The organism is Allopusillimonas soli (genome assembly GCF_004153445.1).
Lineage (GTDB): Bacteria > Pseudomonadota > Gammaproteobacteria > Burkholderiales > Burkholderiaceae_B > Allopusillimonas > Allopusillimonas soli.
Genome location: NZ_SDQC01000001.1, coordinates 1,135,523 through 1,241,398, shown reverse-complemented (window position 1 = coordinate 1,241,398; position 105,876 = coordinate 1,135,523). Strand labels below are relative to the sequence as shown.

Below are 105,876 nucleotides of genomic sequence, written 5' to 3'. Positions count from 1 at the left end.
GAGCGTATGGGTTCAGGAATTTTGAGAATTACCGTATGAGAGTCTTGGCTCAATGCGGTTGGAATGGTGTAATTAACCGAGTCTAATGAATGCCCTGATCCCCCGATAATGGAGTAGAGCCCTTCGATGGCTTTGACTGAGAGTTTCATCGCTGTCCCTCCTTTGTGTTCCCCAAGAATTCATGGGACAGCATAGGGGGACTCCCTGGGGAACAAAAACCCTGGGATTCAATGAAACAACGTGGGAAGTGATGAGACAGATTTCCGTCGCAAATCCTTGTTTTCTTAGAGAAAATGGGATGCGATGAAACCAGATGAGAAGAGGGAATGGTGGCCTGGGGCGGAATCTAATTGAAGCGGTTGAAGCCAGTACCCATGCGTTTTTCCTATCGAGGGAGAACGGAGGGGTACAAGCTGGGGTACAGGTGTCAAAAAACAACAAAAGTGGCCCGTGGTTCGATTCCAATATGCCCATAACGGTGAGTGCAGTTGATGTCGCGCTCATAAACTGCTTATGTGAGATTCGTATTTAAGCGCTGCTCCAGTTCAGCGACAACGTGAAGCACTTCATCGAGGGCAGGAAATGGCCCGAAGATCATGCCGCTCATCGCTTGGTAATCTCGGGTCAGTGCGTCGTGCATGGCATCCGATGGCGATAGGGTAAAAGAACCATGTGTTGCCATGTCCAGACGCAGGTCAGTGCTGCCGAAGAATAGCCGGGCATGTTGCGCGCAGTCCTGTGCAAGGAGGCGATCTGCCATCCATACGTTTGCGTCGGGATGCTGAAGGAGCCGGTGGACATCGTAATAATGTCGGGACACGCGTTGGCCGCCTTGGCGCAATAGGCCTCTGCGATCATGCCATTGGCGCAGGCCGTGCAGAATGATGATCTTATCCCAGAAGGTGCGTTCGGGCTTAACGGTCGTCACGTTGGGTACAGCCATACTCAAGTCGGGCAGGTCGTTAGCAACGTAGGGAGACACCACGACCGTTTCATGTGGATCCAGAGCCGATTTGGCCCCCGCTTCGATCTTCACGGCGGAACGAATGTAGTCGCCAGGTGCAGCTGTCACGGCGGGGTACCAGAACAGCAAAGTCTGCTGGTCTGGGTCGTCCGGGTCCAGTTCCAAGCGGAATTGATCGGTAGCTATGGTGTTAGCTGCGATTGCGTGGATCTGCGTCGTCATGCTATCAGCAACATAGTGCTGGCATGCGGTGCGGATGCGTTCCAGGCGGATGCGCCGTTGCTTGCCGCTCAAGGCGTCCAATTCCGCAGTTTCAGCGGGTTCGCCGATGTCTTCGCGGAATACGGTGATGTCGATGTCCTCTGAGAATCTGGAAATCAGGCCGTATGATTTGGACAATGATGTGCCGCCCTTGAATAGCAGACGGGGGCCGTCTTGCGGCAGGCCATTGAACAGCGCGTCCAGAGTCCAGCATACCCAGAAGTCCTTTTCAACATTCTGGACAGCTGTGCCAAGGCGAGCAGCAGTCGTCAGGAACAGCCCGCGCCGTTCAGCGTCAGCGGCCTGAATGATGGTATGGAAATTTGGATTCATGCAAAAGTGTCAATGTGCATCCGATGGTCGGTGGTACCGGGGAGCGATGTAGAGGCTTCGGCGTCCGGTACAGCGCAGCCCGGCAGTTCGCGCACGATGGCCTGCATCCATGCTGGCAACGTGTTGAAGCCCGTCAACAAGTCCCGGCGTATCGCTTCTCCTTGTTCGGGGTCATCCAGCAGCTCGGACAGCCGCTTAACGATGCGGGGCTGGTCTGCGGGCAGGGTGTCCTTCAGCCAGTACAGTGCTTGGACCACACGCATAGCGGGCCGTCCAGCCCAATATAGGCGACTGGGCGCCGTGAGCTTAAACGTGATCGTCAGGTTGCCGAGTTGAATGGTGCGCCGGCGTGCATCGGTGTGGATGGTAACGCTGGCTGGCACGGCGTCCGTTAGGCCTAAGTCGTTGGCGGCAGTCATGCCATCGACGAGTAGGCGCAGTTGGTCGCGACGTGCGATGGCATCCACGACGGCGCGGTAGTCTGGGGCTGTTGCCTTTTTGGTCAGACTGTTTAGTTTGGGTCGGTCATACAGCCCACGGTCGATGCGGCGCAACTGGCCCGCCGTAACCAAGCGTTGAAGCGCTTTGTCCACGGCGTCTCTGCTGCCATATTGGGAAAAGTCGGCTGGGACCCACACTTGGCCAGGCAGCGCTTCATCGATTTGAGCCATGATCCGAGTCTTGAGATCGTTCATAGTGGCACCTTTGTCCGATATTTGTAGCTTTTTTTCGGACAAAATGCAAATTTGTCCGAAGTTTGTGATTCTTTTTCGGACTAAATTAGTGAGGCTGAGCCACTAATGGCGTGCTCGCCTAACTGGCAAGTGCCTTGTTTCGCTCAATAAGAGCATGGAGGCTGGCTGCGGTGATGCCACTGGAGCGTTTGCCAATCTTAATAAGTACTAACTCGCCTTCATTGACCAGTCGATAGATGGTTGATCGTGACACCCCGAGTTTCGCCTCAGCTATGTGAATCCGATACAGAAGTGCTTGGTCAGGTTGCTGCGGGGTCTGGTGTCTAGTTGATGAGTAGCCAAAGATGTTTGGCAGGGACTGTTCCTTCATTACTTCCTCCATAAAACCTTGGTAAGCACCCTGAGGGTATGGCCCAAGATGCTTGCCAAAGCAGGCGCGGTCAGCGCCTTCGTGACTGGTCCGCCAAGATGCCACGATGGGGACCAGTTGCTTGGATCATTTTCGGTAGAGCCCGCCGCTGGCCCACTATTGTGGTTCGTCGGGATGCTGAAAACTGCGGTCTTTGCCGCTGTCATCAATGGATTACGCGCCATCCACCGAGTTTGGTCTGCCTTCGGCAGTACCGGCGTCCGTTGTCACGGAACGTCATTTACTTCCCTCGGTATATGCCAGTCGCTACCGGCCCAAGAGAGCAATGATTTTTCACCTGCTTTACTCCTACCCAGGTGCTTGTCGCCCCGCATGGTGCTGGCGAAACGGGTAGCCGCGCACTCACACCGCCCGTTCTCGGGCAGGGCGCGGTATTTATCGGTGTCGTGTTGTTAAAGAGCGGGATTGCTGTAATCATTACGTATCCACTTGAGAGAGTCAATATCCAAGTAATAATAAATAGTCATCTGGGAGATTAAAATCTGCGGAAAACTGCAAAATACGCTTTGGAATGACACAAAAAGAATCGCCCTGGTTCGCTTTGGAACACAGGGCGCTTCGGGTATTTTTTTGTTTGTTTTTGTATCTTGAGCGATTGTTGACGGCTGAATCCAACAGGTTGTTGATGCTTAATCGTGGTTTTTGCTGTGTTTGGTTTGTTGGCCGATTTTCATCTTTATGTAGTCACCGATATCTTCCAGTACGGGAGCAGGCAGTTCCTCCAGCGTATACCTAGAGGTTTCCGGCCATGGCCATTCCATCTCAAACATTTCACCCTTTCCAGTAACAAGCCATTCAGCACGAACATGAAGCGCTGCTGCAATCCAAACGATGTGACGAGAAGTCTCGTTGCGACCGTTTTCAATATGGGCGATGGCGCTTTGGCTTATAGGGGGATTGAGGAGTTTGGCCAATGCTTCTTGCGATAGGCCGCGCTTCTTACGTGCGGCAAGTAAGCGTGCGCCAATGCTGTTTATAGGACTCGGGTTCATGGAGTTCTTCAATTGGTGGGTACGTAACAAGTAAGTATTTTGTAAGTATATATATACTTATAGAGCATTGCTTATCTATTGGCAATTATGGAGATCACTAATGGATAAGTAATTGTAGTGGGCCATTGTGGCATTTAATGAGACGGTGTGAGAAACAAATATTGTCAAGAATATGACTTTTCGATCATTAGATGCCAGGTGCTGACCTTTTGTTTGTAATCATAGTGGTGTGCGTAACAGTACGTCAGCGCGCTATTTGACTGCCCGGCCTTCCGCTTATTGTCTTGAGCAGAAAATTCACATATAGTTGTTAGTACCAATTATATGTGAGAGCACCATGTCGACTCAGGAGTTACTAACACGCGATGCGGAGAGCTTATATGAGGCACTCAATGATCTCGTGCGTGTTTATCAATTTCGAGATCGCGGCCATATTTGCTGCTACGACGTCTCGGTGACCCAATGCTATGCGTTGGAAATGCTGGTCAAGCAAGGTTCATTGCGGCTTCAATCACTGGCTGAAGGGATGTATCTGGATAAGAGCACAGCAAGCCGAGTCGTTAACGCCTTAGAGCGTAAGGGGTATGTCATTCGCATCGAGGATGAGGACGACCGCAGGGCGATCCGGATCCAGGCGACTGTAGCAGGGCAAGAGTTATATAAAACGATCCGCTCAGACTTGATCGCAGAGGAGCGAGCGATGATTGAAAGCCTGTCTCCAGAAGTGCGTCAGGCCTCGCTTGCGCTGTTAAGGCGGCTTACGCGGGCAGCCGAGGCGCGATATGGCGAGCGAACCCATAGTGCGCTTGAAACAGTCACAGAACTAGCATGACGAACTGCCGTCTTTTTTGACGCACGCAATCAAGTCTTTTTTTGTCTTATATGTTGTTACTACCAACTTAAATGTGAAGCCAGCATATTGATAGAAGGGCTTTGCTATCAACGTAAGGAGTGTTCATGGATAAGATCAAACATCCTATCGCCATTATTGGTGCAGGTCCTGTTGGACTTGCTGCCGCAGCGCATTTGCTAAGCAGAGGCCTTACCCCACTGATCTTGGAAGCAGGTAAGCAGGCCGGAGCCAGTATCAATGAGTGGGGGCACGTCAAGATGTTCTCTCCCTGGCGCTTTAATATCGACAAGGAGGCAGAGCGCTTATTGATAACTAGTGGTTGGACGACACCGCAACCGGATGCCTACCCAACTGGCCAAGAATTACTGGGTCAGTATATTCAGCCGTTGTCTAAGCTACCGGAAATCGAACCATACTTACACTTGAACAGTCGTGTCCTGGCAGTAAGCAGGGTAGAGCGCGACGTCATGAAAACCCAAGGCCGTAACTCGGCTCCCTTTTTATTGCGCGTTGCCGGCTCCGATGGCGAGCGTGACGTGTTGGCCAGCGCGGTGATCGACGCCTCAGGGACCTACGCAACACCTAACTGGATGGGAGCACATGGTATTCCAGCATTAGGCGAGAAAGAAAATAGTGCACACATTGCCTACGGCATTCCCGACATTTTGGGTAGTGCACGTCATCGCTATAGCGATAGGCACGTCTTGGTGGTGGGCGCTGGGCACTCTGCGTTTAACGCCCTTCAGGATTTGGTTGCGCTTGCGCGTATTGCGCCAGGCACCCGCGTGTTGTGGGCCATCCGCAGTACTTCATTAGAACGTATCTTGGGCGGAGGCAAGAACGATCAACTGGAACAGCGCGGCAAGCTCGGCTTGAAAATACGCCAGCTTTTGGACGAGGGTGCTATTGAGCTTCATCAAGGCATCAGGATCCATAAGATTACGTCCTCACCAAAGGGGATCATCGTACACAGTATGGAGCAGGCTTTGCCTCCAGTGGATGAAATTGTCGTGGCCACGGGCTTTCGACCAAACCTTGAGCTAATGGCCGAGTTACGTCTGGCGCTCGATCCGGCGACAGGCAGCCCCGTTAAGCTAGCGCCTTTGATCGATCCTAATGAACATAGTTGCGGCACTGTGCGCCCTCATGGCGTTCAAGAGTTGGCACATCCTGATGAGGGAGTGTTCATTACCGGCATGAAAAGCTATGGCAGGGCACCGACGTTTCTGATGCTGACCGGCTACGAGCAGGTGCGTTCGATAGCGGCGGCTTTGGCAGGCGATTGGGATTCTGCACGAAGATCCGAACTGGTTCTGCCCGAAACAGGCGTGTGCAGTACCCAATTTCTCGATGTGATCGAACAGCCCACGGGCTGCCGATCAACCACTGCTTGCAGCTCTGCGAGTGCACAAGAGGCATAAGGTAAAACAGTTATGGCAGAACAAGGACAGCATTTGTGCTCGAAAAGCATATCAGCCGGTACAAGAGGGCAAACTTTCGATGTGGTGATTATTGGCGGGGGTCAGTCCGCTTTGACAGTCGCGTATTTTCTACGGCGCACTTCTTTAAGCTTTGTAATACTGGATAACGGGCAAGTACCGGGTGGCGCGTGGGTCCATGGCTGGGAATCCTTGCATCTGTTCTCTCCTGCACAGTGGAGTTCCTTGCCCGGTTGGGGTATGCCGGCTGTGTCTGGCTATCCAGAGCGCGATGACGTCGTGAAATATTTAGCGCAGTATGAAAAGCGGTACGATTTCTCGATTGAACGGCCAGTCTCGGTGGCGGATGTTCTTCGAGGAGAGGACGGCTTCGTTGTGCATACAGATCGTGGCGTGTGGCATGCCCGCGCAGTCATCAGCGCGACGGGAACCTGGAGCCACCCCTTTATCCCAGCCTATCCCAATCATCGCTCTTACACCGGACTGCAAATACATTCAGCACGCTATCGCAACGCGGCGCCATTTGCCGACAAGTCGGTGCTCGTAGTAGGAGGCGGAAATTCGGGCGCTCAGATTTTGGCTGAGGTATCGCGTGTGGCTAAGACCGCATGGGTAACACAAACGGAACCGATTTTCCTTCCGGATGATGTGGATGGCCGTGTCCTGTTCGAACGGGCAACCGCCAAATGGAAAGCGCAACAAGAAGGCCGCATATTAGAAGATCCGCCTGGTGGCTTAGGTGACGTGGTCATGGTGGAGCCAGTCAAAGCTGCGCGCGATCGTGGTGCACTTAATGCTGTACGTCCATTTCGTGAGTTCACGGACAAGGGCGTGATCTGGCAAGATGGGTCGCACACTGCATTCGATGCGGTCATTTGGTGCACCGGGTTCCGGCCGGCATTGGAACACCTGAAATCGCTGGGCATTGTTGGCATTGATGGAAAAGTAGCCCTGTCCGGAACTCAGTCTGTAGACGTGCCTGGTTTATGGTTGGTGGGTTATGGCGAATGGACTGGTTTCGCTTCGGCAACACTGGTCGGCGGAATGCGCTATGCCAAAGCTACGGCACTTGAAGTGGCCCAGGCGTTGGAAACCCAAGCGCTTGTACAGCCTTAGAACGAACGTGATCATGTCCAATACTGATGTAGAGATGCAGGGCTCGGCTATGCGGTCGGGCTCAACACAGAGTCCGTACGCACTGATCGCAGCGCTGGGGATCGGTCAAATCTGTGCGTGGGGGTCGTTGTACTACAGCTTTCCCTTGATTGCTGAGGCGATGATGGCCGAGCTGGGTTGGTCCAAGACGGACGTGTATGGTGCCGCAACGATAGGTCTAATATTGGCGGGGTTTCTCGCCTATCCCGTAGGTGTGGCCGTCGATAAGGGGCACGGCCGGGCGCTTATGGGTGGTGCATCACTCATGGCGGGAATACTGTTGGCCCTTTGGTCGCAGGTCGATAACTTGATCGGCTTTTACCTGCTTGTTGCTGGCCTCGGTGCCTTACAGGCAGCGGCGTTATATGAGCCAGCATTTGCAGTGATGGCTCGACGAGTTGGGCCGGGCAGGGCTCGAGCAGGTATTACCGCCATAACACTGTGGGGTGGGTTTGCCAGCACTGTATTTATACCCCTTGTACAGTTCTTGTTGAACCATTGGGGTTGGCGTGATGCGTTGCTGGTGCTTGCGGTTATCAATGGGCTGGTTTGCGCGGTGGCGTATTTCGGTTTTATCCGACCTGAAAAAGATGCCATCCATTTTAGCCATGCGGATATTGGACATGTCCTTACAACGGATAAGCAGGAAGTCAGGGCAGCGTTTCAAAAGCCGGTTTTCTGGTTACTCATGTTGGCGCTCACTGCTTACGCAGGTGCATTCACCGCTTTTACCTTTCATATGTACCCATTACTGCTTGAGGGTGGTTTGACTACCAGCAATGTGGTCTGGGCTATCGCCACCATAGGGCCTGCCCAGGTGGGAGGCCGAATCCTGATCAGCATCTTTGGCTCCGGCACATCCATGCGACGTATCGGAGTCTTTGTTGTTGCGGTATTCCCTTTGGTGTTTATTGTTTTGGCGATCCAGCCTTCAAGCATGTGGGTGATCGTCGCCGTATGTATTGCCTATGGCGCGAGTAATGGTATTTTCACTATCGTACGAGGATTGGTGGTGCCCGAAATGTTAAGCCGTCGAGCTTATGGTGCGATTAATGGGTTATTGACCTTTCCTAGCACGCTTGCCAGAGCTCTTGCGCCAGTCGCTGCCGCGTTGCTCTGGTCAACCACAATGTCGTATGACGTTGTCGTTTGGGCTATTGTCGCCTGCGCCGTAGTGCTTGCCTTTAGTTTTTGGTTGGCGGCTTGGACTAGCCGTCAAGCCAACGAGCTAGCCATGCAGCCAACAGAGGTAGCTATAACGCGCCCAAGCGCACGGCAAGCGCCGCCAGGGTAACAAGCAATACAGGCAAAGTCAGCACGATACCTACTTTGAAGTAATAGCCCCACGTAATGGTCATGCCCTTGCGTGCCAGGACGTGCAGCCACAGCAGTGTGGCCAGGCTGCCTATGGGGGTGATTTTGGGGCCCAAGTCGCTACCGATGACATTGGCATAGATCATGGCTTCTTTGACTACGCCCGTGGCCTGGCTGGCGTCGATAGATAGCGCCCCGACCAAAACGGTTGGCATGTTGTTCATGATGGACGAGAGCAGGGCAGTCAGCACCCCGGTACCCAAGGCAGCCGCCCACACCCCATGGCCCGCCAGGTAGTCGAGCAAGCTGGCGATCATCTCCGTCAACCCTGCATTGCGCAAGCCATAAACGACCAAGTACATGCCAAGGGAGAATATGACGATAGCCCAAGGCGCTTCGCGCACGACTTTGAGAGTGCTGATTTTATGCCCGCGTCCCGCGACGAGAAGCAGCGCCAGCGCTCCGAGAGCTGCAATGGCGCTGACCGGGATGCCAAAACCCTCAAGCGTAAAAAAGCTGACCAATAGCAGCCCCAGCACCACCCAGCCGGCGCGAAAGGTCGCCAGATCGCGAATCGCCGTTTTAGGCTCCTTGAGCTGGCTATCGTCGTAGCGCGCCGGAATACTGCGGCGAAAATACAGCAACAGAACCAGCAAGGTGGCAGCAACGGAAACAAAGTTGACCGGAACCATCACCGCGGCATATCGGGCAAAGCTGATATCGAAGAAGTCCGCCGAAACAATATTTACCAAATTGGATACGATGAGCGGCAGACTGGCCGTGTCGGCAATAAAGCCCGCCGCCATGACAAAAGCCAGCGTGGCCGCAGGGCTGAACCCCAGCGCCAACAGCATGGCCATGACGATGGGCGTCAGAATCAAGGCCGCACCGTCATTGGCAAAGAAGGCGGATACCACGGCCCCCAACAAGACAATCAATGCGAATAATCGCCGGCCATGACCGCCTCCCCACCTGGCCACATGCAGCGCCGTCCATTCAAAAAAACCTGCTTCGTCCAGGAGCAAGCTGATAATGATGATCGCCACAAAGGTGGCGGTCGCGTTCCAGACAATTTGCCAGACCACGGGTATGTCGCTGAAGCTGACAACACCGAAAATCAGCGCAAGTGCCGCGCCGATCAAAGCGCTCCAGCCTATGTTCAAGCCGCGCGGCTGCCAGATGACCAGGACGATGGTGACAATAAAAATCAATAGCGCTGCAAGCACGTGGAGTCTCTCTTTACGACAAACGGGAAGGCGCCCCAGGGCAGGGGCGTTGGAGAATGAAAGCGTTGGTTAAAAATACGCGGGCGAGTGTTGCACTAAGGAAGCAGTTCGCCAATGCGATCCAGTTCGATTTTCAGGTGAGCCGAATCATTTTTCAGGTCAGAGAGCGGCAATGCCAAGAATGCTTCAATGCGGGCGCGCAAAATACGGTACGCAGTATCGAATGCCTTGTCGATTTCCTCGTCGGTGCCCGTAGCATGGGCGGGGTCCTCAACGCCCCAATGGGTGCGAGTGACGGGCCCCAGGTACGCCGGGCAGATCTCACCCGCTGCACTGGCACAAACGGTGACGACGACATCAGGCGTATGCGGCAGGTTATCCCATGATTTGCTGAAGTAGCCATCAGTTGAAATACCTTCGCGTGCAAGCAGCGTTAACGAGCGGGGATGCACTTGGCCTGTAGGATGACTGCCGGCGCTCATGGCGCTCCAGTCAGTAGGGGCAAGGTGATTGAAAGTGGCTTCAGCCAGGATGGAGCGGCACGAATTGCCCGTGCACAGGAAGAGGACGTTCATATATGCGGTACACAAAAGAGGGGAAGGGGTTCGTGAGAAGAGGTTCGGCTCCGCGGTATGCGCTTGAGCTGAACCGGCGCGAGCACATATCGCTTATTAGGGAGTGGTGGCGCTCGTTTGCGTCGCTTCACTACCCAGTGCATCGAGCTCATGTTTGATGGCCACACGGTCTAGCGTGGTTAATGGCAAACTATTGAAAATCTTGATCCGATTGGCGATCTGGCGAAAGATCTTGTCGAAGTACGTCCGTTTTGCTTCTGCGGTTCCTTCAAAAGCTGACGGATCTTCAAAGCCCCAATGCGCGGTGATCGGTTGGCCAGGCCACAAAGGGCATTCTTCTCCGGCAGCACTATCGCAAAGGGTAATGACAAAATCCAATTGCGGCGCCGTGGACTTTGCGAACTCGTCCCAGCTTTTGCTGCGTAAGCCTTCAACGGGTAGTCGAGCGGATTGAAGGACTTCGATAGTAAGGGGGTTTACCTGAGGGCCGGGCCGGCTGCCCGCGCTGTACGCCCGAAAACGATCACGACCGAAATTATTAAGTAGTACTTCGGCCATAATGCTGCGTGCCGAATTGCCTGTGCAAAGAAACAGTGTGTTATAGACTTTATCCGACATGGTGCAGAGGTTCCTCTGTTGAGTGTCGCCGGCTCAATGGCCAGCGCATGTATGAATCGTTAAGAGTGGGTTTTCTGGGTAGCAGCACAGGCGTCGACCTTTACTGGCGAGCATGGGTTTCCGCCGCAGCAGTTATCGGTCAGATACGCCAGAAGCGAATTCATGGCTTCGTATTCCGTTGAATAAAATACAAAACGACCTTCTTGGCGCGACGACACCAGTCCTGCATTGACCATTTCTTTCAGATGAAAGGAGAGCGAGGAGGGCGCAATCCCCACCAATTCCGACAGTTGCCCTGCCGGCAGGCCGGCAGGACCGGCCTGCACCAAGTAGCGATAGGCCTCCAGGCGAGACTCATGGGCAATGGCGGCCAGCGCGCGGACTATACTTTTTGCTTTCATTGTTCAATAATACTCGAAATGTTAAATTTATGGAACCGTTATGAGCAATATCACGATCTACCACAATCCCGACTGCGGCACCTCACGTAACACGCTGGGCTTGATTCGCAATGCAGGTATAGAGCCCACTGTCATCGAATACCTGAGAACACCGCCATCCCGTGAGGCGCTTGCCGATTTAATTCAACGTGCCGGGTTAACGGTGCGACAGGCGTTACGTGAAAAAGGCACTCCGTTTATGGAGCTGGGCCTGGATAATACGGCCCTTACTGATGCGCAATTGCTCGACGCGGTGCAAGAGCATCCCATCTTAATGAACCGACCTTTCGTTGTTACGCCATTGGGGGTACGCCTGTGCCGGCCTTCGGAGATGGTTCTTGATATTCTTCCTCAGGCCCAGCAGGGGCCCTTCATCAAAGAGGATGGGGAAGTTGTCATTGATGAGCGCGGCCAACGCGTACGTTAACGACGCTTCACCTTCCTGCACCACCTAGTACTTTTTTCTATTAGTTTGAGAATGTTGATGACCAGTTATTCTTCACCCGCCGATTTGACTTTGCCCATAGCCGACGAGACCCTGTTGGATACGCCCACTCATGACAAGCTTTCCTTGTCGGGCGGGGCAACCCATCCACCACGTATTCTTCTACTCTACGGTTCGCTGCGTGAGCGCTCATACAGCCGCCTCCTCACCGAAGAAGCGGCGCGCATACTGACCCGCTTGGGTGCCGAAACCCGCATCTTCGATCCACATGGGCTGCCGATGCCCGACAGCGTCGCCGCAGATCATCCTAAAGTGGCCGAGTTGCGTGCGCTGTCAAACTGGTCCGAAGGGCAGGTGTGGTGTAGCCCAGAGCGTCACGGCACCTTAACCGGGGTGTTTAAGAGCCAAATCGATTGGCTGCCCCTGGAATTGGGAAGCGTGCGCCCGACCCAAGGCCGCACTTTGGCTGTCATGCAGGTCAGCGGCGGATCCCAGTCTTTCAACGCGGTCAACGCATTACGGGTGCTGGGTCGTTGGATGCGCATGGTGACGATTCCGAATCAGTCATCAGTGGCGAAGGCTTACCAGGAGTTCAATGAGGACGGACGGATGAACCCTTCGCCGTACTACGACCGTGTCGTGGACGTCATGGAAGAGCTGATGAAGTTTACCTTGCTGGTTAGGGACCGCAGCGATTATTTGACTGATCGGTATAGCGAACGCAAGGGCGTGGCTGCCGAGGTCGCCCACTTAGCGCAGCGCGCTATGGAGCAAGAGGCGCAGACCACGGAAAGCTGAATCAAGGGAATGTCAATTAGCTGCGGTGTGCCTTGGGTATATCAGAGTATGGCAATCAGAAGCGCTTAGCCGCTCACCCGCTCATCTTGTACGCTTTGTTTTGGTAAGCGTGCGGCCTCAATATTGTGCCGCTTCATTTTCTCCCATAAGTTTTTCCGCGAAATCTTAAGCGCGTTGGCTGTTTCGGTGATATGGCCCTGAAAACGTATCAACATTTCTTCGATATAAAGCCGTTCGCAGGCATCTTGGTAAATATTGAGCGCTGCATCTTCACCGGGAAAGGCCGTGTTCAGAGGCACGGTTCGTTGCCAATCGGAAGCGAAAATGTCGTTAGGAAGTAGAACGGCGTTCGGACTGACCAGACAGGCGTGCTCGATTCTGTTGTGCAATTCGCGGATGTTGCCCGGCCATGAATATTCTTGTAGTCGTAATTGGGTGAGCGGATGCAAAGATTTTGGGGGCTCATTCAGACGCTGGGCCATAGCGCTGATAAAGCGCTGCGCTAGCCAATAAACGTCTTCTGGACGTTCCCTAAGGGGTTTGACATGCAACGTGACAACATTTATTCGGTAGTACAAGTCTTCTCGAAATAGACGTTCCTTGACCATGCTTTCCAGATCACGGTTCGTGGCACAGACCAGATCGAATTGCGTTGCAACATCTTGCTCGCCGCCAAGACGCCGAATGCGCTTTTCTTGTATGGATCTTAGCAATGTGGCTTGTAACGGAAGGGAGAGTTCACCCACTTCATCCAGGAACAGCGTTCCACCGTTGGCCTGCTCAAGATAACCGCGCTTTTGCTTATCGGCACCCGTGAAAGCGCCACGCTCAAAGCCAAAAAACTCCGCTTCAGCTAGCGTGGGCGCAACCGCTCCACAGTTCACCGCTACAAACGGACGTTCGATGCTGGTTGAGTCGGCTTTGCGATGAATGAGCCGCGCAAGAACCTCCTTGCCAACCCCTGACTCTCCTGTAATAAGAACCGACGACGCTCGCCCGGCAATTCTAGGGACAAGCTGGGCTAATTCTTGGGCGGCAGTGGAAACCCCCAAAATATTTTCGTCTGACAGATGTGTATTAACTTCATGATTGACGGTTAGTTCTCGAATAGTTTGCACTAAGCGGGGTAGGTCGAAGGGCTTCGTTATGTAATCTCGCACACCCAGCTTGAGCATGTCTACGGCGCGCTCAACAGTGGCATATGCCGTCATGAGGATGAAGGGCGGAAGACTATGGCCGTCCTGAAGCATCTGCATATATAGCGCGTCACCATCCAAATCGGCCAGCCGCACATCGCTGAGGACCACTGCGTAGTCATTGGCAAGGATGGCGGCTCGTGCCGCATAGGCGCCAAAATGCCAGTCCACCTTGAAGCCTTCCAACTGGAAACGTTCAACGAGCGACTCGCCCATGATCGGATCATCCTCGATCAGGCAAATATGAGGACCAATCATGCTTGACCTCCCAAAGATGGTGAGTTTAAAGGAAGGGTAACCGTAAAGCGGGTGAACCCCGGCTCACTGCTTACTTCAATCGTACCGCGTAACTGCGTAATGATCTGATATGTCACCCACAAACCGAGGCCATGTGAATTACGGTTCAGTGTTGGCTCTACGGGATATGGCTCGAAGAGGTGGGGTAGAGCAGCTTCGGGAATATGCTGTCCTGAATTGGATATCTCGATAGTGAGCGATTCGGTAGTGCGCTGAACCAAACAACTCACACTGCCTTCTGGCTCGACAGCATTTTTCGCGTTAAGAAGCAGGTTAAGCGTCAGTTGCCGTACTGAGTGGGCGGGCAACTCAACAGCAAGATTGGGTTGAACATCCCATAGCAATCTGGCGTGCCGTGCATTGAGCTCCGGCTCAATGAGCGTGCGTAGATCCTCCCAGTCGGCCGGCAACATTCGCGAGGCATCGAGTCGTGCTTCCACAAGTAATGCCCCCACCGTATGACGGATCTGGCTCAATCCGCGACGCACCAGTTCAACAGTCTTGGTGGTCAGCCTATCAGGCGTTCCGTGCGTCTGAAGCGTGTCAAGCGCATTGATCATCCCGCCAAGTGGGTTATTGATTTCATGCGCAACGCCAGTGGCGACCCGGCCTACCGCCGCCAGCCGTTCAGCAGCCACCATCTCGCGCTCAAGCGCTTCTTTGGCTTCAAGCTCGTTCAACATGCCTGAAAACTGCTGGCCCAGCACGCCTATCTCATCGGTGCCTGTCGTGTCCAAGGAGTGCCGAATACTGCTCAGCGGCTCGCGGCCTACGCGTTTCATTGCTTTTGCCAGTGAAAGCAGAGGTCGGGCGACTTGATTGCCCCATGCCCATCCGATGAGCAGCAACAGAATAATCCCGGGAATACTGATCCAAAATACTCGAGTGAGCAGGCTGGAAACACGCTGTCGCCAAGCGCTTACATCGTATGAAACCAACACGTATCCGGCGATGCCTGCGTCGTCGGACCGAACGGCGGTTCCCGCAACCCCCGGGACTTGAGAAAAGTAACCCGAATATCGAAAATAAAACGACTGCGACGGATTGCGAAGTGCGGCGACTGCGTGCGTCAGCTCATCAGGTAGCGCAGCGAGCGATGTCGAGATCGGGTAGTGTTTAGGGTCGGATGCTGCGTATACGTTGAAATCTTGATCCAGAACGATGATCGCTTGCACGCCCGAGACGGGGCCTGTTGCATCGACCGGAATTCGAATGGCTTCATACGCACGCCAAAGATCATCGCGTCTAAGTGGTTCGCGCACTGATAAGGCCAGCATGCGAATAAGGGCTTGTGCCCCTTGGCGCATATCCTGGCGCATTGCCGAATATGACGTCTGTATGAAGGTCGCTGTCACCACGAGCTCTGTGGCCAGAATGGCTGCGGCCAATGCTAAGGGAGCCTTGTATCGATAGCTCATGTGGCGAAATGGACGACGCCAACTGAAGGAGCTCATTTCGCACTCATCGAGTCGGCCTCCGCGGCCAACGTACTCGCTCCAGCGGTCTGGTTTAGCTTTCTGATGCCATCATACAAAGAATCCGTGCCGTTCACGAATCGATCAAGAGCGAGTCGGCCAAGTATCATTCTCCCATCGTTGCGTTCATGCATTTGCAAAAGCGCGGCATTCAATGCGTCGAAGGTTGATGCAGGCATTTCTTTACGTGCCACCAGAGGTGGGAAGCCATATTCGGGAGATTGCCATACCTTGCGCGCGCCAGAGGCCCAGGCTGGAAACTGGGCAATAATCGTATCCCACACATAGCTGTCTACGGCACCACCATCTGCCAGCCCGGCAGCGACCGCTTGCACCACTTTGCGATGAGCAAAAGTAAAGAATGACTTGCGAAAGAAAGTTGACGGATCTTCATGGCGAGCCAATAGCTCCGTGCGGGGAATGAGAAACCCTGAATTAGATAAGGGATCGCTATAGGCGAAAACTTTATCCTCTAGTCGCGTAATGGCTTTCGTTTTTTGATCGCTATCCGGAACGATTAAGTAAGAACAATACAAGGGTGCTCCCTTGTATTGGGGTACAGCCACCAAGCGCAACTGATTTGAATTAAGCACGTAGGGATAACCGCAAATCCAGGCGGCATCAATGTGACCACGTAGCAAAAGCTCAACAATCTCTCGATAGCTTCGTCGCTGTACGAATTGCACTGCTTGGCCCAGCGTTGCTTGCAGATCAGCGCGCCAAATGTCCAATAGCTGGAGCTGATTGTCGAGAAAAACGGCCGTGGTGCCAATTCGTAGGGTGGCCTGATCAGCTTCCCGGCTCCATGCAGGAGCCACGCGTGCACCCACTGCGGCAACGCCAGCAGTAAGCAGACGACGACGGACGTTACCGTTCGGTAACGACAGGTTCTGATCGCCACTCAGAACGTTACCGTTTGGTCTCCGAAATCCCACCATTCTTGTCTTCTCCGAGCGTACCTGACGTGAGTTGATAGTTGGCACGCGTATTGCGTAATCAATATACAGGTTACCGACCACCGTTCATTGTTTCAATAGGAATTGCCCCCATGTCCGACTCTACGACTATCAATCGACGCGGTTTTCTTAAGCTCAGTGGAGGCAGCGGTGTCGCAGCGGCCGCTACCTTGGTGCCATTCACGAGTGCCAATGCTCAGACATCGCCGGCCGACCCCTCCAAAACTACGTTGGATTATCCGAGCAAAGCCGTCACGGCTGCCCAAAAGCTGACGGTTGAGGCTCCGCTCTCATTCAGTTATCCCGACGAACGCTCACCATGTACCGCGATCAAACTGGGATCCCCTGTCCCAGGAGGAGTCGGCCCTGATCGCGATATTGTCGCGTATAGCACCCTGTGCACCCATATGGGCTGCCCGACAATCTATGACAACAACACTAAAACGTTCAAGTGCCCATGTCATTTCAGCGAGTTCGACGCAGAGAAGGCAGGCCAGATGATTTGCGGACAGGCAACAGAGAATCTCCCGCGCGTTCTATTGCGGTATGACGAAGCCACTGACACCGTTTCAGCCGTTGGGGTCGATGGGCTGATCTATGGACGTCAAGCCAACATAATTTAATTCGGAGATAAATGTCATGCCAGCCAAAAAAGATCGCATCACCTTGCCGCCAGTAAACGCCCAGCGTACAAATATGACCTGTCATTTCTGTATCGTCGGCTGCGGCTATCACGTGTATAAGTGGCCCGAACAGAAAGAGGGCGGTCGAGCGCCCCAAGACAACGCCTTGGGCCTAGATTTTCGTCAGCAGCTGCCGCCATATGCCACCACGCTGACCCCAGCCATGACCAACGTCATTACCGAGCACGATGGCAGTCGCCACAACATCATGATCCTGCCGGATAAGGAGTGTGTCGTGAATGGCGGGCTAAGCTCGACCCGCGGTGGCCGGATGGCAACGTATATGTACACCCCTGAAGGCGATGGCAAGGATCGGCTCAAGCAGCCGCGTCTATATGCTGCCGATCAGTGGGTGGATACCTCTTGGGATCAAGCCATGGCGCTCTACGCCGGGTTGCTCAAAAAAACGCTGGATAAGTATGGACCGGAAGGCATTGTGTTTTCCTGTTTTGATCACGGTGGGGCTGGCGGCGGGTTTGAGAATACATGGGGTACTGGCAAGCTGATGTTCTCGGCATTGCAAACCCCCATGGTTCGCATCCACAATCGCCCCGCGTATAACTCTGAGTGTCACGCCACCCGTGACATGGGCATCGGCGAGCTAAATAATGCTTACGAAGACGCGGAGTTCGCGGACGTGCTTTGGTCCATAGGCAATAATCCTTACGAGTCGCAAACCAATTACTTCCTTCAACATTGGGTGCCAAACCTCTATGGTCAAACCAGTGGCAAGAAGAAAGAACGGTTTCCCGATGAGGAGTTGCCCCCGACACGGATCATATTTGTAGACCCCCGCGAAACGCCGTCCATCGCCATTGCGCGCCAGGTTGCAGGCAAGGAGCGTGTGCTGCATTTGGCGATTGAACCGGGCACGGACACGGCTCTGTTTAATGGCCTTTTTACCTATGTGGTGGAGCAGGGCTGGATAGACAAACCATTCATTGAACAGCATACATCTGGATTCGATTCGGCCGTACAGACCAACCGCCTATCACTTGAGGAGTGCAGCAAGATTACTGGCGTGCCCCTCGAGGATCTCAAAATGGCGGCGGAATGGTCGTATAAGCCTAAGAAGACAGGCCAGATGCCGCGCAGTATGCACGCCTATGAAAAAGGCATCATTTGGGGCAATGACAATTACGTCATTCAGTCGGCACTGCTCAGCCTGGTTATAGCGACCCATAACGTTGGCCGTCGCGGTACAGGATGCGTACGCATGGGTGGTCACCAAGAAGGCTACACTCGGCCGCCCTACCCAGGCGACACAAAGATTTATATCGACCAAGAGCTGATCCAGGGCAAAGGTCGCATGATGACCTGGTGGGGCTGCAATAACTTTCAGACCAGCAATAATGCGCAAGCGTTGCGAGAAGCGGTACTAAAGCGATCAGCCATTGTCAAAGAGGCGATGCAAAAGGCGCGAGGGGCCAGCACCGAAGAGATGGTTGATATCATTTATCAGGCAACAGAGAAGGGCGGGTTATTTGTCGCAAGCATCAATCTTTACCCGACCAAGCTTGCCGAAGCCGCCCATCTATTGCTGCCGGCAGCACATCCTGGAGAGATCAACCTGACGTCGATGAATGGAGAGCGGCGTATTCGTTTATCCGAGAAGTTTATGGATGCTCCAGGTTCTGCGATGGCCGATTGCCTCATTGCGGCAAAGATCGCCAATACAGTACGCGCACTTTACGAGAAAGAAGGCAACTCGGCGATGACCGAGCGCTTCAATGGTTTTGACTGGAAGACGGAAGAAGATGCCTTCAATGATGGATTCCGTCAAGCAGGTCAGCCAGGAGCGCCGAAGATCGATAGCCAAGGCGGCGACTCTGGCCATCTGGTTACCTATGAACGTCTGCGGGCCACCGGCAATAACGGCGTACAGCTTCCCGTCAAGTCTTATACCGATGGAAAGTTTGTAGGCACAGAGATGCTCTATACCGACTCAAAGTTCGACACAGAGGACGGGAAAGCGCATTTTCTGCCCGCACCATGGAATGGTTTGCCTGAAACCGTTGCGGCTCAAAAGAAAAAATATAAGTTCTGGCTCAACAATGGGCGAAACAATGAGATATGGCAAACCGCTTATCACGATCAATACAATAGCTTCGCCCAAGAGCGCTATCCCATGGCCTACATCGAGATTAATCCCGATGATTGCCAGGAGCTCGGTGTAGCGGCCAGCGACATCGTGGAAGTCTATAACGACTTCGGTTCCACGTATGCCATGGTGTATCCAGTCGCACAGATCAAGCGCGGCCAGACGTTCATGCTGTTCGGTTACGTAAACGGCATTCAAGGCGACGTAACCACGGATTGGACTGATCGAAACATAATCCCTTATTACAAGGGCACATGGGGCAACATTCGTAAGGCCGGCACCGTCGAAGAGTTCAAACGAACGGTCAGCTTTAAAGACCGTCGATTTGCGATGCCCAAGCCGGCATAAAAAGGAGTACTTCGATTAGTCGTATGCCGCCCTGCTTTATGAAAACTTAAAGCGGGGTTTTTTGAAAAAACGATAAAGCCAAGCATGAACGAACACTTATTGCATGACCATCGCCCAATACGTATACCGGCAGTAGTCAAAGGCGATGTGGCCCCAAGCGAGCCTATCTTACTGGACCAACATGCGAGGCCATTACGAGACCTGCGTATCTCCGTCACCGATCGATGTAATTTTCGATGTACCTACTGTATGCCACGGTCGGTGTTCGGGAAAGATTTTCAGTTTCTTCCGCGCAGTGAGCTATTGACTCACGAAGAGATCGAGCGGGCTGCCAAAGTATTCGTGAGTTTAGGAGTAGAAAAAATCCGTATCACAGGTGGCGAACCACTACTGCGCAAAGACGTGGACATGTTGGCCTCAAGGCTTGTGGCGCTCACAACAACCGAGGGGCGCCCTGTTGATATTTCATTGACCACAAATGGGGCGTTGCTAGCGCGTAAGGCACAAAGCCTTGCGAAAGCAGGTGTCAAGCGCTTGAATGTAAGTCTGGATGCGATAGATAACGCGGTATTCCAGAGAATGACGGACGCTGACTGGACCGTCGATGACGTGCTGCAGGGTATTGAGGTTGCAAGATCTGCAGGTATTGCTCCCATAAAAATCAATATGGTGGTCAAGCGCGGCGTCAACGATGACCAAGTTCTCCCCATGGCCAAGTATTTTCGTGGCACCGGCCACATCTTGCGCTTCATCGAATTTATGGACGTGGGAAATACCAATCAATGGAACAGAAGTGCGGTATATCCGTCGTCAGAGCTCATAGCTCTGTTGCATCGGTACTTTCCGTTGGAGCCCGTGTCACCTTCTGCTAAGGGAGAGGTGGCTAAGCGTTGGCGATACGTAGATGGCCAGGGGGAAATCGGAGTGATTTCTAGTGTGACCCAGCCATTCTGCGGGGATTGCACTCGAGCCCGGTTAGCATCGAACGGCAGGCTTTATCTCTGCCTATTCGGCCAGCAGAGTGTGGACTTGCGCGCCTTGTTACGTGAGTCAGACGATGATGATGCCTTACGGGAAAAAGTCGCATCCGTATGGATCCAAAGGACAGATAGGTATTCAGAAGCGCGGGGATTTAGTCCTGTTACATATTCGCCACGAGTCGAAATGAGCCATATTGGTGGATAGGTATACCCGTTTTCGGTGTCCTGGACACCGTTGCGTTCGAGCATGCGAACGACACTTTGCATGCTCGAACTAGGGGTGCGTTTCCTGAGTTTCCGGCCAGTGGTGAAAAGCGGCTATCCCTTCGAAGGCTGCCGCGCTGATGTAGCTGATGTTGAGCATACGTCGTAGCCGAACTCTGACGTATGCTCAACATTTCGTTGCTGGTGACAATATCTCGAATGTTGTCGCCTCAGCAGTCGAGCGTGCACTAATCTTTCCCCCATGTGCTTCCACAATCGATTTAACAATCGCTAAGCCAAGGCCTGCGCCTTCACCAGTACGCTGTCGCGATGCGTCAGGTCTATAAAAACGCTCAAAAATGTGTGTGATGTGTTCGGGAGGTATGACGGGACCGGGGTTCTGAACACAAAGCCTGATATTCGTAGATTCGACTTCGAAGATTGCTGTAACGGTGCCTCCTGCAGGCGTGTATCGAATCGCGTTCGATAACAGGTTGCTCAATGCCCGGCGTATCATCAGCCGATCTCCGATGATGCAACCCCGTGGCCCCACAAGCTTTAAGCCCACCTCGCGCTCTTCGGCCCAGGCGCCAAAGTAGTCGAAAAGGATCCGCATCTCGGCCTGAAGGTCGATTTCAACGAGCTCAGGCTTAAGTAAATTGTTGTCGGCCTTAGCGAGAAACAGCATATCGCTGACCATTTTGGCCATGCGTTCGTACTCTTCTAAGTTCGAGTACAGAATCTCCCGGTACTGTTCGACGCTGCGGGACTGAGAAAGTGCGACTTCAGTTTGGGTTTTCAGATTCGTGATGGGGGTTCGAAGCTCATGCGCAATGTCGCCTGAAAAATCGGAGAGACGGCGGAAGACATCCTCAAGCCGCTCAAGCATTCCGTTGAAAGACATTGCGAGCTCGACCAGTTCAGTAGGCACGGCTTGTGGTTCGAGTCGTATATGCAGCTGATCAGACCTGATTTTTCGGATTTCGCGGCTGATGCGCCGTATCGGTGCATGGCCTTGATGCACCGCGAGCCACGTCGCCAAAATCGCAATGAGACAGGCCGCAACCGTGATGATTCGAAGGTAGTCCCGAAAGCTGTCCAGGTAATGCAGATGGAAATTGATGCCCGTGGCGACTGCGATGGTTAAGGTGCGTGGTGCAGGGAAACTGTCGCTCCCGCTGCGTAGTACAGCTCCTCGAAATGTCTCGCCGTGGTCTTGCCATATGCCAACCGTGTCGATAGTGATTTTCTCTACAGGCTGAGCGATTCTAGCAAACCTGTCCAAATTTGATCCCGGCGTAGCATAGATCAGGGCACCGGAGTCCGAGGAGATACGATATTGAGCGTTATGGTGGCCGGACACGGCATTGGCAAACCGCTGATTCAATTCAGCAGATGCTATATCAGGCGGCAGCGTGGCTAGCGTGTGCTTTAAGGCCTGAACGACGGCATTCAGTTCATCAACATCTTGCTGGATAAAGTGGTTGTTGATTGACCGCTCTACGATCCAGCCGAATGTGAGTAGTACGACTGTTATGACCGCCCCAATAGAAACGGTAAGCCGTACAGCTAGAGATGCCGGACGTCTTTTCATCAACTATTCCGGAAGCGTCACGTCGAGCATGTAACCCATGCCGCGCACCGTGTGGATAAGCTTAGGATCAAAGTCGTCATCGATTTTGGCGCGTAGGCGTCGGATCGCCACATCGATGACATTGGTGTCGCTGTCAAAGTTCATGTCCCAAACCTGGGAAGCGATCAACGAGCGAGGCAGCACTTCGCCTTGCCGGCGTACCAAGAGCTCCAACAAGGCAAACTCTTTGTTCGTAAGATTAATACGCACGTTTTGGCGCTGAGCTCGGCGGCGCGGAATATCGAGAACGAGATCGGCGATCTGTAACTGATCCTGGAAAGCAGGAGTGGCGCCCCGCCTTAATAACGTACGAACGCGCGCTAGGAGCTCTGAAAAAGCGAACGGTTTTACTAAGTAATCGTCCGCGCCCAGCTCTAGCCCTTTGACCCGATCTTCCACGCTATCCCGGGCAGTCAGAAAAAGTACCGGCGTTGACGATTTCGCATCACGTAGCGCCTGGACGATACGCCAACCGTCCACATCGGGCAGCATGACGTCCAAGATAATCAAATCGTAAGAACCAGTCAGGGCCAAATGATGCCCGTCTAAGCCAGTGCGTACGAGGTCCACAACGAAGCCGGACTCAACTAGCCCTTGGCGTACATAATCACCGGTTTTGGTCTCGTCTTCGACCAGCAGCAACTTCATGGGTTCGATCCTGTAGGTCCATCGGTTATCGCGAAAGGAAGAGCGTTCTGCCGTCCATTGTCAGACTTTAGTGCGATGGCGCTGACGGCAACATGACGCCGACATTACAAAATTGTAATGCTACGGTAGAAGCCGTCATGGGCACGGCTGAGTTTGAACGAAAATGCTAGCATTTATAAGCAAATTGCTGCCGGTAAGGCATCCAAGTTGCTGCATGAGGGAAGTGGCCCGCATGACGGTGCCACATGATGATCAAACCTCAACCTTGTTGGAGATCGATATGCCTCATGAAAAGTTTCAATCCTGCATAGACGCTTGTTATGCCTGCGCGACTGAGTGCGACCACTGCGCAGCCTCATGCCTGGGGGAACAAGATGTCAAAGCCATGGCGCGGTGCATAAAGCTCGATATGGATTGCGCACAAATTTGCCGCCTGGCCGCCAGCTATATGGCCAGGGGCAGTGAATTCGCCCAAGCACTTTGCCGTCTGTGCGCGGATGTCTGCCAAGCTTGCGGTGATGAATGCGCAAAACACCAAATGGATCACTGCCAGCGCTGCGCTGAGGCTTGCCGCAGATGTGCTGAAGAGTGCAGGCGGATGGCGCAGATGGCCTTAGGGGCCTAGCAAGCAGGATCGCTGCCCTCACCAGCGGTGCGGGCCAACGAAAAAAATTGAGGCCGGGGCGCATCATTGCACCTTGGCCTTTTAAGCTTTACGCGACGGGCTGTACCCTGCCTCGCGAATGGCTTGTTCTACTACGTCCGCGTCGGGAACCCCCTCCACGCGTACGGCGCGCTCGGCCAGGTCAACCGAAATGACAGCCTCGGGTGCAACGTCTTTGACAGCGGCCGTAACGGCGCCCACGCAGTGCCCACAGGTCATGTCGTTCACTTCAAACTGAATCATTTTTTCCCTCTATTGGTAATTCATCCAACCGAATAAACTACAGGATAAACATTCCCATAGTGGCAATGTCAACGGTTATGGTGTTTTTTGCCGCCTCTTGCAAATAGAACGGACTTTGCCTCGGACAGGGTGAAGTGATGTGGTGATTTATACATATCGCAACAAATCCATTGCCTCCGTCGCGTTCTTTTTATAGATGACAAAGATGTAATGCCCGCGCAACCTTTCTGACAGCGACGGACCGTTACAGTAGGCTCGTTCCTAGACTGAATTCCAGTGGGTGCAAGCAAAAGGAGAGCCGACAATGAAATGCGATGTGAAGACGATGTTGAAAGGCGGTCTTGGGCTGGCCGCGCTGATTGCAGTGGCGTATGCGGCCCTGCCTGTCGCGCGGGAGTGGATCGCTGCGGTGAGCCCATTCTTATTCTTTCTGATTTGTCCGTTGATGATGCTTTTCATGATGAAAGGCATGCAGTCGTGCCACAGCGACAACGCTTCAAAGAACGGTGGACCCACTCAAGTACAAATACCGGAAGGGACTAATGCTGGCGGGCACTCACGTCCGCCAGCTCCAGCGAACCGCTTTGATGCTTGAGCAGACCATGAGAACCAGACTCACGCGAATAGTCATCCTAGTACTAGCGGCAATTGGGTTGGTCGCTATTTTGGCTTTCGTTTTCATGGGCATCATGATGTTCTGGATGATGAGTGGTTGAAGTGAATTTCATTCGTTTGTTGTCTGCCCTGCTCGTACTGGCACTGGCGTGGCTACCTGGAATTAGTCCGGCGAAAGTCTCGGCAGTAGCTGCTAGCCCCACGAGTATTACCGCCTCAAGCTCCGCTTCCCCGACTCAGGGGATCTTCGATTCTATTCGCGGTTGGTTTGGTGACGAGGGTGCTGACCAAGAGCTGCTGCCGCCAGACGAAGCGTTCAAAGTATCGGTAAGGGCCAGCAAGGCCGATACGCTAGTCGCTACGCTCACTGCAGCAGACGGCTATTATCTTTACCGGGACAGGATCGCGTTTGATCTTCGGGAGTCGTCCGCCGCAGCGATCAAGAACGTCGTGCTACCTGAAGGTAAGGTCAAGGATGATCCCACCTTCGGTCAGGTGCAGGTGTACTACGGGTCCGTCCAGATCCCGATTACGTTGAATCGCCCAGCCGGCTCCATTTCCGAGGCGCTGACTCTGCAAGCGTCCTATCAAGGCTGTAACGACCCCACCGGCGTCTGCTATCCACCGATAGAGAAGACGCTGTCCGTACCACTTGTGGCGGCAGCTGGCGCGAGTTCCGGTTCTGGCGATGAGAGCCCCACGCCAGCGCAAGCGCGTAGTAGCGGCGTCCAGAGGGCAGCCGACGCTCCGGTGTCGGAGACGAACCTCGTTCGAGAATTATTCGCCCAAGACAATGCGTGGGCGCTCGTTGCCGCCTTCTTTGGTTTTGGCTTGGTTCTGGCGTTTACGCCCTGCATGCTTCCCATGATTCCAATTCTATCGGGAATGATCATTGGGCAAGGGCGCTCGATAAGCCGTCGTCACGCGTTTGGCCTTTCTTTGGCCTATGTGATGGCCATGGCCATTACCTATGCGCTCGCCGGTGTGGCCGCAGGATTAGCGGGCACAATGCTCTCGGCCTACCTGCAAAACCCCTGGGTGCTGGGCAGTTTTGCCGCCGTCTTCGTGCTGCTTGCGCTTTCCATGTTCGGCTTTTATCAGCTGCAGATACCCGCTTCCATTCAGACCCGCCTAGCGGGCGCCGCAAACCGGTCTGCTGGCGGAAGGGTCTTGAGCGTATCGGTTATGGGTGTGTTGTCCGCCGTCATTGTCGGGCCATGCGTTGCGGCACCGCTGGCTGGGGCGCTGCTTTACATTGGGCAGACAGGAGATTTTGTGCTGGGCGGCTTGGCGCTTTTCTCGCTTGCCATAGGGATGGGAGTCCCGCTTCTGATTTTTGGCACCACAGCGGGCGCACTGTTGCCAAAAGCTGGTCCGTGGATGAAGTCCGTGCAGAACTTTTTTGGCGTCACGATGTTGGCTGTGGCCATCTACCTGATTTCCCCGGTCATACCTGCTGTCGTCCATATGAGCTTATGGGCGGTCTTGCTCATTATTTCCGCGATGTACCTGAGGGCATTGGATCCCCTGCCTGACGGCTCGCCTGGCTTTGTGCGTTTGGGCAAAGGGATTGGGGTCATTGCACTCGTTTCGGGCCTTGCGTTGCTCATCGGTGTGCTGTCAGGCGGCCGCGATGTCTTGCAGCCCTTGGACGGTTTAAGAGGTCCAGGCGCTGCAGCCTCGCAGAATATCGGCTCGCCGGAGATGCAGTTTAAGAAAGTTACGAGCCTTGCTGACCTCGAGTCCGAAGTCCAAGCGGCCGAAGGCCGCTACGTCATGCTCGATTTCTGGGCAGATTGGTGCATCTCATGCAAGGAAATGGAGCGTTTCACGTTTACAGACGCTCAGGTAAGAGAGCGTCTCAAAGACGTTGTGCTGCTTAAGGCCGATGTGACGGCAAACAACGCAGATCATCAGGCACTACTTAAACGTTTTGAGTTGTTCGGCCCCCCCGGCATCGTCTTTTTCGACCGACAGGGTATGGAGATCGATTACCAAGTCATCGGGTTTCAGGCGCCGAAGAAATTCTTGCGTTCGTTGGGTTCCGCAATACCTCTCTAACCGCATCGCGTGCGATCCAGGCTACAGATTACAGAAAAGTAATGGAGCCGTCATTCGTGTGACAGCCGTACTTGATTAAAGTTAGGAATAGCAATTTGTCGGTTCGCCCAGAATGCGGCAGACGAAGCTCCGATCAACGATTCATTACAGGATTCTCCCCGCGTGAAACGCTCAACTACGCTAGCGGTTCCCCTCCCGGCTATACCTCGTCGCCGTTTTGTGCAAGGCCTTGTGGCCGGCGGCGTGTTGCTGGGCTTGTCGCCATTTGCCCGTGCCGCTGGAATGCAATCGGGCCGAACTAATACGGGTTCTGCGGCGGTACTGAGTGGGACCGAATTTAATCTGGAGATCGGTGAATCACCTGTGAATTTCACTGGTACGCCTCGTATGGCGACGACGGTCAATGGCTCGCTCCCGGCGCCCACGTTGCGTTGGCGCGAAGGTGATGCCGTCACTATTCGCGTCAAGAACCGCCTGAACGAAACCACCTCAATTCATTGGCATGGCATCATCCTGCCGTTTCAAATGGACGGGGTGCCCGGCATCAGCTTTGCGGGAATCCCGCCCGGCGAAACGTTCACGTATCGGTTCAAGGTGCAGCAAAGCGGCACGTATTGGTATCACTCGCACTCGGGCATGCAAGAGGCCACAGGGGTTTATGGGGCGATCATTATCGACCCGGCACAAACTGACTCCATACGGGCCGATCGCGAGTATGTCGTCCAACTCTCTGACTGGACCGACGAGGATCCGATGCGGGTTCTGGCCAAGCTTAAGATGCAGGGCGACTACTACAACTACAACCAGCCCACGGCGGTCGATTTCTTTCAAGACGCCTCCCAGATGGGCCTGAAAGCGGCTATCGACAAGCGCAAGATGTGGAACGAGATGCGCATGAGCCCCACGGATTTGGCCGATCTGTCCGCGAACGTGCTGACCTACCTGATGAATGGGACGACGCCGGCGGGCAACTGGACTGGGCTATTCCGGCCTGGAGAGCGGGTGCGGCTGCGCTTTATCAACGGCGCGGCTAATACTTTCTACGATGTACGCATTCCGGGCCTTCAGTTGACCGTCGTTCAAGCCGACGGGGTCAATGTGGAGCCCGTTACGGTGGACGAGTTCCGATTTGGGCCCGGAGAAACCTACGATGTATTGGTACAACCGAAGGACGACGCTTACACCGTTTATGCGCAAGCAATGGACCGAACAGGGTATGCGCGCGGTACGCTAGCCACGCATGCCGGTCTCGAAGCGCCAGTACCGGCGCTCGACCCCGTGGAATGGTTGACCATGGCGGACATGATGGGCGCTATGGGCGGAGGCATGGCAGGAATGAGCCATGGCGCGGCCAGCCAATCGTCCGGTGGCATGAGCCATGAAGGCATGGCCGGAATGGGCCACGGCAATATGGCTGGGATGAATCACGGCAGCATGCAAGGTATGAATCACGCAGGCATGTCAGGCATGGACCACGGCGCTATGTCTGCGGCCGGCGCCAGCACCCAAGTACGCCATGCCAGGACCGAGTATGGGCCCAGCATTGATATGCGGGTCGATATGCCGCGCACCAACTTGGACGATCCCGGCATTGGACTGCGTAATAACGGCCGGCGCGTATTGACGCTTTCGGACTTGCACACCGTGGGCGGTGCGATGGATCCGCGCGGCGCAGAACGTGAAATCGAGCTGCACCTAACCGGCAATATGGAGCGCTATACCTGGTCGTTCGATGGTGTCGAGTTCGGAAAATCAACCCCGGTTCATTTCCGTTACGGCGAACGCGTCAGGGTCATCTTGCATAACGACACCATGATGACGCACCCCATGCATTTGCACGGCATGTGGAGTGAACTGGAAACGCCGGACGGCCAATTTCAGGCTCGGCGCCACACCATTCCCGTGCAACCGGCTCAGCGTATCAGCTTTCTTGTAACTGCCGATGCGCTTGGACGCTGGGCATGGCATTGCCATCTGATGCTGCACATGGATATGGGCATGTTTCGCGAAGTGGTGGTGGCATGAAGACAACGAACAACACGCTAGGCATCCTGGTCATGAACAATCAATTGAAGAAGAAATTCCTTGCCGCAGCCATCGCTTCAGTAGGGGCGATGCCCGTGTTTGCCTATGCGCAGGCGCACTCGGGCCACGCCGGCCATACCCCATCGCCGCCCACGACAAGCGCGCCGGCGACGGCTTCAGGCATGAATCATGGCTCTATGAACATGTCCGATAAGGATCATGGCTCCATGGGTATGTCGGGTATGAATCATGGTTCGATGGACATGTCTGGTATGGACCATGGCGCGGAGAAGGCTCCAGCTCAGGAGCATGACGCCATGCAAATGCCCATGAAGCAGGCCGATCCTGGCAAAAGTGCCCCCGCCATGCCCGGAATGACGCATGGTCAGTCCAATTCTAATGCGCCAGTCTCTGCGCACAATATGGGTGCCATGGACCATGGCGGCGGCGAAATGGATCATGGCGATATGCAGATGCAGGGTGGCTCGGCCCCGCCAGATGCCCGCGATCCAGACGCCTACTCCGATGGCTACGTGCGTAATGCGGGCAAGTATGCGTTGCCGCCTTCGGATGCGCTAATGATGTCGGACATGCATGCCTTCGGTTCCGTGAGCTTCGACCGGTTGGAATACGTCAGGGCGCGCGGGGAGGAATGGGCAGCCTATGAAGGCGAGGCGTGGTACGGCAGCACCTATAACCGCGCCGTGATCAAGGCCGAAGGGGAAGTGGCCAGCGGCAAGCTGCAAGAGTCCGAGACGCAACTGCTGTGGCGCCATGCGGTCTCAACGTTCTGGGATACGGAACTGGGCGTGCGATTTGACCATGGCCAAGGTGCACCAAACCGGGAATGGTTGGCATTCGGCTTCAAAGGGCTTGCGCCTTACTGGTTCGAAGTCGATGCCACCGCCTATGTCGGCGCTAGCGGGCGAACCGCTCTGAGGCTGAAGACGGAATACGACATCTTACTGACTCAAAAGCTCTACCTTCAGCCAAGCGTAGAAGTGAATTTCCATGGCAAGGACGATGAGCGCTGGGGCATTGGCAGCGGCTTGACAGACGGCACGGCGGGCTTACGCCTTAAGTACGAAGTCACGCGTCAGTTTGTTCCCTACGTGGGCGTGGAGTGGTCCAGCAAATTCGGGAAAACAGCGGATTACGCACGCGCAGAAGGCGAATCCAAACAGGAAACCCGTTTTGTTGCCGGCTTGAGCTTTCGCTTTTGATGTTGTCTTTCACATTTTCACATGGGCGGCTTAAAACGGCTGCCTACCAAAACAATCTCTCCAAGAGACTATTCACATGAAAAAGACCCTTTCTATTCTGGCTTTGAGCGTACTTCCGACCCTCGCATTGGCTGCCGGCAACCATGGCGGGGGGCATGGCGCACCGGCGCATGGCATGCCCGGGCACGACATGTCCACCATGTCGAATGCCCCTTCGCCAACTGGCCAGCCTGGCGATCCGGCCAAAGTTACTCGCACGATTGAACTGACGATGGCCGACACCATGCGATTTACACCGGGTGACATCCAGGTCCGCGCCGGCGAGACCATTCGTTTCTTTATCAAGAACACGGGCAAAATCCCCCATGAAATGGTGATCGGATCTCTCGCCGATTTGAAGGCCCATGCGGCCGAGATGCAGAAGATGCCGGGGATGCAGCATTCGGAACCGAATATGATTACATTGGGCCCGGGTAAGATCGGCGGCTTGGTGTGGCAGTTCGACCAGGCGGGCACTGTCGATTTCGCTTGCCTGATTCCGGGCCACATGGAAGCTGGGATGGTCGGCAAGGTAAAAGTCAGCTGATCTAGCGCATTCAAATGACACCGAGAAAATTGGTTTTTGGAGTGGCTGGCGTCGTCATAATCGGCGCCGCCGCCGTCCTTTACAGCACGATTCGGCCATCTGGCCCGGCATTCATCGACCCTGCGGACCAATCCCTTGTGATGCAGGGCAAGGCGATCTATGCGAACAATTGCGCAGCCTGCCATGGCGAGGCCCTGCAAGGCCAGCCGAACTGGCGTGAACGCATGTCCAATGGCAGGCTGCCTGCACCGCCGCATGACAAGAGCGGCCATACCTGGCACCATCCCGATGCGATGCTGGTCGATATGGTGAAAAACGGCCTGGTTCCAGGAAAGACCGCGCCTCGGGGTTATGTAAGCGACATGCCCGCGTATCGGGACATCCTCAGCGATCAAGAGATCATTGCCGCACTGGCTTATATCAAGAGCAATTGGCCGCCCAAGGTTCTGGAGGCACAAAAAGAAATCACTTTGCAGCGACAGAACTAAGCTGTCTGAGTGTGGTCTTTATCTCTATTCTGAAAAACTGAAATTTTACTTTTTTGCTGGAGTGGATCTTATGAAGTTATGGCTAGTAGCGGCGGCGTTGACCGCCGCATCATCCTTTGCGCATGCGGCCGGCGCGGCCATTACGGTTTACCAGGATCCCAATTGCGGCTGCTGCTCCGGCTGGGTTGATCATATGCGGGAATCCGGCTTTGATGTCACGGCTATGAAGACGGCCGACATGGCCGCGATCAAGCAGAAGCTCGGCGTACCATCAGCACTTAGCTCATGTCACACGGGGGTGATCGAGGCCACCGGCCAAATCATAGAGGGGCACGTACCGGCCAACGCGGTCAACAAGTTGCTCGCTGACTCGTCGGTAAAAGGTGTATCGGCACCCGGCATGCCGTTAAACGCGCCGGGTATGGGAAAGCTTGACGGCAATTTGGTTACTGTTGACTTTACCGGCAAGCCTTTTTCCAGGGATTAAAATGGCTGGAGAAGATTGGCGAGTGTAATGTCCACGTTAATGAGACAAAATCTTCGAAAGAAAATCCTGAGCACGTGCCGAAAGCGTCTGCGTTTGCCTAAAAAAATGGTCTGTGGAGCAATCCTCCACAATACGGCCTTGATCCATGAAAATAACGCGGTCGCTGACTTCTTTCGCAAAGCCCATTTCGTGACTGACACAGATCATGGTCATGCCTTCCCGAGCCAGTCCAACCATGACGTCGAGAACCTCGCCGACCATCTCCGGATCCAATGCGGAGGTCGGCTCGTCGAACAACATAACGATAGGGTCCATGGCCAGCGCCCGGGCAATAGCTACGCGCTGTTGTTGCCCTCCCGATAGCTGCCCTGGAAACTTATCGGCGTGGTTCCCCAAACCGACCCGGTCTAAAAGAGCCACACCTCTTACCGTTGCTTCTTCCGTGCTTCTGCCCAACACTCTTTCTTGCGCTAGCGTTAAGTTTTGCATGACCGAAATATGGGGAAACAGCTCAAAGTGCTGAAACACCATCCCGACGCGTGCCCGTAACGCCGACAGATTGGTTGAAGGGTCGTGGACGGCTTTACCGTCGATGTATATTTCGCCTTGCTGAAGGGGCTCAAGCGCATTGATCGTTTTGATCAGCGTCGATTTCCCTGAACCCGACGGCCCGCACACCACTACGACTTCACCTGTTGCCACGCTGGTACTGCATTGATCCAGTACTTTGAATTCGCCATACCATTTGGAGACGTTGTTTAGCTCTATCATGTTTCTGACCTTCTAAAGCAGTGGCTACGAAGCCACCTGTTTCTTCTTCAATATATTGACCAGCCAAACGCCAAATGAGCAGAGGGCTAAATAGGTAACAGCGACAAATAAGTACATCTCTACCAACGTGCCATCACGATGGGCAACTTTGGTAGCGGCGCCGAGAAAATCATTCAGGCTGATTACATATACAAGTGAAGTGTCTTTGAGTAGAGCAATAGTCTGGTTGATCAGCGAAGGCGTCATATTGTGGAATGCCTGCGGCAGAACGACATGCCGGAGTGCTTGCCAACGAGTCAGCCCCAAGGCTATTGCGGCCTGCATCTGCCCTTTGCGCACACTGTTGATGCCGGCACGAACAATTTCGCAATAATAGGCTGCTTCGGCTAAAACGAATGCAGACAGCGCTGCGTAGATTGGTCCGACGCCAGCATAGGGATTTCCTGTGACTGCCCGTAAAACAAACGGCACCAGAAAGAAGAACCAAAAAATGGTGAGAATAAGCGGAATCGCACGAAATAGATTGACATAGAACGCTGCCGCCAGAGAGACCCACCGTGGGCCGAACAAGCGGGCGAGTGCCAAAACGACCCCTAGCGCGATGCCGAGCGTCATACCCACGCTTACGAGAAGGGCAGTCGTTGCCATGCCGTCGAGTATGAACGGCCATCCTCTTACGAGCGTCCCCCAATCGAAAGAATAGTCCATTTGGTTAGGCTCCCCAATAGCCAGGAATACGCGTGGCCTTCTCGATACGTCGCATAAACCAGATGACTGAAAGGGTGACGAGTGTATATATGACGGTTGCGGCAATATATGCTTCAAACGGCTGGGAGCTGAAATCCCCGATCTGGCGTGTTTGGCCAGTGAGCTCCATGAAACCTATAGTCAGCGCGACTGAGGAGTTTTTGAACACATTCAGGAAGTCAGAGGTAAGGGGCGGCATAATGATGCGAAATGCCTGAGGCAGGATGACATGACGATACGAACCAGGCTCTGTAAGCCCAAGAGCTGAAGCTGCTTGCTTCTGGCCGATGCTTACCGCTTGTATTCCTGAGCGGATGACTTCCGCTGCTTTGGCTGCCGTGTATAACGAGAGGGCGATAAGAACGGTCAGGAACTGCCCTAATGTGGGATCCATCCGTTTGATCGCGGTGCCCCATTCGCTCGGTAGCAATTCCGGGACAACGTAGAACCAAAGGAACACTTGGACCAGTAGAGGGGTGTTGCGAAAGCAATGCACGAATACTGCCGCAGGCAAGCTCAGCCAGCGAACAGGTAGTGTGCGTGCAATACCCAAAGCAGTACCCAGACTTAATGCCAGCACCCATGAGAGCAGCGACAAAAAGACAGTGCGGCTCAGCCCCTGTAAGATCAATTCCCAGTAATATCCTTCACCGGTAAGTGAAGGCTTGAAATAGATCAAAAAATCCCATGAGTACTGCATTGCTTTACAACACCTTGTCGTTCGGATTGGCGAACAGGTCCTGTATTACAGGCGACATGGGTGCGTTAATGTTGAACCCACCACGCACTTTAATCGGGCTAGTGAAGTATTTGCCATAAAGCTTAGCCATCTCACCGGAATTCATCATGCCGGTAATCACGTTATCGACCAATTCTTTAAACTCAGTGTCGTCCTTACGAAGCATGCAACCGTAGGCTTCAGGTTGCAATACCTCTCCGACTACTTTCCATTTTTTAGGGTCGGGCGATCGAGCGATTAGACTGTACAGAACCATGTCGTCCATCATGGCTGCATCGGCCCTGCCCGTATCCACAGTCATAAAGGTGTTGTCGATATCTTTACTAAGTATGATGTTCACCCGCAATTTTTTTTCGTCATTTACTTTACGCAGCAAGCGCTCTGCGGTTGTTCCTGCGCTGACGACGACGTTTTTACCCGCCAAGTCTTCCCAGTTCTTGATGGGTGAGTTGGCCAGCGTCAGCATGCGGGTGCCTACGATGAAGAAAGAAGTTGAGAAACTTACTTGGTTCTCACGCTCCCGATTGTGTGTAGTAGAGCTGCACTCCAGATCCACTGTTTGATTGGCCACAAGTGGAATACGCGTTTGAGGCGTGACTTCCATTGGACGTACTTGAATGTCATCGCGCGCCACGGTTTCTTTCACTTTGTCGGCCACACGCTGTGTGATTTCCCAAGCAAATCCGCTTTGTTGGTTGTTATCATCCAGGTAGTTGAAAGGGATCGATGCAGCGCGCGTACCTACTGTAAACGTTCCCGTCTGTTCAACTTTTTTCAGTGTCGTGGCCCTGTCCTGGGCCTGGATGGGGGCAGCCGCTGATAATGCAATGGTTGCTGCGGAAATAAAGATCCATAGGCGTTTCATTCTCTTGTCTCCTTAGAGTTGGAAGGGCGACCGCAGCTCTGTGTATGCGATCATTCAAAACTATTTAGCGCCGCTCTTTGCGCTATCGATACAAACCGATTCGAACGTTTCCAGCGATTGGTTTAGCTCGGTAGCAAGGACGCTGTAGTCTTCCAGGCCAATGGCAAGACGAATAATAGGTGCCTGGATACTGGGAAAGAGGCGGCTGGTCTGCTGTTGTGCGTGATAAAAGGCTGCGAGGCTGTGAAGCCCGCCGTAGCTTGCGCCAATGGCAATGTGACGAAACGAGCCGAACATGGCGCGGAAAGCGTCCAGAGGCGCATCCTGTAGCACTAAGGAAAAAAGGCTGCCGCTACCGCTAAACTGATCTTGCCATAAGCTATGTGTTTTGAAGGTGCTTAGTGCGGGATGGAGCACTTCTCGAACCATGGGATGCCGCTGCAAATGCTCTGCAAGACGTAATGCCTTGACGGATTGGGCCTCAAGCCGCAAAGTCATGGTATCTAGCCCGCGTTGGACAAGAAAGCAATCTTCAGCGCTGACCGCTTGCCCCATGGTTGCCTGCAAAGCACGCAGTGCGGTGTGTAGTGCAATATCGTTTGTGCTAACGGAACCCATAAGCAAGTCGGAGTGACCACCCATGTGCTTGGAGCAGGCCTGGATACATAGATCCACGCCAAGCGATAGCGGCGAAAAATACAAAGAGCTAGCCCAACTGTTGTCGATTGCGGTCCTGATTCCGTGCGAGCGAGCCTGTGAAACAATGGCGGGCACGTCCTGTACCTCCATCGTGACAGTACCCGGTGACTCCAACCATATCAGCTGGGTATTAGATCGGATGAGGTCTGCGATCCCCGACCCTATACACGGATCGTAGCGCTCCACCTCCACGCCCATGTGTGTAAGGTGCGTCGCGAAATCGTGTGCTGGGCCGTAGGCGGAATCCGTAATAAGAAGATGATCCCCGGCTTTCAACATGGTGAGCATGACAAGGCTTATCGCAGCCTGTCCTGAAGGCAGCACCACGCAATGGCTTGCCTTGTCCAATGCAGCGATGCGCGCCTCCAGCTCACGGTGGGTCGGCGTGCCGGTAGTTCCATAGGTATAGCCATCCGGTAATCGCGATTTACGAGCCACGAATTCATCCAGGCTTGAGAAGGTAATCGTTGACGCCCTCCAGACAGCGGGCGACAGGCTTGAGAAGCCGGTGAGATATTTGCTTTGAACGGCTAGATGAGCGGCTGTAGCGTTTTTCATAAATCGAAGTATAGTTTTATAGCTATAAGAAATAACTTCCATTATGTTATTGGTCTAGAAGCAGGGGTTATATATGTTGCTAAGAGAGATTGAGGTTTTTCGTACGGTCATGACTTCGGGTACGGCAAGCAAGGCGGCCAAGCTGATGGGCGTGTCGCAGCCTGCAATTAGTCAGGCATTGGGGCGGTTAGAACAACATGCCGGAATTGCTCTCTTTCTCAGGGTTCGGGGCAGGCTACAGCCCACGCCGGCGGCTCAGGCCTTGTTAATTGAGGTGGATCGATGCTTTGTTGGATTAGATGTGATTGAGCACCGTTTACGTAGCTTGCGTCAGTTCACTGGAGGCCGCCTAAACGTCGCCAGCTTGCCTGCTTTGGGCGTAGGTTTTCTACCGCGCGTCTTGCGTAATATGAAATTGCTGGCGGAGCAGCGTACGGTGTCTTTGCAAATCATGAGCTCCCGCGAGGTTCGCGAGCGACTCTTGTCGGGGCAGTGTGATCTAGGGCTTATGGCGGACGAAGTGTCGACCATTGGTTTGGAACACTCGATTTTCAGTCGCTTGGATGGGGTTATCGCCATACCCGCTTCTCATTCGCTGTCATGCAAACCGGTGATCAAGCCCCAGGATCTGAACGGCCAAGCCTTTATTGCACTCAATCCCGAGGACACTTCGCGTCGTCAGCTGCAGAGTGTGCTGGATAAACACTCTGTCGTGCCGTCCGTAGTGATCGAAACTCCTTACTCGGTCAGCGTATGCGAACTTGTGCAGCAGGGCGTGGGTCTTGGCTTGGTAAGTCCGGTGACGGCTTTGGATTACGCTCAGCGTGGCATTGTGCTCCGCCCCTTTTCCGAACAGGTGGTATTCACCGGCATTCTAGCCTTTCCAGCGGGAACGCAACTCACAGCGTTCATGCAGACGTTCATCTCTGCAATGCGTACGCAGCTTGCAACGGATATGAGCCAACTGACTGCACTGATGTCTTGACCGAGCGAATAGCTCAATTGGTGCTTCGCTGACCGGCGGCACGTTACCCTCCCTAGTCATACCGACTTGCGCAGTCTAAGGGCATTGAACACGACCGATGCTGAACTCAGGCTCATCGCCAGTGCAGCGAACATGGGTGAAAGCAGCAGGCCCACAAATGGGTACAAGACCCCGGCAGCCAGTGGTACGCCAAGCGCGTTATAAACGAATGCAAAGCCCAGGTTCTGCTTCATATTGGTGATTGTTGCGTCCGACAGGTGGCGTGCAATCGAGATCCCGCGCAAGTCCCCTTTGACCAGGGTGACCTGTGCGCTGTTCATCGCCACGTCGGTTCCGGTGCCCATCGCAATGCCCACATTCGCCTTGGCCAGGGCAGGGGCGTCATTAATGCCGTCGCCGGCCATCGCGACAATTCGGCCTTCGGCTTGAAGTTTGCTGACCAAATCCAGCTTGTCGGCCGGCTTCACTTCACCGTGAACCTCGTCAATGCCTAGTTGTTCCGCCACGGCTTTAGCCGTTGAAACGCCGTCGCCCGTTGCCATGATGACGCGGATGCCAGCCGCCTTGAGATCCTTTACGGCTTCCGGTGTGCTTTTCTTGATTGGATCAGAGACAGCCAGCAAGCCCATTAATTGACCGTCTGTTGCTAGGTACATGACACTCGCACCCTTGGCGCGCAACGATTCAGCGCTACTGGTCATGATCGAGACATCAACGTTTTCTTGATCCATCAAGGCAGTATTGCCCAAAGCAAGGTGTTTGCCCTCGACCTGGCCACGTACCCCGATACCGCTACCTGATTCGAAGTCGTTTACAGCGCTTAGGTTTAAACCGCGCTCCCGCGCTGCTTTGACAATAGCATCGGCCAAGGGGTGTTCGCTGCCCTGATCAAGGCTTGCCGCCAAACGAAGCACCTCGTCGGCCTCCGTGTCACCTGCGGGAATGGCCTGCTCGAACGCGGGCCGGCCTTCGGTTAATGTGCCGGTCTTATCAACAATGAGGGTATCGACTTTGCGAAAGTTCTCGATAGCTGCCGCATCGCGAAAAAGCACCCCCTGGGTGGCGCCACGACCGGTGGCCACCATGATGGACATGGGCGTGGCCAAGCCCAGGGCACATGGGCAGGCTATGATCAGCACGGCCACAGCGTTGATCAAGCCGTACACCCAGCTCGGTTGAGGGCCAAAGATGCCCCAAACGAATAAGGTGACGATAGCAATGACGACAACCGCCATCACAAAATAACCCGCGACCTGATCCGCCATGCGTTGCATGGGTGCGCGAGAACGCTGCGCTTGCGCGACGAGCTGTACGATCTGCGAGAGTACCGTGGCCGAGCCGACCTTTTCAGCTCTAATTACTAGCGAGCCGGAAGTGTTCATTGTCGCACCGATCACTTTATCGCCAGGGCGCTTACTTACTGGCAACGGTTCGCCCGTGAGCATGGATTCATCCAGTGAACTGGCGCCGTCTTCTACCAGGCCATCTACGGGAACCTTTTCCCCAGGGCGCACACGCAAGCGATCGCCTTCATGAACATGCGTCAGGGGTACATCTTCCTCTGATCCATCCGCGTTGATACGACGGGCTGTTTTAGGTGCCAGCCCCAGCAGTGATTTGATGGCAGCCGACGTCTGTGAACGTGCTCGAAGTTCGAGCATTTGGCCAAACAGCGTCAACGAGATAATGACCACCGCCGCTTCAAAGTAAACGGCGATACGGCCCATGGACATGAACGTTTCGGGAAAAACTCCTGGGGTGACTGTCGCGACAACGCTATAGATGAATGCAGCCGCTGTACCCAGACCAATAAGTGTCCACATATTGGGGCTGCGATTGATCACCGACTGCCACCCGCGCACGAAGAACGGCTGCCCCGCCCACAGCACCACTGGTATCGATAGCACCAGTTCAATCCAGGTTTGGGCGGTCATGCTGAACCAGCCCAATTGGTGGCCGAACATGGCCAACACGGTGACAATAATGGTGAATGGCAAGGTCCACCAGAATCGGCGCGTGAAATCCTTCAATTCTGGATTGTCATCGTCGAGACTGGGCATCAGCGGCTCAAGCGCCATGCCGCACTTCGGGCAGCTTCCTGGATGATCCTGTCGAATCTCAGGGTGCATTGGACAGGTATAGATGGTGCCTGCAGCTGCTTGATCGAAAGCTGGTTCGTTTACATTCTTTGGCGCAAGGAACTTCTCAGGATCGCGTTTGAACGTTTCCAAGCACTTTGCGCTGCAAAAAAAGAATGACTTCCCTTGACGCTCAACGTGATGTGGGGAGTCTTTGGTTACCCGCATACCGCACACGGGATCGGTCAGTTGGAAGCCTGAGGGCTGCTTCATGTTGCGATCATGAGTGTGTCTAGAACTGTTCTGCGCCATGGCGATAAAAACCTTTTAAGGGTCTGGGCACAAGGTCATTGCACACGGCATGCACGGCTAAATGCTCTTAGCGTCCCAGGGACATTTGGGCCAAATCTCATCATGCCACATATGCACACGTTTCAAGTCGTTAATTCAGGGCCCGCCACATTACATTTTTGTCATGTATCCGGACCCGTAATGTTTATGCACTGGAGTGGAGGTTTGTGTTCGTGCTAGCGGACCTAGCCAAAAGCACGTCAAATTAGATCGACCATGGGCCGATGATGGCGCTCGCCGCGCGGCCAGCATCCGCAATCAGTGCATATCGGGCCGTCAGTTCCCGTTGCCCTAAGTGCGCCGCCCAAAACGCCGACTGTACCGCCATCCGTGTCCGCTGCCCTGGCTTTCGCGGCATAAACGGCGTCCTCCCCGCTAGGCGGGCCCCCTCCATATATTCCACGGTCCTGTTCATCAGCCCCGGCCAGCAGTTCAGCACGGCAAGGCGACGAACTCACGGCAACGGCGGCAACACCGCAGGAACCGTATTACTGCGAACGCCGAAAACCTACGACCAGGCTCGGAATCTTCGGCCCCGGTCAGCAGGAAAACCAACCGGCTTTTGAAGGGATAGGACTATGGAACACGTTAACCACAATGCAGCTTTGGGCTATGACAATATGAATGCAGGGCAGACGCTGTATGTGCGCAGCCCATCGGGTCGGTATCATGCCGCGACTGATTCGCACGTATTGGCTGCTGCGCGGATCGCCGCCGAAAGCTTGATCGGTGATCGGGCTGACATGGGGAACCCGAACGCCGTCAAACGGTATTTTCAGGCCAAACTGTCGGGCATGGGGCATGAGGTTGCCGCTGTGCTGTATTTGAATAGCCAGTTTAAGGTGATCCGTTACATGGAAATGAGCCACGGCACGCTGACGCAGGCCAGCGTATATCCCCGCGAAATCGTTAAAACGGCGCTACGCTTGGATGCGGCAGCAATCATCATGTCGCATAACCATCCCAGCGGTATACCTGAGCCCAGCGAGGCCGATCTGGCATTGACGCGGCATTTAAAACATGCTTTGGCGCTGGTTGATGTTCGTTTGCTGGATCACATCATCGTGACCGGGCAGAACACGACTTCGTTAGCGGAACGAGGTCAGGTGTAAACCTGGAGCAGGGCGGGTGTGAGCCCGCCTGTACAGGTAGACGCCGCGTGCTGCGGCGCAGATTGGACTTGTGCTGTCGCCCAAGGAGTTTTCCTCTTTCTTCCTTCTCAACAAAAGCAGCCCATCCCGGTGTACCGGGATGGGCGTAGCGGCTTGCTGGCGCAAGCTGGATACAGCTGCGTAACTGCTTTCTATTTAGATCACCGCCTCGGTGATGGTGGCGCTCGCCGCGCGGGCTGCTGCCGGGTTGTGCATTGTGACACCGCAAGCCTGGTCCTGAGGGTTCCATCGCCCTAAAACGCCGACTGTATCACTACGTTCCGGCGCTTCAAGGGGGTGTTCATAAAACCCGCTACGCAACTTTTACAAATCTTCCCCCTTTCCACTAGTCATTGTGTGATTCAGCACGGCAAGGGCGATGGAACTCACAGGACTGGCGGCAAAACGCGATGGGGCCAGCACACAACCCGGCAGCAAAAACCTACAAACGGGCTCAAGAATCTTCAGGCCCGGTCAGCAATGAAATCACTACCGCGCCACCGCGCATTTTTTGAAGGAAAGCGACATGAACCACTACGAAGCAAAGCAGGCAGAACGTAAAGCCAGACTGCAAGCCCAGGCGATGCAGACCAAGGCGCAGGCCAAAACAACATACGACAGGGCGCGACAGATGGGTGAAGCGATTCCGTTCGGTCAGCCGATTCTGGTTGGTCACTACAGCGAAGGGCGAGATCGTAACTACAGGCAGCGGATTCATAACACATATGGCAAAGCCTTTGATTTGGAAAAAAGGGCTGACCACTATGCACAGGAGGCAGCAGCCGTAGGCTATGGCGGCATATCGAGCGATGACCCGGACGCCATAAAGAAGCTCATGCACCAAGTGGAACAACTGACAGCGAACCAGGAGCGGATGAAGAAAAGTAATCAGGTGATCCGTAAATACAAGGACAACCCAGAGGGCCAGCATAACGCTTTGCTTGTGCTTGGATATTCGAAAGATAGCGCCCAGAAACTGCTTACGCCGGACTTTGCCGGGCGTGTCGGCTTCCCGTCTTATGCCTTGACTAACAACAACGCGAACATTCGCCGTATCCAGCAGCGGATCAAACAACTACAAGCCAATCAGGAACGCGAGACGGTCAGCGTGCAAGGTGCGGGGTATGAGTATGCCGAAGACGTAGAAGAAAACCGCGCCATGTTCATTTTCGAGGTGAAACCCGCGAAAGCCACTCGCGACATGCTTAAGCGCCATGGATTCCGATGGAGTCCGACCCGTGGCGCTTGGGTTCGCCAATTGAATAACGCCGCCGTTTGGCAGGCTAAAGCGGCCATGCGGATTCTGGACGAGCAGGCCGACCAATAAATAAATGCCCCAAAACGGCTGCAACCGCTTTGGGGCTAACACCACTACTGACCACATGAAAAGGAGCGATAGCGATGAATCTTGATCTTACCAAACTTGCCCACGAGGTGTGCCGATGCCACGAACAGGGTAAGTCCTGGCGCTTGCCCCCAATGACGGTGCGCGAACTGGGCATTCTCGCCCACTTACTGGATGGGGCTTTCATCCAAGCGTCCGCCTCGACACTGCTGCATTAATCCCATTATCCGATAGAAAGGAGCAATTATCATGACGAATACCATAATCGATTTGAACCCAACCAAGCTCACCGTTTCCTTACGCTATCAGGCGCGCAAAACACCCGGGCAGAAACCATTGCCAGAGTTGGCCGATTCCATTGCCGCGCAAGGGCTATTGCAAAACATTGTCGTCACCAAGGCCAAGAAACGCGGGGCGTATGAAGTCGTCGCCGGGGGCCGTCGCCTGCAAGCCATTCAGCTGCTGATGGCTGATGGCCGATGGCCCGAAGATCAGCAGGTTCCCGCCCTGTTAGTCGCGGGCGATACTGCTTTGGAAGCATCCATCACCGAAAACGTTCAGCGTGAAGCGATGCACCCGGCCGATGAGTTCGAGGCGTTCGCCGCGCTGATCGAACAAGGTCAGACTATCGAGGATGTGGCCGCGAGATTCGGCGTCAGCCCGCATGTTGTCAAGCGCCGGATGCGGCTGGCCAGCGTTGCCTCGGAGCTTATCACCGCGTATCGCGCCGGAGAAATGGCGCTGGATGCGCTGATGGCCTTCGCGGTGTCGGAAGACAGGGAGCGCCAGCGCGATGTATGGGCGGGGCTGTCTGACTGGGAACGCGCCCATCCACACGCTATACGCAATCGCATGACCGTAGACGAGTTGACCGCCAATAGTGGTATTACCCGTTACGTTGGGCTGGATGCCTACCATGCCGCCGGTGGTCGCAGCTTCCGGGATCTTTTTGCCGATGAAGAGGATGGCCGCAGTATCTATATACAGGATCGGACGCTACTCGAACAATTGGCGCTGGCCAAGCTGGACGCCGAGGCCGAAGCCATTCGAGCTGAAGGTTGGGGTTGGGTGGAGGCGACCCTTGAAGCTGACCATGAGCAATTGCGCAATTATGGGCGCTTGGCCAGGAAACCGCTACATTGCTGGATTTTCTGGCCTATCTGGTGGCTGTTAGTGTTCAAGGCGTGCAGCACCAGGAGAGCACGTCAGCAACGCCACTCGATGCGCTTGCGGCCATTGATGGTATTGACCCGACCCGCTGGTGGGAGCCTAGTGCAGAGAGCTACCTAGCGCACGTATCAAAGGATCGCATCATTGAGGTTGTGCACGAGGGTGCGGACGAAGCAGCCGCCGCGCCGCTCGCCAAGATGAAGAAAGGTGAGGCCGTGCAGGCGGCGCAGCAGGCATTGGCTGGTCGCGGATGGTTGCCCGACATACTGCGGATTCGGGTCGAATAAATCCTTACCGGGCTGGCCGGGGTATTTCCGGCCAGTCGGGACTGCGCAAGCAAGATGCGTGTCTAGTCGGCGCGTGGGGCTCCGAGGTTCTTTCCTCGCTACAGCTCTGCCCCTAGTGGGGTAAGTCAGAACGGTGCCTCATCACGGCACCGTTCTGACTTACCCATGCATGCCGTTGTAGAAGCCGACAGCCTCGGCGTATGTACTGGGCTGCATGATCGATCTGCTTTCCGAATCTGCATTTCGTGTAACGCGTATCGGTCGTATCAATCCCAAAGTTCCGTTGCAGCATGACTGCACTCCCCATCTTCGATGGGTCCCTGGTACGGGACGTTGCCAGCTCTTCGATCTGGCTGGGACTTTCAAAACCCCAAATTCGCTTTCGCTCATTTGTGGCCTTAAAAGTCCCACACAAGACGCACCCTTGGCAGGGTAGGAAAAACGATTGTTTTTCAAGGGGTTGGGAGCAAACCGTGGTCAGCCGCGCTGTAGGACATAAAGGGCGAAAAAACAGTGTAAGAGCTTGATTTATCGAACGGATATCCGGCTACAGTTGTAGCCTCGTTTCTGGTAGACGGCGCGGACACCTGCCGCCGGCAACGTACCGACTACACGCTGACTGCTTTCCATCTACACTTTGAATGCAGGGCGACAGCATGGGCGCTGCGTGATGATTACCTATGGGCGGCAGGGGCTTTACAGTGTTGTGGCATCAAGCATACGGGGAAATGTCAGAGGTGCTGATTCATATTTGAGCAGACGGGTATTGTCAGATCTGTAAGGCAGGAAACGACCCAAAGCAGTCAATCAGCGCGGGGGAAAGCGGACGTTCAACGTATAAATGACCAGCGGACCAAGCATCAGACAACGAACTCTTTTTGTAAAAAGAAACATTGGTGTCGATTGACAAAACTTTTGGGGAGGGCTCTTTCTAGCCGGTCTAAGTGACTTGCTGAGGGGAGACGATTGATTCGATAGTTTGAGTTTCTTCTTTAGTATTGGCGCGAGCAGACAGGAACTCTTCGACCGTACGTCGCAATGCTGAAATTCCCGTTGGATTTTTCTCAATCAAGAATTCAAAGATTTGTTGCTGAGTATATTCGTGCTGAATTAGATGCTTGAATAGTCTTTTCCCTGCGTTCGAGAAATCCCTCTCTTTAATGGGTTCTCCTCGGGCAGCACTCAGTTTTCTGCGCAGCTCGGTATTTTTTCTGAATAGCAAAAGGAGCCTATAGAACCACACTTGAAGGAGGTTCTTTGTTCCATTGTTTTTCTTTCGCATGAAGTCGGCTAACCGTTCGTGGTCTTTAATGAGTGTTTGGAATCTGGCTGTGTCCCAGAATTCACCTAAGAGGCATCTGGCAAGCAGCTCCTTTTCAACGCTCTCCATGGGAATGCAGTGGATGTTTTCCTTCTTTGCATGCGCTTTCCCTTTTTGGTCGCCATCCAATACAACTATGACATTTTTGTGTTCGTCTGAGAAAAATTTCTCAATCTTATTTCGCTGCATTAGATCGGCTGTATTTGTGCCTCCGCCGACGTAAATGATTTTGAATTGATAAAACGGCCTCGTGCAGTGTTGATCAATCAGATATCCAAGAAAGTCTTTGAGCACCTCGTCTTCTGTAAGGATGTATTTTTCCCATCCATTAAATCCAAACAGTGTACTTTTGATAAACCCATAGGACCTTTTTTCAATAGCGATCGATCCGTCAGCTTGCTCCTCCATGCAGAACAGATCGTCAGAAACTGTTCGCATCATGGCCAAGGAGTGGGTAGTGAAGATAAACTTCGTCTTGTAGATTTCTTTGAACTTCTTCAGCCACTCAACTAAGCGAACTTGTGCCGCAGCATCCAATGAAATGTCGATTTCATCAATAAAAACAGCCAAGTACTTTGAGCGAATGCGCCGGTATAGGCTAATAAGGAAGTATTCGCCAGAACTAAAGTAGTCTTCGCGCAGGTAGTAGTTATCCTCATAGGGAATGACATAATACGGAACGTTCTTTACTTGTATCTCTACGAGACTGTCAAACTTATTTGTGGCATAGATGGCTTTTAGGAAGTCAATGAGCTCAGTGGGTCTGGAATAGCGTTGAAGTACGACCTGGCGCCGAATGTCATTATCGATGCCACTGATTTTCTGAAAAAAGTTGAAGCGTTCTCCATAGGGGATCGGAAGCTCTACTGATAGCTTATCTTTCAGAGCCTTCGGCAGCGTATCTCGCGAGTCGAGCATTTTGAGTTTTTTGTTGTATTTGAAAACAATGCTTTGTCCACCAATTTCATAGCGAATTTCGCTGTTATCTGAAACTATCTTGGGTGCACTTGTTTTCGATAATATCTCTGCATTGATCAGGCTGGCAATTGCCTTGATGAGCATCGTCTTACCGGAGCCATTTTTTCCGGTGATGCAAACCAAGGATTGGTCGGCCAAATCGAGAGAAAATTCTATCTTCTTGATATGCTGGACATTTAGAATCGAGATATCTAATTTCATTTTTCTTTTGCGAATCCGCTATATTTGAGTATATCGATAGTCGTCGACCCAAACTTTCTGCGCAGTTTGTCTGTATAAGCCGGATCAATAGAATCCACATAATTGATATTCCCACTCAAGTACGCGATATAGTCATCTTCGGACAGTTCTTCATCAGCCCCTGAGCGTTTCTTGGTCTTATTGACCATGTCTTTAAACCGCCCACGATCATTTAAATAGAAGTGAATTAAGACTTCCAAGTCATTTTTTTTCTTCGTGTCAACACTAATTATTCCGGTAGGAAGAATCATTATTCCAAGAATCTTTACCTTGCCTCCAACTTGGAAGAATCGTGTTTTTCCATGGTGAATAAAGAATTTTTCAGAGGAAAACTGATGTAATTTTTCCTGCACTAGCATTTTTAGGCCAAGTAAACTCTCATGCTTTTGTCCGGAAATGATGATGTCATCCGCATATCTTGAGTAAATAAGCCCCTGTTGTTTGCAGATTCGCTCAATTTCGTTATCAAAATTAACTAGGACGGCGTTGCTTAATGGTGCTGATGCAGGAAGTCCAACAGGGATTGAGTCGCCAACGCAGACGAGATCAACTATTCGATCAATGTGTTCGTGAAGATCCTCAATGGGGCAGTATTCGTGGCCAGCGAGAATCGTTTTCTGCGTCAGTAATCTATCAATGGAACCGAAAAAAGCCTTAATGTCCGTTTGAAAGAAATATTTGCTTTGAGTATGCTTTTGGACCGCATTGACGGCACTAAAACCTTTTCGGTAGGAGAAGACGACCCGTTCGTTGATGGGCAGAAGCTCGAATAGAAATAAATTCAGGAACCGATGATACGTCTTGAGATTTTCTTTAGGCTTGAAAAGAGTTCTGCTTCCAGAGGTGCTGCCCCCTACTATTTCGTAATTTTGCTCAACCGGGCTATGCAAAAAGTCATGAAAGCTAAACTTGCCGTGATACATCGCGTCAAAGAGCTTTTGCAAAGGCTGTTTTGTCATAGTCGTCTTAGTATTGAGTTGGTAATGCTGGGACGTATTGCATCAATCTGCTCTGCGGTTATATAATTGAGTTATGTCAGTGACTAGGAGTAGCTCCAGTCATTTTGCTGACCTCTAGGCCGTCTAATTCTACCTAACTTGGTTGCGTGGCTTGAATTTGATTCGAGCCACGCAATAGTAGATCCAACAAACAAAATTTCAGATTGCGCCAATCTCCTATTGAGCATTTGGGCGATTTCCCCCCATCCCCATTGTAAATCTTTGTTGCTGGTTGGCAATGAGGTCGTTTCTAGCTGTTCGCAACACCTGGGCGGGGTGGGTGGACAGTCCGTTCAAGTTTGTAAGAGCGCTAAGGCTCCATGGTGGCGCTGCTCAATCATCTGGTCGATTTCAGTGGCTAATTCTTCTGCGCGGATGACGATACCGACAGCCCCCATTGCGGCATCGTATGTCGACATCACATGAGATTTCCGTGGGAGATTAAGCGAGCGGCGGAAACCGTCAAACTGACCCAGCGCAAGACTTCGCATACCGTCGCCATTCGTTTACCCCCCCACTTATGGGAGCTGGGGTATGGTACCAATACGATTCAGGAACCGCTTGGACATGGGGATGTTTCGATCACCATGATCTACTTGCATGTACTAAACCGCTGCAGAACAGGTATCGTTTCACCTATGATGCGATGAAGTAGTTTTTTTATCGAAAGTCCGCTATGGAGCATCGGCTAAATACTTCAAGTGACCGCTAATGGCCGATATCTGCCGGGCATGACAACAGATCCACTTTGACGCAGCTGCAGTTGCTTGTTAGGTTAACCAGACTGTATGTGGAATAGAGAACAAGGGGCGGCTAGTTATCCTATCTCCAGCTCTGATTCCGCCCGTGGCGTGCCGACGTCCTGGCCATGCTGAACCAGGATTGGGTCTTTGGCCGCCACCGGCTGCAGGTCATGTGCCAGCCCCTTGTACGTCAGCCGATCCACCCGCTCAGGCAGTTTTTTCGCATCGTCTGTGAATACAACGACCTCGTGTCGTTCGCGCGAGATGCTGACATAGTAGGTGTCCTGGGCGGTTGTGCGGCTGAAGCTTTCGGCGTTGTAAAGAACTCGGTCGCAGGTCAGCCCTTGGGCACTATGCGCGGTGGTAGTGTAGGCATAGTCCATGTTTAGCGGTCGATCTGTAGGCAACTGCAAGTGGCGACCGTTGGTTTCGATGGTGACGCTGGTTGCATCAATTGCCGTGACCTTCGCCGGTTGGCCGTTGACCAGGTCATTATGGGCATCGTTGCGTGTGATGCGTACATGGTCACCCACAGATAGCTCTGCCCGGCTCAGGTGGTAGACCGATAGCTTGCTCATGGTTTTCGGGATGATTTCCATGGGTTGAGGATGCGACGGGCCGGATTGGATCGGTTCGACGGTGATGCGGTCATGACGTGTACTGCCGGTCACGCGGTACTGTTCGCCACGTTTCAGGCCGCATTGGTAGTCCCGTTCAGGAACGACAATGTCGCCCACGGTGTAATACCGCGCTACGCTGCGTTCTGCACGGGTGGTGTCATGGCGAGCTAGCAGTTGGCATTGATGTCCTTTGCCTTCCAAGCCGCGCAGGGCGTGGATCCGTTCATTGATGGCTACACGCGAAGCGTTGGTGCCGGTGACCACGATGGTGCCAGCTTGGTCTGTCGCTGAGAGCCGCGTATAGGTTTGGGCGATGCCCTCATATCGGGCGGAACTGTCGCGGCTTTTGTGGCCATGCTCGTCGGCATTGAACTGATCTGGGATGGTGAGCACCTGATCCAGTAGCGGCAGGGATCGGCTGGCTTGGCCTTCTGCGGCCAACAGCACCGCCTGGCGCAGCCGTTCAGAGCGTTGGCGCTGGATGTTTGCCATCAATACGGTTTTCATGCCGTTTTCCTGCAGCATGGCAAACGCGCGGCCAGCCTCGATGGCCTTGGTTTGCGCGGTGTCGCCCAGCAGGACCACTTTGGCACCTGTTGGCTGAATGAGGGCCAGCAGCTTGTCCATCTGCCGCACGGGCACGACTCCGGCTTCGTCAATCACTACGACGGTTTTCGGCCCCAGGGTGTTGAGAAAGGGGCGTTTGTCGGAAGCTGCAAGCACTGATGCAATCGTGTTGGCCGGTATCCCATCTTTACGCAGGTTGCGAACCATTCCGCCGTAAGGGGCCAGCGCCGCCATGGTGTGCCCCTGCTGTTGCAGGATGGCTTGGGCGTTTTGCAGAGCGAAAGATTTGCCGGTGCCAGCCAGACCCTGGATACCGGCGATCTGATCGGAGCCGGTTGCGGTCAACATGACGGCCTCGCGCTGACCCGGTGTTAGGCGTGTGTCCACGCTGCTTTCGGCACTGGTGTCGGAAATTGTGGATTGCCAGGCACTGCGGCCAGCTTGTTCGGCGGCCAGTACTCTGGACTCGGCCTCAAAGGCCTTCCGGGTCGCATAGCGTGGGCTCTCCATCAACAGGCGTCCTTCGGCGATGGCCTGGTCAACCAGTTGTTGGGCTGTGCCCTGAGGCAGGCCGCGCAGGCGTATGACCTCTGTGGCCCAGCCTTCGCGCGTCATGGGAAGGGCCAGCCTGTCCTGGGTGCTGCGGTAGTGCGGTGCTTCTCGGATCAGTGCGCCGGACTCCACACGGCTCTGGATCGCCGCTTGAATGGCTGTGATGTCCGTATGGCCACCGGCATGGCGCACGGAGTTTTGCAGTAAATCCGCTAGAGGCATGACGGACTCCCTTTCAGCCAGATGTTGAATCGCCCAGTTCAGTGAGGCTTGAGCCACCAGGTCTGATGGCTGTCCTAATATCTGTGTCGGTTGGATGCCTGCTTGCTCCCTTGCCTGATCAAACTGCATCCCGATGGCGGTAGCGGCGTCACGCCATTGTCGATGCAGCTCTGTGCGGCTGAGGTCCTGAGTCTTCGCCTGGCGGTGGGCCAGGGTGATGCCTTGGCGCAGGGCGTGAGGAGCTTCTTCACGACTGGTGCCGCGTGCAGATAGTTCAGCAGTAATGCCAGCGCTGCGTTTACTGAAAAATTCAATCTGCTCGCGACTGATATGGGCCAGTTCGATATGGTTCTTTTCATGGCGAACCGCATACCCCAGCGCCCGGACATTGCGTTCCAGCTCGGCCTGGTAGATCGAATCCGTCACGCGTAGCAGCTTGAAGATCTCTTCATTGGATAAGGCCACCCAACTGCCGTCGGCCCGCTGGGTCAGGTTCATCAGTAGGGCGTGGACGTGTAAGTGTGGGTCGGGGGCAGCGCCTTCGGTAGGGCGTGCTGTTTCGTGGCGGAATTTGGCAATGATGAGATTGCCCGTGTGTTCTACCCGTGACTTGCCGTTTTCTTTGTGACGGCCCATGGTCAGATGCTGCTCGACGTAATGAAGGGCAGCCGCGACCGCTTTATCATTGGCGTGAATCAGGCGTTCGTCGCCACCGATCAATGCCTGCAGGGTGATGCTTTTGGGCGCACCGAAGGTCAGATCAAGGGCGGCACGAGCCTTCGCATCCTTGCGGATTGACCGGCCTGCTGTGATGCCACGACCAAAGTCGCCTTGAAGCATGGCTTTGAAGCGTGCCGGGTCGATTTCACCGACAGCGCCGAGACGCCGTGCACCTTCGCCCTGCCAGGTGGCGGCACCGCCGTCCCGGCTGTAGTAATCATCGGCTTGGTCAGCGTAGTAATGGGTTGCGAGGGCCGCACGGGCGCGGTAGATCTGGCTGTGCGAGATCATGGGGACTCCGGGAGATGGGATGGCGAGAGATTAGCCAGCGAGCGCTTGGGCGCGTCAATGCTAGCGTTTGAAGGGATAAGTCGTGGATTTACACACGTTTATCCACAGTTTCTGTGGATGATTGCGTGGCGGATAACGGCCCAAAACGCGCATTCCAGGTGGGTTCGAAGATCTACACTCGCCCGATATATGTTACACCTTGCAAACATTCGTCGGTTCAGCAGTTACTAATGCGACCGGAACTCGATTTCACGTACAACCCTCAAGGGAGAACCATGTCTTTATCGGATAACATCGACGCTCAGTCGGCCGGAGCGATGTTCTACCGCGCTGATCTGCATATTCATTCCTACGGCGGATCGCATGACGTGAAAGATGTCACGATGACCCCAGAAAACATTGTGGCGACCGCAGTCAACGAGAGCATCTTCCTCATCTCGATAGCGGATCACAATGACATTTCCAACGTCAAGCAGGCCATCGATATCGGGCAAAGGAGCGATGTGATTGTGATTCCTGGTGTTGAGCTTTCCACGGCTCAAGGCCACCTTCTTTGCTATCTCCCCGACTACCCTAGATTGATGAAGTTTTTCGCCGGTCTCGATATCGTAGATGTGGGCTTGCCGACATCTCGATGCCAGCAGTCAATTCTTGAGTGTTTGGCCGCAGTCAACGCTCAGGGCGGCTTCGGCATCCTTGCTCACGTCGATGTGGCTTCAGGGTTCGAACATGACAATCCCGGCGGATCGCCGCACAAGGTGGATGTCATTTGCCATCCGGCCTTGGTGGGCATCGAACTCAAGCATGCCACATCGGATATTCACTACTCGCCAGCTGACAACCAGGCCGAACGCGTTCAGATGGGGCGACAGAGAATCGAGCGCCTTGGCCTTGGTTCGAGGCAGTACCTCGCTAGGGTCATGAACTCGGACTCCCACGCTCTGACCTCGCTCGGCCGTAATGCTTCCAATGACAAGCGAGTCACCCGCTACAAAATGGACAAACCCAGCTTTGCGGCACTGAAGATTGCGCTGGAAGATGCAGACGCTCGTGTACGTATCGAGGATCTCATCCCAAAAGCAGTGCCCCATGTTGTTGGCATCGCCATGGAAGGTGGCTTCCTCGACAAACAAGTGATCCAGTTCAGTCGAAACTTGAATTGCATCATCGGCGGTCGTGGGACCGGCAAGTCAACTACTTTCGAGGGTGTGCGCTGCTTGATAGGCACCGATGAGGAGTCGGGCAAAGTTGTCGATTCGGAGGTTTGGCCAGACGTTGTCCATTTCATTTGGCAGGACAAGGCCGGGCAGCGCCATCTACTGGCGCGCCATAAGGACCAGTCACTTGAGAATCTCGACGACGTAGACGGCGGCCCTTGTTCCTTCGAGATTGACTGTTTCGGACAAGGAGACGCAGCGCGCATTAGTATCGAAGCTCAAAAGAATCCGCTGGCGCTGCTCAATTATCTCGACAAGTTTGTTGATTTCGGAACCTACTTGGAAGAAGAGGAGTCGGCGCGGGACGAACTGCTGGAGTTACAGACCGCCATCGAGAAGGCTGAGCAACAAGTCGCGCTCATCCCACAGTACCAGCGACAACTGCAAACGACGCAGAGTGCTCTTGCGGCGATGCAGAAGCCCGAGGTCAAAACGCTGATTGAGCTGCAGCGGCACCTCGCGACAGAGCGTGAGCTACGGACCCAGATTGTCGCAAAACTCAAACATCTCAAAAACAGCGCCGACATTACGACTCAGGCTAGCGCGGCTGATGAGATTACCGGGCTCGCTAATCCGAGCTCGCTGACCTTGGGTCGCAAAGAGTTTGAGGTGATCGTGACCGAGGTCAATGTATTTAAGACGCTTGTGGTCGGCGCAAAGCAGAAGATTGCTACCGGCGCATCGAATTTGGAGGCGGTTGTCGCTGGCCAGACAGCCGCGTGGAAGGCAAAAGACAGCGAAGCTCAAGGCAGGATCGACATCAAAAAGAGGGAGCTTGAGGCGCTAAGGATCACGTTCGATATGTCGTACATCACAAAACTGGCCAACGACGAGGCCAGTCACAAGGCGACGCTTAAGAACCTAGAAGCATGGAGGGCCGACTTGACGGAATCACAGCGCAAGAGGCAGGCCGCGCTGGCCCGACGTCGGAGTGCCCGTGACCGCATCGCCATGCTGCGTGGTTCCTTTGGGCGCATAGCTTCAACCACTTTGAGAGAGGCCCTGTCTGATCTTCAAGTCAGTTTGAAGTACGTGGACAACGCATACTCTCCGGAGGCATCAGAACAGATCGTTGCCGCGATGGGGTGGCGCACCAATCAGCAGGTTCGGGCAAGTTACCTTGTCGAGGACCTGACGGTTCCGAGCCTGTTAGAAGCGATCCAGAACGATGACATAGGTCCATTGACCGCCTTGATGACCAAGGATGGCACACAAGCATTCGATTCCGCGGAGGCGAGGGTCGTGCTCGAGCGCCTGTCGGCTCCTACAGTACGTTTTGGGCTCGAACGCGTTGCCCTGTACGACGTCCCAAAGCTCCAAGTCAGCAAGCAAGTCGCAGATGGCGCTGGCGGCAGGCGGACCGTCCGACGGGAGTTCTATAAGCTTTCACTGGGTCAACAGCAATCCATCCTGCTCGCACTGATGCTTTCGGCCAATAGCGACAAGCCGCTCATTATTGATCAGCCCGAAGACAATCTGGATGGCGAGTTCATCTACTCCACGCTGGTTCCCGTGCTGCGCCGCGCTAAGGAGCGGCGGCAGGTCATCATCGTCACACACAATGCCAATGTCGCTGTCCTGGGAGATGCGGAACAGATTATCGTGCTGAAGGCCAACAACGATCGCGCAGAGATTGTTTCGCGCGGATCTATCGATCGCTCTGAAACTAGGGATGCGGCATGCGCTATCCTTGAAGGAGCGAAGGAGGCATTTATGCGTCGGGCAAAGATGTACGGATTCGAGGTGTAATGGTTGCAAATAAACGGTTCAATCCGCACAACACCCAAGTTTTGGGCAGAGAGCTAATCAAAGCTATCAATGCGCTTTAGTGATGCGATCTAAGGGAGCTAGTCAATGGGCCATCTGAATATTCTATTGGTCAGATAGTGTCATCGTGGCTTCAGCTGTATTAAGCGCTTTCCTGAAATGCCGCCGTAGACACAGCGAACTCCCTAAGCGGCAAGCTCACTCTCGCAATCGGAAAATCCCCCGCCAGGGCTACATACCCGCCCAGTGCAGGCAACGACTGTATCTGCGCAGCCGTCACCACGTCTTCCGTCGTCCGATCCGTGTTGTCCGACGTATTCCGGTGATCCACACTGCGGCTGATGCTGTACTTGGGCCGTTCAACCTCATGCTTGCCCAAACTTTCACTCATGTCCTTTGCCGTTTGCGGGTCGGTGCGCGAGCCCCCCAGTACAGCCAAGTTGCGAAAACTCGCCCGAATGGTGGTGGCCATAGTGCGCCCATAGATGTGTTCCAGTTGGGATGTGCTCTGCAACCCCGCCACGATACGCAGGCCATTTTTTCGGCCCTTGGTTAGGCCGGCCTCCAGTGACGGCAGGGCTTCCAGGCTAGCCAACTCATCAATGAACAACCACCAGCGTCGGTGGGTGCTTTCCGGCATGGACAGAATCGACGTGATGAATACGTCGGCCCATGACGACACTAGCGGCTTCATGGAGCTCATCATGTCTTCGCGCCAGTTGATGTATAGGTTGCCACCGTTCGGCTTGCTCAGCCAGTCCCGGATGGAGAACCGCCCGGGTTTCATGCCGGTGTGCTCGGACAGTTTGTTCGACAGCACGAAGCGGGCGGAAGACAGCGCCTTGCTGGCTTCGCTAGAGCCAACAAAAAGGGATTCGGCCAGGGTGCCTTCCAGGAATTGCTTCAAGACCTTGGGGTCTTCGATGGTGCATAGACGAAACAAGTCCATGACGCTGGCTTCCTCGCCCTGCAACTGGTGCAGTTTCTTGGCAGTCTCGCGCAGCAGCAGGCGACCGAAGTCGTTCCATTCTTCAGCGTTCTTATCCTGGCTCATGGGAACCATAGAGTGGGCCAGCCGCTTCCAGTCGTAGTCGGCGCGAACTTCATTGAAGAATGCCCAACCCTGGCTGCGGGCATCATAGGGGTTCAGGATTACGTTGCCCGGTTGCCAGAATTTGCTGAGTAGGTCTCCATTGGGGTCAATCACGATCATCCGGTCGTTGCGCTCCGGCGTTTGGCCGGGCAAAAGGTTGTTCATGTCGTGCTGTGAACGCTTGAGTACCGAAGCGGCCATGTTGCGCAACAACACCGATTTACCGGAACCCGTAGCACCACTGATGAGCAAATGCAGGTTCTCGTTGGCGGTCGGCATGGGGATGCCTCCTACGTCGATTTGCTGCTTGCCACTTTCTTGGCACTGGCGAGCCAGGCTTTTTGCCGAGGTGGTGCGTGTGCCACGTACAAAGCGTTTGTAGGCAGCACCCTCAAACCCTTCGGTTCTAGCGGTGCGCCCGATAAGCAGGATAAGCACCAAGGCGAGGACCAGACCTATGCCCAGTGCGCCGTAGAGCACTGGGTACTGCGGCGTTAGCATCACAAAATGCCAGAACGTTTTGGCGTTCCAGTCTCGCCAGTGCATATGGCTGCCCCAGGTGGCGGCAGCCATCCACGCACCAGTCGGCAAGAGCGCCAAAGAAAAGGCGGCAATGCGACGCCGGGTAATGGGTGAAATCAAGGTGGACATAAGTGCCGGTCCTCAAGAGATCAGGATCTGACCCAGGGCCAGGCCTGCCAGCAAGCCGCCCAGAATGCCTGCTATACCGCCTACGACCAAGGCGATGATTGCCATACGTCGTGCGGATTGGTGGGCGATGCTGGTGTACTGGGCGGCATTACGAGACAACTGATTCAGCTGGTTGCTGGTGCCATCCAGCATGGTCTGGATGGCGTGTTGAGCCTGCTGATTGATGGGTTTGGCTGCCGCTTCCATCGTGGCGATCAGATGGCGGCTGAGTTGTTCAGGCAGGACTTGCTGCGCTTCGCCCATGGATTGCATCTGCTTTTGCACTGCGTCCAGGCTTTGGGTAGTGCTTTCCAGTCTGTCCACGAGGCCAGCGACTTCACCCAGTACCTCGTGGTACAGCAAATCCAGCTTGGTACGAGCGCCACTGGAATTCGAGTGTGATTCCATGGCGACCAACTCAGGAGAACAGCGCGGTGAAAGCCGCATTCATTTGTCTGTCCACCGGCTTGGCCAGGGCGCGTAGGGCGTGCCGGTTGCTTAGCTGTGAAATTCGGAAGTGGTCATCAGGTTCGGCAGCGCGAAGTAGGGCGCGGTAGTCGGTCTGATCAGCCAGCACATCGGCAATTGTGGTGCGTTGGTCGGCCAGCAGTTCGAACACTTCGTTTTCGTAAATGGCAGCCTGGGGGTTGGCCTGCACTTCGCCTGTTTTGGCAGCATAGGCCAGGATCGAGGGAAACTCGTCGTGCACGCTGCTATCGACACGGTTGAAAAGGATCCGTACCCGTTCTGGGTCAACACCCAGTTCTGCCAGGGCAGCCACCGTCTTGATGGTTTCGCGCTGGGCCTTGCCGGTATTGATCACAGGCAGGACGAAATAATTCATTTCCTCGTGTGCGCCTTCGTAGCGCATCATGTGCGTCAGAAAATCCTCGATGTTGCTGGCACCCACATCGACAATCGCATCTTCGCGGGTGAGCAGTTCGCGGAATAAGCGGCCAAAGTGTTCGCCGCGTAGCTGATCGACATTCAAGCCCAGGTCAGCGCCCGTTTCGTTGGTGGATTCCACTGCAAAAATCTGGGCACTATTCATGCGCGGTGCCAGCAGGTGAGAGGCAGCGACTGTCTTGCCAACAGAGCCGGTGTAGTTCAGGACGGCGACTTTCATGATTCATTCCTTTTGGTGGGGTTGTTGTCAGCTGATTGAGCGCGATTGGCCAGGCCTTCGCGGCGCAAGGCTTCCAGGTCTACTCGCATGTCGCGAATCTTGCGTAGATCGCCAGGTGTCTGGATGCTGCGTGGTCGGCCTTGAATGGCATCGGGTGCGGGAGGTTGTGGATGGGGGTTGCTCGCATGGGTTGACTGTCTGGGTATGTCACCGGCAGAAGCTGCTGCATTCAGGCATTTTCTGGCTGCGGATCGTTGGGCTTTGCGCCATCGGTACAGCGTGATGGCGAAGGTGCTGCGTTGTACCGTCAGGCCTGCGGAAGCCAGATCGTCCAGCACGGCGGCATGTGGAACACCAGCAGCCATTTCAACCTCGATCAGGGGAAACAGCGCTCGTAGCTGGGCTGAGAGGCTGATGCGAGGGTCCAGGGCCGCAAGGACAGTGCGGTAGCGTGTTACAGGTGCAGATTCACTCATAGGTTTCCTGAAGTTGGAGTAATCACGGTCTCGTTCAGTGCGATAGGGCTGGAAAGGCCTCGGTCTGTTTGCCTGCCAGCCAGGCGCAGCCTGCGGCCAGTGCTTCGTCGTAAGCAGATTGCTCGTCAGTGAAGCGGACTGACTTGCCTCGTGCAGAGAATTGCCCACCGCCGACCTCCTGACCGTCATCCAGCAGGCGCAGGGTGTAGCCGCCAGCGTCGGATGGGTAAGGGATGATTTCGAAGGAGTATCGAAGTCGGGTCTGAGTCGCTTCGGTGTGAAATTGCCGGGCCACTGTGCAGAGGCGAGCGGCCCAGTGCGGGCCGATGCGATCCAGGGCTTCGGCGATGCTGTAGCCGCGATCATGCAGCCAGTCGCTGCGATCCAGCACCAGAGCTGCAGTCAGGGCTTCGCCCAGACTCATGGTGCCAATACCGTAGTGAGCGGCTTGTTGAACGATGTCGAGCATGCGGGTGTCGATGGTTGCGTGCATAGGATCTCCTTTGCCTTGCGGTGTGAAGGGACGTGATGGGGATGAGAGAAGGAGGTGCCCGGAAGGGCGGGTGTGGTTTGCTGCAGACCGATGCAGCCGCTGCGCGGCTGCTCAGCGTGACAATGCAAGACAGCCTGACTTATCCACAGGCCTTGCTGGTAGTAATAAGGTAGAAATAAGGTAGAAGGCGCTGCGATGGCTGGAATGACCCTGTTCATGCGGGTTTCCAGAAATAGTGCGCGATGCTATTACGATAAAGCGCGATGCTATTACGATAATCCGCGATGTTATTACGACGAAGGCGCGATGCTATTACGATGGATAAAACGAGTTATCCACAGCCTAAAATACCGTTCGATTGCTGCTTTATTTATCGACTTAAACGTAGCCAGACTGCCTGTAGTTGGTTTTTTCTGCTGATCTCTATGCGAGGTTTGGCGATAATTTCCAACCGCTCAAGCTCCAGAAGTGAGCGTTCCAAAGAGGGTCTGAAATCTCGTACACGTCCGGTGTATTGCGCTCTTTCTTTCAGAATATCCAAGCTGTATTTTTGAATCTCATCGGCCGAGGTTCCAACAAGCCGTTGCAGGCTTTTGGACAAATCGTGCCGCATTTTCAGACGCTTTTCCCAGTCCACTAATGCATACTCGCGATTGCTGAAAATCTGTGCCCAGCGTGGGTCTATGTGTAGCGTGTAGATGCCAGTGGGTTCGTCATAATCAAAGCCTCCTATCATTGGCAGCACTCGAGTTGAAGGGTGATTGCCATAGCTGTACTTGACGGTGCCGTTCCGTTTTTTTGCTTCGATGCATATTACGAACCTGGCGAGGTCTTTCATGCCTTGGTGCAGCCATTCGTAACTGGCTCCGCTGGTATTCCTACCCATTCCGCGTAAGAAATCTGCACGATTGATGACAGGTTGATCGCCTGGCAGAGCCGTGGTTTGTAGGTATATGGCATGCATCCAGATGTCGGCGTGGTCTTCGCTCAACTGTTTGCCGGATCCTTTGAGTAGGATGTTGCTGCCCTCCAGAAATACGGTGTCGTCATGCAGTGTGCGCCAGCCCCGGCGAACCGGTGCGAAGATGGCACTACGGGCGATGTAATTCGGAATGGCGCGTGCTGTTTCATTGATACCGGGCAGTATGAATGGTGTAGGAGTTGAGGCCTGCTTTTGTGCTGCGGCGGCCAGCGCCTGGGTGGCTTTTTGCTGAGCACGTTGCATGGCTGCTGACAGGCGCAGAAGGTTCTTATCCTTGTGAAAGGGCATACGGGTGGATGAGGTCATGGGTAAAGCTCCAGGCGAGCCCATGCAAGGCCTGCCCGGAACGTGTGCAGTGCCTCACACGGGTTCAGGGGTAGGTGCGGGCAGGCAGCGATGCCAGTCCGCAAGGATGGAAATGGATGCCCGTCAGGGCGTGGGTGACTCAGGTGTTGATCTGCCGCCTGGGCTCAAACCAGAGCTCTTTCAGCCGAAACCGCTCGAAATGCAGCACGATGTCTATGGTCTGGCGCAGGAAGGCCTGAATGGTTGGCAGATCGAGATTGCCGCCCGTGGGTGATTGCTTGATGAGCATCGCCAGGCGGTCAAAGGCATCGGCGGCCCCGTTGGAGTGGGTGGTGGTGACGGATCCTGGATGGCCCGTATTCAAGGCCGCCAGGTAATCCCAGGTTTCAGGGCCGCGCAGTTCGGCAAGGAATATCCGGTCTGGCGATAAGCGCATGCAGGCGGCCAAGCTTTCGGTGGCCGAAACCCGACCGCGTGTGCCGCCATACATCAGATGAATGCGGTTTCTGTGCCGGGGCAGAATGAGCTCATGCACGTCTTCGATGGTGACCAGGCGTTCATCGACGGGAACCCGGTCGATCAGCGATCTTGCAAAGGTGGTTTTGCCCGAACCTGTCGCACCGGAAATGACCAGGTTCTTGCGGGCCTGAATGGCAGCGAGCAGGAATCCGGGAATGTCACCAGCATCCTTCAGGGCCATCAGTTCCAGATCGGCTTTCGATAGGCCGCCCGAAGTATATTGGGCGGCGGCGTCGTGGGTGGTCTCAAACGCGCCTTCCGCGTGCAGTTCCTCCAGGGAGAACGCCACTTGGGCGTGCTTGCGGATATTGATGGCCAAAGTGCCGTCAATGCAGGCCGGAGGCAGCACGATTTGGCCGCGCTCGCCATCGGGCAGGACGACAGATTGAATGGGGCTGCGTGCCATGTGGTTGTACGCGGCCAGCGCCGTGGCCAGGGCCTCCAGGTGGGGGTAGGAAAGCTTGGGGCACTCGTGAAGCTGCCAGGCACCGCGTGTGCGGGTGTACAGCTCACCGGCTCGCACGATGGCGATTTCAGTGACATTGGGATCCTCCTGATGTTTGGACAAAGGCCGCAGAAAGGTGCGAACCGCAATGGATCGATCAAAGGGGATCGCTTCAGTGGATGGGTTCAAGCTCATAGACGTGACTGAAATCCAGATCACGGGCGACCATGATGCCGATACGCTCGCCCTGGTTCTTGTAAAGGGTGGGAGGAATGTTCAGGGACTTTTCCAGAATCTTTGCAACCGCTTCTTGTCCGCCTTCGGCGGTGTTGTCAAAGCGGATGTTGTTGCTGCCCGATTGCCCTTGATTGGATGCCCAGTTACCGAAGTCGCCCACCAGAGAAAGCAGAATGGCGTTGCCAAAGCGTTCCCAGAAGTGGTTGTCGATATGTCCGCCCAATCCCGCTTCGCCCAGCGGGCCGGTGCCGGGGGAACTTAGATTCACGATGACGCCGGTAGGCGTTTCCAGTCGGTTCCAGGTCACAAAGGCCCGGGCCTGGCCCTGCTGTATGCCTCCAGACTGATAACCCGTGAATTTGGTGCCGGCATCAATGAGCTTGACCTTGCCGTTGGCGCTCATGACATCGTGCGTGGCCAGACACGTCAGAAGCCCGGACTGGGTGCTGACCAGTTTGGTCTGCAGGGTGCAGTCGATCACGGTGCCTTGCGTGAGCAGGAAGTTGCGGTCACCCAGTTGCCCGGCGACCGATGGGGCCAGCTCCAGCGGTCGCAGCTTGTCGGCCAGGGGACCCGCATCGCTATAAGGCCCTTGGGGGGCATTTGACTGGCTTGGGGTCGTGCCGCTTGCGTCTGCACCACCGGCCTGTAGTGGACTGGTCAGCCGACGCTGGGTAAGTTCATCGACGGGAGGTGGAGCTGCGGGTATGGGTGCGGGAACGCTGTAGCTGGGCGCCATCGTTGGCTCAGGATTCGGAGGCGGCGGTGCGGGAGGTGGTGTGGGGCGTTCTACCTTGGGGGCTTTGAGGCGATTGGTAATACCGCTTTGATCGGCTTCCAGACCGCTATCGGCTTTTGCTGCTGGTTCGCGGCTCCAGACCTTCATGAGCACGCCGGCAGCCACTGCCACAGCGATCAGAATGGTGAGCCACAGAAATGCGCGGGCACCGCGTGGGGCGCTGCGCCCGGTTGCCTCCAGATTCAGTGTTTCCCGCTCCAGATTAGCGTCTTTAGGGTTCCCCTCTTGCGAGGCTTGCTCTTGTGCCTGATCTTGTTCCTTTTCCGTCATGGGGAATTCCTTTCTTGCGTGGCTTCGCGTATGCGGATGGTGGGCACAGGTGCCGCAGTGGGCGATTGCGGGCTCGCACTACCCTTGATGCTGCGTCTGACTGCGGGTGATGCCGTCCCGGTATGTGCTGGTACGGGTGTGGTGCCGTAGGCGCCGTTGTGAATCGCCAGCACTTGGTCGCCCAGGCGCAGATGCCATAAGGCAGACGTGCGATGAAGCACCATCGTCCGTTCATCTGCCATGTGGTGATTGGTGATGACTTCTTGTCCGTCAGGCGTGACGCGGTACACGGTCGGGATGTCGGCTTGCGGTGCAAACTGCAGCCAAGTCTGACGACCATCGTCCCAGGCGTGTACCGGTGCGATGGCCGCATCGCCGCTGCGGGTGTAGGTCTGCCAGTTCATGTCAGCGCTGACGGCTTGTAAGGATCGCTCAATCGCAGCCTTTTGTGCGGCCTGGGTTCGTTGCCTGGCTTGAACCTCTGGATAACGGACCACGAGTTTGTACAAGGCGGCTGAATTGCGGTTGTCGCTGTACGAGAGCCTGAAGCTGTAATCGCGCCTGTCAGTAACGACGATAAGGTTGGTGTTGGCGTCTTCTGCCGTGGGTTTGAAGAACAGATGATTGTTCTTGTAGGTAAACGCATAGGCTTGGCTATCGCCAAAGACGTGGTAGACGTATTTTTCGCCGGGCTCCAGCACGATATGGGTGGCCACGCCGATCACGGCATTGAGCTGGATGACATTGGCGTCGTTGTAATTGACATAGCGTACGCGGTGGTCGAGTCGCGAGGAACGAGGGGTCTCCAGCGCCAGCGCGCTGGCAGGGATGGCCAGGCAAAGAAACAACGCCAGCGCCTGCCGACTGGGGAAATGTTTAAACATAAGAATTCCTTCAGATCCTTGTCGGTGTCAGCGCGACAGATCGGCAGCCAAGTCATAGCGCATGACCTGAAAGCCCAGCGGGTTCAGGCGGGCGACCTCTTCGGTGAGCGGCACGTCGGTGTATTGATAAGCCATGGTGGCAATCAGGTGCTGAGCCTTGGTGATGTTGCCCGTGGTGACTTCCCGCTCCGTCTTGGTAAAGCGCACGATAGCGGCCTGGTTGGCACCCAAGGTGATCGAATGAATCTGCACATCGACGGTGCCCTGGGTACCGAGGCGTGTCGTGACGGCGTCCTGCCCTTCGAATCGTTTGCCGTATTGCGTCTGGATGGGTGCAGAGGACAGCAAGGCGCACGTGTCGAATTGCTCCTGTATCGTCTGCCAGCTGTAGCCCTCGCAGTTCAGCACGTACGTGTTCAGAAAATACTTGGCGATGCGCTGGCCGTAGTCTTCGAGCGGCTGGCCCAGGCTGCTGACATGGTCGATGGAGCCGGTGGCGCTATCGACGCGGACCACATACATTTCAGGTGGCTGTTTCAAAGGGGTGAGGCCCGTAACAGCAGCGATGGAGGCCAGGGCGATCAGGCCAGCACCGAGGGCCACCTGCCAGGCGCGTTTACGGCTGCTGACGAGCTCGCCGAGGTGATCGCGCTCCAGGCCGCGCGACTGCTCCAGGTAAGCGGCAACGTCTTCGGATTTAAGTGATGCGGACACGAGTCAAACTCCTTTGAAAAGAGGCGGCGTGGCATTGACTGGCACGCGTGGCGTATCGGCCGGTTGCGGCGGCTGGGGCGCATGAAAGGCGCAACCAGTCAGCAGCCCGGCCAGCGCGAGGGCGGCAAAGAGGTTTTTCATAGAAAGGGTCCTGTCCCGCCGGATTGGCAGAAGGATTGGGGAATAGAAAGTCAGTTGATTGGCCCGGCAAGGGCCGACAGGCGGATTGCCTATTTGGCGCGCAGGCGCAGCATGCTACGCAGTCGTAGCATTGAGAATGCTCCTTTGGCCGCGGTACCCACACCGAGCTGAGCGCCAAAGCCGTTGGAGAGACCGGCTGCGAGGCCTGGGATCATGACCATGATGACAAGGCTGGCGATGCCGACAAGCAGCTGGGCACCGAAAAGCCCGATAATATCCTTGGCACCGCCATTGATCTGATCGGCAATCATACGGATGAGCTGGATGTTCATCTGCAGCAATAGTCCGAAAATCAGGCCGGCCAATAGCGCCAGAAATATGAAATTCAGTGCTTGTGAAACCCAACTATTGAAGAGTGGTTTAGTGGGTTCAAACAGAGTAGCTGCAATGAAAATGGGACCCGTGGCGACGACGAGCGCCATGCCGACCTTGCAGACCACAACTATCACCATGATGATGCTGCCTACCACGGCAGCATTGACACGTACCATCGTGGCAAGAAGGCTGACCAAGACTTCTTTGGTAGATGGTAGAAAGTTGAACCAGGCATCTTGGCCCTTGCCCATCATGGCGTTTGATGCCTTGCCGGTTTCGTTCTGCAGCTTGTCCACCTCTTGGGCCACGCTGCCGGTACTCAGGGCGATCTGCGTAACATCGTCGGGCAGCGCAATCATGGTTTCGGCGATATCGTTCTGGTACAAACCTCCAGTGCCAAAAATCATTGCGACAATGGCTACAAGAATGGCCTTGCGAAAGAACTCTGTGACGGTCATGCTGCTCTGGCCCTGCATCAGTGCAAACGCGTAAACCACAAATTGAATCGTAAGCCCTACCGTGATGACCGGCATTAGGGCTTCAAATAGCGCTTGCATTGGGCCGTTAACCGCATCGCTCAATGTATTTTCGGTTTGAGTCATCACCCATTGGGCAATGTCGCTAGGAGCTGAGGGTGGGGTTACGGAAGGAGTGAGACCAGACATGGTACCGCCTTACTCTTTGGATCCGGCATCTACGCCAGCAGTATCGTTATCCCCAAACCAGCCACCATATACCCGTTCTGCTCTGGCCTGTAACAGGTGACGCTCTGCCTCCAGTTGTTGAGAGGCTAGCTGAATGCGAGTTTGCTCGGCCAGGATATTGGTCTGCTCAATTTGGATTCGAGCCTGTAGCTCGGATATCTCTTTGGGGTTGGTCGTCTGATTGATCTTGTCTTGCAGTGCGTCTACATTGGCCAGACGCTGGGTCATGGAGTCATAGGCTCGTTGACTCATGGCCTTGGCTGTCGCTTCGATGTTCAACGCCTTCTTTGAAAGTTCTGTACGATCCGCTTCAAAATTTACCGGCGCCATCACCGAGTCGGTAACACGGCCAACGTCGCCATCCAGGCTTGAGCCGTTTGAGCGATCAAGTAGCCCTTGGGCATTCGAAGGCAGAGCTGAACGCAACTGCTCACGCATGTCAGGACTGCCGACTACATTTCCGAAACCACTGGATTGTGTGAATGCGGCGAGTTGGCTTTTGGCGGTGGCCAGCTGTTCGGTCAGATTCTTCAGTTGGTCTCTGGCAGTGAGCAATTGCTCCTGTAATTGCGCAATGGTGGCAGCATCGACCGTAGGGATGCCGCTGGCTTGGGCAGGGTTTAAGAAAACGGCGGACAGGACGATGCCCGCCGCAAATGACTTGCAGCGTGTCATGGGAAATACTCCGGAGAATGCGCCTTCAGGCGCGAAGGTCAGGGTTTGGTACTGGCCTGCTTCGCAATGGCTTGGTAATCGGCTTCGGTCGTGCGATGCGCTTTCATCTGGCCCGACACGATGAGGTCAGCGCTTTCATCGTAGGCAACGCGTTTATCACCTACAGCCAGAATGTTGTCTGAATCATCCAGCTTGCCGGGTAGCTTGTGGGTTTGGTAGCCGCCACCAAAAGGGTCCTTGGTGACGAGCGTGAAGAGGAAGCTATCGCCATTTCGGGTGATGTGGATGGCATCAGGGTCATACTTGCTATCCGACTTCCAATAACCAAGAAACTTTTCACCATCTGGTTCAGTCTTGCATCCGGCTACGATGGTCAGCAGCGCAGCGGCGCTAACAGTAGTGATGAAATGTCGTCGATTCATTGGGTTTCCTATGGTGAACGGTTGTTGGGGTGGGCCGGGCTGCGTTTGACTGCCGCCCAGGCATCGGTCACGCTGCAGACGTGCCCAGCCTTTGTAAGCCAGTCGGGCGCTTGTTTATGTTTCAGGATGTACCGACAAAGTACGCCCATGTCGTCATTCGGAGCAGGGATATGTTGGAGGCTGAATGGATTCATGAGCATAGGTCTGGCCCGTCTTGTTCGAGCTCCTGCTCCTGCCTTAGTATGGCTTGATCAAAGCGGACGCCGACCAAGTCAGCCACCCGTTGATACTCGGCGGAGCCAGGTGGGTGGCCGTTCACTTCGTGGATGTGTAGGCTGTAATATTTTTCTACACCTTGCTCAAAGTAAGCACGATCTTCGCGCGGATACGTGGAACGGAACCAGATGTTCGGGGTCATGCTGGGATCGGTGCTCGATGGTTCGGAAATTCCGTAATCCCTGCTATGGCGCACCAAGTCATCGGCATTGAAGGTGACGCGGTCGAGTTCGATATCGTGGGTACTGCCTCCACCCGCTTCCAGATCTGAAAGCGTCCAGCGTTCGCAGTGGATGGAAACGACAAAAGCATCACCTGGGGCCTCTTCGGCTTCCGGGCCGGAAAGTCCCAGGCGGGCATAGAAGTCCTGATCTTTCGTTGCTTGCAAATCGTCGCGGGCCTGTGCTTGGCGCTGGTTGTGTTCAAGCGCTGCTAGCTGCTTTTCCCGATCATGAGTGTCTGGTTTCATAGGCTACCTTCTTATGAAATGGCGGTTATCTGGCGGCTTTGTTTGACGGTGTCCAGGTACACAGGTAGCCAGGCGGCCGGATCATGCCCGGCCTGGGCCACGGCCTGTTCGGCTATCTCAGCCATGTCGGGGCTGCCAGAGAACACCAATAGTTCGTCTTCGCAGCCGGACAAGTCCAGTTGCGCGACCGTGACACTTGAACCTTGCTTGACGAGAAATTTACGGCTGGCCTCGCCCAAAGACTTCAATAACTCGAACTCAGTGGGTGACAGGCCGAAGCCCTCGATGTAGTCGCGGGCCTTGGCTCTGGGGTTAGGCAGCAGAATTAAGGTGGCTGTCTGCTGAACCAGAGAGGGGCCGACTGGGTTTTCCGTGATGGCGCCCGGCTCCTGGGTAGCGAAGGCCAGCACGCCGTTTTTCTTGCGGATGGTGCGGCTGGCATCTTGCATGTCTTCCTGAAAATGCCTGTCCTTCAACGGGTGCTGGCACTCGTCGTACAGATTGATGATGCGCCGGCCATCGTGCAGGGCATCAACGCGGTGCTTCAGATACATCGTGGCTGCGCCTCGTACTGCGTCATCATCGAGTAGTTCGGTCAGATCAAATCCGAAGATGGCGGGTTGGCCTGTGTCGGTGGCTAGACTCAGTTCATCGGCAGGGTTATCGAACACCCAGCCATATTCACCGCCCTGGCACCAAGGGGCCAGGCGAGCATGGATGGTGCTCGTGGTGTCATCCTCACTGTAAGGATTGGGCAGCAAGGTATTTAAAGTCGATAGCGTGCGAGCCTCTCGATCGATCAGCGTGGTTAGCTGCTGCACGGCCTGGGTAATATCTGCCTGCTGCCGTGTGGTGACTGCTTCGCCCCGGCGCTCGGCCAGAAATACGACCAGGCGCACCATGAAGGCGACGTTGCCTTTGGTGGGCTCCATCTGAAACGGATTCCAGCCAGTTGCCTCACCCAGGCGGATGTTGAAGTAGCGGCCCCCCAGCGCCATGATGAGCACCTGCATGCCCTGATCCTTGTCCCAGACAACACACGTTGCACCAAATTTCTGCGCCTGGGTAAGCAGCATTCCCTGCAATACAGTCTTACCCGTGCCGGTCATCCCAATGATCATGGTGTTGCCCGGACGACGCTTTCCGGTTTCGTCCAAGTCCTCAGTAGAGGCATGGAAGTTGAAGAAGAACGGGCTACCTGTCTGGGTTTTGAGCAGCGTGACCGCTGGCCCCCAGGGGTTGCCGACCGGTTTGCCGGTCAGTTGGTTATGCAGGCTGGAAAAACACAGGAAGTTGAGCGATGTGATGGGCACCGGGCGTGGCCGCCAGTGCCAATTACCGGGCAGTTGCGCCCAAAACCCGGCTTCTAGCGCCCGGTCCAGTGGCCGGAAGCCGATTGCCTCTTCGGCCAGCGCCGTGGCGGTCTGGGCCAAGGCCTGGCGCACCCCTTCAGCCGTGTCACCATAAATCAGCATCGTGGCGTGATGATCGCCCAGGCCCAGGCGAGCTGATGTCAGATCGTCCATGGCCTCAGTCAGTTGGGTGACCTGGCTGATCGAATCATCGCCCGAATCGACCAGCAGCTTGTGATGTTTCTTGACCAGCTTTTTGGCTGCCGCTCCGGTATGGCTGCCCCACGATTGAGTGAGCACGAATTCGTGCGGCAGTCCCAGCAGCCGATCCAGGTGTCCCGGTTTTGTGGCTTCCGGGTAGTCGCGTAGCTCCATCATGCCGAAGATGCGGGAGCTGGCGACGGTACGCAGTTCGCCCAATTCTCCATGGCGGCCAAAGATCGGTCTGGCGTAGGGCAGGGTGTCACGCAAGCGTTCTCGGTTGATTGGTACGGGCCGGTGCGTACCGGAAAGCAGAAATCCCAGGAACTCGGCGGCTTCGCTAAAAGCAAAGCCCTTGCGATCTACGATGCCCAGGGTTTGTGGATCGTAGCGGTACAGGCCAGCGCTCAAGGCACGTATGATGCCGTTCAGGCGTTCGATGGATTCGGCTTGCCAGTGCGCAATGCGTTGCGCGTCGGCTTTTTCCAGGCTGGCGAATGTGCCCAGTATCGGATCCTGTACCGGATGAATGAGCACTGTCAGGTATAGATCGTTGATCATCAGGCCCGAGGCGTCGAACGTGGCACGGTAGGCGGCATCGAAACTGGAAGCAAAGGGCTGGTTGAAAGCGCTGTCGGGGTATTCCGTGACGCGACGGCGCACGATGTGGGAGTACAGGCCAAGCGATCCCATGGGTAAGCCGCGTAGCACGTTATGCAGCGCTTCGATCCAATCTTTCAGCTCATCTTGTGCATAGGCATCCGGCGCACGGCCCGTTATCTTTATGACCGCCAGGTATTCATGGTTGTCGCAGGCAATGATCTGGTCGGTGACATGGTGGGAATAGGGCAGATAGCGCGAGACGCGCCGTTCGTCCACGGCCAGGGTGGTAGCAGCAGTCATGGAAACATCCTTTACTTGATGAGTGCGCGCCAGGGCCGACGCCGGTGATAGCCTTGCAGGGCGTAACTGGAGCCCTGCCAGAAGCGTTGATTGCGATTGCGCCGCCGCGTTTTCAGTTCAAGCCACAGCACGTCCAGGGCTTTATCGTCATCGCGGGTGAGAATAGCAAGCGCGGGTATGACGATGAAGAGCAAGCCCCACCAGGCTAGGCCTGCCGTCATCGCGACTATGGCTACGCAGGTAAAGGCGCCCAGTAATAGCTTGGTGGGAACGCCCATGAAGGTGGCCTTGCGGCCCAGTCCCCTAAAGACCGGATAGGTGTTGGCTGCCATGGCTTACTTCCAAAGCAACACAACCAGCTCGGCCACTGATCCGGCCAGCAGCACGCCAATGCCCCAACGGATGGCATCGTCTTTGCGCATGACCTCTGCCGAATACAGTACAAAAATGATGACGCCGATGATGATGGCTGCAATGGGCAGGATGACGTCCAGATTGTCTCTGAGAGTCTGTAATGTCGTTTGTGCTCGGGAAAGCCCGCCGATGGATTGTGCAAATGCAGCCTGATGGATACCGAGCAGTAGTGCGGCTGTAGTCGGTTTACTGATGATCGGTAGGAAGGACATAGCGTTCTTGATGCGTTTCAGTAGAGACATGTAAAGACTCCTGCCCCTGGAAGCCAAGGGGCGCAGTGGTGGTGGGTAAGAATAGGAATGAGTGTGGCTAGGTCGGCCAGGGGTGCGTCAGGCGTCGGTGTCCGAGTTGGTCTCTGGTTTGCCGTCACGCGTTTGTGAAAAACCGTCGGTTGCCGGGTTGGCGCTGAAACCGTCCGGTGCGCCTTCTGGTTGAGCCGGTGGTCCTTGATCGGGTTTCTGCGCTGGCTCTGCCGGCGTGGCCTTTGTCGCAGGCCCTGTCGTTTCGTTTTTCAACGGTGCCAGGGCCGGAACCTTGATCTTGGCTTGGGCCAGCACTTTGCCGACATAGCCATTGGTGAAACCGCGCTTGAAATTGCCGGTGTTGTAGCAGGACAGTGCGGCGCGTAAGGCATGTTGCGGGTCCGTCTGTCGGGGTAACGCTCTGGCATAGCACTCTGCCAGTACCGTCTGGGCAGCCGCCAAGTTGCGGCAGGGATCAAAGACGGTCTTGCTGTCCAGATTCAACCACGCCCAGTTGCGAACATTGATCTGCCCCAGCCCAGCGTCGAAGTCGATGCCCTGGTCAATGAGGCGATCAGCGGCTGCGGTCGCTTCGGCTAATGTTTTGGGTTGCTGCTTTAGATGCTGGCCCTTGCGGTTGACGCCGATGGCGTACTGCCGGACTCGGGATTCATGACGAATCAGTGCATGCAGGGTGACTGGGTGGATGTTGGGTGCGCAGGTGAGGGCCAAGGCTGCAAGTTCTGCGATCATGGCTGGCTCCTTCAGTGTCCACGCCGGTGCCTGGGGTCTGTCAGGGAAAAGTTCCAGCCTTGCGCCCATAACCCGCTATGGTCGGCATCCCATTTGGCTTGCGCGGCCTCGAATTCTTCGGCTTTGACCCAGTGCCCGCCCATGGTTGGCCTGCCGACGTAGCGTACAGACAGCTCATACGTCCAGGCGTGATCGTTGTAAACGACACAATAGGTGGGTAGCTGGTCGAGTGTGACTGTAGGTAGCGGATGGACTTCGTAGACGGTTTGCCCGCTGTCACCGCCGTATTCACGCTTGCGCCATTTGTACGCCGTATCGGCATAGGTTTGGTTCAAGAATTCCGCGTCGCATTTGCCAGCACCGCGTGATATGGCATCAATGCGCTCTGACATGCCTGAGTCGCCGGACGCTGGGCACTGCGATAGAAAGGAACGTCTCGCTGAGACGGTTGCTGACCAGTCCAGGCCGTGTTTGTTGTACTTCCTGATGCCGAAGTAGTGGTCCAGGGATGGACTGCACTGGCCAGGTCGCAGGCTGGATGACAGGCAAAGCGTTGCTTCGCAGGCTAGACGTGGGATGCCAGTGAGTAGGTCAGCCGTGCCGGCGGCATGAGCGACAGGAGCCAGGACGCAGGCGAGCGCCAGCGCCCCAGCCCGCAGGGCGGGAAGGGATTGCATGAAGGTGTCTCCGGGGAAGGGGTACGGCAGGTGGCCTTGGAACAGGCCGAGGACGAATCAGCGTTGACGCTGGAGATTCTGTTAAGCGAGGCCGATCTGTTCAGGCTTGGCCATAGCCCGCAGCCTGTACGGCTATAGTCTTAGGCATGAGTCAGCATCAGATGGCCGACTGTCTCCGGTGTTTTACGCAGGCGAATTTCTATGTCATAGCCCAGGCGGTTCAGGCAGTCCATCAGCTTGCGCTCGGATAGATTTGAGAACTCACCGCGCAGCAGACTCGATACTTTGGGTTGTGTCAGACCCATGCGCTGTGCCGCTTCGACTTGGGTAAGTCCACGCTCCCGAATGGCTTTGGCGATTTCGGTAGTCAGCCCCGATTTGATCTGTAGCTTCTCGGCATCGGGTAGGCCGAGGTCTGCGAATACATTGCCCGAGCTGGCCTCGATTTCAACTCCTGCAACAATGCGTTTAGTCATTTTTTCAACTCCTGAGCAACGATGGCGGCGGCTTTTAGGCGCTGGCGAATGATGTCCATATCTGGCTTGGGCGTTTCAATACCGCGCTTGCTCTTCTTTTGAAAGACATGCAGCACAAAGACGGCCTCAGAGAACCGCACGGTGTAGACGGTTCGGTATGTGCTGCCGGAGTCGTCTTCGATGATCTCCAGTACACCTGCGCTGCCGAAGCCACTCAGCACCTTTACTGCTTCGTGCTGTTCACCTCGTTGGGCGGTATCAAGAACATGGCCAAGGAATTTCCGTACTGGCACAGGTAACGCCAGCAGATCTTTCTTGCTGCTACCAAGCCAAAAAAGCGGTTTTATAGGGGCAGGCTTCACGTTAATATACCATTTCAGGGATATTCTGACTACGTCCAGTAAGAATCAGCGTTGATGCTGCAGTGTTTGTTGCGCGGTGGCAATGTGTTCAGGCTTGGCCATGGCGCGCAGCAGATGGGCGGTTTCGATGGCGGCCAGACGGGTATCGCGCAGATGACCCAGGTCTGCCACGATCTGACGCAACAGCGTCAATTCTTCCTGCAGCATGTCATCGGCGGACAGTCGGCGCCTCATGTAATCCGAGAGGGACAGCCCTGAGAGAGCTGCCGCCTCGCCCAGACGAGCGGCATGGGAGGGAGTCACTCGGATGCGGATGACTTCAGAAAGGGACTCATTCATGGGTAGGTTCCTTGGGAGATACAGTCAGTCGTCACTTGAGCATTGCCACCAGATAGCAATGCCCTAAGTTTCGTCATGTCCCGACCCGTAGCGCAGGCCGTGGCCGATGACGGATGAATTGCAGTATGTTGTCCTCGGGCATAGGCATCTGCCCAACTTCCAGTTCATCCAGAAAGTCGGCCCATTGCTGCACCATCGTTTTGCGCTGGGCAATGAAGGCTGCGCGGTCATAACTGCTGCCGAGCTCTTCGTCTGAAGTGTGGGCCAGATGGCGTTCGATGACGTCGGGCTCCCAGCCCAGATGTTCGCGGATCATCGTCCGTGCTGTGGCGCGAAAGCCGTGACCGGTGATTTCTTCCTTCGTGTCATAGCCCATGGTGCGCAGCGCCGCGTTAATCGTGTTATCGCTGATGTAGCGGCTTTTCTCCGAACGTCGTGACATGCTACGGAACACGGGGCCGGTGGGGCCAGTCAATGGATATAGTTCCCGCAGAACTTCTAAGGCCTGGCGAGGTAGCGGTACGATGTGTGCCGGCGTACGGCTATCCCGTTTTTGCCACTCACGCATCTTCATTTTCTCGGGCGGGCAGCGCCATAGTTCAACTTCAAAGTTGATGTCCTCCCAGTCAGCGAGCCGGATCTGGCCCGGCCGCTGAAACATCATGGGCGCAAGCCTCAATGCACATCGCGTGATGAAATGGCCGTGATAGCTGCGAATATCGCGGAGCAGTTGCCCAAGTTGGGCAGGTTCGGTAATCGCTGCGAAATGCCGACTGCGTGGCGGTGGCAGGCCGCCGGTGTTCTTGTTGACGAAATTCTTGCTCGGCTCCAGCGCTCCCACGTCTACAGCGTATTGGTAGACGTGCTGAACGGCCTCGCGCACACGCTGGGCAGTTTCCAGATTGCCGCGATCCTTCGGACGATGCAGGCACCGGACAATTTCTGTGGGCAGAATCACCTCAATTGGTTTGTGTCCTACCCATGGGAAGATGTGGATTTCCAAATGTCGGATGACTTTCTGGGCGTAGTCCTCCGACCATTCCCGGTCTTTCTTGGCACTGGTGTGCCAGGCGCGGGCTAGTAACTCGAAGGTATGCAGACGAGCGATTCGCGCCAGCTCTTCCTGGTGCTCACGGACTTCTTTCGGGTCCAGGCCATTGGCTCGTTGACTGTTGGCTTCGTATGCCTTGGCTCGTGCCTGCGCGAGGGAAACTTCCGGGTATGGCCCCATCCCAAGTTTGATGGGCTTGCTATCCTTCATGTAACGGTAAATCCAGGCCTTACCCGTGGTTCGCACACGCAGGTACAGATTGTCCCCGTCATTCAGTAGGTATTCCTTCTGGCCAGGCTTGGCCGCTTTGATCTGTGTTTCGCTTAGTAAGCCCAAGACTTGTACCCCCAAAGGCTGTTTTTCACGAAACCATTGTGGGGTACAAACTGGGGTACAGACAAATGCGGGATATAGCGACGCGCAGTGAGACGTCCTGGGCGATGACTGTCGCCTAAGATATTGATATTTCTGCGTTTTGGGATGTTTTGAAGCGTGCTGGAACAGCAAGATGGTGGCCTGGGGCGGAATCGAACCACCGACACAAGGATTTTCAATCCTCTGCTCTACCGACTGAGCTACCAGGCCAACGAAAGGCGAAATGATACACGAAAATTGCGATGCTTGCCCGAATAAGGAGGCCGAATTTCAGCAACGGGTCAGGGGGGTTTATAATCATGCGTGTTCCCGTGTGCCTGTAGCACCGCTTTGTAACAATATCCATGTCCGTCGACGTTCTTACATTCGGCCTGAATCATACGTCCGCGCCCGTTGCCGTGCGCGAGCGGGTGTCGTTCCCGGGCGATTTGCTCAAGCCGGCGCTGGATGCCTTGCGAGCCACTTTTGGCACATCGGTCAAGGAAGCGGCTATTCTCTCCACCTGTAACCGCACTGAAATCTACTGTGCGGCCGAGCCCCAGGTGCAGGCGCACCTACCGGCGTGGCTTGCCGATTTCAACAGCGTGGAAACCGGCAGCCTGCAGCCGCATCTGTATCAGTATCAACAGAACGAAGCCGTGCGCCATGCATTCCGTGTGGCCAGCGGGCTTGATTCCATGGTGTTGGGTGAGCCCCAGATTCTCGGGCAGATGAAAGATGCCGTCCGAGCGGCGGAGCAGGCCGGCGCCTTGGGCACCTTGCTGCATCAACTGTTTCAGCGCACTTTTTCCGTCGCCAAGGAAGTTCGTTCGCAGACTGCCATCGGCACTCAGTCGGTCTCCATGGCCGCTGCCGCAGTGCGGTTGGCTGAGCGCGTGCTGGGTGATTTGTCCCAGGCCAATATCCTGTTTATCGGTGCCGGCGAAATGATAGAGCTGTGCGCTACGCATTTTGCCGCGGTGCAGCCGCGCAGCATGGTGGTTGCAAACCGTACGCTGGAGCGCGCCGACATTCTTGCAACACGGTTTTCTGCCCAGAGCATGAAGCTGTCGGACATACCCGACAAGCTGGCCGATTTCGATATTATCGTGTCCTGTACGGCCAGTACCTTGCCCATATTGGGCCTGGGCATGGTCGAACGTGTAACGCGGGCGCGCCGCCACAAGCCCATGGTCATGGTCGATCTGGCTGTTCCGCGCGATATTGAAACCGAGGTCGGGCGCCTGGCCGACGTTTATCTGTATTCGGTTGACGACCTGGGGCGTATGGTGCAGACCGGCACCGACGCACGTCGGGCGGCTGTGGTCCAGGCCGAGGCCATCATCGAAACGCGGGTGCAGAATTTCATGCACTGGCTGCAGAACCGCGAGGTCGTGCCCGCCATCATCGATATCCAGCAAGCCGCCGAGCAGGTGCGCGAAAATGAACTTGAGCGTGCCCGTCGCGCGTTGGCGCGTGGCGAATCGCCCGATGCAGTGCTCGAGCAATTGGCCCACGGCCTGACCCAGAAGTATATGCACGGCCCCCTTGCCGCGCTCAATCGCAGCGAAAGCACAGAGCGCCAGCAACTGCTGGCTCTTCTGCCGCGTCTGCTGCCCAGGGTGGATCGCCGGCGTTAGCTGCGCTGGTCCTGTTTCCGCCCCGGCGGACTGTCGTCAGTCCGCATTCTTGAATCTTTCAGCATCCCCCTTCGTCAAGGCCTGGCCCCTAATTTCCCCTTGCGGGTAGCGCCGCCCAGGCCGAAGGCGGGAAGAACCCGGAGAAGCATCAATGAAGTCGTCCATGCGCAGTCGCCTCGAACAACTGGCTCATCGTCTGATCGAAGTGGATGCTCTGCTGGCTGAGCCCGAGATAGCGGGCGATATGGATCGATTCCGCAAGATTTCGCGCGAACGCGCCGAGCTGGAGCCTGTGGTTAATGCCTTCAACGCCTATCGGACAACCGAAGGCGATATGCAGGCGGCTCAGGAAATGATGGTCGATCCCGATATGCGCGACATGGCCGAAGAGGAGCTGCAATTGGGCAAAGCGCGCATCGAAACGCTGGAGTCGGAGCTGCAGGTGCTGCTGTTGCCACGTGATCCGGATGACACCCGGGATGTGTTTCTGGAAATCCGGGCGGGTACGGGCGGCGATGAAAGCGCGCTTTTCTCCGGCGATCTGCTGCGGATGTACACCCGCTACGCTGAACGCAATGGCTGGCGGGTGGAAATCATGTCTGCCAATGAATCCGAGATCGGCGGCTACAGAGAGGTGATCGCCCGGATCGGAGGAGAGGGTGTCTACGGCAGGTTGAAGTTCGAGTCGGGGGCGCACCGTGTACAGCGTGTGCCTGAAACCGAGACGCAGGGCCGCATCCATACCTCCGCGTGCACGGTGGCTATTCTGCCTGAGGCGGATGCACAGAGCGATATTGTCATCAATAGCAATGACCTGCGCATCGATACCTTTCGCGCAAGCGGTGCGGGTGGACAGCACATCAACAAAACAGACTCGGCCGTGCGCATTACCCACTTGCCGACAGGTCTGGTGGTGGAGTGCCAGGACGACCGTTCGCAGCACCGCAACAAGGACAAGGCCATGCAGGTGCTGGCGGCGCGCCTGAAGGACAAGCAGCAGCAGGAGGCGCACGACAAAGAGGCTGCGCAGCGCAAGAGCCTGGTTGGCACAGGCGATCGCTCCGAACGCATACGCACCTACAACTATCCGCAAGGGCGTGTTACCGACCACCGCATCAACCTCACACTCTACAAGCTGAACAACATCATGGATGGCGACCTGGACGAACTGACCGGCGCGCTGATTGCCGAGCATCAGGCCGAGCAGCTGGCAGCGCTGGGGCAGGACTGACCGTAATGTCTGCAAAGGGAGATACCCTGCGCGCGCTCATGCGCGCGTCGGCACTGCCTCGGCTGGAAGCCCAGATGCTATGGCAGCATGTGCTGCAGGTGCCGCGTGCGTGGCTGATCTCCCATGATACCGATCCGCTGCAAGGTGAATGCATAGCGCGCTACCACGCCCTGGAGCAGCGCAGGGTGCGTGGCGAGCCCATGGCCTATATCCTGGGTTCGCGTGAGTTCATGAGCCATGATTTCCTGGTCACGCCCGATGTGCTGATTCCCAGGCCGGATACCGAAATGCTGGTGGAGGCCGCGATACATTTCGTGCAAGAACGCGCATCCCGAACAGGCAGGGATGCGCGTGTGCTGGATCTTGGCACGGGGTCAGGCGCCATTGCCATTTCCATTGCGCTGGCCTGCCCGCGCGCCAGCGTCGTGGCGACAGATCTCAGCGAAGCCGCCCTGTCTGTTGCGCGGCACAATGCGGCGCGTCTGGGTGCGCAGGTCCAGTTGCTGCAAGGCGCCTGGTACGACGCCTTGCCGGCTCGAAGCACGCACCGAAGTACGCATGGCTCGGTGCCGCAGAGCGCGGATTTCGATCTGATTGTTTCCAACCCGCCATATATCGCGGCGCACGACAAGCATCTGCGACAAGGGGATGTCCGCTTCGAGCCCCTTCAGGCATTGACGGATGGCGGAGACGGGCTGGGCGATCTGCGGGCCATAATTGGCGGCGCCGCAGTCTGGCTGCGCCCGGGTGGGCGGTTATACCTGGAGCATGGTTGGGATCAGGCGCAGGCCGTGCGTGATATGCTGGTCTTGGCTGGCTTTGCCGATCTGGTCACGATCCGCGATCTGGCGGGCGTGCAGCGGGTCAGCGGCGGTCTATATAATTGAGTTTTACGCCTTCCCAGCCAAGCCCATGCATGGGTAGGGAAGCACACCTCGAACCACAGATACGAGTAGATCATGAGCGACGTTAAAGAATTCATCCGTGAAACAGTCACCGAGCATCCGGTGGTGCTGTTCATGAAGGGTACGGCCCAGTTTCCACAATGCGGTTTTTCCGGCCGCGCCATCCAGGTGCTCAAGGCCAGTGGCGTCACCAAACTGGTTACGGTCAATGTGCTGGACGACGACGAAGTGCGCCAGGGCATCAAAGACTATTCCAACTGGCCCACCATTCCCCAGCTGTATGTTGCCGGCGAGTTCGTCGGCGGTTCCGACATCATTGCCGAAATGTATGAAAACGGCGAGCTTGCAACCGTGCTGAAAGAGGCTGGGGCGCTTGCGTGAGCCAGCCTCTAAGGCTTGTCGTCGGCATAACGGGAGCAACAGGCGCAGTTTATGCGGTGCGCATGCTGCAGGCTCTGCGTGCCGTGGCCGGCGTCGAGTCGCATCTGGTGGTGTCGCCGCCAGGCGTGCTGAACATCAAGTACGAGCTGGGCATGGACAGGCAGCAGGTTCACGCCCTTGCCGACAAGGTCTACAGCTTTCGGGACATCGGTGCAGCCTTGTCCAGCGGCGGTTTTTCCACGGCAGGCATGGTGATCGCGCCGTGTTCGATGCGCACCTTGGCTGCGGTGGCTCACGGTTTCTCCGACAATCTCATCACGCGCGCTGCTGACGTCACGCTCAAGGAGCGCCGCCGGCTGGTCATGATGGTGCGTGAAACGCCGCTCAATCTGGCGCATTTACGCAACATGACAGCTGTCACTGAAATGGGTGGCGTTATTTTTCCGCCATTGCCCGCCTTTTATCATCATCCCAAGTCGCTGGATGAAATGGTCGATCACACGGTCGCCCGCGTCCTGGAGCTCTTCGATATCCATGTTCCCGGCCCGCATTGGGAGGGCATGGACGCATCTTCCGCGAATACAGGCTCGGCCTGACCTGTAGGTAGGATGCCGCCGCCCCGACAGGGGGGCGGTATCTCGCCAGGAACACCACGTGTCAGGCGGGCTTGGCGCCGGCGTCCGTGGACGATCCATCGTCTGGTGGCAGCTGCGAGGTCGCTTCCGGCCCTTGCTCCGACTTCGTCCCCAGGTTCTGCGGCGTTGCCTGTGGCCGCATGGTCTGGCCCGGAGGCGGTGCCGAGCCGTACACTTCGCGCACTGCATCCACGCCGCGCACATCGATGGGCGCGGCATAACCTGTCTTGTCGCGTCCAAAATGCACCACGGTCTGCGGATAGGGCAGCTCGATGCCGGCGGCGTCGAATCGTGCCTTGACCAGCCGATTGAAACCACGCTGTATGGCCCATTGGTTGCCTGGCGTGGTCTTGATCAGCACGCGTACCGTAAACCCGCGTTCGTTCAAGGCCGTTACGCCTGGAATATCGATATCCGCCAGCACCTCCGGCGCCAGATCGGGGTCTTGCTTCAGGTCGTCAAAGGCCAGGCGCAACTGCTTGATGGCTTCGTCGACGCTTTCGCGATGGGCAATGTTGTACTCGCCGTAATGGTAGCCATAATCGCGTGTATGGTTCGACACTTTGTCGATGACCGAGAATGGAATCAGGTGATAGCCGCCATCCAGCGTCCGGACGACCACCGAGCGTATGGTTATTTTTTCCACCGTGCCGAAGAGGCCAGCCACCTCCACGATATCGTTCTGGTTCATGCCATTTTCAAGCTGGATGAATACGCCGGTAATAACGTCTTGCACCAGTTTCTGCGCGCCAAAGCCTATGGCCAGGCCCGCAATACCCGCGCCGGCGATCAGTGGCCCTATGTCGATGCCGATCTGCGACAGCAGAATGAGTATGGTCATGGTCACGATGACAATGGCCGCAGCGTTTCTGAACAGCATCAGCAGTGTTTTTTCGCGCTCCGTCGCGCGCTTGGGGCCACTGCTGCCCAGACGGTTCTCGATGACGCTTGCCAGCACAGTCCAGGTCAAGGCGGAAAAAGCCAGCACGATCAGCACACGGAACACCAGCGTGACGGCGGCGCGGCCGTTTGCCGATGAAAGCCAGCCGGTCAGGTCGAACGCTTTCCAGGCATCGAGAACGACCAGGGTCACAACGATGAGGATGAGCAGGCGCAGTGTTTTCAGTGTGGCGGGCGTGTAGGAATTGATCCGCATCTCCAGAGACGGAAATGCCTTGGTCCAGCGTGCGGGCAGGGTAATGTGGGCGGAAAGCGAGCGGGTCAGCGCCGCGGCCAGCAGCAGTCCGATGACAATGGCCAGCGCGCTTTGTATGGTGGCCTCCGCCATGAATTCCAGCGCTTCCTGCTGATCAGTCTGGCTCACTACCAGCAACACGGTGAAGTAGGCGATGGCAAGCAGATGCCACAGGCGACCAAACACGCGCGTCAGCGTGCCGAACAACGGAACCGTGGTTCTGTCGGCATGGCGCAGCAGGCCGGCGCGCACTGGCTTGCGATTTTTCCAGACCACGCGAACCGCGTAGACGTAGACGCCTAGCATGATGAGCAGTCCAACAATCTGGGCCACCGACGGTAAAAACATGACGCTGACTACCGGCACCACAACCATCAACGCGTAGCCAACCAGCCCTATCAGACGTGTGAGCCAGTGATTCCAGTAGTTGGCCGCCTCTGGTGACAGAGGAAGCAGGCGCAGATTGTCATAGCGCGTGGCAAAGACGCCGCGCGATACCGCTTTGACTACCTCGATGATGACAAATGCGTTGAGAAACTGTAGTGCAAACACCGCTGAACCGATTTCCTCGGACAAGGTAAGCGCGAAGATGTAGCCCGCCAGCGCCGCCAGCATCGTGGCCGCTATATCGATGGCCAGCGCGGCGATTACGCCCAGCAGCTTGCGGCTAAGCGTGATGTTCCTGAGACGCAGCACGCCTGGGCCCGCCCTGTCTTCCGCGGCAGGGTCCTGCGGCACATTAGCCGGCCTGGCGCTGTCCTTCTTGATCCAGATATTCAATCGCGCGAAACCCGTCTTGGCTATCGCTCGCAGGATGGCATATGCCAGTAGCACGACGATCAGCGTAGCCAAAAGCATCTTCAGGGCCGGGCCTGCCTGTTTGACGGCGCTTCCTGGCACCGCACGTCCGCTGGCGAAAGCACTGATCACATCGATGGTCTGGGAGAAATCTCTTGCGACGCTTGTGGTGAACCCTTCCAGCTGTTGCGCGAGCCGCTTGGACATGGCCATGGCGTTGTCATCGAGCCGGTTTTCCAGCGGCTGTTTCTCCTGTTGCTCGGCTGTCTCGGGCTCCATCGCGCGCAACAGTTCGATGAGCTTGTCGCGTGTCTTGTCATTGGCCAGAAGCTCAGCCAGCGCGGCATACGAGGCGGTTGCCGCGGGCTCTGGCTTGTCCGCTGCAGCGTCTTTGGGTGCGGGCGTGGACGCGGCGCCTTGTTCCGCTCGGGACTGTGTGTCCGGGGATGCGGGGGCTTGTTGTGTGCTGGCGGATTCTGCCTGCTGGGAGTCCGCAGCGGGTGAAGCCGCCTGTTGCGCTGATGTGGAGCGGTCAGTGCTTGCCTGCGGGCTATCCTGCGACTGTGCATGAACAGCCGAGGCCGCCAGCAGGCAGGCCGTCAACGCAAGTATGAATGGCGCGACATGCCATGCCAGGCGTGTGCTCAAAGTTCCGAAGGCCGTATTGCTTTTCACCCGGCTGTCTCCCTTTGACGATGATTCAAAACAAGAAAAGCACGTTATGCGCACGTGCTTTCTTTGGGTAATGCCAAAAGGGTAACATCTGGCTGTATGTCTGTCAGTCGGATGCTGTAACGGACCGTGTTGTGATTTACTGCGGTCGGGCCACGACTTTGGGGGAGAATGGCACTGGCGCCTCCCAGCCGTCCGGGGCAGGCCTTTCGTCGTCGCCCTCATCGCCCTTCATCGACGGCGGGTCCGCAGCCATATTGTCGAAGTCGTCGACGTCAAAGGCCTTGTCGCCTTCTGAAAATGCTTTGCCGTTAGGGCGAATACCCGCAAAATCAAACAGATCGCGGTCCATCAGGTGTGTCGTTACCACCCGGGAGAGCGCGCCGAATACATTCCACGACCTGCCGGGGAAATGGCGGTCCCACTCCTGTATCATCCGGCTTACTTCCTTGCGCTTCAGATTCTCCTGGGATCCGCACAGGTTGCAGGGAATGATGGGAAACTGCTTGTGCTGCGCATAGGCGATGAGGTCTTTCTCGGGCACATAGGCCAGGGGGCGGATGACGATATGCTTGCCGTCGTCCGACATCAGTTTCGGCGGCATGGCTTTCATGCGCCCGCCATAAAACAGGTTAAGAAAAAACGTGCCCAGGATATCGTCGCGATGATGCCCAAGGGCAATCTTGGTGGCACCAAGTTCGCCGGCCACCCGGTACAGGATTCCCCTGCGCAGCCTGGAGCACAGGGAGCACATGGTCTTGCCTTCTGGGATGACCCGCGTGACCACCGAATAGGTGTCCTGGTTCTCGATGTGATAAGGCACGCCCAGTTTCTGGAGGTAGTCGGGCAGGACGTGTTCCGGAAAGCCCGGCTGCTTCTGGTCGAGATTGACAGCGACGATATCAAAGTCGATGGGCGCCCTTGCCTTGAGTGTCATCAGCAGGTCGAGCAGGCTGTAGGAGTCTTTGCCACCCGACAGGCACACCATGACCTTGTCGCCGTTCTCGATCATGTTGAAGTCGGCGATGGCGCGCCCTGTTTCGCGCAGCAGGCGCTTCTCGAGCTTGTTCTGGCTGTAGCGCTGTTTCTGTTCAGCTTGCATTGCGTTGCACCTCGATGCCGACTGCCGCACAGTCCGAGAACGCGGAGGGCTTGCTGATGCGTATCTTCACTTGCCTCACTGCCGGAAACTCGGCCAGAATGCGGGCGACGACACGTTCACATAGCGTTTCAAGCAGATTCACATGCGCGCGCGTGCATTCGTCGACCATGGCGTGCCGGAGCTGGCGATAATCAAGGACAGTCTGGATGTTCTGGTCGTTCACGGGTTCGGTGACATCGACATCGAACTCCGCATCGATATGCAGCGGCTGGGTGGCGCGAAGCTCGTGTTCCAGGATGCCGATGCGCGCATCCAGCGCCAGCTGCGAAAAAAATACGCGACGTGTGGACATGGGGTAGCCTTGTAGAATATCTGGAATTGTAGTTTGGATTTTCTTGGTGCGTATGTCTGAAGGCAATAAAACCTACGACGCGGCCATAGTCGGCGCGGGCCCGGCCGGCGTGTCATGCGCCATATGGTTGGCCCGGCTTGGCTTGGCGCCGATCCTGATCGAAGCGGCGGAAGAGGTCGGCGGGCTATGCCGCAGCCACCCGTTTCGCGACGACTGGAATGCATCGTTGCCTGGCCAGACCGGCCCGCAGGTTGCCGACAACCTTGCCTGCAGCCTGGAACAGGCCGGCGTTCCCGCGCTCTTCTCTCGGCCGGTTGCTGCCGTACGGCAACTCAATGGGCAATTCAAGGTGTTGATGCGGGGAGCGAGCGAGTCCGTGCTGGCGCATCGCCTGGTGCTGGCCACGGGTGTACGCGCGCGGATGCTGCCCTCCAGTCAGAACATGCAAGATGCGGGACAATGGCCGGGGGTACTTACCGGTCCGGGCGCGCACGTCGTGGCGCAGGATTTCCAGGGCAAGCGCGTGGCGGTTCTGGGCGGCGGCGATAACGCCTTTGAAAACGCCCTGTATGTGCGTGAGCGCGGAGCCCGGTCGGTTGAGGTGTTTGCACGCTCCGTCCGCGCCCAGCAACAATTTATTCGGCGGTTTCCGGCGGAGGCAATCTATGTCGGTCGCCACAATATCGACGCGGCGTCCCTGACGGTCAACGGCAGCCGCTACGATCTGCTGCTGGTCTTCTACGGCTGGGAGCCCTGCATTGCCTTTGCGGAATCATTGTCCCTGCGGCGTACCCCGCGCGGCTTTGTTGCCACCGATGCCGCCACGGCGCAAGCCAGCTGTCCGGGGGTGTATGCAATCGGGGAAGTTGCCCAACGCATGCACCCCTGCGTTGTGACAGCCCTGGCCGATGGTGTTACGGCCGCCAAGGCCATACAGGCCGAGGCGGAGCGGGCTACTGCGTCCGCCTGAGCACGCAGTCTGTATTGGCCGGCGCGGCGAGTTCCACCTCATACTGGCGCAGCTCATCTCGCCTGAACACATGCGCAATCACACGGTCGCCAGGCAGCCTTGCGCCGAGCAGGCGATCCAGCGAGGCAGGATCGCTCACGCGCAGTCCATCCAGCGCCACCAGGATGTCTCCGGCTGACAAGCCGGCGCGATGCGCCGCGCCGCCCTCGGAGACACTGGCAAGCACAGTCTGGCCGCGATCTTCCTTCACGCGGGCATCCAAAGATGGCAGGGCTGTCGCCGCCTTCCAGATGAAAGAGATGCCTTGCAGCGGCAGCAGTTTTTCCAGCGGCACATCTTCGCGCCCAAGTACGTGGCGGGAAATGAAGTCGCTGACATCGACGCCGGTGGCTTCCTTGATAAGCCGCGGTACGGCTCTTTCGGGAACGCCAGTGGCGGCGCCGCGATAGAAATCCCGCCCATATCGCTGCCACAGCAGCCGCATGACATCATCGAGGGAACGCTTGCCACCGGTGGCGTGCCGGATGGTGATATCCAATCCCATCGCAACCAATGATCCCTTGGTGTAATAGCTGACCAAGGCATTGGGAGAGTTTTCATCTTGCTTGTAGTATCGGGTCCATGCGTCGAATGAGCTCTCCGCGACGCTCTGTTTCAGCCTTCCCGCGCCTCGGCGCACAGCGCTGATGACTTTGGCCACTGTGCGCAGATAATCGGATTCGTCGATCGTTCCGGACCGCAGCAGCATCAGGTCGTCGTAGTAGGAGGTAAAGCCCTCGAACACCCACAACAGGGAAGTATGATTGGGCCGCCCGAGGTCATACGGAACAAAGGCGGCGGGCTTGATGCGCTTGACATTCCATGTGTGGAAATATTCATGGCTCACCAGCCCGAGAAAATTCTGATAGCCGTCGCCGGCCTCCTCCCGGCCCATCACAGGCAGGTCGCGCCGAGCCGCCATCAGGGCGGTGCTGGCGCGGTGCTCCAAGCCCCCATAGCCTGTGTCGGTTACCATCGTCATGAACACATAGCGGTCGCTGCTGTCCAGAAAGGGCGCCGCCCGCGTTTCCGGCTCGAACAGGGCGATTTGCGCGGCGCATATGTGGCGTACATCCGCTGCGATGCGTTTCAGATCCAGGCTGGGCACCACGCCTGTAAACACTATCTCGTGCTCGGCGCCATGCGCGCGGAATCTTGCGAATTGGGGCGTGCCCATTTCCACGGGATGATCGATAAGCGCATCGTAGTCAGGCGCTCGGTACAGACCGAAGCCGTGGCGGCGTGCGCATTCTGCCTCTCCATGGGCCTCGGGCAGGCTGGTATGGACCCGCCAGTTGCGGGCATGGGGCGGTGGGCACATCATCACATGGCATGGCTGGTTCTCCTGGCCTGCCACGCTCAGATAGATACTGGTGCCATTGAAAAAAGCATGGGTTTCGTCCAGATGCGCGCCCCGCACGGATAGGTCCCAGGCATAGACAATGTATTCAATGGTCAGCGGTCCGTTGCAGGGCGCACACCGCCAGGCGTGATCGGATATCTTGCGGATGGCCACGCGCCGGTTCTGGCTGCGGGCCTGTATGCTTTCAACTTGCCGGGAAAAATCCCGGATGAGATAGCTGCCTGGAATCCACGCGGGCAGGGCCAGAACTTGTCCAGCGGGTGCGGGAGCCTGGATGGACAGCCGGACATGAAAGCGATGCCCGGCGGGATCGGCGGGCGTTACGGTATAAAGTATGGCGTGCTTTTTCATTCTTATATATTAACTTTGACGGAGAGACAGGCATGAGTGAGCCATTGGTTAAAACGGAAGTTCGTGGCCGCGTCGGGCTTCTGACGCTGAACCGGCCCAAGGCGCTCAACGCGCTCAGCAATGAGGTCATTGACGAGCTGGCGCAGGCCATGCGCGGCTTCGATGCGGATGAGAACATCGGCGCCATGGTGCTGACCGGCAGCGAGAAAGCCTTTGCCGCGGGCGCGGATATCGGCGCCATGCAGGGCTGGACCTTCATGGATGTCTACAAGAAGGACTATCTGGGCGGCAACTGGGAGTCATTGAAGCGGATACGCAAGCCCGTGATTGCTGCGGTGTCCGGATATGCGCTGGGCGGCGGGTGCGAGCTGGCCATGGCCTGCGACATCATCATTGCGGCCGACAATGCGCGCTTCGGCCAGCCGGAGATAAAACTCGGTGTCATTCCAGGCTTTGGCGGCACGCAACGGCTTCCGCGTGCCGTTAGCAAGGCCAAGGCCATGGATCTGGTACTCACCGCACGCATGATGGATGCCGAAGAAGCCGAACGGGCGGGGCTGGTGTCTCGCGTGGTACCCGCCAGCCGCCTCATGGAGGAAGCGCTGGATGCAGCGGCCACGATTGCATCCATGTCGCTGCCGTCGGTCATCATGGCCAAGGAGTGCATCAATCAGTCCTACGAAGGAAGCCTTTCCGATGGCATGATGTACGAGCGCCGCAATTTTCACGCGCTTTTTTCCACCGAAGACCAGAAGGAAGGGATGGCGGCGTTCATGGACAAGCGCAAGCCTGAGTTCAAGCATCGCTGACACGAGCAGGAAACTGTTGCAGCCGAACGACATGCCCAACTAAGTGATGTTCGGCTGGTGCTGGCCGTGCCAGGGCGGGCATGCATTTCCCGCATCTGACAATTTGCTTAAGGGTGAAAATAAAGCTACACTCTACGAGTTTGACACCTCGCGGTTTGGAAAGAAGGTTTTAGCAATTGCCGTCAATGGATACCAACGATGTTCACGGCGGTGCAAAACCTGGCAAAACAGGGGAGGCCGGCACCGCAGCGCGGGATTTTGTCGAGGCGACGCCAAGGCGGAAGATCAACCGCGGGCCGGTACGCAGGGCAACATATCATCGTGCAAGCAAGGGGCTCGTCAGGGCGCTGGTCGCTCAGGCGGTCATGCTGGGCATCGCTGTGCTGGTCTGTGGACTTCTGGCCGGGTGGGCCGGGGCTGCTTCAGCTCTGATCGGGGGGTGTGCATACCTGGTACCCAATGCGCTGTTTGCGCTGCGCCTGCTGGCAGGCCTCTGGGGGCCGGTAAAAACCAGCCCTTACACTTTTTTCATGGGCGAGGCCTTCAAGCTGGCCTCGACGATGGTGGTGCTGGGGCTGGTGGGCTGGCAAGGTTCGGGCTGGATTGTATGGCCTGCCGTTGTTGCGGGTCTGTTGTGTGTTTTGAAGGGCTATGTGTTGTTGCTGATTTTTCGCAAACTGCCATAGCCCCTTGGTTTGTATATCGGGCATCTAGCTCTTAGTCTTAGTTAACGGGAAAAGGTTCAATTCAGATGGCTGCCAGCGAAACATCGGCCCAAGCCGAATACATTCAGCATCACCTGGTTCACCTGAATAACATTGGCGCCAAGCAGTCGGTCATTGCCAACTTCGACGTCGTCAACTACGACTCTCTGTTCTGGTCCATCCTTACGGGCGTGATTGTCGTCTTCTTTCTATGGCGCGCCGCCAAGCGGGCGACCACCGGGGTGCCCACGCGCTTCCAGGCTGCAGTCGAATGGCTGGTCGACATGGTCGACGACGAAGCAAAAAGCATTGTGCCCAACGAGGTTTCGCGACGCTTTGTAGCGCCGCTGGCGCTTACGGTTTTCCTTTGGATCATTCTCATGAATGCGCTCGACCTTATTCCGGTCGACATCCTGCCGTGGTTGTTCCGTGTTACCGGCCTGGGCGCACATCATGGCGACATCCTCTACTACCATCGCATTCTTCCCACTGCCGATCTGAACGTACCCATAGGCATGGCGTTTGGCGTCCTGCTGCTCATGTTCTACTACGGCATCAAAATTCATAATCCAGCCGGATTTGTCAAAGGCCTGTTCACCGCGCCCTTCCACGCCCACGGCGTCATGGCGGTGGTCCTTGCCCCGGCCAATTTCTTTCTCAACTGTGTCGAGTACGCCGCCAAGTCGGTGTCGCTGGGCATGCGGTTGTTCGGCAATATGTTTGCCGGCGAACTTATCTTCATGCTGATCGCCCTGCTTGGCGGAGCATGGACGGGCTTTAATGGTGCAAGCTTGAGCTTGGGTATCGGCCACATCCTGGCGGGATCCGTGTGGGCTATCTTCCACATCCTGATCGTGCTGTTGCAGGCCTTTATTTTCATGATGCTGACCCTGGTGTACGTCGGGCAGGCTCACGAAAGCCATTAATGAGTTTCGGACCGGAGGGCTTGCCCGCCGGCCGTGCACAGGATTTCCTGTAAAAGCAGTTTCTTTGACTTTTTGATTACACGGTTATTAACCAAGGAGTTGTCATGACCAACGTTGCTTTCGTTGCTCTTGCTTGCGGTCTTATTATCGGTCTGGGCGCTATCGGTGCTTGCATAGGCATCGGCCTGATGGGGGGCAAATACCTGGAAGCTTCGGCTCGTCAGCCCGAACTCATGAATGCCCTGCAGACCAAGATGTTCCTGCTGGCTGGCCTGATCGACGCCGCGTTCCTGATTGGTGTTGGTATCGCCATGCTGTTCGCGTTCGCCAACCCCTTCGCGGGCTGACAACTCGACTCGCCCAAGCGGGCAAAGTGGCTGCAGGCGGCTTTCATGTGTGAGTCTGCGGCATGTAAATCAAATGTCGGGTAGTCAGTCTGCCCGGCATCAGTGGTTCAAAGGGAAACGACCGTGAACTTAAACGCGACTCTCTTTTTTCAGATGATCGTGTTTTTCGTGCTAGGCTGGTTTACGATGAAATTCATCTGGCCGCCGCTCACGAAAGCAATGGACGACCGGCGCCAGAGGATAGCCGATGGCTTGGCCGCCGCCGACAAGGGCAAGGCCGATCTGGCCCAGGCCCAGGCGCGCATCAGCCTCATCGAAGCTTCCGCGAAAACCGAAAACCATGCCCGCATGGTCGAGGCCGAAAAGCAGGCCGCATCCATCATCGAGCAGGCCCGCCGTGAAGGCGAGGCGGAAAAGGCGCGCATCGTCGCCCAGGCGCAGCAGGACGCTGCCCAGGAAGTCCAGCGCATTCGCGAAAGTCTGCGCAACGACGTGGCAGCGCTTGCAGTCAAGGGCGCAGAGCAGATCCTCCAGAAGGAAGTCGACGCGCAGGTACATGCCAAGCTGCTCGACCAGCTCAAAGCACAACTCTAGACTCAGGGCAAGCCATGGCTGAATTATCGACAATCGCCCGTCCTTACGCCGAAGCGCTGTTTGCTGCGGCGCTCGACGATAAGGCCGGCCTGGATTCCTGGTCGGCATTGGTGTCCGAGCTTGCCCAGATTGCCGGGCAGGACGACGTGCGCGAGGCGCTCACCGACCCGCGGCTCAATGCGGCGCAACGCATCGATCTGTTTTCGGGGCTGGTCAAGTCGCCGCTGTCGGACACGGCGCGCAACTTCGTCTCGCTGCTGGTCGAGAACAACCGCATTCTGCTGCTGCCGGAAATTGCCACGCAATTCGAGGCGCTCAAGAACCAGCGCGAAGGTACTGCCCTGGCGCAGATCACCAGCGCATTCGATCTGTCTGACCAGCAAGTGGCGGAACTCGTCGCCGGGCTGGAAAAGAAGTTTGGCCTCAAACTCAAGCCGGCCGTCACCACGGATCCCGCCCTGATCGGCGGTGTGCGCGTGACTGTCGGCGACCAAGTACTTGATACTTCCGTGCAGGCGCGCTTGACTCGCATGCGCGATGCGCTGGTTGCCTGAAGCGGCCAGTTAAACAGGATTCCAGGAGTCTGAACATGCAACTTAACCCGTCAGAGATCAGCGAACTGCTCAAAAGCCGCATTGAAGGGCTGGGCGCTTCCACCGACGTTCGCACACAAGGCACGGTTGTCTCCGTGACCGACGGTATTACGCGTATTCACGGTCTGTCCGACGTGATGCAGGGCGAAATGCTCGAGTTTCCCAACAACGTTTTCGGCCTCGCACTGAACCTTGAGCGCGACTCCGTCGGCGCGGTTATTCTGGGCGACTACACCGGCGTTTCCGAAGGCGATTCGGTCAAGACCACCGGCCGTATTCTCGAAGTGCCCGTTGGGCCGGAACTGCGTGGCCGTGTGGTCGATGCGCTGGGCAACCCCATCGACGGCAAGGGTCCCATCAACGCCAAGGCCTCCGATATCATTGAAAAGGTCGCGCCAGGCGTTATCGCGCGTCAATCTGTTACGCAGCCGCTGCAAACCGGCATCAAGGCCATCGACTCCATGGTCCCCATTGGCCGGGGCCAGCGCGAGCTCATCATTGGCGACCGCCAGACCGGCAAGACCGCCGTGGCCGTCGACACGATCATCGCCCAGAAAGGCCAGGATGTCACCTGCGTGTACGTGGCCATCGGGCAGAAGGCTTCCACCATCAACAACGTGGTACGCAAGCTCGAAGAATTCGGCGCCCTCGAATACACCATCGTCGTGGCCGCCGCGGCGTCCGAATCGGCAGCAATGCAGTATCTGGCCGCCTATTCCGGCTGCACCATGGGCGAATATTTCCGCGATCGTGGTCAGGACGCACTCATCATCTATGACGATCTTACCAAGCAGGCCTGGGCTTATCGCCAAGTATCGCTGCTTCTGCGCCGCCCGCCTGGTCGTGAAGCCTATCCCGGCGACGTGTTCTATTTGCACTCGCGCCTCCTGGAGCGGGCTGCCCGCGTCAATGAGCACTACGTCGAAACGTTTACCAAGGGTGAGGTCAAGGGCCAAACAGGCTCGTTGACTGCATTGCCCATCATTGAAACCCAGGCCGGCGACGTGTCCGCCTTCGTGCCCACCAACGTCATTTCCATTACCGACGGGCAAATCTTCCTGGAAACCGACTTGTTCAACGCAGGTATCCGGCCCGCCATCAACGCGGGTATTTCGGTATCGCGTGTGGGCGGTTCCGCGCAGACCAAGGTCATCAAGAAGCTGTCCGGCGGTATTCGTACCGACCTGGCCCAGTATCGTGAACTGGCTGCGTTTGCGCAGTTTGCTTCCGACCTGGATGACGCCACGCGCCGTCAGCTCGAACGAGGCAAGCGAGTGGTCGAGCTGCTCAAGCAGGCTCAGTATCAACCCAACGCTGTCTGGGAACAGGCCGTTTCGCTGTTCGCGGTGAACAACGGCTACCTGGACGATCTCGAAGTCGAGCAGATCCTGCCGTTCGAGAAAGCGCTGCGGGATCATCTGCGCACCAAGCAAGAAGCACTTGTTCAGCGTATCCAGGACAAGAAGGAACTGTCCAAGGAAGACGAGGGCGAACTGATTGCCGCCATTCAAGAGTTCAAGAAACACGGTACTTTTTGAGTGACAGGCACGGAAGCAAGGGCAGTCGCCTGAGCATCCCGATGCAAGGCATGGCAGGTCAGCCTGCCATGCCATAAACGCCCTTTCAGGAAAGAGCGATGGCCGGAATCAAGGAAATTCGAACCAAGATCAAGAGCGTGCAAAACACGAGCAAGATCACCAAAGCCATGGAGATGGTGGCGGCATCCAAGATGCGCAAGGCGCAGGACCGGATGCGAGCCGGCCGTCCCTATGCAACCAAGGTGCGCGAAATTGCCGCCCACCTGATGCAGGCAAACCCCGACTATACCCACCCTTACATGATTGAACGCCCTGAGCTGCGTGCGGTGGGTATTATCGTGGTGTCCACCGACAAGGGTTTGTGCGGCGGTTTGAACACCAACATCATGCGACTGGTGCTTGCCCGCATGAAGGAGTTCGAAGGCAAGGGCGCCAAGACGCAATACACCGCATTGGGCAACAAGGGCTTGGGCGTGCTTACGCGTATCCGTGCCAATCTGGTTTCGCAGGAAGTCCAGTTGGGGGATACACCCAATCTCGAGCGCCTCATCGGTGCCGTAAAGGTTCAGCTCGACGACTTTGTTGAAGGCAAGGTCGATGCGGTATACCTGGCAACCAATCGCTTCGTCAATACAATGAGGCAAGAGCCCAGCTTCATTCGCCTTTTGCCCCTGCCTTCCGGCCTGGCTGATCCTTTTCAGCTGGAGTCCGACAATCAGGGTGCCGACGCCAATCAGATTAAGTCTGAGTACGGCTGGGACTACATCTACGAGCCGGATTCCAAGACAGTCATCGACGAGTTGCTGTTGCGTTACGTCGAAGGGTTGGTCTACCAGGCAGTGGCGGAAAACATGGCATCGGAGCAATCGGCGCGCATGGTGGCCATGAAGGCCGCATCCGATAACGCCAAGAAAGTCATCGGCGACCTCGAACTGGTCTACAACAAGACCCGCCAGGCAGCCATTACCAAAGAAATTTCAGAAATCGTGGGGGGAGCCGCCGCTGTCTGACAAGACAGAAAGGCGTCCCGTCAAAGATATTTAGCAAGGACTAGACATGAGCAACGGAACCATCGTTCAGTGCATCGGCGCCGTGGTGGATATTCAGTTCCCCCGCGACTCCATACCGAAAATCTACGACGCGCTTACGCTCGTCGATGAAAGCTCCGCATTCGCCGAGAAAGGCCTGACCTTCGAGGTGCAGCAGCAACTGGGCGATGGCGTGGTGCGTACCATTGCCATGGGCTCCTCTGATGGCCTGCGCCGTGGCATGGCGGTGTCCAATACTGGCGATGCCATTTCCGTGCCGGTGGGTGAAGGCACACTAGGCCGCATCATGGACGTGCTTGGCCGTCCCATCGATGAGCGTGGCCCCATCCAAACGGAAGAAAAGCGCGCCATCCACCAGGACGCGCCTGCATTCGACGAGCTGTCTCCATCGGTGGAACTGCTTGAAACCGGCATCAAGGTTATCGATCTGGTCTGCCCCTTCGCAAAGGGCGGCAAGGTCGGCCTGTTCGGCGGCGCCGGCGTGGGCAAGACGGTCAACATGCTGGAGCTCATCAACAACATCGCCAAGGCGCACAGCGGTTTGTCCGTGTTTGCCGGCGTGGGTGAGCGTACGCGCGAAGGCAACGACTTCTACCATGAAATGGCCGAAGCAGGCGTCATCAAGATGGACAACCTGTCCGAGTCCAAGGTGGCGATGGTTTTCGGCCAGATGAACGAACCTCCCGGCAACCGTCTGCGTGTGGCATTGTCCGGCTTGACCATGGCCGAGAAGTTCCGCGACGAAGGCCGCGACATCCTGTTCTTCGTCGACAACATCTATCGCTACACGCTGGCTGGTACCGAAGTATCCGCACTGCTTGGCCGTATGCCTTCCGCCGTGGGCTACCAGCCGACGCTGGCCGAAGAAATGGGCAAGCTGCAGGAGCGCATCACGTCGACCAAGACGGGCTCGATCACCTCCATCCAGGCAGTGTACGTGCCGGCTGATGACTTGACCGACCCTTCGCCCGCCACCACCTTCCTGCACTTGGACTCCACCGTGGTGCTGTCGCGTGATATCGCCGCGTTGGGTATCTACCCCGCAGTTGACCCGCTCGACTCCACCAGCCGTCAGCTCGATCCCCAAATCGTTGGTGAAGAGCACTACGCGGTTGCTCGTGGCGTTCAGCAAACGCTGCAGCGCTACAAAGAGCTGCGCGACATCATCGCGATTCTGGGCATGGACGAGCTGTCTCCGGAAGACAAGCTGGCAGTTGCCCGCGCACGTAAGATACAGCGCTTCCTCTCGCAGCCTTTCCACGTTGCGGAAGTGTTTACCGGCAGCCCCGGCAAGTATGTGCCACTTGCGGAAACACTGCGTGGCTTTAAGATGATTGTCGACGGCGAGTGCGATGCCTTGCCCGAGCAGGCTTTCTACATGGTTGGCTCCATCGACGAAGCTTTCGAGAAAGCCAAGAAGATCCAATAAGGAATACTTATGGCCACACTGCAAGTTGACGTCGTCAGTGCGGAAGAATCGATTTTTGCTGGCGAGGCAAAATTCGTTGTTCTGCCTGGCGAGTCTGGCGAGCTGGGCATTTTGCCCGGCCACACGCCGCTTATCTCGCGTATCAAGCCGGGTACGGTTCGTATCCAGCAGGCTGATGGCGCGGAAGTGGGTATTTTCGTGGCCGGCGGCATTCTGGAAGTGCAGCCCGGCAAGGTAACCGTGCTGTCCGACACCGCCATCCGCGCTGAAGATCTCGATGAAGCCAAGGCACTGGAAGCGCGCAAGAAGGCCGAAGAGGCCTTGCGCACGGCCAAGGATCAAACGGATATAGCCGTGGTCGAGGCAGAGCTTGCCATGCTGGCAGCCCAGGCAGCCGCGGCCCGCAAGCTGCGTCATATGCGCCGCCACTAAGCCCGTTTTCACAGCAGGCTGTTCCCGCTTTTGCAGACCCCGCGCCGTCCTGATGGCGTCGGGGTCTTGTCTTGTCTGGACCTGTATCTGGCATCGCGGGTGTACGTAGTTTCCACATTGTGGCTTATGCGAATTGTGAGTAAATATTCGGACCGATATGCTTTCCGCTTTCCTCACCGCCTGATCTGGAAGCGCCATGAGAGAACGCGTCGAATGCGCAGCAGTCCTTACCGTATGCACCGAGTCATGGGCAAGCCCCGCCCTGTGGCCAAACATCTCCCAGCGGCTGCAGATATACAGCCTGGCCAGCAACATCGATACCACCCACCCCTCGGCGGTCAGCGCGCTGCTGCATTATGCCGTGCAGCTACGACGTTTCGATGTCTGCCTGCTTCCTGTGTCAGAGGGAAATCTCGCTTGGGCGCGCACGGTGCTGTCAACCGCCGGCAGCCATCTCAGCACCCCCGTCATTGCCATGGCAAAAGACCTCAAGGCTGGCGCACTGAACGACCTTCATCGTCTGGGCATTCTTGATTTTGTACGCATGCCGCTATGCAAGGAAGAACTGCGGGTACGCGTGGAGCGCGGGCTCGATCTCAGGCGTGCAGTTGCCCGCGGGCAGCCGATGTTCCAGCAGTACACGCCAGCCTTGGGTGAGCAGCTTCCGCATGCCGTTCACGATGCCGGCGACGTTTTGCTAGGCCACAGCGGCTGCGAGCTCGAGGCTTTCGCTGCGGCATGCGCATCGCGCTATGCCACGTCCTCCGAGTCCTTCCGCCAGGCAAAAAGCCAGGTCGTGACGCGTTTCGAGCGCGCCTACATCGCGGCGGCCCTGCGCCGCAGCGCTGGCAACATTACCATGGCAGCTCGTTGCGCCCAGAAGCATCGGCGGGCATTCTGGGCGCTTATGCGCAAGCATGCCATCGATGCGGCATCCTATCGCAAGGAAGCCGCTGCCAACTCGGGATGGCGCGGGTAAAATCAATAGTCTTACCTCCAGCTTCGGGCTGGTCTTTGCACATCAAGGATAACCTGTGACTGCCGTACCTCTGAAGAACGACACACTGCTGCGAGCCCTGCTGCGTGAGCCAGTACCCTATACGCCTGTCTGGCTCATGCGGCAGGCAGGCCGCTATTTGCCCGAATACAACCAAACCCGCGCCCGGGCAGGCTCCTTTCTGGCGCTGGCGCAAAACCATGAATATGCCTGCGAGGTCACACTGCAACCGCTCCAGCGGTTCGATCTGGATGCCGCGATTCTCTTTTCCGATATTCTTACCATCCCTCACGCCATGGGTTTGGGGCTCGACTTCCATGCAGGTGAAGGCCCACGGTTCGCTCACCCCGTGCGCAGCGAAGAAGACGTTCGCCGTCTGCGCGTGCCAGACATGGACGCACTGCGCTACGTCTTCGACACCGTGGCCCTGGTGCGCCGTGAGCTGGCCGGCAAGGTGCCGCTTATCGGCTTTGCAGGCAGCCCATGGACAGTCGCGTGCTACATGATAGAAGGCCAAGGCAGCAAGGATTACCAACTCATCAAGTCAATGTTGTACGGTCGGCCAGACCTCCTGCATCGCGTGCTGGAAATCAATGCGCAGGCGGCCACTCAGTATCTCAATGCTCAAATCCAAGCTGGCGCCCAGGCCGTCATGCTGTTCGACAGTTGGGGCGGCGTGCTGGCTCACGGCAAGTACCAAGCGTTTTCCCTGGCTTACATCCGCAAGGTAATTCAGGGGCTTATTCGTGAAAATGAAGGGCGCAGGGTGCCGTGTATTGTATTTACCAAGGGGGGCGGCCCGTGGGTGGAAGACATTGCCGGCTGTGGAGGCGACGCGATCGGGCTGGACTGGACAGTTCGGCTTTCCGATGTGCGGCACAGAGTCCAGGACAGCGTCGCCCTGCAGGGCAATCTCGATCCGATGTGCATGTTTGGGGGGGAGGCGGCCATTCGCGACGAGGTACGACGCGTCATTGACGACTTTGGCATGGTCGGAGACGGAGGCCACGTATTCAATTTTGGCCATGGCATCTCTCGCTTTACTGCGCCGGAGGCGGTGGCCACCTTGGTCGATGAAGTCCACGCTTATAGCCGCACGAAGCATGCACATGCTGCCGAATAGCGGGGAAAACCCCACTTTCCAAGCGATGCCTATCTTGGTTGTGCACAGTTTTCGTTGCTATGCACAAAATATCAGGTTGGCTAAGTTACGATCTGGCTTGATATTATAACTTATTGAATAAAAAGAGAATTAATGGCTGTATTGCAGAATTTTGGCTATTTATGAGATAGGGGCCATTGACTTTCCCACTGTTATTGCCCCGCTTTTCCCCAAAGTTATCCACAGGCTTGGCGGAACAATACAAAAAACACGGAATGGCGCGCCTTTTCGCACCTAAGCAAGAATTTACTTTAACTTTTAATGTCCGTTTCATCCTCCTCCGAATCAGTTGTTTCTTATCCGGACAAGAAAGCCGGGGCAACAGTGTGGGTGCGGGTGGCGCTGGACGTGCCATTGCAGGGCCTGTTCGACTACCGATGTTTGCCGCCCGTCAATCAAGGTGACAGGGTCATCGTGCCTTTCGGCCGAAGAAAGCTCATCGGCGTTGTAGTCGATCTGCCCGCCTTTCCAGAGCTTGACGAAACGCTGGTACGCGATGTGGACCAGGTTCTTGGCGACTTGCCGGCGCTGCCCGCAGATTGGCTGCGCTTGGCCGCATTTGCCGCCAGCTATTATCAACGCCCTCTCGGTGAGGCCATGCTGCCTACCTTGCCCGTGCCCTTGAGGCGCGTGGGCGCCTATCAAGGAAAGCGGTCAGCCGGGGGCCCCGTCAGCAGGCTGGACAGGCGCGCAGGGAAGACGCCTGCCTTCTCAAAGGCTTCCGCACAGGAGGTCGCCGCGCAGGCTCCCGTTCTCAATACAGCGCAGCAGACGGCTGTTGATGGCATTGCCCAGCTTGCCGGGCATGGCGTAGTTCTGTTGCACGGGGTGACAGGCAGCGGCAAGACCGAGGTGTACCTGCATGCCGCGCAGGCGACGCTCGCGCGGGGAAAGCAAGTGCTTTTCATGGTGCCTGAAATCAATCTCACGCCGCAGCTCGAGGCTGTGCTGCAGTCCCGGCTGGCTGCCGGGGGCGAGCCATGCGCCTTGGCCGTCATGCATAGTGGGCTTGCCGATGGCGAGCGGCTCGCTGCTTGGGTTGCGGCACACCGGGGACGGGCCCGTGTGCTGTTGGGAACCCGGATGTCCGTGTTTGCACCCATGCCCGAGTTGGGTCTGATCATCGTCGACGAAGAGCACGATACTTCCTACAAGCAACAGGAAGGGCTGCGCTATTCGGCCCGCGATCTTGCCATATGGCGCGCTCGCGACCTGGGCGTACCCGTGGTATTGGGTTCAGCCACGCCGTCCCTGGAGACCTGGCGACATGCGGAAAGCGGGCATTATCAACGCTACACGCTACCGGACAGGGCTCGCGCGGCCCAGATGCCCAGGGTCAGGCTGGTCGATACACGCCGCCTCGATCTGGACCAAGGGTTTTCGCCCCAGCTTACCGAAGCGATCGGCAAGCGGATCCAGGCAGGAGAGCAGGCGCTGGTTTTTCTGAACCGCAGAGGCTATGCACCAGTGGTCAATTGCGCCTCCTGCGGATGGGTCAGCCAATGTCCGCGCTGCACGGCTTACGCGGTGCTGCACAGGGGGCCAGGAAGGCGCAATACCTTGCAATGCCACCATTGTGGCTATCAGGCCAGGGTGCCGACGGCTTGCCCCGATTGCGGCGATCAAGATCTCAAGCCCATGGGGCGCGGCACGCAGCGTGTCGAAGAATACCTTGCCGAATGCTTTCCAGAGGCGCGCATTGCGCGTATCGACGCCGACAGCACACGTTTGAAGGGCAGCGCTCAGGCTTTATTTTCAAAGGTGCATGCTGGCGAGGTCGATATTCTGGTCGGAACGCAAATGGTGGCCAAGGGACACGATTTTGCCAGGCTGGGGTTGGTGGGCGTGCTTAATGCGGACGCCATGTTATTTGCACAGGATTTTCGCGCACCGGAGCGGTTATTTGCTCAGCTGATGCAGGTGGCGGGCAGGGCGGGACGCCACGCGGCTGGCGGTGAAGTCATTATTCAGACCGATTACCCCGATCAGGCGGTTTACCAGGCCTTGCTGCGGCACGACTATGTCGGATTCGCCAAATATGGCCTTGCTGAGCGCAAGGCTGTGGGGTTGCCTCCCTTCGCCTACCAGGCTCTTCTTACTGCGGAAGCGCCCGCATTGGCCGACGCATTGGCCTTTCTGGCGCAGGCGCGGGCACTTCCCGAGCAGGCGTCGTCTTCCTATCCCACCGTATCAGCCATCACACTCTACGATCCCGTGCCGCTGCGCATCGTGCGTGTGGCACATGTCGAGCGTGCGCAGTTGCTGGTGGAAAGCAGCAGCAGGCCCGCCCTGCAGTCATTCCTTTCCATATGGTCCTTGGCGTTGCACACCTTGGCGCGCGGTGCGCGGATTCGCTATCATCTCGAAATAGATCCGCTGGAAATATGACCGTCATGCAGCCAGCACTCGCGCCGACAGGCCATACCGTTGCGGTGGACATGAATGCCATGCAACGAGAGGCGGTTCTGTATCTGGATGGCCCGTGCCTCGTTCTTGCCGGTGCAGGCAGCGGCAAGACTCGGGTCATCACCCAGAAGATCGCCTATCTGCTGCGCGAATGTGGCTATCAGGCACGGCAGGTAGTCGCGCTCACCTTTACCAACAAGGCGGCGCGCGAGATGAGCGAGCGCGTCAAGCAACTGGTCGACGCGCGCATGGCCCGGGGGCTGACTGTCAGTACTTTTCACTCCCTGGGTTTGCGCTTTCTGCGGGAAGAAGCCGCTCTGGCAGGCCTGAAATCGACGTTCTCGATTCTCGATGCCAATGATGGTCTCGCCATCATTCAGGAACTGCTGGCGACGACGGACAAGGGACGGCTGCGTGCAGTACAGCAGAACATCTCGTTATGGAAGAATGCCCTGATGGATGCGGATGCGGCCGAACGCTCTGCGGCGTCGGCAAGTCAGGCGGAAGCGGCGAAAGTGTATCGTAGCTACAGCGCGACCTTGGCGGCCTATCAGGCAGTGGACTTCGATGATCTGATACGGCTGCCAGCCATGTTGCTCGAGACCAATGAAGAGGTTCGCCGCCGCTGGCAGGCAAGGGTTCATTACCTGCTGGTTGATGAGTACCAGGACACGAATGTTTGCCAGTATCGTCTGGTGCAGGCATTGACAGGTGCTCGCGCCATGTTTACCGCGGTAGGCGATGATGATCAGGCAATCTACGCATGGCGCGGCGCCACGGTGGAAAACCTGGCGAACCTCACTACCGATTATCCCGCACTGAAGATCATCAAACTGGAGCAGAATTACCGGTCGGTGCAACGTATTCTTACCGCCGCTAATCAAGTAATTAGCCACAATCCCAACATTTTCGGCAAGAAGCTTTGGTCTGATCTTGGCGCCGGAGAGCCGATACAACTGACGCCCATGGATAATGAGGAGGCAGAGGCCGAGTCGATTGCCATGCGGCTGTCGGCTGCGAGGTTCGAACGCCGGGCGGAGTGGCGCGATTTTGCCGTGCTCTATCGCAGCAATCATCAAGCCAGGATTCTTGAGCAGGCTTTGCGCACTTTGCATATACCGTACATTATTTCGGGAGGCCAAAGCTTCTTCGATAAGCCCGAGATACGCGACATTCTGTCCTATATACGGCTAGTGGCCAACGACCATGATGATCCCGCCTTTATTCGCGCGGCGACTACTCCACGGCGTGGCATAGGTCAGGGTACGCTGCAGGCTTTGGGAGAGTTTGCCGGAGAACAGGGTCTTTCCCTGTTCGAGGCTGTTTTTGAAATCGGAGCGGCTGGCCGTCTGCAATCGCGGCAATTGGAGCCGTTGCAAACATTTGGCGCTTTCATACAGCGGCTGCAGGCGCGGGCAGGGCGGCGAAACGGCGCCATATCGCTCGCTCCTGCCCAGGGCAGCCTTGCTGTCGACCGCCCGCAAGGCGCGGGGCAAGATGTGGGTGTCGATGATGCACGATCCGACAGCGCAGGTGCCATACTCGACGATCTGCTGGCCGCCATCCAATATGAGCGCTACCTCTATGACACGCTGGAAGAGCGTCCCGCACAGAATCGATGGCAGAATGTGCTGGAGCTGACCGGTTGGCTCAAGCGCAAGGCGGAGGAAAGTGATCTGACCCTGCTCGAGCTTGCTCAGCATGTGGCATTGGTCACCATGCTGGAGCGCGGAGAGGAGGACGATCCGGACGCGGTCAAGTTGTCCACGTTGCATGCGTCCAAAGGACTTGAGTATCCCCATGTATTTCTGGCGGGTGTGGAGGAAGGCTTGCTTCCGCATCTGGGCCGCGAGGATGAGGACAGCGATCCAGACAAGGCGTCGGAGATTCTGGCCACACGCATACAGGAAGAGCGGCGCCTCATGTATGTGGGCATTACGCGGGCCCAACGCAGCCTGCATCTGTCCTGGTGCAGGAAACGCCGCCGCGCACGTGAAGATGTTGTGCGCGAGCCTTCGCGATTCATACAGGAAATGGGTTTGAGCCAGCCGGGTATCCGAGAGGATGCCCAGACGGCTGCCATGAGCCCCAAGGAAAGGCTGGGTATGCTTAAGAATTTGCTTCAGAGGGAGTAATACGACTCCATGAGCGGCGAAAACCCGCCACTGGAATGAACTGCACCCCCAAGAATTGGATGCGGGTCCAACCCTTGGGGGTGCAGTTCAGACGCTATTTACCGGGGCAATGTACCCGGAAGGCGGCAGAAACGCTGCCTATTCAATTAATTACCATTGTGTGCCGGTGAATTGGCGATCTTTGGCGCGAGCATCATCCATGGCTACGGCTACGTCGACCACAAAGTCGTACAAGGCGACAACGCCTTTCTTGAGGGTAGCCAGCACGCTCTTGCACAGATCAACAATGGAAGTCGCTTCGCCTGCCGCGATTGCTTGACGCATCAAGTCACGCTCGAGCGCATCGCTGAGACGACTATTGTGGTTCAAAGCTGTAACCGACATGATAAACCTCACTATTGACGTGCCGACAAAACAGAATGTAATGTGCTGACGAAATCAATTATAGGGTAAACCCCTATCCAATAGCAAGGGTTATCCCTAATTTACGAGTGGGTGTCGTTTAATAGGCACATATGCACGTGACACGGTGTGGACGAATATAAGAACAGAGCGCAACCCGCCGGTGCTGCATGAGGCAAAATGAATGCTTTCCCCAAGAATTCCCGGGCTTGTCGCGACTCGATGGCGTACACATGCCCTCTATATTCACATCCATAGGCAGGAGCAAGAAATGAGCAGTAGTATCAAAATAATAGGGGTTGTCGGTGCTGGAGCGATGGGTAGGGGTATAGCCCAGATCGCGGCACAGGCCGGATTCGAGGTATTGCTGTTCGACCAGAATGCGGATGCTGTTGCATCCGCAAGAGATTCCCTGCAGGCCATCTGGGAGAAGCTGGCTGGCAAGGGGAAGATCACAGCCGAACAGGCCAGCCAGTCTCTTGCCCGTGTGAAAGCCTGCGGCGATATCACCGCCATGGCAGGCGCGCAATTGATCATCGAGGCTATAGTCGAGAAGCTGGAGGTCAAGCGGGCGCTTTTCCCGCAGCTTGAGGCCGTGGTCAGCGACGATTGCATCTTGGCGTCGAACACATCTTCCCTGTCGATCACCGCCATTGCCCAGGCCTGCAAGCTGCCTGGGCGCGTCGCCGGCTATCATTTTTTCAATCCCGTGCCGCTGATGAAGGTGGTGGAAGTCGTGGATGGCCTGCGCGGGGATCGCCAAACGGGAGACGCGCTCATGGACCTGGCCCGGGAAATGGGCCATACGCCAGTGCGCACCCGCGATATGCCGGGCTTTATTGTGAATCACGCGGGCCGAGGCATGAATGTCGAGGGCCTCAAAGTCATCCAGGAATCCGTGGCCGGATTTGTCCAGGTGGACGAGATCATGCGCGAACAGGCGGGATTTCGCATGGGTCCTTTCGAACTCATGGATCTGACAGGTCTGGACGTATCACATCCCGTCATGGAATCCATCTATCACCAGTTTTACGATGAGCCCCGCTATAGGCCTTCACCTATTGCCGCTGTGCGTGTGGCCGGCGGACTTCTGGGGCGCAAGACGGGAGAAGGGTTCTATCGCTATGCCGATGGTGTAAAGCAGGTTCCGGACGCGGCTTCTGCACCGGAGGCCAAGGCAGGACTGAAAGTCTGGCTGGCTCCATATCATTCGGTTGGACACCGGCGCGCGTCGGCTCTGCTCAAGGATCTTGGTGTGCATGTAGTGGCTGCCGAAAGGCCTCCCGCAGATGCGTTGATTGTCCTGACGCCCTTTGGGCAGGACGCCGCCAGCATCGTGGCCGAGCATCAGCTTGACGGCGCGCGTGCGGTAGCGCTGGATACCTTTTTTGGATTGGAAAAGGGAAAGCGGCGCGTCCTGATGTGCTGCGCGGCGACATTGCCCGATTGGCGGGACGCGGCACACGCTCTGTTTGCGACTGACGGATCCCCAGTGACGGTCATTGCGGATTCGGCGGGCTTCGTCGGGCAGCGTATCGTGTCATGCATTGTGAACGTCGCCTGCGATATTGCACAGCAGTCCATCGCCACTCCCGGCGATATCGACAAGGCGGTGTCTCTGGGTTTGGGATATCCCGGTGGTGGTCCGCTGTCTATTGGCGATACGCTGGGTGCGGCGCATGTGCTGGAGATTCTGCGTGCCATGCAGCAGGTCACAGGTGACATGCGGTATCGACCCAGCCCCTGGCTGCAGCGGCGTGTGCAGTTGGGCATGTCGCTCAGGGATGAGGCATCGTGCCGCTGACAAGCTTTCTCATGCCACTATAAAAAAAGCCACCCGAGGATTCGGGTGGCTTTTTAATGGCGCCGTCAGGCAGCCGGAAGAGAATACGTGTCGCTTATTTTGCGGCACTGACCATATATTCGACCGCGGCGCGCATCTCCTCGTCGGAGGCTTGAGAGCCGCCACGGGGCGGCATTGCGCCTACGCCCTTTATGGCGTTAGCGACCATGGCGTCGATGCCGGTGGCGATGAACTTGGCCCAGTCTTCCTTGTTGCCGAACTTGGGCGCACCTGCAACGCCAGCGGCGTGGCAGGCGAAGCATACGGATTTGTACAGTTTTTCACCCGCAGGGTTGACGGCTGCTGTTTCTGTTGCTCCGTCGGCTGAGGCGCCGCTCTTGTCGGCTGCCGGCTCGGCTGCTTTCTCGGCTTCAGCAGGTTTGGCTGCGGCGGTTTGCTCAGCGGGTTTTGCTTCTGCTGGTTTTGCCTCGGCGGCGGGTGTTGCGGCTGCGGCAGCTGCCGGCGCTGCAGCTTGCTTTTCTGTATCTGCGTCAGCCTTGTCACCAGCGGGAGCGGGTTCTTTGGGTTCGTCAAACCCTGCGCCGGCCTTGTTCGCCATATAGACTACAGCGCGTTCGACTTCGAAATCGCTGAGGGATGGATTGCCGCCCTTGGGAGGCATGGCACCTATGCCATGCAGGGCATTCTTGACCATATCTTCGTAGCCTTTGTCGATGAAAGGCTTCCAAGCGGCCTTGTCACCGATTTTGGGGGCGCCCGCCACGCCTGCCGTGTGACAGGCCGTACAGGTGGATTCGAATACCTGCTGGCCGGTCTTGTAGACCTTGGGTGCGTTGGCATCCACCAGCTTAAAATCTGCAACAGGCTTGATCCGGGCGGCGATGGACTCTGGCTTTTGGGCATCGGAGCCAGCACCGCTTTGCATGCTTGCCGCAACCAGGTGCGTGAGCATGATGATGACCACAATGGGCACAATGAAGGCCAGGATGACGGTGACGATAAGCTGCTTAGGTGTTTTGATAAACCCTTCGTGACCCTCGATGGTCTCTTCGATGTGCGCTTCCGTGTTGTTCATGATCGAATCCTGCTTATTCCTGTTTTTTGATGCCTGTTGGCTTTGATCGCGCGTGGTCTCCTGCCGGTTTCCCGTTGGCTTGCGCCATACGCACGTGTATCCGGAACTTCCCGAATAAGGGATTATAGCGGCACAGTTGCTGGCTTGCATGGAGGCCGCGCTTGTGGTGATGTCTCTCCGCCTGCGTTGGGCAGGACCGCCGTGCAGGAGTTTGCGAAGTCAGGCTACAATATGCACCCTGCGCCCGTAGTTCAATGGATAGAATAAGAGTCTCCGAAGCTCTCGATACAGGTTCGATTCCTGTCGGGCGCGCCAGTGATGTTGATAAGCAGCCCTCATGCTGTTTTTTTTGTGGGTATCGGGCCGCGCGTCGGCGCCAAGTCTTTAAGCGTGCTCAAGCGGCCGCACATCTTTGGCGATACGTTCGATAACTTGGATATCTACCGATTTCAGGTCGTAGGCTTGCTGCAGGTTTAGCCAGGAACTTGCATCGCCCCCAAAAAACGCAGCAAGCCGCAGTGCCGTATCCGGTGTGATGCCACGACGTTCGCGCATGATCTCGTTCATGCGTGTGGCCGGCACATGTAGATGAGCAGATAAGGCGTTGACACTCATGCCGAGGGGGGCGAGGTATTCCTCGCGCAAAATTTCGCCCGGATGAATCGCGCGCATGCCATTTTTAATCATGATGGTCTCCGTTTCAGTGGTAGTCAACGATCTCGACGTGCTCTGGTCCTTCTGCTGTCCAGATGAAGCAAACACGCCATTGATCGTTGATGCGAATGCTGTGTTGCCCAGTCCTGTTTCCCTTTAGCGCTTCCAGGCGGTTGCCAGGAGGGGAACGCAGAAAGTCAAGGGTGTTGGCGCTATCGAGTATTTGCAATTTGCGCTCGGCTACGGCTTGAAAGTTGGTAAAGCGAGCAACGCGTCTGCCCTCGTAAAGCGCTTGAGTATCGCCGCATCGGAAGCTTTTTATCATGTGCCGATTGTATGGAATTTAGCGTTTAACGTCAAACGACAAACACTAAAGTTGATTGAATCATACAGGTTCGATTCCTGTCGGGCGCGCCATGTAAGTCAGGATGTTGCACTGGTTCTTTAACGTAGCATCTCATGGCCTCATTCAGTGCATATCGCATCTCCAGCAAGCAGATCAGAACGCCATTGAGAAATTGACCTTCAAGCCATGGTCGCTGACGCCGCCGCCGATCTGGCCGCTGTAGGCGATGACGAGGCTGGCGTTGGGGCTCAGGGCGAGGTCTAGCCCAGCCTCGATGACAGCCGCGTCCTTGGCGATCGGCACGCCGGCTATTGCAAAAGCGTCGCCGCCCGCGAAGGCGAGATCGGCGGTGGGTGTTTTGTCGCCGAAGGTATGGCGCCAGCCAAGCGTGCCGTGCAGCCGTGCCGTCGTGTCGTCGAGCGACAGTGCGGTTTCAGCCCGCAGGCCGAGCGTGGTGAAGGTGGCGTCGTTGCGCGAAGAGGGAGCCTTCAACGCCGCCGGCCCGCCGCTCTCGGTGAAGCCGTCGGTGCGCAGGTTCACATAGGCCAGATTGGCGAAAGGTTCGAAGCGCGCAAGGGCTGTGTCGATGCGGTAGCCGGCCTCGCCGAAGAACTGTGCGGTGGCCGCATCGTAGTCGGCGTCAAGCGTGTCGGTGAAGCCGGAGAATGCCGCCGTGCGGGTGGTGTCGACATCGTGCCATGAATAGGCTGTGCCGAAACGCAGGCCGAGCTTACCGATCTCCGTACCGGCATAGGCGCCGAGATGGTAACTGTCGGCGGAACCCGAGGAGGTGCGGTCGTCTATGTCGAAGCTGCTTCTGGAGTAGCCGGCCAGCAGGCCAAGCCGCCAGTTGTTGGCCGCTTCCATGTCGCCGCCAAGCACAAAGCCGCCTGTATTGCGTCTGAGCGAAGCGGCGTTGCCGTCGCCGTCCCACTTGCCCCACGAGCCGAAGGCATGGCCCCAGGCCGCGAAGCGGTCGGTGTCGGCCAGCGCGGGGGCGGGGTCGTCATCGCCATAGATGAGCACCGGCATGGATTTTGCGCCTACTCCTGCGAATGCGGCGCGCAAACGGGCGCCCGCCGCCTCTCGCACAAAGCGGCTGTCCTCGATCAGCACGCTTTTCGTCGAGGCATGAACCTCGCCGGACAGTGCGTCGAAGGCGGCGGGCGCATCTGAGGACGAGGGCAATAGCGCGATGGCGTCCCAGACCGCATTCCCGACGTCCAGACTGTCGGCGCCTTCGGCCGCGGCTTCTTGGTTCGGCGTCAGCGCCGCGCTGGCAAAGCTGGAAGTCTGGGTAAAGGCGACGGCGACGTCGTTGGTGTCATAGGTCAGTTGCGGCGTCAGGAAAGGGGAGGAAAAGCTTACTGCAGCCGCGTCGAAAGTCCCGGTAACACCGCCCGCCGACGTCAGAATTGTATAGGGCGTGGCGAGCGCGAAATCCGAGGATGATATCACCTGGACCGTGCCGCCGTTAAGCGTCGCCGTGCCGCTCACATCAATCAAGTCGGCATTACCGGCAGCGTCCACCTCGACCTCGTAGGTCGAACCCGCCGCCTGAGTGTAATTGCCGGCGACATGTAGCGTGCCGATGGAGTTGCCGGGCGCCACCGTGCCGCCCATCGTCGTGGTTCCGACTGTGCCCGCGCCCTCCAGCCGTCCACCCGCAAGCACGCCGAGCGTGCCGCCCAGCGTACCGTGGGTGATCAGCACGGCGCCGCTGTTCACGGATACCGTACCGGAAAAAGCGGCGCCATTGTTCAGCTCCGTCGTTCCGGCAAGCAGATTGATCCGTCCATTCCCGAGTATTTGCGGAGCGAACCGATAGGCGCTCGCCGTGTGATTGAAGATGAGGCTGCCGTCGCCATCGCCGAACCGCACCAGCGGTGTATTCAGCTTACCAGGCGCCGTAGGTGCGTCGCCCGTCGGCGAGCCGATGTTCACCGTGCCCTGCGAGCCGGCAAGCTCGGCGATATGCACTTCATTGGTCTCAACAGCGGCGCTGTCCGTTACTGTGAGCCAGCCTTTGCCTTCGCTACCGATCACCATCTCGTTCTCCGGCCTCCAGAGCGAGCCGGCGCCTGTGACCGTCACCACGCCGACGCTACCGACCTCGGAGCCGATGTAAGCCGCTGCCGGATTGGTAACCAGGCCGCCGTTTTCGATCGTCAGCAGGCCAGCGCCCCA

The 105,876-nt window shown here is 56.3% G+C and carries 101 protein-coding genes, 3 tRNA genes and 1 pseudogene (1 of these 105 running past the window's edge); 47 read left to right on the top strand and 58 right to left on the bottom strand.

Annotation, left to right across the window (positions count from 1 at the left end):
* Positions 1 to 511: 511 nt before the first annotated feature.
* The 4 genes from ERD78_RS05815 to ERD78_RS05800 all read right to left on the bottom strand — a co-directional run bounded on the left by ERD78_RS05815 (position 512) and on the right by ERD78_RS05800 (position 3,675).
* A complete protein-coding gene (locus ERD78_RS05815) occupies positions 512 to 1,558 on the bottom strand; it encodes a nucleotidyl transferase AbiEii/AbiGii toxin family protein (protein WP_129968257.1) in 1,047 nt (348 codons plus the stop codon).
* The gene (locus ERD78_RS05810; RefSeq protein ID WP_129968256.1) at positions 1,555 to 2,253 is read right to left on the bottom strand and encodes a DUF6088 family protein; all 699 of its coding nucleotides are present in this window, start codon (positions 2,251 to 2,253) and stop codon (positions 1,555 to 1,557) included. The genes ERD78_RS05815 and ERD78_RS05810 overlap by 4 nt, the downstream gene beginning before the upstream one ends.
* Before the next feature lie 118 nt (positions 2,254 to 2,371).
* On the bottom strand, positions 2,372 to 2,623 hold the full coding sequence (locus ERD78_RS05805; RefSeq protein WP_129968255.1) for a helix-turn-helix transcriptional regulator: 252 nt from the start codon (positions 2,621 to 2,623) through the stop codon (positions 2,372 to 2,374).
* A 689-nt stretch (positions 2,624 to 3,312) separates the two neighbouring features.
* Positions 3,313 to 3,675 carry a helix-turn-helix domain-containing protein gene (locus ERD78_RS05800; protein ID WP_113933183.1) on the bottom strand — a complete coding sequence of 121 codons (363 nt, stop codon included), beginning with the start codon at positions 3,673 to 3,675 and terminating at the stop codon, positions 3,313 to 3,315.
* Between the two features lie 337 nt (positions 3,676 to 4,012).
* Here ERD78_RS05800 and ERD78_RS05795 point away from each other — a divergent pair, with 337 nt between their 5' ends.
* The 4 genes from ERD78_RS05795 to ERD78_RS05780 all read left to right on the top strand — a co-directional run bounded on the left by ERD78_RS05795 (position 4,013) and on the right by ERD78_RS05780 (position 8,416).
* Positions 4,013 to 4,507 (top strand): MarR family winged helix-turn-helix transcriptional regulator, encoded by a 495-nt coding sequence (locus ERD78_RS05795; protein ID WP_129968254.1) that lies wholly within the window; start codon positions 4,013 to 4,015, stop codon positions 4,505 to 4,507.
* A gap of 125 nt (positions 4,508 to 4,632) precedes the next feature.
* The gene (locus tag ERD78_RS05790; RefSeq protein ID WP_129968253.1) at positions 4,633 to 5,949 is read left to right on the top strand and encodes an NAD(P)-binding domain-containing protein; all 1,317 of its coding nucleotides are present in this window, start codon (positions 4,633 to 4,635) and stop codon (positions 5,947 to 5,949) included.
* Positions 5,950 to 5,961: 12 nt separating this feature from the next.
* On the top strand, positions 5,962 to 7,083 hold the full coding sequence (locus tag ERD78_RS05785) for an ArsO family NAD(P)H-dependent flavin-containing monooxygenase (RefSeq protein ID WP_129968252.1): 1,122 nt from the start codon (positions 5,962 to 5,964) through the stop codon (positions 7,081 to 7,083).
* Between the two features lie 13 nt (positions 7,084 to 7,096).
* On the top strand, positions 7,097 to 8,416 hold the full coding sequence (locus ERD78_RS05780) for an MFS transporter (protein ID WP_245152338.1): 1,320 nt from the start codon (positions 7,097 to 7,099) through the stop codon (positions 8,414 to 8,416).
* On the opposite strand, the gene ERD78_RS05775 is transcribed toward ERD78_RS05780, so the two are convergent.
* From ERD78_RS05775 to ERD78_RS05760, 4 genes are all read right to left on the bottom strand, one after another.
* On the bottom strand, positions 8,376 to 9,662 hold the full coding sequence (locus tag ERD78_RS05775; RefSeq protein ID WP_129968251.1) for an arsenic transporter: 1,287 nt from the start codon (positions 9,660 to 9,662) through the stop codon (positions 8,376 to 8,378). The genes ERD78_RS05780 and ERD78_RS05775 overlap by 41 nt on opposite strands.
* 95 nt (positions 9,663 to 9,757) lie before the next feature.
* On the bottom strand, positions 9,758 to 10,237 hold the full coding sequence (locus ERD78_RS05770; protein WP_129968250.1) for an arsenate reductase ArsC: 480 nt from the start codon (positions 10,235 to 10,237) through the stop codon (positions 9,758 to 9,760).
* A 96-nt stretch (positions 10,238 to 10,333) separates the two neighbouring features.
* Positions 10,334 to 10,855 (bottom strand): arsenate reductase ArsC, encoded by a 522-nt coding sequence (locus ERD78_RS05765; protein ID WP_129968249.1) that lies wholly within the window; start codon positions 10,853 to 10,855, stop codon positions 10,334 to 10,336.
* Between the two features lie 59 nt (positions 10,856 to 10,914).
* A complete protein-coding gene (locus ERD78_RS05760; RefSeq protein ID WP_129968248.1) occupies positions 10,915 to 11,256 on the bottom strand; it encodes an ArsR/SmtB family transcription factor in 342 nt (113 codons plus the stop codon).
* 40 nt (positions 11,257 to 11,296) lie between these two features.
* On the opposite strand from ERD78_RS05760, the gene arsC reads away from it, so the two are divergent.
* A complete protein-coding gene (gene arsC / locus ERD78_RS05755; RefSeq protein ID WP_129968247.1) occupies positions 11,297 to 11,722 on the top strand; it encodes an arsenate reductase (glutaredoxin) in 426 nt (141 codons plus the stop codon).
* Positions 11,723 to 11,779: 57 nt separating this feature from the next.
* Complete coding sequence (gene arsH, locus ERD78_RS05750) at positions 11,780 to 12,538, top strand: arsenical resistance protein ArsH (protein WP_129968246.1); 759 nt, start codon at positions 11,780 to 11,782, stop codon at positions 12,536 to 12,538.
* A 65-nt stretch (positions 12,539 to 12,603) separates the two neighbouring features.
* On the opposite strand, the gene ERD78_RS05745 is transcribed toward arsH, so the two are convergent.
* From ERD78_RS05745 to ERD78_RS05735, 3 genes are read right to left on the bottom strand one after another with little or no spacing between them, the layout of a single operon-like run.
* Positions 12,604 to 13,992, bottom strand: a complete 1,389-nt coding sequence (locus ERD78_RS05745) for a sigma-54-dependent transcriptional regulator (RefSeq protein WP_129968245.1) — start codon at positions 13,990 to 13,992, stop codon at positions 12,604 to 12,606.
* Complete coding sequence (locus ERD78_RS05740) at positions 13,989 to 15,485, bottom strand: sensor histidine kinase (RefSeq protein WP_129968244.1); 1,497 nt, start codon at positions 15,483 to 15,485, stop codon at positions 13,989 to 13,991. Before ERD78_RS05740 ends, ERD78_RS05745 begins: the two co-directional genes overlap by 4 nt.
* Entirely contained in the window at positions 15,482 to 16,444 is a 963-nt protein-coding gene (locus ERD78_RS05735; protein ID WP_129968243.1) for a substrate-binding domain-containing protein, read from the bottom strand. Before ERD78_RS05735 ends, ERD78_RS05740 begins: the two co-directional genes overlap by 4 nt.
* 110 nt (positions 16,445 to 16,554) lie before the next feature.
* Here ERD78_RS05735 and ERD78_RS05730 point away from each other — a divergent pair, with 110 nt between their 5' ends.
* The 3 genes from ERD78_RS05730 to moaA all read left to right on the top strand — a co-directional run bounded on the left by ERD78_RS05730 (position 16,555) and on the right by moaA (position 20,779).
* Positions 16,555 to 17,085 (top strand): arsenate reductase (azurin) small subunit, encoded by a 531-nt coding sequence (locus ERD78_RS05730; RefSeq protein WP_129968242.1) that lies wholly within the window; start codon positions 16,555 to 16,557, stop codon positions 17,083 to 17,085.
* Between the two features lie 16 nt (positions 17,086 to 17,101).
* The gene (locus tag ERD78_RS05725) at positions 17,102 to 19,594 is read left to right on the top strand and encodes an arsenate reductase (azurin) large subunit (protein WP_129968241.1); all 2,493 of its coding nucleotides are present in this window, start codon (positions 17,102 to 17,104) and stop codon (positions 19,592 to 19,594) included.
* A gap of 84 nt (positions 19,595 to 19,678) precedes the next feature.
* Positions 19,679 to 20,779, top strand: a complete 1,101-nt coding sequence (gene moaA / locus ERD78_RS05720; RefSeq protein ID WP_129968240.1) for a GTP 3',8-cyclase MoaA — start codon at positions 19,679 to 19,681, stop codon at positions 20,777 to 20,779.
* 186 nt (positions 20,780 to 20,965) lie between these two features.
* Here moaA and ERD78_RS05715 read toward each other — a convergent pair whose 3' ends face one another.
* Positions 20,966 to 22,372 (bottom strand): Cu(+)/Ag(+) sensor histidine kinase, encoded by a 1,407-nt coding sequence (locus tag ERD78_RS05715; RefSeq protein ID WP_129968239.1) that lies wholly within the window; start codon positions 22,370 to 22,372, stop codon positions 20,966 to 20,968.
* A 3-nt stretch (positions 22,373 to 22,375) separates the two neighbouring features.
* Positions 22,376 to 23,059 (bottom strand): heavy metal response regulator transcription factor, encoded by a 684-nt coding sequence (locus ERD78_RS05710; protein WP_129968238.1) that lies wholly within the window; start codon positions 23,057 to 23,059, stop codon positions 22,376 to 22,378.
* Between the two features lie 280 nt (positions 23,060 to 23,339).
* Between ERD78_RS05710 and ERD78_RS05705 the strand changes: the two genes are divergently transcribed.
* A complete protein-coding gene (locus ERD78_RS05705) occupies positions 23,340 to 23,684 on the top strand; it encodes a four-helix bundle copper-binding protein (protein ID WP_129968364.1) in 345 nt (114 codons plus the stop codon).
* 81 nt (positions 23,685 to 23,765) lie between these two features.
* Here the strand turns inward: ERD78_RS05705 and ERD78_RS05700 are convergent, their stop codons facing one another.
* The gene (locus tag ERD78_RS05700) at positions 23,766 to 23,966 is read right to left on the bottom strand and encodes a heavy-metal-associated domain-containing protein (protein WP_113933153.1); all 201 of its coding nucleotides are present in this window, start codon (positions 23,964 to 23,966) and stop codon (positions 23,766 to 23,768) included.
* Between the two features lie 304 nt (positions 23,967 to 24,270).
* On the opposite strand from ERD78_RS05700, the gene ERD78_RS05695 reads away from it, so the two are divergent.
* The 7 genes from ERD78_RS05695 to ERD78_RS05665 all read left to right on the top strand — a co-directional run bounded on the left by ERD78_RS05695 (position 24,271) and on the right by ERD78_RS05665 (position 31,451).
* Complete coding sequence (locus ERD78_RS05695) at positions 24,271 to 24,561, top strand: DUF2933 domain-containing protein (RefSeq protein ID WP_129968237.1); 291 nt, start codon at positions 24,271 to 24,273, stop codon at positions 24,559 to 24,561.
* Positions 24,562 to 24,674: 113 nt separating this feature from the next.
* The gene (dsbD, locus tag ERD78_RS05690; protein WP_129968236.1) at positions 24,675 to 26,642 is read left to right on the top strand and encodes a protein-disulfide reductase DsbD; all 1,968 of its coding nucleotides are present in this window, start codon (positions 24,675 to 24,677) and stop codon (positions 26,640 to 26,642) included.
* Positions 26,643 to 26,804: 162 nt separating this feature from the next.
* Positions 26,805 to 28,667 carry a copper resistance system multicopper oxidase gene (locus ERD78_RS05685; RefSeq protein WP_129968235.1) on the top strand — a complete coding sequence of 621 codons (1,863 nt, stop codon included), beginning with the start codon at positions 26,805 to 26,807 and terminating at the stop codon, positions 28,665 to 28,667.
* Positions 28,664 to 29,890: a copper resistance protein B gene (locus tag ERD78_RS05680; RefSeq protein WP_129968234.1), complete on the top strand. Its 1,227-nt coding sequence runs from the start codon at positions 28,664 to 28,666 to the stop codon at positions 29,888 to 29,890. Before ERD78_RS05685 ends, ERD78_RS05680 begins: the two co-directional genes overlap by 4 nt.
* Before the next feature lie 76 nt (positions 29,891 to 29,966).
* Entirely contained in the window at positions 29,967 to 30,476 is a 510-nt protein-coding gene (locus tag ERD78_RS05675) for a cupredoxin domain-containing protein (protein ID WP_129968233.1), read from the top strand.
* A gap of 14 nt (positions 30,477 to 30,490) precedes the next feature.
* On the top strand, positions 30,491 to 30,964 hold the full coding sequence (locus ERD78_RS05670; protein WP_129968232.1) for a c-type cytochrome: 474 nt from the start codon (positions 30,491 to 30,493) through the stop codon (positions 30,962 to 30,964).
* Between the two features lie 70 nt (positions 30,965 to 31,034).
* Positions 31,035 to 31,451 (top strand): DUF411 domain-containing protein, encoded by a 417-nt coding sequence (locus ERD78_RS05665; RefSeq protein ID WP_129968231.1) that lies wholly within the window; start codon positions 31,035 to 31,037, stop codon positions 31,449 to 31,451.
* A 36-nt stretch (positions 31,452 to 31,487) separates the two neighbouring features.
* On the opposite strand, the gene ERD78_RS05660 is transcribed toward ERD78_RS05665, so the two are convergent.
* Genes ERD78_RS05660 through ERD78_RS05640 form a run of 5 tightly spaced genes read right to left on the bottom strand, consistent with a single transcriptional unit; the run spans position 31,488 to position 35,872 of the window.
* On the bottom strand, positions 31,488 to 32,222 hold the full coding sequence (locus ERD78_RS05660; RefSeq protein WP_129968230.1) for an amino acid ABC transporter ATP-binding protein: 735 nt from the start codon (positions 32,220 to 32,222) through the stop codon (positions 31,488 to 31,490).
* Positions 32,223 to 32,246: 24 nt separating this feature from the next.
* Positions 32,247 to 32,930 (bottom strand): amino acid ABC transporter permease, encoded by a 684-nt coding sequence (locus ERD78_RS05655; protein ID WP_129968229.1) that lies wholly within the window; start codon positions 32,928 to 32,930, stop codon positions 32,247 to 32,249.
* 4 nt (positions 32,931 to 32,934) lie between these two features.
* Complete coding sequence (locus ERD78_RS05650; RefSeq protein WP_041682645.1) at positions 32,935 to 33,669, bottom strand: amino acid ABC transporter permease; 735 nt, start codon at positions 33,667 to 33,669, stop codon at positions 32,935 to 32,937.
* 4 nt (positions 33,670 to 33,673) lie between these two features.
* The gene (locus tag ERD78_RS05645) at positions 33,674 to 34,573 is read right to left on the bottom strand and encodes a transporter substrate-binding domain-containing protein (protein ID WP_013742875.1); all 900 of its coding nucleotides are present in this window, start codon (positions 34,571 to 34,573) and stop codon (positions 33,674 to 33,676) included.
* A gap of 60 nt (positions 34,574 to 34,633) precedes the next feature.
* Entirely contained in the window at positions 34,634 to 35,872 is a 1,239-nt protein-coding gene (locus ERD78_RS05640) for a trans-sulfuration enzyme family protein (protein WP_129968228.1), read from the bottom strand.
* 31 nt (positions 35,873 to 35,903) lie between these two features.
* On the opposite strand from ERD78_RS05640, the gene ERD78_RS05635 reads away from it, so the two are divergent.
* The gene (locus tag ERD78_RS05635) at positions 35,904 to 36,815 is read left to right on the top strand and encodes a LysR substrate-binding domain-containing protein (protein WP_129968227.1); all 912 of its coding nucleotides are present in this window, start codon (positions 35,904 to 35,906) and stop codon (positions 36,813 to 36,815) included.
* A 56-nt stretch (positions 36,816 to 36,871) separates the two neighbouring features.
* On the opposite strand, the gene ERD78_RS05630 is transcribed toward ERD78_RS05635, so the two are convergent.
* Positions 36,872 to 39,166 (bottom strand): heavy metal translocating P-type ATPase, encoded by a 2,295-nt coding sequence (locus tag ERD78_RS05630; protein ID WP_129968226.1) that lies wholly within the window; start codon positions 39,164 to 39,166, stop codon positions 36,872 to 36,874.
* A gap of 656 nt (positions 39,167 to 39,822) precedes the next feature.
* Between ERD78_RS05630 and ERD78_RS05625 the strand changes: the two genes are divergently transcribed.
* The 4 genes from ERD78_RS05625 (at position 39,823) to ERD78_RS05615 (ending at position 43,030) form a co-directional block, all read left to right on the top strand.
* Positions 39,823 to 40,356, top strand: a complete 534-nt coding sequence (locus ERD78_RS05625; RefSeq protein WP_013742870.1) for a JAB domain-containing protein — start codon at positions 39,823 to 39,825, stop codon at positions 40,354 to 40,356.
* A 565-nt stretch (positions 40,357 to 40,921) separates the two neighbouring features.
* The gene (locus tag ERD78_RS05620; protein WP_129968225.1) at positions 40,922 to 41,722 is read left to right on the top strand and encodes a DUF3560 domain-containing protein; all 801 of its coding nucleotides are present in this window, start codon (positions 40,922 to 40,924) and stop codon (positions 41,720 to 41,722) included.
* 74 nt (positions 41,723 to 41,796) lie between these two features.
* The gene (locus ERD78_RS19725; protein ID WP_013742868.1) at positions 41,797 to 41,958 is read left to right on the top strand and encodes a hypothetical protein; all 162 of its coding nucleotides are present in this window, start codon (positions 41,797 to 41,799) and stop codon (positions 41,956 to 41,958) included.
* 31 nt (positions 41,959 to 41,989) lie between these two features.
* Complete coding sequence (locus tag ERD78_RS05615) at positions 41,990 to 43,030, top strand: ParB/RepB/Spo0J family partition protein (RefSeq protein WP_245152337.1); 1,041 nt, start codon at positions 41,990 to 41,992, stop codon at positions 43,028 to 43,030.
* 1,107 nt (positions 43,031 to 44,137) lie between these two features.
* Here the strand turns inward: ERD78_RS05615 and ERD78_RS05610 are convergent.
* The 4 genes from ERD78_RS05610 to mobF all read right to left on the bottom strand — a co-directional run bounded on the left by ERD78_RS05610 (position 44,138) and on the right by mobF (position 50,449).
* Positions 44,138 to 45,697 (bottom strand): AAA family ATPase, encoded by a 1,560-nt coding sequence (locus ERD78_RS05610; protein ID WP_129968224.1) that lies wholly within the window; start codon positions 45,695 to 45,697, stop codon positions 44,138 to 44,140.
* Positions 45,694 to 46,695, bottom strand: coding sequence for a reverse transcriptase family protein (locus ERD78_RS05605; RefSeq protein ID WP_129968223.1), 1,002 nt, complete (start codon positions 46,693 to 46,695; stop codon positions 45,694 to 45,696). Before ERD78_RS05605 ends, ERD78_RS05610 begins: the two co-directional genes overlap by 4 nt.
* 332 nt (positions 46,696 to 47,027) lie before the next feature.
* A complete protein-coding gene (locus ERD78_RS20100) occupies positions 47,028 to 47,153 on the bottom strand; it encodes a hypothetical protein (protein ID WP_257216463.1) in 126 nt (41 codons plus the stop codon).
* Positions 47,154 to 47,551: 398 nt separating this feature from the next.
* The gene (gene mobF, locus ERD78_RS05595; protein WP_129968221.1) at positions 47,552 to 50,449 is read right to left on the bottom strand and encodes a MobF family relaxase; all 2,898 of its coding nucleotides are present in this window, start codon (positions 50,447 to 50,449) and stop codon (positions 47,552 to 47,554) included.
* A gap of 275 nt (positions 50,450 to 50,724) precedes the next feature.
* Between mobF and ERD78_RS05590 the strand changes: the two genes are divergently transcribed.
* On the top strand, positions 50,725 to 53,415 hold the full coding sequence (locus ERD78_RS05590) for a TrlF family AAA-like ATPase (protein ID WP_113933213.1): 2,691 nt from the start codon (positions 50,725 to 50,727) through the stop codon (positions 53,413 to 53,415).
* Positions 53,416 to 53,575: 160 nt separating this feature from the next.
* Here ERD78_RS05590 and ERD78_RS05585 read toward each other — a convergent pair whose 3' ends face one another.
* From ERD78_RS05585 to ERD78_RS05490, 20 genes are all read right to left on the bottom strand, one after another.
* Positions 53,576 to 55,177 carry a type IV secretion system DNA-binding domain-containing protein gene (locus tag ERD78_RS05585; RefSeq protein WP_129968220.1) on the bottom strand — a complete coding sequence of 534 codons (1,602 nt, stop codon included), beginning with the start codon at positions 55,175 to 55,177 and terminating at the stop codon, positions 53,576 to 53,578.
* 12 nt (positions 55,178 to 55,189) lie between these two features.
* A complete protein-coding gene (locus ERD78_RS05580; RefSeq protein WP_113933212.1) occupies positions 55,190 to 55,624 on the bottom strand; it encodes a hypothetical protein in 435 nt (144 codons plus the stop codon).
* 10 nt (positions 55,625 to 55,634) lie between these two features.
* Entirely contained in the window at positions 55,635 to 56,342 is a 708-nt protein-coding gene (stbB, locus tag ERD78_RS05575) for a StbB family protein (RefSeq protein WP_113933132.1), read from the bottom strand.
* Complete coding sequence (locus ERD78_RS05570; protein WP_113933131.1) at positions 56,339 to 56,818, bottom strand: hypothetical protein; 480 nt, start codon at positions 56,816 to 56,818, stop codon at positions 56,339 to 56,341. The genes stbB and ERD78_RS05570 overlap by 4 nt, the downstream gene beginning before the upstream one ends.
* 34 nt (positions 56,819 to 56,852) lie before the next feature.
* Entirely contained in the window at positions 56,853 to 57,311 is a 459-nt protein-coding gene (locus ERD78_RS05565; protein WP_113933130.1) for a hypothetical protein, read from the bottom strand.
* Positions 57,312 to 57,681: 370 nt separating this feature from the next.
* Entirely contained in the window at positions 57,682 to 58,599 is a 918-nt protein-coding gene (locus ERD78_RS05560; protein ID WP_113933129.1) for a TrfA, read from the bottom strand.
* 139 nt (positions 58,600 to 58,738) lie between these two features.
* Entirely contained in the window at positions 58,739 to 59,758 is a 1,020-nt protein-coding gene (gene virB11, locus ERD78_RS05555; RefSeq protein ID WP_113933128.1) for a P-type DNA transfer ATPase VirB11, read from the bottom strand.
* Positions 59,736 to 60,869 (bottom strand): type IV secretion system protein VirB10, encoded by a 1,134-nt coding sequence (virB10, locus tag ERD78_RS05550; RefSeq protein ID WP_113933127.1) that lies wholly within the window; start codon positions 60,867 to 60,869, stop codon positions 59,736 to 59,738. Before virB10 ends, virB11 begins: the two co-directional genes overlap by 23 nt.
* Positions 60,866 to 61,753 carry a TrbG/VirB9 family P-type conjugative transfer protein gene (locus ERD78_RS05545; RefSeq protein ID WP_113933126.1) on the bottom strand — a complete coding sequence of 296 codons (888 nt, stop codon included), beginning with the start codon at positions 61,751 to 61,753 and terminating at the stop codon, positions 60,866 to 60,868. Before ERD78_RS05545 ends, virB10 begins: the two co-directional genes overlap by 4 nt.
* A gap of 27 nt (positions 61,754 to 61,780) precedes the next feature.
* The gene (locus ERD78_RS05540) at positions 61,781 to 62,467 is read right to left on the bottom strand and encodes a VirB8 family type IV secretion system protein (RefSeq protein ID WP_129968219.1); all 687 of its coding nucleotides are present in this window, start codon (positions 62,465 to 62,467) and stop codon (positions 61,781 to 61,783) included.
* A gap of 3 nt (positions 62,468 to 62,470) precedes the next feature.
* Complete coding sequence (locus tag ERD78_RS05535) at positions 62,471 to 62,608, bottom strand: conjugal transfer protein (protein ID WP_129968218.1); 138 nt, start codon at positions 62,606 to 62,608, stop codon at positions 62,471 to 62,473.
* 89 nt (positions 62,609 to 62,697) lie between these two features.
* Positions 62,698 to 63,648 carry a TrbL/VirB6 family protein gene (locus ERD78_RS05530; RefSeq protein ID WP_129968217.1) on the bottom strand — a complete coding sequence of 317 codons (951 nt, stop codon included), beginning with the start codon at positions 63,646 to 63,648 and terminating at the stop codon, positions 62,698 to 62,700.
* A 9-nt stretch (positions 63,649 to 63,657) separates the two neighbouring features.
* A complete protein-coding gene (locus ERD78_RS05525) occupies positions 63,658 to 64,362 on the bottom strand; it encodes a TrbJ/VirB5 family protein (RefSeq protein ID WP_129968216.1) in 705 nt (234 codons plus the stop codon).
* 38 nt (positions 64,363 to 64,400) lie between these two features.
* Positions 64,401 to 64,784 (bottom strand): hypothetical protein, encoded by a 384-nt coding sequence (locus ERD78_RS05520; RefSeq protein WP_012250606.1) that lies wholly within the window; start codon positions 64,782 to 64,784, stop codon positions 64,401 to 64,403.
* A 190-nt stretch (positions 64,785 to 64,974) separates the two neighbouring features.
* On the bottom strand, positions 64,975 to 65,529 hold the full coding sequence (locus tag ERD78_RS05515) for a hypothetical protein (protein ID WP_129968215.1): 555 nt from the start codon (positions 65,527 to 65,529) through the stop codon (positions 64,975 to 64,977).
* A gap of 11 nt (positions 65,530 to 65,540) precedes the next feature.
* Positions 65,541 to 67,985 (bottom strand): VirB4 family type IV secretion/conjugal transfer ATPase, encoded by a 2,445-nt coding sequence (locus tag ERD78_RS05510; RefSeq protein ID WP_129968214.1) that lies wholly within the window; start codon positions 67,983 to 67,985, stop codon positions 65,541 to 65,543.
* 11 nt (positions 67,986 to 67,996) lie between these two features.
* Entirely contained in the window at positions 67,997 to 68,317 is a 321-nt protein-coding gene (locus tag ERD78_RS05505; RefSeq protein WP_129968213.1) for a VirB3 family type IV secretion system protein, read from the bottom strand.
* A gap of 3 nt (positions 68,318 to 68,320) precedes the next feature.
* The gene (locus tag ERD78_RS05500; RefSeq protein WP_129968212.1) at positions 68,321 to 68,641 is read right to left on the bottom strand and encodes a TrbC/VirB2 family protein; all 321 of its coding nucleotides are present in this window, start codon (positions 68,639 to 68,641) and stop codon (positions 68,321 to 68,323) included.
* An 87-nt stretch (positions 68,642 to 68,728) separates the two neighbouring features.
* Complete coding sequence (locus ERD78_RS05495; protein ID WP_129968211.1) at positions 68,729 to 69,394, bottom strand: lytic transglycosylase domain-containing protein; 666 nt, start codon at positions 69,392 to 69,394, stop codon at positions 68,729 to 68,731.
* A gap of 11 nt (positions 69,395 to 69,405) precedes the next feature.
* Positions 69,406 to 70,071 carry a TrbM/KikA/MpfK family conjugal transfer protein gene (locus tag ERD78_RS05490; RefSeq protein WP_129968210.1) on the bottom strand — a complete coding sequence of 222 codons (666 nt, stop codon included), beginning with the start codon at positions 70,069 to 70,071 and terminating at the stop codon, positions 69,406 to 69,408.
* Between ERD78_RS05490 and ERD78_RS19720 the strand changes: the two genes are divergently transcribed.
* Positions 70,003 to 70,209, top strand: coding sequence for a hypothetical protein (locus tag ERD78_RS19720; protein ID WP_167668795.1), 207 nt, complete (start codon positions 70,003 to 70,005; stop codon positions 70,207 to 70,209). The two genes, ERD78_RS05490 and ERD78_RS19720, sit on opposite strands and share 69 nt — an antisense overlap.
* A gap of 2 nt (positions 70,210 to 70,211) precedes the next feature.
* Here the strand turns inward: ERD78_RS19720 and ERD78_RS05485 are convergent, their stop codons facing one another.
* From ERD78_RS05485 to ERD78_RS05465, 5 genes are all read right to left on the bottom strand, one after another.
* A complete protein-coding gene (locus tag ERD78_RS05485; protein ID WP_129968209.1) occupies positions 70,212 to 70,547 on the bottom strand; it encodes a helix-turn-helix domain-containing protein in 336 nt (111 codons plus the stop codon).
* Positions 70,544 to 70,909: a type II toxin-antitoxin system RelE/ParE family toxin gene (locus ERD78_RS05480; protein WP_180029188.1), complete on the bottom strand. Its 366-nt coding sequence runs from the start codon at positions 70,907 to 70,909 to the stop codon at positions 70,544 to 70,546. The genes ERD78_RS05485 and ERD78_RS05480 overlap by 4 nt, the downstream gene beginning before the upstream one ends.
* Positions 70,910 to 70,954: 45 nt before the next feature.
* Complete coding sequence (locus tag ERD78_RS05475) at positions 70,955 to 71,248, bottom strand: plasmid mobilization protein (RefSeq protein WP_129968208.1); 294 nt, start codon at positions 71,246 to 71,248, stop codon at positions 70,955 to 70,957.
* A 73-nt stretch (positions 71,249 to 71,321) separates the two neighbouring features.
* Complete coding sequence (locus ERD78_RS05470; protein WP_167670768.1) at positions 71,322 to 72,635, bottom strand: tyrosine-type recombinase/integrase; 1,314 nt, start codon at positions 72,633 to 72,635, stop codon at positions 71,322 to 71,324.
* Positions 72,636 to 72,808: 173 nt separating this feature from the next.
* Positions 72,809 to 72,884: transfer RNA gene (locus ERD78_RS05465), tRNA-Phe, on the bottom strand.
* A gap of 134 nt (positions 72,885 to 73,018) precedes the next feature.
* On the opposite strand from ERD78_RS05465, the gene hemA reads away from it, so the two are divergent.
* From hemA to ERD78_RS05440, 5 genes are all read left to right on the top strand, one after another.
* Positions 73,019 to 74,293: a glutamyl-tRNA reductase gene (gene hemA, locus ERD78_RS05460; protein ID WP_129968206.1), complete on the top strand. Its 1,275-nt coding sequence runs from the start codon at positions 73,019 to 73,021 to the stop codon at positions 74,291 to 74,293.
* A gap of 151 nt (positions 74,294 to 74,444) precedes the next feature.
* Positions 74,445 to 75,524, top strand: coding sequence for a peptide chain release factor 1 (gene prfA, locus ERD78_RS05455; protein WP_129968205.1), 1,080 nt, complete (start codon positions 74,445 to 74,447; stop codon positions 75,522 to 75,524).
* A 5-nt stretch (positions 75,525 to 75,529) separates the two neighbouring features.
* Entirely contained in the window at positions 75,530 to 76,411 is an 882-nt protein-coding gene (gene prmC / locus ERD78_RS05450; RefSeq protein WP_129968204.1) for a peptide chain release factor N(5)-glutamine methyltransferase, read from the top strand.
* A gap of 72 nt (positions 76,412 to 76,483) precedes the next feature.
* A complete protein-coding gene (gene grxD / locus ERD78_RS05445) occupies positions 76,484 to 76,810 on the top strand; it encodes a Grx4 family monothiol glutaredoxin (RefSeq protein WP_129968203.1) in 327 nt (108 codons plus the stop codon).
* Positions 76,807 to 77,406 (top strand): UbiX family flavin prenyltransferase, encoded by a 600-nt coding sequence (locus ERD78_RS05440; protein ID WP_129968202.1) that lies wholly within the window; start codon positions 76,807 to 76,809, stop codon positions 77,404 to 77,406. The genes grxD and ERD78_RS05440 overlap by 4 nt, the downstream gene beginning before the upstream one ends.
* Positions 77,407 to 77,467: 61 nt before the next feature.
* Here the strand turns inward: ERD78_RS05440 and ERD78_RS05435 are convergent, their stop codons facing one another.
* The 3 genes from ERD78_RS05435 to folB all read right to left on the bottom strand — a co-directional run bounded on the left by ERD78_RS05435 (position 77,468) and on the right by folB (position 81,564).
* Positions 77,468 to 80,113, bottom strand: coding sequence for a mechanosensitive ion channel domain-containing protein (locus tag ERD78_RS05435; RefSeq protein ID WP_245152336.1), 2,646 nt, complete (start codon positions 80,111 to 80,113; stop codon positions 77,468 to 77,470).
* Between the two features lie 136 nt (positions 80,114 to 80,249).
* Positions 80,250 to 81,212 carry a tRNA 2-thiocytidine(32) synthetase TtcA gene (ttcA, locus tag ERD78_RS05430; protein WP_129968201.1) on the bottom strand — a complete coding sequence of 321 codons (963 nt, stop codon included), beginning with the start codon at positions 81,210 to 81,212 and terminating at the stop codon, positions 80,250 to 80,252.
* Positions 81,202 to 81,564 (bottom strand): dihydroneopterin aldolase, encoded by a 363-nt coding sequence (folB, locus tag ERD78_RS05425; protein ID WP_129968200.1) that lies wholly within the window; start codon positions 81,562 to 81,564, stop codon positions 81,202 to 81,204. Before folB ends, ttcA begins: the two co-directional genes overlap by 11 nt.
* 52 nt (positions 81,565 to 81,616) lie before the next feature.
* On the opposite strand from folB, the gene ERD78_RS05420 reads away from it, so the two are divergent.
* A complete protein-coding gene (locus ERD78_RS05420; RefSeq protein ID WP_129968199.1) occupies positions 81,617 to 82,534 on the top strand; it encodes an NAD(P)/FAD-dependent oxidoreductase in 918 nt (305 codons plus the stop codon).
* On the opposite strand, the gene ERD78_RS05415 is transcribed toward ERD78_RS05420, so the two are convergent.
* Positions 82,518 to 84,293, bottom strand: a complete 1,776-nt coding sequence (locus tag ERD78_RS05415) for a M61 family metallopeptidase (RefSeq protein WP_371734562.1) — start codon at positions 84,291 to 84,293, stop codon at positions 82,518 to 82,520. The genes ERD78_RS05420 and ERD78_RS05415 overlap by 17 nt on opposite strands.
* Positions 84,294 to 84,319: 26 nt before the next feature.
* Here ERD78_RS05415 and ERD78_RS05410 point away from each other — a divergent pair, with 26 nt between their 5' ends.
* From ERD78_RS05410 to ERD78_RS05345, 14 genes are all read left to right on the top strand, one after another.
* The gene (locus ERD78_RS05410) at positions 84,320 to 85,096 is read left to right on the top strand and encodes an enoyl-CoA hydratase (RefSeq protein WP_129968197.1); all 777 of its coding nucleotides are present in this window, start codon (positions 84,320 to 84,322) and stop codon (positions 85,094 to 85,096) included.
* A gap of 185 nt (positions 85,097 to 85,281) precedes the next feature.
* Positions 85,282 to 85,782 carry an ATP synthase subunit I gene (locus ERD78_RS05405; RefSeq protein WP_129968196.1) on the top strand — a complete coding sequence of 167 codons (501 nt, stop codon included), beginning with the start codon at positions 85,282 to 85,284 and terminating at the stop codon, positions 85,780 to 85,782.
* Positions 85,783 to 85,847: 65 nt separating this feature from the next.
* Positions 85,848 to 86,726 carry a F0F1 ATP synthase subunit A gene (atpB, locus tag ERD78_RS05400; RefSeq protein ID WP_129968195.1) on the top strand — a complete coding sequence of 293 codons (879 nt, stop codon included), beginning with the start codon at positions 85,848 to 85,850 and terminating at the stop codon, positions 86,724 to 86,726.
* A gap of 104 nt (positions 86,727 to 86,830) precedes the next feature.
* Positions 86,831 to 87,073 carry a F0F1 ATP synthase subunit C gene (atpE, locus tag ERD78_RS05395; protein WP_129968194.1) on the top strand — a complete coding sequence of 81 codons (243 nt, stop codon included), beginning with the start codon at positions 86,831 to 86,833 and terminating at the stop codon, positions 87,071 to 87,073.
* Between the two features lie 123 nt (positions 87,074 to 87,196).
* On the top strand, positions 87,197 to 87,667 hold the full coding sequence (locus ERD78_RS05390; protein WP_129968193.1) for a F0F1 ATP synthase subunit B: 471 nt from the start codon (positions 87,197 to 87,199) through the stop codon (positions 87,665 to 87,667).
* 14 nt (positions 87,668 to 87,681) lie between these two features.
* Positions 87,682 to 88,221, top strand: coding sequence for a F0F1 ATP synthase subunit delta (locus tag ERD78_RS05385; RefSeq protein ID WP_129968192.1), 540 nt, complete (start codon positions 87,682 to 87,684; stop codon positions 88,219 to 88,221).
* Positions 88,222 to 88,256: 35 nt separating this feature from the next.
* Positions 88,257 to 89,798, top strand: coding sequence for a F0F1 ATP synthase subunit alpha (gene atpA, locus ERD78_RS05380; protein ID WP_129968191.1), 1,542 nt, complete (start codon positions 88,257 to 88,259; stop codon positions 89,796 to 89,798).
* 98 nt (positions 89,799 to 89,896) lie between these two features.
* Positions 89,897 to 90,808 (top strand): F0F1 ATP synthase subunit gamma, encoded by a 912-nt coding sequence (atpG, locus tag ERD78_RS05375; RefSeq protein ID WP_129968190.1) that lies wholly within the window; start codon positions 89,897 to 89,899, stop codon positions 90,806 to 90,808.
* Positions 90,809 to 90,854: 46 nt separating this feature from the next.
* Positions 90,855 to 92,276 carry a F0F1 ATP synthase subunit beta gene (gene atpD / locus ERD78_RS05370; RefSeq protein ID WP_129968189.1) on the top strand — a complete coding sequence of 474 codons (1,422 nt, stop codon included), beginning with the start codon at positions 90,855 to 90,857 and terminating at the stop codon, positions 92,274 to 92,276.
* A 9-nt stretch (positions 92,277 to 92,285) separates the two neighbouring features.
* Positions 92,286 to 92,708 (top strand): F0F1 ATP synthase subunit epsilon, encoded by a 423-nt coding sequence (locus ERD78_RS05365; RefSeq protein WP_129968188.1) that lies wholly within the window; start codon positions 92,286 to 92,288, stop codon positions 92,706 to 92,708.
* A gap of 196 nt (positions 92,709 to 92,904) precedes the next feature.
* Positions 92,905 to 93,687, top strand: a complete 783-nt coding sequence (locus ERD78_RS05360) for a hypothetical protein (protein WP_245152335.1) — start codon at positions 92,905 to 92,907, stop codon at positions 93,685 to 93,687.
* Positions 93,688 to 93,742: 55 nt separating this feature from the next.
* Positions 93,743 to 94,828: a uroporphyrinogen decarboxylase gene (gene hemE / locus ERD78_RS05355; RefSeq protein WP_129968187.1), complete on the top strand. Its 1,086-nt coding sequence runs from the start codon at positions 93,743 to 93,745 to the stop codon at positions 94,826 to 94,828.
* A 300-nt stretch (positions 94,829 to 95,128) separates the two neighbouring features.
* Positions 95,129 to 97,255 (top strand): primosomal protein N', encoded by a 2,127-nt coding sequence (locus ERD78_RS05350; protein ID WP_129968186.1) that lies wholly within the window; start codon positions 95,129 to 95,131, stop codon positions 97,253 to 97,255.
* A gap of 5 nt (positions 97,256 to 97,260) precedes the next feature.
* Positions 97,261 to 99,408, top strand: coding sequence for a UvrD-helicase domain-containing protein (locus tag ERD78_RS05345; protein ID WP_245152334.1), 2,148 nt, complete (start codon positions 97,261 to 97,263; stop codon positions 99,406 to 99,408).
* A 150-nt stretch (positions 99,409 to 99,558) separates the two neighbouring features.
* On the opposite strand, the gene ERD78_RS05340 is transcribed toward ERD78_RS05345, so the two are convergent.
* Positions 99,559 to 99,792: a hypothetical protein gene (locus ERD78_RS05340; RefSeq protein ID WP_129968185.1), complete on the bottom strand. Its 234-nt coding sequence runs from the start codon at positions 99,790 to 99,792 to the stop codon at positions 99,559 to 99,561.
* Positions 99,793 to 100,081: 289 nt separating this feature from the next.
* Between ERD78_RS05340 and ERD78_RS05335 the strand changes: the two genes are divergently transcribed.
* Complete coding sequence (locus tag ERD78_RS05335) at positions 100,082 to 101,614, top strand: 3-hydroxyacyl-CoA dehydrogenase (RefSeq protein ID WP_129968184.1); 1,533 nt, start codon at positions 100,082 to 100,084, stop codon at positions 101,612 to 101,614.
* Positions 101,615 to 101,708: 94 nt separating this feature from the next.
* On the opposite strand, the gene ERD78_RS05330 is transcribed toward ERD78_RS05335, so the two are convergent.
* Positions 101,709 to 102,689, bottom strand: a complete 981-nt coding sequence (locus ERD78_RS05330; protein ID WP_129968183.1) for a c-type cytochrome — start codon at positions 102,687 to 102,689, stop codon at positions 101,709 to 101,711.
* Between the two features lie 240 nt (positions 102,690 to 102,929).
* Between ERD78_RS05330 and ERD78_RS05325 the strand changes: the two genes are divergently transcribed.
* A tRNA-Arg gene (locus ERD78_RS05325) sits at positions 102,930 to 103,004 on the top strand.
* A 69-nt stretch (positions 103,005 to 103,073) separates the two neighbouring features.
* On the opposite strand, the gene ERD78_RS05320 is transcribed toward ERD78_RS05325, so the two are convergent.
* Complete coding sequence (locus tag ERD78_RS05320; protein WP_129968182.1) at positions 103,074 to 103,376, bottom strand: HigA family addiction module antitoxin; 303 nt, start codon at positions 103,374 to 103,376, stop codon at positions 103,074 to 103,076.
* 13 nt (positions 103,377 to 103,389) lie between these two features.
* Positions 103,390 to 103,587 (bottom strand): annotated as a pseudogene (locus ERD78_RS20200) (type II toxin-antitoxin system RelE/ParE family toxin); the annotation flags it as partial.
* On the opposite strand from ERD78_RS20200, the gene ERD78_RS19715 reads away from it, so the two are divergent.
* Positions 103,576 to 103,760: transfer RNA gene (locus tag ERD78_RS19715), tRNA-Phe, on the top strand. The pseudogene ERD78_RS20200 and the gene ERD78_RS19715 overlap by 12 nt on opposite strands.
* Before the next feature lie 82 nt (positions 103,761 to 103,842).
* Here the strand turns inward: ERD78_RS19715 and ERD78_RS05310 are convergent.
* Positions 103,843 to 105,876, bottom strand: the 3' portion of a protein-coding gene (locus ERD78_RS05310) for an autotransporter domain-containing protein (protein ID WP_167668850.1). Its footprint extends 1,785 nt past the window's final position; 2,034 of the gene's 3,819 nt are visible here — the last part of the coding sequence; its start codon lies off the right edge, out of view; it ends in the stop codon at positions 103,843 to 103,845.

Coding starts and splice junctions, on each gene's coding strand:
- ERD78_RS05815 (WP_129968257.1), bottom strand. CDS start 1,558: ATGAATCCAAATTTCCATACCATCATTCAGGCCGCTGACGCTGAACGG.
- ERD78_RS05810 (WP_129968256.1), bottom strand. CDS start 2,253: ATGAACGATCTCAAGACTCGGATCATGGCTCAAATCGATGAAGCGCTG.
- ERD78_RS05805 (WP_129968255.1), bottom strand. CDS start 2,623: ATGAAGGAACAGTCCCTGCCAAACATCTTTGGCTACTCATCAACTAGA.
- ERD78_RS05800 (WP_113933183.1), bottom strand. CDS start 3,675: ATGAACCCGAGTCCTATAAACAGCATTGGCGCACGCTTACTTGCCGCA.
- ERD78_RS05795 (WP_129968254.1), top strand. CDS start 4,013: ATGTCGACTCAGGAGTTACTAACACGCGATGCGGAGAGCTTATATGAG.
- ERD78_RS05790 (WP_129968253.1), top strand. CDS start 4,633: ATGGATAAGATCAAACATCCTATCGCCATTATTGGTGCAGGTCCTGTT.
- ERD78_RS05785 (WP_129968252.1), top strand. CDS start 5,962: ATGGCAGAACAAGGACAGCATTTGTGCTCGAAAAGCATATCAGCCGGT.
- ERD78_RS05780 (WP_245152338.1), top strand. CDS start 7,097: ATGTCCAATACTGATGTAGAGATGCAGGGCTCGGCTATGCGGTCGGGC.
- ERD78_RS05770 (WP_129968250.1), bottom strand. CDS start 10,237: ATGAACGTCCTCTTCCTGTGCACGGGCAATTCGTGCCGCTCCATCCTG.
- ERD78_RS05765 (WP_129968249.1), bottom strand. CDS start 10,855: ATGTCGGATAAAGTCTATAACACACTGTTTCTTTGCACAGGCAATTCG.
- ERD78_RS05760 (WP_129968248.1), bottom strand. CDS start 11,256: ATGAAAGCAAAAAGTATAGTCCGCGCGCTGGCCGCCATTGCCCATGAG.
- arsC (WP_129968247.1), top strand. CDS start 11,297: ATGAGCAATATCACGATCTACCACAATCCCGACTGCGGCACCTCACGT.
- arsH (WP_129968246.1), top strand. CDS start 11,780: ATGACCAGTTATTCTTCACCCGCCGATTTGACTTTGCCCATAGCCGAC.
- ERD78_RS05745 (WP_129968245.1), bottom strand. CDS start 13,992: ATGATTGGTCCTCATATTTGCCTGATCGAGGATGATCCGATCATGGGC.
- ERD78_RS05740 (WP_129968244.1), bottom strand. CDS start 15,485: ATGAGCTCCTTCAGTTGGCGTCGTCCATTTCGCCACATGAGCTATCGA.
- ERD78_RS05735 (WP_129968243.1), bottom strand. CDS start 16,444: ATGGTGGGATTTCGGAGACCAAACGGTAACGTTCTGAGTGGCGATCAG.
- ERD78_RS05730 (WP_129968242.1), top strand. CDS start 16,555: ATGTCCGACTCTACGACTATCAATCGACGCGGTTTTCTTAAGCTCAGT.
- ERD78_RS05725 (WP_129968241.1), top strand. CDS start 17,102: ATGCCAGCCAAAAAAGATCGCATCACCTTGCCGCCAGTAAACGCCCAG.
- moaA (WP_129968240.1), top strand. CDS start 19,679: ATGAACGAACACTTATTGCATGACCATCGCCCAATACGTATACCGGCA.
- ERD78_RS05715 (WP_129968239.1), bottom strand. CDS start 22,372: ATGAAAAGACGTCCGGCATCTCTAGCTGTACGGCTTACCGTTTCTATT.
- ERD78_RS05710 (WP_129968238.1), bottom strand. CDS start 23,059: ATGAAGTTGCTGCTGGTCGAAGACGAGACCAAAACCGGTGATTATGTA.
- ERD78_RS05705 (WP_129968364.1), top strand. CDS start 23,340: ATGCCTCATGAAAAGTTTCAATCCTGCATAGACGCTTGTTATGCCTGC.
- ERD78_RS05700 (WP_113933153.1), bottom strand. CDS start 23,966: ATGATTCAGTTTGAAGTGAACGACATGACCTGTGGGCACTGCGTGGGC.
- ERD78_RS05695 (WP_129968237.1), top strand. CDS start 24,271: ATGAAATGCGATGTGAAGACGATGTTGAAAGGCGGTCTTGGGCTGGCC.
- ERD78_RS05680 (WP_129968234.1), top strand. CDS start 28,664: ATGAAGACAACGAACAACACGCTAGGCATCCTGGTCATGAACAATCAA.
- ERD78_RS05675 (WP_129968233.1), top strand. CDS start 29,967: ATGAAAAAGACCCTTTCTATTCTGGCTTTGAGCGTACTTCCGACCCTC.
- ERD78_RS05670 (WP_129968232.1), top strand. CDS start 30,491: ATGACACCGAGAAAATTGGTTTTTGGAGTGGCTGGCGTCGTCATAATC.
- ERD78_RS05665 (WP_129968231.1), top strand. CDS start 31,035: ATGAAGTTATGGCTAGTAGCGGCGGCGTTGACCGCCGCATCATCCTTT.
- ERD78_RS05660 (WP_129968230.1), bottom strand. CDS start 32,222: ATGATAGAGCTAAACAACGTCTCCAAATGGTATGGCGAATTCAAAGTA.
- ERD78_RS05655 (WP_129968229.1), bottom strand. CDS start 32,930: ATGGACTATTCTTTCGATTGGGGGACGCTCGTAAGAGGATGGCCGTTC.
- ERD78_RS05650 (WP_041682645.1), bottom strand. CDS start 33,669: ATGCAGTACTCATGGGATTTTTTGATCTATTTCAAGCCTTCACTTACC.
- ERD78_RS05645 (WP_013742875.1), bottom strand. CDS start 34,573: ATGAAACGCCTATGGATCTTTATTTCCGCAGCAACCATTGCATTATCA.
- ERD78_RS05640 (WP_129968228.1), bottom strand. CDS start 35,872: ATGGAAGTTATTTCTTATAGCTATAAAACTATACTTCGATTTATGAAA.
- ERD78_RS05635 (WP_129968227.1), top strand. CDS start 35,904: ATGTTGCTAAGAGAGATTGAGGTTTTTCGTACGGTCATGACTTCGGGT.
- ERD78_RS05630 (WP_129968226.1), bottom strand. CDS start 39,166: ATGAAGCAGCCCTCAGGCTTCCAACTGACCGATCCCGTGTGCGGTATG.
- ERD78_RS05625 (WP_013742870.1), top strand. CDS start 39,823: ATGGAACACGTTAACCACAATGCAGCTTTGGGCTATGACAATATGAAT.
- ERD78_RS05620 (WP_129968225.1), top strand. CDS start 40,922: ATGAACCACTACGAAGCAAAGCAGGCAGAACGTAAAGCCAGACTGCAA.
- ERD78_RS19725 (WP_013742868.1), top strand. CDS start 41,797: ATGAATCTTGATCTTACCAAACTTGCCCACGAGGTGTGCCGATGCCAC.
- ERD78_RS05615 (WP_245152337.1), top strand. CDS start 41,990: ATGACGAATACCATAATCGATTTGAACCCAACCAAGCTCACCGTTTCC.
- ERD78_RS05610 (WP_129968224.1), bottom strand. CDS start 45,697: ATGAAATTAGATATCTCGATTCTAAATGTCCAGCATATCAAGAAGATA.
- ERD78_RS05605 (WP_129968223.1), bottom strand. CDS start 46,695: ATGACAAAACAGCCTTTGCAAAAGCTCTTTGACGCGATGTATCACGGC.
- ERD78_RS20100 (WP_257216463.1), bottom strand. CDS start 47,153: ATGTCGACATACGATGCCGCAATGGGGGCTGTCGGTATCGTCATCCGC.
- mobF (WP_129968221.1), bottom strand. CDS start 50,449: ATGATCTCGCACAGCCAGATCTACCGCGCCCGTGCGGCCCTCGCAACC.
- ERD78_RS05590 (WP_113933213.1), top strand. CDS start 50,725: ATGTCTTTATCGGATAACATCGACGCTCAGTCGGCCGGAGCGATGTTC.
- ERD78_RS05585 (WP_129968220.1), bottom strand. CDS start 55,177: ATGTCCACCTTGATTTCACCCATTACCCGGCGTCGCATTGCCGCCTTT.
- ERD78_RS05580 (WP_113933212.1), bottom strand. CDS start 55,624: ATGGAATCACACTCGAATTCCAGTGGCGCTCGTACCAAGCTGGATTTG.
- stbB (WP_113933132.1), bottom strand. CDS start 56,342: ATGAAAGTCGCCGTCCTGAACTACACCGGCTCTGTTGGCAAGACAGTC.
- ERD78_RS05570 (WP_113933131.1), bottom strand. CDS start 56,818: ATGAGTGAATCTGCACCTGTAACACGCTACCGCACTGTCCTTGCGGCC.
- ERD78_RS05565 (WP_113933130.1), bottom strand. CDS start 57,311: ATGCACGCAACCATCGACACCCGCATGCTCGACATCGTTCAACAAGCC.
- ERD78_RS05560 (WP_113933129.1), bottom strand. CDS start 58,599: ATGACCTCATCCACCCGTATGCCCTTTCACAAGGATAAGAACCTTCTG.
- virB11 (WP_113933128.1), bottom strand. CDS start 59,758: ATGAGCTTGAACCCATCCACTGAAGCGATCCCCTTTGATCGATCCATT.
- virB10 (WP_113933127.1), bottom strand. CDS start 60,869: ATGACGGAAAAGGAACAAGATCAGGCACAAGAGCAAGCCTCGCAAGAG.
- ERD78_RS05545 (WP_113933126.1), bottom strand. CDS start 61,753: ATGTTTAAACATTTCCCCAGTCGGCAGGCGCTGGCGTTGTTTCTTTGC.
- ERD78_RS05535 (WP_129968218.1), bottom strand. CDS start 62,608: ATGAAAAACCTCTTTGCCGCCCTCGCGCTGGCCGGGCTGCTGACTGGT.
- ERD78_RS05530 (WP_129968217.1), bottom strand. CDS start 63,648: ATGTCTGGTCTCACTCCTTCCGTAACCCCACCCTCAGCTCCTAGCGAC.
- ERD78_RS05525 (WP_129968216.1), bottom strand. CDS start 64,362: ATGACACGCTGCAAGTCATTTGCGGCGGGCATCGTCCTGTCCGCCGTT.
- ERD78_RS05520 (WP_012250606.1), bottom strand. CDS start 64,784: ATGAATCGACGACATTTCATCACTACTGTTAGCGCCGCTGCGCTGCTG.
- ERD78_RS05515 (WP_129968215.1), bottom strand. CDS start 65,529: ATGAAACCAGACACTCATGATCGGGAAAAGCAGCTAGCAGCGCTTGAA.
- ERD78_RS05510 (WP_129968214.1), bottom strand. CDS start 67,985: ATGACTGCTGCTACCACCCTGGCCGTGGACGAACGGCGCGTCTCGCGC.
- ERD78_RS05505 (WP_129968213.1), bottom strand. CDS start 68,317: ATGGCAGCCAACACCTATCCGGTCTTTAGGGGACTGGGCCGCAAGGCC.
- ERD78_RS05500 (WP_129968212.1), bottom strand. CDS start 68,641: ATGTCTCTACTGAAACGCATCAAGAACGCTATGTCCTTCCTACCGATC.
- ERD78_RS05495 (WP_129968211.1), bottom strand. CDS start 69,394: ATGATCGCAGAACTTGCAGCCTTGGCCCTCACCTGCGCACCCAACATC.
- ERD78_RS19720 (WP_167668795.1), top strand. CDS start 70,003: ATGAGCGACAGGAGCCAGGACGCAGGCGAGCGCCAGCGCCCCAGCCCG.
- ERD78_RS05490 (WP_129968210.1), bottom strand. CDS start 70,071: ATGCAATCCCTTCCCGCCCTGCGGGCTGGGGCGCTGGCGCTCGCCTGC.
- ERD78_RS05485 (WP_129968209.1), bottom strand. CDS start 70,547: ATGACTAAACGCATTGTTGCAGGAGTTGAAATCGAGGCCAGCTCGGGC.
- ERD78_RS05475 (WP_129968208.1), bottom strand. CDS start 71,248: ATGAATGAGTCCCTTTCTGAAGTCATCCGCATCCGAGTGACTCCCTCC.
- hemA (WP_129968206.1), top strand. CDS start 73,019: ATGTCCGTCGACGTTCTTACATTCGGCCTGAATCATACGTCCGCGCCC.
- prfA (WP_129968205.1), top strand. CDS start 74,445: ATGAAGTCGTCCATGCGCAGTCGCCTCGAACAACTGGCTCATCGTCTG.
- prmC (WP_129968204.1), top strand. CDS start 75,530: ATGTCTGCAAAGGGAGATACCCTGCGCGCGCTCATGCGCGCGTCGGCA.
- grxD (WP_129968203.1), top strand. CDS start 76,484: ATGAGCGACGTTAAAGAATTCATCCGTGAAACAGTCACCGAGCATCCG.
- ttcA (WP_129968201.1), bottom strand. CDS start 81,212: ATGCAAGCTGAACAGAAACAGCGCTACAGCCAGAACAAGCTCGAGAAG.
- folB (WP_129968200.1), bottom strand. CDS start 81,564: ATGTCCACACGTCGCGTATTTTTTTCGCAGCTGGCGCTGGATGCGCGC.
- ERD78_RS05420 (WP_129968199.1), top strand. CDS start 81,617: ATGTCTGAAGGCAATAAAACCTACGACGCGGCCATAGTCGGCGCGGGC.
- ERD78_RS05410 (WP_129968197.1), top strand. CDS start 84,320: ATGAGTGAGCCATTGGTTAAAACGGAAGTTCGTGGCCGCGTCGGGCTT.
- ERD78_RS05405 (WP_129968196.1), top strand. CDS start 85,282: ATGGATACCAACGATGTTCACGGCGGTGCAAAACCTGGCAAAACAGGG.
- atpB (WP_129968195.1), top strand. CDS start 85,848: ATGGCTGCCAGCGAAACATCGGCCCAAGCCGAATACATTCAGCATCAC.
- atpE (WP_129968194.1), top strand. CDS start 86,831: ATGACCAACGTTGCTTTCGTTGCTCTTGCTTGCGGTCTTATTATCGGT.
- ERD78_RS05385 (WP_129968192.1), top strand. CDS start 87,682: ATGGCTGAATTATCGACAATCGCCCGTCCTTACGCCGAAGCGCTGTTT.
- atpA (WP_129968191.1), top strand. CDS start 88,257: ATGCAACTTAACCCGTCAGAGATCAGCGAACTGCTCAAAAGCCGCATT.
- atpG (WP_129968190.1), top strand. CDS start 89,897: ATGGCCGGAATCAAGGAAATTCGAACCAAGATCAAGAGCGTGCAAAAC.
- atpD (WP_129968189.1), top strand. CDS start 90,855: ATGAGCAACGGAACCATCGTTCAGTGCATCGGCGCCGTGGTGGATATT.
- ERD78_RS05365 (WP_129968188.1), top strand. CDS start 92,286: ATGGCCACACTGCAAGTTGACGTCGTCAGTGCGGAAGAATCGATTTTT.
- ERD78_RS05360 (WP_245152335.1), top strand. CDS start 92,905: ATGAGAGAACGCGTCGAATGCGCAGCAGTCCTTACCGTATGCACCGAG.
- ERD78_RS05350 (WP_129968186.1), top strand. CDS start 95,129: ATGTCCGTTTCATCCTCCTCCGAATCAGTTGTTTCTTATCCGGACAAG.
- ERD78_RS05345 (WP_245152334.1), top strand. CDS start 97,261: ATGCAGCCAGCACTCGCGCCGACAGGCCATACCGTTGCGGTGGACATG.
- ERD78_RS05340 (WP_129968185.1), bottom strand. CDS start 99,792: ATGTCGGTTACAGCTTTGAACCACAATAGTCGTCTCAGCGATGCGCTC.
- ERD78_RS05335 (WP_129968184.1), top strand. CDS start 100,082: ATGAGCAGTAGTATCAAAATAATAGGGGTTGTCGGTGCTGGAGCGATG.
- ERD78_RS05330 (WP_129968183.1), bottom strand. CDS start 102,689: ATGAACAACACGGAAGCGCACATCGAAGAGACCATCGAGGGTCACGAA.
- ERD78_RS05320 (WP_129968182.1), bottom strand. CDS start 103,376: ATGATTAAAAATGGCATGCGCGCGATTCATCCGGGCGAAATTTTGCGC.